At 62.6% G+C, this 115,343-nt stretch carries 86 protein-coding genes and 1 pseudogene (2 of these 87 cut by a window edge); 48 read left to right on the top strand and 39 right to left on the bottom strand.

Annotated elements, in window-relative coordinates; all coding sequences use genetic code 11:
• The 3 genes from ACIPO9_RS06985 to ACIPO9_RS06975 all read right to left on the bottom strand — a co-directional run.
• On the bottom strand, nucleotides 1–290 hold the 5' portion of the coding sequence (locus ACIPO9_RS06985) for a glycosyltransferase family 4 protein (protein ID WP_274133450.1). It extends 925 nt beyond the left edge of the window; only the first 290 of its 1,215 coding nucleotides appear in the window; the start codon lies at nucleotides 288–290; its stop codon lies beyond the left edge, outside the window.
• Between the two features lie 2 nt (nucleotides 291–292).
• Nucleotides 293–1,606, bottom strand: coding sequence for a cellulase family glycosylhydrolase (locus ACIPO9_RS06980; RefSeq protein ID WP_400779615.1), 1,314 nt, complete (start codon nucleotides 1,604–1,606; stop codon nucleotides 293–295).
• 176 nt (nucleotides 1,607–1,782) lie between these two features.
• Entirely contained in the window at nucleotides 1,783–3,237 is a 1,455-nt protein-coding gene (locus tag ACIPO9_RS06975) for a mannose-1-phosphate guanylyltransferase/mannose-6-phosphate isomerase (protein WP_274133452.1), read from the bottom strand.
• Between the two features lie 550 nt (nucleotides 3,238–3,787).
• Here ACIPO9_RS06975 and yegS point away from each other — a divergent pair.
• Both yegS and poxB read left to right on the top strand, forming a co-directional pair.
• Nucleotides 3,788–4,696, top strand: coding sequence for a lipid kinase YegS (gene yegS, locus ACIPO9_RS06970; protein ID WP_400779613.1), 909 nt, complete (start codon nucleotides 3,788–3,790; stop codon nucleotides 4,694–4,696).
• A gap of 141 nt (nucleotides 4,697–4,837) precedes the next feature.
• The gene (gene poxB / locus ACIPO9_RS06965) at nucleotides 4,838–6,559 is read left to right on the top strand and encodes a ubiquinone-dependent pyruvate dehydrogenase (RefSeq protein ID WP_400779611.1); all 1,722 of its coding nucleotides are present in this window, start codon (nucleotides 4,838–4,840) and stop codon (nucleotides 6,557–6,559) included.
• 111 nt (nucleotides 6,560–6,670) lie between these two features.
• Here poxB and ACIPO9_RS06960 read toward each other — a convergent pair whose 3' ends face one another.
• Nucleotides 6,671–7,525, bottom strand: a complete 855-nt coding sequence (locus tag ACIPO9_RS06960; protein ID WP_400779609.1) for a LysR family transcriptional regulator — start codon at nucleotides 7,523–7,525, stop codon at nucleotides 6,671–6,673.
• Nucleotides 7,526–7,631: 106 nt separating this feature from the next.
• Between ACIPO9_RS06960 and ACIPO9_RS06955 the strand changes: the two genes are divergently transcribed.
• The 3 genes and pseudogenes from ACIPO9_RS06955 (at nucleotide 7,632) to ACIPO9_RS06945 (ending at nucleotide 10,321) form a co-directional block, all read left to right on the top strand.
• Nucleotides 7,632–8,072 carry a VOC family protein gene (locus ACIPO9_RS06955; RefSeq protein ID WP_400779607.1) on the top strand — a complete coding sequence of 147 codons (441 nt, stop codon included), beginning with the start codon at nucleotides 7,632–7,634 and terminating at the stop codon, nucleotides 8,070–8,072.
• Between the two features lie 356 nt (nucleotides 8,073–8,428).
• Nucleotides 8,429–9,463, top strand: a pseudogene (locus tag ACIPO9_RS06950) (cache domain-containing protein); the annotation flags it as partial.
• 93 nt (nucleotides 9,464–9,556) lie between these two features.
• Nucleotides 9,557–10,321 carry a methyl-accepting chemotaxis protein gene (locus ACIPO9_RS06945; RefSeq protein WP_400607691.1) on the top strand — a complete coding sequence of 255 codons (765 nt, stop codon included), beginning with the start codon at nucleotides 9,557–9,559 and terminating at the stop codon, nucleotides 10,319–10,321.
• 111 nt (nucleotides 10,322–10,432) lie between these two features.
• On the opposite strand, the gene ACIPO9_RS06940 is transcribed toward ACIPO9_RS06945, so the two are convergent.
• The 9 genes from ACIPO9_RS06940 to ACIPO9_RS06900 all read right to left on the bottom strand — a co-directional run bounded on the left by ACIPO9_RS06940 (nucleotide 10,433) and on the right by ACIPO9_RS06900 (nucleotide 22,124).
• Entirely contained in the window at nucleotides 10,433–11,407 is a 975-nt protein-coding gene (locus ACIPO9_RS06940) for a GlxA family transcriptional regulator (protein WP_400779605.1), read from the bottom strand.
• A gap of 120 nt (nucleotides 11,408–11,527) precedes the next feature.
• Nucleotides 11,528–12,514: a sensor histidine kinase gene (locus ACIPO9_RS06935; protein WP_400779604.1), complete on the bottom strand. Its 987-nt coding sequence runs from the start codon at nucleotides 12,512–12,514 to the stop codon at nucleotides 11,528–11,530.
• 360 nt (nucleotides 12,515–12,874) lie between these two features.
• Nucleotides 12,875–14,107 carry an acyl-CoA dehydrogenase family protein gene (locus ACIPO9_RS06930; protein WP_400779602.1) on the bottom strand — a complete coding sequence of 411 codons (1,233 nt, stop codon included), beginning with the start codon at nucleotides 14,105–14,107 and terminating at the stop codon, nucleotides 12,875–12,877.
• A gap of 24 nt (nucleotides 14,108–14,131) precedes the next feature.
• Nucleotides 14,132–15,505, bottom strand: a complete 1,374-nt coding sequence (locus ACIPO9_RS06925) for an LLM class flavin-dependent oxidoreductase (protein ID WP_400606448.1) — start codon at nucleotides 15,503–15,505, stop codon at nucleotides 14,132–14,134.
• A gap of 24 nt (nucleotides 15,506–15,529) precedes the next feature.
• Entirely contained in the window at nucleotides 15,530–17,233 is a 1,704-nt protein-coding gene (locus ACIPO9_RS06920; protein ID WP_400779600.1) for a dipeptide ABC transporter ATP-binding protein, read from the bottom strand.
• Entirely contained in the window at nucleotides 17,230–18,108 is an 879-nt protein-coding gene (locus tag ACIPO9_RS06915) for an ABC transporter permease (RefSeq protein WP_400779599.1), read from the bottom strand. The genes ACIPO9_RS06920 and ACIPO9_RS06915 overlap by 4 nt, the downstream gene beginning before the upstream one ends.
• Nucleotides 18,109–18,358: 250 nt before the next feature.
• The gene (locus ACIPO9_RS06910) at nucleotides 18,359–19,339 is read right to left on the bottom strand and encodes an ABC transporter permease (RefSeq protein WP_400779597.1); all 981 of its coding nucleotides are present in this window, start codon (nucleotides 19,337–19,339) and stop codon (nucleotides 18,359–18,361) included.
• Nucleotides 19,332–20,960 (bottom strand): ABC transporter substrate-binding protein, encoded by a 1,629-nt coding sequence (locus ACIPO9_RS06905; RefSeq protein ID WP_400779595.1) that lies wholly within the window; start codon nucleotides 20,958–20,960, stop codon nucleotides 19,332–19,334. Before ACIPO9_RS06905 ends, ACIPO9_RS06910 begins: the two co-directional genes overlap by 8 nt.
• Nucleotides 20,961–20,984: 24 nt before the next feature.
• Entirely contained in the window at nucleotides 20,985–22,124 is a 1,140-nt protein-coding gene (locus ACIPO9_RS06900; RefSeq protein WP_400779593.1) for an LLM class flavin-dependent oxidoreductase, read from the bottom strand.
• A gap of 476 nt (nucleotides 22,125–22,600) precedes the next feature.
• Between ACIPO9_RS06900 and ACIPO9_RS06895 the strand changes: the two genes are divergently transcribed.
• The 5 genes from ACIPO9_RS06895 to ACIPO9_RS06875 all read left to right on the top strand — a co-directional run bounded on the left by ACIPO9_RS06895 (nucleotide 22,601) and on the right by ACIPO9_RS06875 (nucleotide 27,505).
• Nucleotides 22,601–23,623, top strand: a complete 1,023-nt coding sequence (locus ACIPO9_RS06895; RefSeq protein WP_400779591.1) for an aldo/keto reductase — start codon at nucleotides 22,601–22,603, stop codon at nucleotides 23,621–23,623.
• A gap of 48 nt (nucleotides 23,624–23,671) precedes the next feature.
• Nucleotides 23,672–24,718, top strand: coding sequence for an ABC transporter substrate-binding protein (locus ACIPO9_RS06890; RefSeq protein ID WP_274133468.1), 1,047 nt, complete (start codon nucleotides 23,672–23,674; stop codon nucleotides 24,716–24,718).
• Between the two features lie 273 nt (nucleotides 24,719–24,991).
• Nucleotides 24,992–25,867 carry an ABC transporter ATP-binding protein gene (locus ACIPO9_RS06885; RefSeq protein WP_400779589.1) on the top strand — a complete coding sequence of 292 codons (876 nt, stop codon included), beginning with the start codon at nucleotides 24,992–24,994 and terminating at the stop codon, nucleotides 25,865–25,867.
• 2 nt (nucleotides 25,868–25,869) lie between these two features.
• Nucleotides 25,870–26,649, top strand: coding sequence for an ABC transporter permease (locus tag ACIPO9_RS06880; RefSeq protein ID WP_400779587.1), 780 nt, complete (start codon nucleotides 25,870–25,872; stop codon nucleotides 26,647–26,649).
• Nucleotides 26,639–27,505 carry an ABC transporter substrate-binding protein gene (locus tag ACIPO9_RS06875; protein ID WP_400779585.1) on the top strand — a complete coding sequence of 289 codons (867 nt, stop codon included), beginning with the start codon at nucleotides 26,639–26,641 and terminating at the stop codon, nucleotides 27,503–27,505. The genes ACIPO9_RS06880 and ACIPO9_RS06875 overlap by 11 nt, the downstream gene beginning before the upstream one ends.
• Nucleotides 27,506–27,520: 15 nt before the next feature.
• On the opposite strand, the gene msrA is transcribed toward ACIPO9_RS06875, so the two are convergent.
• Nucleotides 27,521–28,027: a peptide-methionine (S)-S-oxide reductase MsrA gene (msrA, locus tag ACIPO9_RS06870; RefSeq protein ID WP_274133472.1), complete on the bottom strand. Its 507-nt coding sequence runs from the start codon at nucleotides 28,025–28,027 to the stop codon at nucleotides 27,521–27,523.
• A 202-nt stretch (nucleotides 28,028–28,229) separates the two neighbouring features.
• On the opposite strand from msrA, the gene uvsE reads away from it, so the two are divergent.
• The 10 genes from uvsE to pcaC all read left to right on the top strand — a co-directional run bounded on the left by uvsE (nucleotide 28,230) and on the right by pcaC (nucleotide 40,070).
• Nucleotides 28,230–29,276, top strand: a complete 1,047-nt coding sequence (uvsE, locus tag ACIPO9_RS06865) for a UV DNA damage repair endonuclease UvsE (protein ID WP_400779583.1) — start codon at nucleotides 28,230–28,232, stop codon at nucleotides 29,274–29,276.
• A 412-nt stretch (nucleotides 29,277–29,688) separates the two neighbouring features.
• Entirely contained in the window at nucleotides 29,689–30,813 is a 1,125-nt protein-coding gene (locus ACIPO9_RS06860; protein WP_400779581.1) for a diguanylate cyclase, read from the top strand.
• Between the two features lie 119 nt (nucleotides 30,814–30,932).
• The gene (locus tag ACIPO9_RS06855) at nucleotides 30,933–32,558 is read left to right on the top strand and encodes an NADP-dependent glyceraldehyde-3-phosphate dehydrogenase (protein WP_400779579.1); all 1,626 of its coding nucleotides are present in this window, start codon (nucleotides 30,933–30,935) and stop codon (nucleotides 32,556–32,558) included.
• Between the two features lie 139 nt (nucleotides 32,559–32,697).
• Nucleotides 32,698–33,321 carry a biliverdin-producing heme oxygenase gene (locus ACIPO9_RS06850; protein ID WP_274133476.1) on the top strand — a complete coding sequence of 208 codons (624 nt, stop codon included), beginning with the start codon at nucleotides 32,698–32,700 and terminating at the stop codon, nucleotides 33,319–33,321.
• The gene (locus ACIPO9_RS06845; protein ID WP_400779577.1) at nucleotides 33,318–35,522 is read left to right on the top strand and encodes an ATP-binding protein; all 2,205 of its coding nucleotides are present in this window, start codon (nucleotides 33,318–33,320) and stop codon (nucleotides 35,520–35,522) included. Before ACIPO9_RS06850 ends, ACIPO9_RS06845 begins: the two co-directional genes overlap by 4 nt.
• A gap of 328 nt (nucleotides 35,523–35,850) precedes the next feature.
• Nucleotides 35,851–36,780 carry a pca operon transcription factor PcaQ gene (pcaQ, locus tag ACIPO9_RS06840; protein ID WP_400779575.1) on the top strand — a complete coding sequence of 310 codons (930 nt, stop codon included), beginning with the start codon at nucleotides 35,851–35,853 and terminating at the stop codon, nucleotides 36,778–36,780.
• A 126-nt stretch (nucleotides 36,781–36,906) separates the two neighbouring features.
• Nucleotides 36,907–37,626, top strand: coding sequence for a protocatechuate 3,4-dioxygenase subunit beta (pcaH, locus tag ACIPO9_RS06835; RefSeq protein WP_274133479.1), 720 nt, complete (start codon nucleotides 36,907–36,909; stop codon nucleotides 37,624–37,626).
• A gap of 12 nt (nucleotides 37,627–37,638) precedes the next feature.
• Nucleotides 37,639–38,241 carry a protocatechuate 3,4-dioxygenase subunit alpha gene (pcaG, locus tag ACIPO9_RS06830; RefSeq protein WP_400779573.1) on the top strand — a complete coding sequence of 201 codons (603 nt, stop codon included), beginning with the start codon at nucleotides 37,639–37,641 and terminating at the stop codon, nucleotides 38,239–38,241.
• Between the two features lie 45 nt (nucleotides 38,242–38,286).
• Nucleotides 38,287–39,657 carry a 3-carboxy-cis,cis-muconate cycloisomerase gene (locus tag ACIPO9_RS06825; protein ID WP_400779571.1) on the top strand — a complete coding sequence of 457 codons (1,371 nt, stop codon included), beginning with the start codon at nucleotides 38,287–38,289 and terminating at the stop codon, nucleotides 39,655–39,657.
• A gap of 11 nt (nucleotides 39,658–39,668) precedes the next feature.
• Nucleotides 39,669–40,070: a 4-carboxymuconolactone decarboxylase gene (gene pcaC, locus ACIPO9_RS06820; protein ID WP_400779569.1), complete on the top strand. Its 402-nt coding sequence runs from the start codon at nucleotides 39,669–39,671 to the stop codon at nucleotides 40,068–40,070.
• Between the two features lie 161 nt (nucleotides 40,071–40,231).
• On the opposite strand, the gene ACIPO9_RS06815 is transcribed toward pcaC, so the two are convergent.
• On the bottom strand, nucleotides 40,232–41,419 hold the full coding sequence (locus tag ACIPO9_RS06815) for an OprD family porin (RefSeq protein ID WP_400779870.1): 1,188 nt from the start codon (nucleotides 41,417–41,419) through the stop codon (nucleotides 40,232–40,234).
• 401 nt (nucleotides 41,420–41,820) lie between these two features.
• Here ACIPO9_RS06815 and ACIPO9_RS06810 point away from each other — a divergent pair, with 401 nt between their 5' ends.
• On the top strand, nucleotides 41,821–42,708 hold the full coding sequence (locus ACIPO9_RS06810) for a DMT family transporter (protein ID WP_274133483.1): 888 nt from the start codon (nucleotides 41,821–41,823) through the stop codon (nucleotides 42,706–42,708).
• 175 nt (nucleotides 42,709–42,883) lie between these two features.
• Here ACIPO9_RS06810 and ACIPO9_RS06805 read toward each other — a convergent pair whose 3' ends face one another.
• A complete protein-coding gene (locus ACIPO9_RS06805; RefSeq protein ID WP_400779567.1) occupies nucleotides 42,884–44,224 on the bottom strand; it encodes an MFS transporter in 1,341 nt (446 codons plus the stop codon).
• 306 nt (nucleotides 44,225–44,530) lie between these two features.
• Between ACIPO9_RS06805 and quiC the strand changes: the two genes are divergently transcribed.
• Together quiC and ACIPO9_RS06795 are read left to right on the top strand one after the other, a co-directional pair.
• Entirely contained in the window at nucleotides 44,531–46,438 is a 1,908-nt protein-coding gene (gene quiC / locus ACIPO9_RS06800) for a 3-dehydroshikimate dehydratase QuiC (RefSeq protein ID WP_400779565.1), read from the top strand.
• An 89-nt stretch (nucleotides 46,439–46,527) separates the two neighbouring features.
• Nucleotides 46,528–47,199 (top strand): TetR/AcrR family transcriptional regulator, encoded by a 672-nt coding sequence (locus ACIPO9_RS06795; RefSeq protein WP_400779563.1) that lies wholly within the window; start codon nucleotides 46,528–46,530, stop codon nucleotides 47,197–47,199.
• A gap of 187 nt (nucleotides 47,200–47,386) precedes the next feature.
• Here ACIPO9_RS06795 and ACIPO9_RS06790 read toward each other — a convergent pair whose 3' ends face one another.
• Nucleotides 47,387–48,253, bottom strand: coding sequence for a shikimate dehydrogenase (locus ACIPO9_RS06790; RefSeq protein ID WP_400779561.1), 867 nt, complete (start codon nucleotides 48,251–48,253; stop codon nucleotides 47,387–47,389).
• Nucleotides 48,254–48,509: 256 nt separating this feature from the next.
• Here ACIPO9_RS06790 and ACIPO9_RS06785 point away from each other — a divergent pair, with 256 nt between their 5' ends.
• From ACIPO9_RS06785 to ACIPO9_RS06775, 3 genes are all read left to right on the top strand, one after another.
• A complete protein-coding gene (locus ACIPO9_RS06785; RefSeq protein ID WP_274133487.1) occupies nucleotides 48,510–49,277 on the top strand; it encodes a 3-hydroxyacyl-CoA dehydrogenase in 768 nt (255 codons plus the stop codon).
• Between the two features lie 43 nt (nucleotides 49,278–49,320).
• Complete coding sequence (locus tag ACIPO9_RS06780; protein ID WP_400779868.1) at nucleotides 49,321–50,502, top strand: acetyl-CoA C-acyltransferase; 1,182 nt, start codon at nucleotides 49,321–49,323, stop codon at nucleotides 50,500–50,502.
• A gap of 146 nt (nucleotides 50,503–50,648) precedes the next feature.
• On the top strand, nucleotides 50,649–51,422 hold the full coding sequence (locus tag ACIPO9_RS06775; RefSeq protein ID WP_400779559.1) for an enoyl-CoA hydratase: 774 nt from the start codon (nucleotides 50,649–50,651) through the stop codon (nucleotides 51,420–51,422).
• A gap of 8 nt (nucleotides 51,423–51,430) precedes the next feature.
• Here the strand turns inward: ACIPO9_RS06775 and ACIPO9_RS06770 are convergent, their stop codons facing one another.
• On the bottom strand, nucleotides 51,431–53,191 hold the full coding sequence (locus tag ACIPO9_RS06770) for a type VI secretion system Vgr family protein (RefSeq protein WP_400779866.1): 1,761 nt from the start codon (nucleotides 53,189–53,191) through the stop codon (nucleotides 51,431–51,433).
• 357 nt (nucleotides 53,192–53,548) lie between these two features.
• Between ACIPO9_RS06770 and ACIPO9_RS06765 the strand changes: the two genes are divergently transcribed.
• Nucleotides 53,549–54,253, top strand: a complete 705-nt coding sequence (locus ACIPO9_RS06765) for a YebC/PmpR family DNA-binding transcriptional regulator (protein WP_400606505.1) — start codon at nucleotides 53,549–53,551, stop codon at nucleotides 54,251–54,253.
• A gap of 519 nt (nucleotides 54,254–54,772) precedes the next feature.
• Here the strand turns inward: ACIPO9_RS06765 and ACIPO9_RS06760 are convergent.
• The gene (locus tag ACIPO9_RS06760; RefSeq protein WP_400779557.1) at nucleotides 54,773–56,074 is read right to left on the bottom strand and encodes a leucine-rich repeat-containing protein kinase family protein; all 1,302 of its coding nucleotides are present in this window, start codon (nucleotides 56,072–56,074) and stop codon (nucleotides 54,773–54,775) included.
• Nucleotides 56,075–56,146: 72 nt separating this feature from the next.
• Entirely contained in the window at nucleotides 56,147–56,695 is a 549-nt protein-coding gene (locus ACIPO9_RS06755; RefSeq protein WP_274133491.1) for a TetR/AcrR family transcriptional regulator, read from the bottom strand.
• A 166-nt stretch (nucleotides 56,696–56,861) separates the two neighbouring features.
• Here ACIPO9_RS06755 and ACIPO9_RS06750 point away from each other — a divergent pair, with 166 nt between their 5' ends.
• From ACIPO9_RS06750 to ACIPO9_RS06740, 3 genes are all read left to right on the top strand, one after another.
• The gene (locus ACIPO9_RS06750) at nucleotides 56,862–58,013 is read left to right on the top strand and encodes an MFS transporter (protein WP_400779555.1); all 1,152 of its coding nucleotides are present in this window, start codon (nucleotides 56,862–56,864) and stop codon (nucleotides 58,011–58,013) included.
• 71 nt (nucleotides 58,014–58,084) lie between these two features.
• Nucleotides 58,085–59,998: a propionyl-CoA synthetase gene (locus ACIPO9_RS06745; protein WP_400779553.1), complete on the top strand. Its 1,914-nt coding sequence runs from the start codon at nucleotides 58,085–58,087 to the stop codon at nucleotides 59,996–59,998.
• Between the two features lie 85 nt (nucleotides 59,999–60,083).
• A complete protein-coding gene (locus ACIPO9_RS06740; RefSeq protein ID WP_400779551.1) occupies nucleotides 60,084–61,682 on the top strand; it encodes a lactate dehydrogenase in 1,599 nt (532 codons plus the stop codon).
• Nucleotides 61,683–61,871: 189 nt separating this feature from the next.
• Here the strand turns inward: ACIPO9_RS06740 and ACIPO9_RS06735 are convergent, their stop codons facing one another.
• Both ACIPO9_RS06735 and ACIPO9_RS06730 read right to left on the bottom strand, forming a co-directional pair.
• Entirely contained in the window at nucleotides 61,872–62,630 is a 759-nt protein-coding gene (locus ACIPO9_RS06735; RefSeq protein ID WP_400779549.1) for an anti-sigma factor family protein, read from the bottom strand.
• Nucleotides 62,627–63,142, bottom strand: coding sequence for an RNA polymerase sigma factor (locus tag ACIPO9_RS06730; protein ID WP_274133496.1), 516 nt, complete (start codon nucleotides 63,140–63,142; stop codon nucleotides 62,627–62,629). Before ACIPO9_RS06730 ends, ACIPO9_RS06735 begins: the two co-directional genes overlap by 4 nt.
• A gap of 192 nt (nucleotides 63,143–63,334) precedes the next feature.
• Between ACIPO9_RS06730 and ACIPO9_RS06725 the strand changes: the two genes are divergently transcribed.
• On the top strand, nucleotides 63,335–64,420 hold the full coding sequence (locus tag ACIPO9_RS06725) for a catalase family peroxidase (protein ID WP_400779547.1): 1,086 nt from the start codon (nucleotides 63,335–63,337) through the stop codon (nucleotides 64,418–64,420).
• A complete protein-coding gene (locus ACIPO9_RS06720; RefSeq protein WP_400779545.1) occupies nucleotides 64,417–64,962 on the top strand; it encodes a cytochrome b in 546 nt (181 codons plus the stop codon). Before ACIPO9_RS06725 ends, ACIPO9_RS06720 begins: the two co-directional genes overlap by 4 nt.
• Nucleotides 64,963–65,280: 318 nt before the next feature.
• Here the strand turns inward: ACIPO9_RS06720 and ACIPO9_RS06715 are convergent, their stop codons facing one another.
• From ACIPO9_RS06715 to ACIPO9_RS06705, 3 genes are all read right to left on the bottom strand, one after another.
• On the bottom strand, nucleotides 65,281–66,420 hold the full coding sequence (locus ACIPO9_RS06715) for a M14-type cytosolic carboxypeptidase (RefSeq protein ID WP_400779864.1): 1,140 nt from the start codon (nucleotides 66,418–66,420) through the stop codon (nucleotides 65,281–65,283).
• 155 nt (nucleotides 66,421–66,575) lie between these two features.
• Complete coding sequence (locus ACIPO9_RS06710; RefSeq protein WP_400779543.1) at nucleotides 66,576–67,106, bottom strand: sigma factor-like helix-turn-helix DNA-binding protein; 531 nt, start codon at nucleotides 67,104–67,106, stop codon at nucleotides 66,576–66,578.
• A 514-nt stretch (nucleotides 67,107–67,620) separates the two neighbouring features.
• Complete coding sequence (locus ACIPO9_RS06705) at nucleotides 67,621–68,088, bottom strand: Lrp/AsnC family transcriptional regulator (protein WP_274131137.1); 468 nt, start codon at nucleotides 68,086–68,088, stop codon at nucleotides 67,621–67,623.
• A gap of 222 nt (nucleotides 68,089–68,310) precedes the next feature.
• On the opposite strand from ACIPO9_RS06705, the gene ACIPO9_RS06700 reads away from it, so the two are divergent.
• The gene (locus ACIPO9_RS06700) at nucleotides 68,311–71,796 is read left to right on the top strand and encodes an indolepyruvate ferredoxin oxidoreductase family protein (RefSeq protein WP_400779541.1); all 3,486 of its coding nucleotides are present in this window, start codon (nucleotides 68,311–68,313) and stop codon (nucleotides 71,794–71,796) included.
• A gap of 105 nt (nucleotides 71,797–71,901) precedes the next feature.
• Here the strand turns inward: ACIPO9_RS06700 and ACIPO9_RS06695 are convergent, their stop codons facing one another.
• The 8 genes from ACIPO9_RS06695 to ACIPO9_RS06660 form a co-directional block, all read right to left on the bottom strand.
• On the bottom strand, nucleotides 71,902–72,951 hold the full coding sequence (locus ACIPO9_RS06695; RefSeq protein WP_400779539.1) for a hypothetical protein: 1,050 nt from the start codon (nucleotides 72,949–72,951) through the stop codon (nucleotides 71,902–71,904).
• Between the two features lie 231 nt (nucleotides 72,952–73,182).
• The gene (locus tag ACIPO9_RS06690) at nucleotides 73,183–75,144 is read right to left on the bottom strand and encodes an acetyl-CoA carboxylase biotin carboxylase subunit (protein ID WP_400779537.1); all 1,962 of its coding nucleotides are present in this window, start codon (nucleotides 75,142–75,144) and stop codon (nucleotides 73,183–73,185) included.
• Nucleotides 75,141–75,959 carry a gamma-carboxygeranoyl-CoA hydratase gene (locus ACIPO9_RS06685; RefSeq protein WP_400779535.1) on the bottom strand — a complete coding sequence of 273 codons (819 nt, stop codon included), beginning with the start codon at nucleotides 75,957–75,959 and terminating at the stop codon, nucleotides 75,141–75,143. The genes ACIPO9_RS06690 and ACIPO9_RS06685 overlap by 4 nt, the downstream gene beginning before the upstream one ends.
• Before the next feature lie 14 nt (nucleotides 75,960–75,973).
• Nucleotides 75,974–77,581 carry a carboxyl transferase domain-containing protein gene (locus ACIPO9_RS06680; RefSeq protein ID WP_400779533.1) on the bottom strand — a complete coding sequence of 536 codons (1,608 nt, stop codon included), beginning with the start codon at nucleotides 77,579–77,581 and terminating at the stop codon, nucleotides 75,974–75,976.
• 94 nt (nucleotides 77,582–77,675) lie between these two features.
• A complete protein-coding gene (locus ACIPO9_RS06675) occupies nucleotides 77,676–78,839 on the bottom strand; it encodes an isovaleryl-CoA dehydrogenase (protein ID WP_400779531.1) in 1,164 nt (387 codons plus the stop codon).
• Nucleotides 78,840–79,555: 716 nt separating this feature from the next.
• Nucleotides 79,556–80,455 carry a hydroxymethylglutaryl-CoA lyase gene (locus ACIPO9_RS06670; protein ID WP_400779529.1) on the bottom strand — a complete coding sequence of 300 codons (900 nt, stop codon included), beginning with the start codon at nucleotides 80,453–80,455 and terminating at the stop codon, nucleotides 79,556–79,558.
• A 50-nt stretch (nucleotides 80,456–80,505) separates the two neighbouring features.
• Complete coding sequence (locus tag ACIPO9_RS06665) at nucleotides 80,506–80,889, bottom strand: MerR family DNA-binding transcriptional regulator (RefSeq protein WP_400606546.1); 384 nt, start codon at nucleotides 80,887–80,889, stop codon at nucleotides 80,506–80,508.
• Nucleotides 80,890–81,189: 300 nt separating this feature from the next.
• Nucleotides 81,190–82,137 (bottom strand): LysR family transcriptional regulator, encoded by a 948-nt coding sequence (locus ACIPO9_RS06660; RefSeq protein ID WP_400779527.1) that lies wholly within the window; start codon nucleotides 82,135–82,137, stop codon nucleotides 81,190–81,192.
• A gap of 169 nt (nucleotides 82,138–82,306) precedes the next feature.
• On the opposite strand from ACIPO9_RS06660, the gene ACIPO9_RS06655 reads away from it, so the two are divergent.
• Complete coding sequence (locus ACIPO9_RS06655) at nucleotides 82,307–83,530, top strand: acyl-CoA dehydrogenase (RefSeq protein ID WP_400779525.1); 1,224 nt, start codon at nucleotides 82,307–82,309, stop codon at nucleotides 83,528–83,530.
• 112 nt (nucleotides 83,531–83,642) lie between these two features.
• Here ACIPO9_RS06655 and ACIPO9_RS06650 read toward each other — a convergent pair whose 3' ends face one another.
• Both ACIPO9_RS06650 and xthA read right to left on the bottom strand, forming a co-directional pair.
• Complete coding sequence (locus ACIPO9_RS06650; protein ID WP_400779523.1) at nucleotides 83,643–85,007, bottom strand: substrate-binding domain-containing protein; 1,365 nt, start codon at nucleotides 85,005–85,007, stop codon at nucleotides 83,643–83,645.
• A gap of 247 nt (nucleotides 85,008–85,254) precedes the next feature.
• Nucleotides 85,255–86,067 carry an exodeoxyribonuclease III gene (gene xthA, locus ACIPO9_RS06645; RefSeq protein WP_400606554.1) on the bottom strand — a complete coding sequence of 271 codons (813 nt, stop codon included), beginning with the start codon at nucleotides 86,065–86,067 and terminating at the stop codon, nucleotides 85,255–85,257.
• A 212-nt stretch (nucleotides 86,068–86,279) separates the two neighbouring features.
• Here xthA and ACIPO9_RS06640 point away from each other — a divergent pair, with 212 nt between their 5' ends.
• From ACIPO9_RS06640 to ACIPO9_RS06630, 3 genes are all read left to right on the top strand, one after another.
• On the top strand, nucleotides 86,280–86,930 hold the full coding sequence (locus ACIPO9_RS06640) for an N-acetyltransferase (protein ID WP_274131124.1): 651 nt from the start codon (nucleotides 86,280–86,282) through the stop codon (nucleotides 86,928–86,930).
• A gap of 66 nt (nucleotides 86,931–86,996) precedes the next feature.
• A complete protein-coding gene (locus tag ACIPO9_RS06635) occupies nucleotides 86,997–88,727 on the top strand; it encodes an autotransporter assembly complex family protein (protein WP_400606557.1) in 1,731 nt (576 codons plus the stop codon).
• Nucleotides 88,728–88,741: 14 nt separating this feature from the next.
• The gene (locus ACIPO9_RS06630) at nucleotides 88,742–92,416 is read left to right on the top strand and encodes a translocation/assembly module TamB domain-containing protein (RefSeq protein ID WP_400779862.1); all 3,675 of its coding nucleotides are present in this window, start codon (nucleotides 88,742–88,744) and stop codon (nucleotides 92,414–92,416) included.
• A gap of 268 nt (nucleotides 92,417–92,684) precedes the next feature.
• Here the strand turns inward: ACIPO9_RS06630 and ACIPO9_RS06625 are convergent, their stop codons facing one another.
• Nucleotides 92,685–93,680 carry an aldo/keto reductase gene (locus ACIPO9_RS06625; protein ID WP_400779521.1) on the bottom strand — a complete coding sequence of 332 codons (996 nt, stop codon included), beginning with the start codon at nucleotides 93,678–93,680 and terminating at the stop codon, nucleotides 92,685–92,687.
• 122 nt (nucleotides 93,681–93,802) lie between these two features.
• On the opposite strand from ACIPO9_RS06625, the gene ACIPO9_RS06620 reads away from it, so the two are divergent.
• From ACIPO9_RS06620 to ACIPO9_RS06585, 8 genes are all read left to right on the top strand, one after another.
• On the top strand, nucleotides 93,803–94,732 hold the full coding sequence (locus tag ACIPO9_RS06620; RefSeq protein WP_400779519.1) for a LysR family transcriptional regulator: 930 nt from the start codon (nucleotides 93,803–93,805) through the stop codon (nucleotides 94,730–94,732).
• Between the two features lie 114 nt (nucleotides 94,733–94,846).
• On the top strand, nucleotides 94,847–95,347 hold the full coding sequence (tpx, locus tag ACIPO9_RS06615; RefSeq protein ID WP_274131120.1) for a thiol peroxidase: 501 nt from the start codon (nucleotides 94,847–94,849) through the stop codon (nucleotides 95,345–95,347).
• 194 nt (nucleotides 95,348–95,541) lie between these two features.
• Entirely contained in the window at nucleotides 95,542–96,897 is a 1,356-nt protein-coding gene (locus ACIPO9_RS06610) for an MdtA/MuxA family multidrug efflux RND transporter periplasmic adaptor subunit (protein ID WP_274131148.1), read from the top strand.
• Nucleotides 96,894–99,989, top strand: a complete 3,096-nt coding sequence (locus ACIPO9_RS06605) for an MdtB/MuxB family multidrug efflux RND transporter permease subunit (RefSeq protein WP_400779517.1) — start codon at nucleotides 96,894–96,896, stop codon at nucleotides 99,987–99,989. The genes ACIPO9_RS06610 and ACIPO9_RS06605 overlap by 4 nt, the downstream gene beginning before the upstream one ends.
• A gap of 85 nt (nucleotides 99,990–100,074) precedes the next feature.
• On the top strand, nucleotides 100,075–103,182 hold the full coding sequence (locus ACIPO9_RS06600) for an efflux RND transporter permease subunit (protein WP_400779515.1): 3,108 nt from the start codon (nucleotides 100,075–100,077) through the stop codon (nucleotides 103,180–103,182).
• On the top strand, nucleotides 103,179–104,669 hold the full coding sequence (locus tag ACIPO9_RS06595; protein ID WP_400779513.1) for an efflux transporter outer membrane subunit: 1,491 nt from the start codon (nucleotides 103,179–103,181) through the stop codon (nucleotides 104,667–104,669). The genes ACIPO9_RS06600 and ACIPO9_RS06595 overlap by 4 nt, the downstream gene beginning before the upstream one ends.
• 127 nt (nucleotides 104,670–104,796) lie before the next feature.
• The gene (locus ACIPO9_RS06590; RefSeq protein ID WP_274131116.1) at nucleotides 104,797–106,887 is read left to right on the top strand and encodes a bifunctional diguanylate cyclase/phosphodiesterase; all 2,091 of its coding nucleotides are present in this window, start codon (nucleotides 104,797–104,799) and stop codon (nucleotides 106,885–106,887) included.
• 52 nt (nucleotides 106,888–106,939) lie between these two features.
• On the top strand, nucleotides 106,940–107,686 hold the full coding sequence (locus tag ACIPO9_RS06585; protein WP_274131115.1) for an SDR family oxidoreductase: 747 nt from the start codon (nucleotides 106,940–106,942) through the stop codon (nucleotides 107,684–107,686).
• A 159-nt stretch (nucleotides 107,687–107,845) separates the two neighbouring features.
• Here the strand turns inward: ACIPO9_RS06585 and mapR are convergent, their stop codons facing one another.
• Nucleotides 107,846–109,309, bottom strand: a complete 1,464-nt coding sequence (gene mapR, locus ACIPO9_RS06580) for a GntR family transcriptional regulator MpaR (RefSeq protein WP_274131114.1) — start codon at nucleotides 109,307–109,309, stop codon at nucleotides 107,846–107,848.
• Between the two features lie 202 nt (nucleotides 109,310–109,511).
• Nucleotides 109,512–109,760 carry a DUF3203 family protein gene (locus tag ACIPO9_RS06575; RefSeq protein ID WP_400779510.1) on the bottom strand — a complete coding sequence of 83 codons (249 nt, stop codon included), beginning with the start codon at nucleotides 109,758–109,760 and terminating at the stop codon, nucleotides 109,512–109,514.
• 126 nt (nucleotides 109,761–109,886) lie between these two features.
• On the opposite strand from ACIPO9_RS06575, the gene ACIPO9_RS06570 reads away from it, so the two are divergent.
• Nucleotides 109,887–110,402, top strand: a complete 516-nt coding sequence (locus ACIPO9_RS06570; RefSeq protein ID WP_400779508.1) for an MgtC/SapB family protein — start codon at nucleotides 109,887–109,889, stop codon at nucleotides 110,400–110,402.
• 86 nt (nucleotides 110,403–110,488) lie between these two features.
• Here the strand turns inward: ACIPO9_RS06570 and ACIPO9_RS06565 are convergent, their stop codons facing one another.
• The gene (locus ACIPO9_RS06565) at nucleotides 110,489–110,653 is read right to left on the bottom strand and encodes a hypothetical protein (RefSeq protein ID WP_274131111.1); all 165 of its coding nucleotides are present in this window, start codon (nucleotides 110,651–110,653) and stop codon (nucleotides 110,489–110,491) included.
• A 319-nt stretch (nucleotides 110,654–110,972) separates the two neighbouring features.
• Between ACIPO9_RS06565 and ACIPO9_RS06560 the strand changes: the two genes are divergently transcribed.
• Together ACIPO9_RS06560 and treS are read left to right on the top strand one after the other, a co-directional pair.
• A complete protein-coding gene (locus ACIPO9_RS06560) occupies nucleotides 110,973–113,009 on the top strand; it encodes an alpha-1,4-glucan--maltose-1-phosphate maltosyltransferase (RefSeq protein ID WP_400779506.1) in 2,037 nt (678 codons plus the stop codon).
• Nucleotides 113,010–113,025: 16 nt separating this feature from the next.
• Nucleotides 113,026–115,343 carry the 5' portion of a maltose alpha-D-glucosyltransferase gene (treS, locus tag ACIPO9_RS06555; RefSeq protein WP_400779504.1) on the top strand. The gene runs 1,003 nt beyond the window's last position, so the window shows 2,318 of its 3,321 coding nt (coding positions 1–2,318); it begins with the start codon at nucleotides 113,026–113,028; its stop codon lies off the right edge, out of view.

Genomic DNA, 115,343 nt, shown 5'->3' with positions numbered 1-115,343 from the left:
TCCAGTGAGTCGGAGTAACCGTTGGCGCTGGCCAGCAGAGGCGGCGCGGCGAAGGCCATGGTCAACAGCGAACGCAGGCTGCGCAGCGGTCGCCGTGGGATCACGATCAGGCGCTCAAGCCAGGGCGCAAGGGCTGCATCGGTGGCGTCGTCCAGCTCGGTGTTCGAATGCACCAGCAAGGTAATGCGGTGCCCTCGCGCCGCCAGGCTGCGCAACAGATGAAACTGCCGGGTCTTGCTGCCGCTGGTGGTGGGCCAGGGCAGGTAGGGCAGCGTCCACAGGATGCGCATGACTAGCGGCTCCAGGCGAGGATTTGCAGGGAAGGGCTCAACGCCACGTCGATTCCCCGGGCGTCGGCCAACGGGGTGTGATTGCCGCTCAGCGGGTCGTAGAGGTCGGCTTTCTTGATGCCCGGAAAGACCATGTGGGCGCTGCTCGCGCTCCAGGCCATCAACAGGTGCGAGCCGTCCGGACGATTCCAGGCGATGGCATAGAGGTCTTCCGGCACGGCCAGCGGAGGCGGCAGGTCGGCAGGCGCGAGGGTGGGGCCGGTGACTTGAAGGAAGTTTTTCAAGGCGTTGTACACCGGCTTGGGTTCGGCGTTCAGGTCCAGCAGCCCGTAGCTGCGTTCCCGCGCACTGGCGCGTTGGTCCAGGTCACTGAGGTTGAACAGGAAGATGCGCTGGTAGTCCTGGGTGCTCATCAGCGCCAGCCTGCGCAGGGTGTAGTCGGCCTGACCCTCGGGGCCTATCACCGGCTGCAACTCCGAGGGCCCGGTGTAACTCGACCAGCCCCATTCGGTGGCCCAGACCTCTTTGATACCGGCTTCGTGCAGGGTTCTGTTCAGCCCTTTGGCACGCTTGAGGAAGTCCCGGTCGCCGGGCGAGTCGCCTTCGGGGTAGTCGGAATAGGGATGGTAGGCGGCAATGATGTTCTGGCCCGCCAGGCCCTGATCCACCATCGACTGCAGCATGTAGCTGGTCGAGCCGCGTATCTGCCCGTAATAGGCGACACCGGCGGTGACCACGGGTTTGCCCGGCAAGGCGCTGCGGATCGCCTTTGCGGTGGTGGTAAGGAGTTCGTAGTAGGCGGCCGGATCAGCCTGGGGCAACCAGGCAATGTTCGGCTCGTTCCACACCTGCCAGTGGCTGACCTGCGGGTAGTGCTGGGCCAGGGCCGTCATGCGTTCGGCGAACAGGCTGTTGTCGCGCGGCGGGTACTGGTCGGTGTTGCTCGCGCCTTGGGGCGCGGTGCTGTCGAAGGGCGCGGACCCTGCCAGATACGCCACGGTATTGAGGTGGTGCGGCAGGGCTGCGGCCATGGCGGCATCCAGATCCGCCAGGTTGTACTGGCCCTGCACGGGTTCGAGCATGGGCCAGCGCAGCCCCCAGCGTACCCAGTTCAGCCCGAGGTCATCCAGGCGAGTCATCTGCTTCTGATAGATGTCCTGGGGGAATTCATGAAACTGCACGTTGACCCCCAGGAAATCCTTCCAGGTGATCGAACGTTGGGCTTTGAGAAGGGTTTCGGCCTGCGCCGTGGCACTTGCCAGAACCAGCAGACAGAGGCCAAGTGCGTTCACGCAGGTCGAGCGTGCGTGTTTCATTGGTCCGGAACTCCTGTCATGCATGAATACGACTCCCTTGCGGGTAAGACAATCATGTCGGCTGCACTGCCAAGTCCAATATGGCGCGGGTCAAGCGGTGTAGGGCAGTGGTGCCTCGTGTGGCTGAAAACAGAGGCAGCCGCGAGGGGACGCGGCTGCCGGTTGGCGCATGCGGGTCAGACTTTCGGCGCGTCCGGCACCCGGCCGTAGATGTCGGTGAACCGCACGATGTCATCTTCTCCGAGGTATTCGCCGCTCTGCACCTCGATCATCACCAGGTCGATCACGCCAGGGTTCACCAGTCGATGGGTGTGGCCGGGCTTGATGAACGTCGACTCGTTGGTGTCGAGCATGAATTCGCGCTCACCATTGGTCACCCTGGCCATGCCGCTGACCACGATCCAGTGCTCGCTGCGGTGGTGGTGCATCTGCAGAGACAGCGAACCCTGGGGCTTGACCACGATGCGCTTGATCTTGAAGCGCTTGCCTTCTTCAAGCACCGTGTACGTGCCCCATGGCCGGGTCACGGTGTTGTGCAGCAGGTAAGCCGGGTGACCCTGGCGCTTGAGTTCCTGAGCCAGGACTTTCACCTCCTGGGTGCGCGCGGCATCGGCGATCAGCAGCGCATCCGGCGTGTCGATGATGACCAGGTTGTCCAGGCCGACGCCGCCGACCAGACGTTTCTTGGAGTCGATGTAGCAGTTGGTGACGTCGTGCAGCACCACCTGGCCGTTGAACTGGTTGCCGTTTTCGTCGGCCGGCGCCAGTTCGCGGATCGCCTGCCAGGAGCCGATGTCGCTCCAGCCCAGTTCGCAAGGCACCACCGCCACTTTCTGCGAGCGTTCCATGAGGGCGTAGTCGATGGAAATGTCCGGTGCCAGCGCGAAGGTCGCCGCGTCCAGCTCCATCTGCAGCTCGTTGCTGCCCTGTTTGCTGTTGCACTGGGACAGGCAATGGCGCACGGCTGTGAGCACGTCCGGGGCATGGAACTCAAGCTCGCGCAGCACCACATCCACCCGCATGCAGAACATGCCGGCGTTCCACAGGTGCAGGCCGCCCTTGAGGTATTCCCCTGCCGTGGCGGCATCGGGCTTCTCGACGAAGCGCGCCACCTGGTAGGCCTTGCCGCTCAGTGCCTGACCCTTTTCGATATACCCGAAGCCGGTTTCAGCGCGGGTCGGGATCAGCCCGAAGGTCACCATCCAGCCTTCGTCGGCCAGCTTCTGCGCATCCTGGACCGCAGCGGCGAACGCCTCGACGTCGTGAATCAGATGGTCAGCCGGCAGGATCAGCAACTGCGCATCGTCACCATGCAGAGCCTGCACATGCAGCGCGGCGGCGGCGATGGCCGGTGCGGTGTTGCGTCCGAAGGGTTCGAGAATGAAATCCAGATGGACCTTGTGCTTGTTCAGCAACCGGTAGTCATCCACGGTGCGGAAATACACTTCGCGGTTGGTCACCGTCAGGACGCTTTCAACCCCGACCAGACTGCTGGCTCGGTTGAAGGTCTTCTGCAGCAGGCTTTCGCCATCCGGCAGGCGCATGAACGGTTTGGGCATGGCTTCACGGGAGACTGGCCACAGCCGGGTGCCGGCACCGCCGGCGATAATGCAGGGAATCAGGGTGCCCATCAGTAAGCCTCGCGAGAGAACGGCACTGCAGAAACAGTGCGCAGGAGAGTGTAGAGATCGAATCTGCGGGAACCGTTTTCGATGTACTCAAGGCTTGTGTGCGTCAGCGATAGACTGTCGACCGGCTGCAGTGGCATGAAACGTCCTCACATCTTCGATCCATGAATCCATGATTGGCCAATTTGCTCAGCGCTTTCTCAGTAAAAGTCAATTTAATGACTTTTCTGCGGGTGCTTCCTGTTTTAGCCAATTATTTGTCGATTAAGCGCTCTCCGCGCCCTTATTTCAATCCCGCTGGTAAGAAAAAAACCTGTTTTTCTCAGAAATTTTACGGGATGACGTGCTGATGCCGGCCGGCAAACCCTCGAACGAGGGTATCGGGCAGTAAAGCTCATGAAACAGCCCGTGTCATGGCAGGGGCAGGGCTTCGCGACGAAATTGCACTGGCCTTGCAGGCTGCTGGCAAAAAAAATGCCGACGGCAGGGCTTTTTCCTCTCAGGCGAAGGTCAACATCTGACGCAATGAATCGCACCAACAGAGGAAGGGACTATGGCGCAGCGCAGGGCTTTACTGATTCTTCATGGCAAACAGGCGCTCAACGAAGACGTCCGGGCTGCCGTGGAGCGCAAGCGCAAACACGGTTGGGAGCTTGACGTGCGCTTGACCTGGGAAGGCGGCGACGCCCAGCGCCTGGTCAAGGAGGCACTGGCAGCAGGGCATACGCAGATCATCGCCGGTGGCGGTGATGGCTCCTTGCGTGACATCGCCGAGGCACTGGCCCAGGCAGGCTCCGAAGCAAGCCTGGCGATTCTGCCGTTGGGGACGGCCAATGATTTTGCCCGCTCGGCGGGTGTTCCGCTGGAAATCGGTCCGGCGCTCGACTTGCTTGACATCCCCGCACGCACGGTCGATATGGGCACCGTCGATGGGCATATGTTCCTGAATATGGCCACCGGTGGTTTTGGCAGCCAGGTGACGGCCAACACCTCGGAGGATCTGAAAAAGGTGCTGGGGGGCGCGGCGTATCTGTTTACCGGGTTGTCGCGTTTCAGCGAGTTGAAATCAGCCTATGGGGAGTTGAACGGCCCGGATTTCCACTGGCAGGGGGAGTTGCTGGCGCTAGGCATTGGCAACGGTCGCCAGGCGGGCGGTGGGCATCCGTTGTGCCCGAATGCCCTGGCTGATGACGGGCTGCTGGACGTCAGCATTCTGCCTGCGCCGCAGGAGGTGGTGGGTACGCTCAAGCGGTTGCTGGAGGGCGGGCTGGGGCTGGACAGTATGTTCGTGCGGGCGCGTTTGCCGTGGGTCGAACTCAAGTCCGCCGAGGGGCTGGACATCAATCTGGATGGCGAGCCGCTGCGAGGAGAGCAATTGCGATTCGAAGCGAAGTCTGGGGCGTTGCGTATTCACCTGCCGGCGCACTCGCCGTTGCTGGGGCAGGGCAAGCGCATTGGTTGATGTGGGAGTTCGGTGAGGGTCGGGCGGTTTACATCTTCACAACCACTGAACTGTGCCGGACCCTACAGGTCGATTTGAAACGACGCGCATTGCAGCCGTTTGCCTTGCGCGCATTTTTCGACTCGACAAGGAACCCGCCCCATGTCCAGCACGACCCTCGCCGATTACCTCGCCCAAACCCTCGCCGCCGCAGGCGTTTCGAAGATCTGGGGGGTGAGTGGCGACAGCCTGAACGGCCTGACCGACAGCCTCGAACGCCTGGGCAAGATCAGATGGATGCACACCCGTCACGAGGAAGTCGCAGCCTTCGCCGCAGGTGCCGAGGCGGCGTCAACCGGCAAGCTTGCGGTGTGTGCCGGCAGTTGCGGGCCGGGCAACCTGCATTTGATCAATGGCTTGTACGACTGCCATCGCAGCCGGGTCCCGGTGCTGGCGATTGCGGCGCAGATTCCATCCTCTGAAATCGGCCTGAATTACTTTCAGGAAACCCACCCTACGGACCTGTTCAAGGAATGCAGCCATTTCGTCGAAGCGGTGAACAGCGCCGAGCAGTTTCCCCGGGTGCTGGAGCGGGCCATGCGCGCGGCCATCAGCCAGCGCGGTGTGGCGGTGATCGTGATTCCGGGGGATGTCGCCCTCAGCCCCGGCCCTGACGCCAAGCCAGCCTGGGTTGAACCGGCTGCGGCGCGGGTGATTCCGGCCGAGTCCGACCTGCTGAAGCTGGTGGAGATTCTCGACAAGTCCAAAGCCGTGACGCTGCTCTGCGGCGCCGGGTGCGCCGATGCTCACGATCAGGTGGTGGCGCTGGCTGAAAAGCTCTCGGCCCCCGTGGTGCACGCCCTGCGCGGCAAGCAGTATATCGAGTACGCCAACCCCTTTGACGTTGGCATGACCGGGCTGATCGGTTTCAGCTCTGGTTACCATGCGATGCTCAACTGCGACACGCTGGTGATCCTGGGCAGCAGCTTTCCTTACCGCAATTTCTATCCCGAGAAAGCCAAGGTCATCCAGATCGACATCGACCCGGCCGCCCTCGGGCGTCGTGTGCCGCTGACCCTTGGGCTGACCGGTGGCATTGCCGAAACCATTGTTGCGCTGCTGCCACGGCTCAAGGCCCACACCGACCGCAAGTTCCTCGACAAGGCACTGGCGCACTACGCCAAGTCCCGCGAGGAGCTGGACGAACTCGCCACGCCGTCGGCCCATGGTGAGCCGATTCACCCGCAGTACCTGACGCGCATGGTGGATGCCTACGCAGACCCTGATGCGATCTTCACCGTGGACGTCGGCACGCCGACGCTATGGGCTGCGCGCTACCTCACCATGAACGGACAGCGCTCGCTGATCGGCTCGTTCAACCACGGCTCCATGGCCAACGCCATGCCCCAGGCTTTGGGGGCCAAGGCGGCGTTTCCACAGCGTCAGGTGGTGGCGCTGTGCGGTGACGGCGGGATTTCCATGCTCATGGGTGATCTGCTGAGCATTCGTCAGCTTAACCTGCCGATCAAGATGGTGGTGTTCAACAACAGCTCGCTGGGCTTTGTTGCCATGGAGATGCAGGCCAGCGGCTATGTGCCCCACGACACCGATCTGCACAGCACCAATTTCGCCAATATCGCGATTGGCGCGGGCATCCTGGGGATTCGCGTGGAGAACAGCGCCGACCTGCCCAACGCGCTGAAAAAGGCCTTCGAGCATCCGGGGCCAGTGTTGATCGATGTGGTCACCGCCAAACAGGAACTGGGCCTGCCGCCCAAGATCAAGCTGGCCCAGGCCAAGGGCTTCAGCCTGTTCATGTTGAAGGCGGTGATGAACGGCAAGGCCGATCAGGTGCTGGAGTTGGCCAAGACCAATTTCCGATAGTTGAATCGCGGTTCACTCGTAGCAGCACGGCTTGCCGGCGGGAGCGGTGTGTCAATCGACATCAACGTGTCAGATACACCGCCCCGCCGGCAAGCCGTGCTGCTACGAGGGCTAACCAAGGCAGCTTCTGAAGAGGCGCTGCAACGGCAACTGCCGATTGGCATGGCGCATCACCAGCGCCAGTTCCCGGTAAAAGGTGAGAGCGCCCAGTTCGATGATGCGGATACTGGACGCCCGCTCAAGCCACAGCCCCGCCCGAGGCACCAGCGACACCCCAAGCCCGGCCTCGACCATGCGCACGATGGCGTCCACTTCATCCAGCTCGAGGCCGGCCACGGTCTCGATTTTCTGTTCCCGCAAAAACCGCGTCACCTGCCGCCCGCCGAACGAATGCCGGTCATAACGCACAAAGCGCTGTTCGCGCAGCAGCGCCAGCGCATCCTCTCCTTCTACATGGCTGGGCGCGATCAGCACGAACGGTTCGCGTTCGATCACCTCCAGGTGCAACTCCTTGGGCAGCGCGAACGGCGGGCGGATCAGGATGGCCAGATCGATTTCGCCCGCGTCCACACTGTTGAGCAGCACCTGCGACACCCCGGGTACGACCTTGGCTTCGACGGTCGGCGCCTGGCGGTTGAGTTCCACCAGCGCGGCGGGCAGCAGTCCGGTCTGGACGGTGGCGATGGCCCCGATCAGCAGTTCGCCGTAATAGCCGCTGTCGGCATGGGGCGCTGCCATGCGTTCGAACAGTTCGACGATTTCCCGGGCCATGGGCAGCGCCCGCTGGCCGGCAGCGTTGAGCGTGGCGCTGCGGCCACTGCGGTCGAACAGCGGCGTGCCCAGGGCTTTTTCCAGGGTGCGTATCTGGGCGCTGACCGCCGATTGCGTCAGCCCCACCTGATTGCCTGCGGCGACAAAGGTGCCCAGCCGTTCCACGCTGAGAAAGGTATTCAGTTCACGAATCACGGCAACTCACTGATCGAAATAATTGTGGCTCGACGCAAAGATTATGATCTTTCAATCAAAGATTCAATGGGCAAAGATGATCGCATCCCATCAAGAGGAAATGTCCGTGACCGCCACCACCCAGAAGCTCTCGCCGTTTCACCTGGCCATCCCCGTATTCGATCTGGCCGCCGCCCGGCATTTCTACGCCAATGTGTTCAACCTGCCGGAAGGCCGCTCCAGCGATCATTGGGTGGATTTCGATTTCTTCGGCCACCAATTGGTGATCCACGAGCACCCGAAAACCGACTCCCAGGCCCACGCCGGCACCAATGCGGTGGACGGCCATGACGTGCCGGTGCCGCATTTCGGCGTGGTCTTGGGCTGGGAGGAGTGGGAAGCCCTGGCGGACCGTCTGCAGAGCCAGGGCGTGAAGTTCGTGATCGAACCCTATGTGCGTTTCAAGGGACAGGTCGGCGAGCAGGCCACGATGTTCCTGTTCGACCCGTGCGGCAATGCGCTGGAGTTCAAGGCGTTCAAGGACATCGGGCAGTTGTTTGCCAAGTAGATAGAGATACGCATTCCGTAGCAGCACGGCTTGCCGGCGGGAGCGGTGTGTCAGGCGACTCATCTGTGTCAGACGTACCGCTCCCGCCGGCAAGCCGTGCTGCTACGGGTTAACTAACTAATTGGATCCCGATTTGTAATAACTGTACAAGTAAACCCCACAAAACTGCCTTTATCCATTCAGAAAACCGTCCAACTAAAAAGAACGACGACCGGCGCTCAACTCCCCATCCACGCTGCCGAACTATATTTCGAGCCGCGTCTTCCCTTTCTTCGGGCGACCCCGTAAAAAGCGCAGCGCGCGCCTGATCGGCACGCCATCCCGTCGCTGTCATTCTTGGTTATGGACACAATCGTATGATCAAAAGTCTGGGTTTCAGCAGAAAGATCCTGCTGGCCGCTGCACTGATAGTTGTAGTTGCGTTTACCTGTTTCATTCTGGTGAACGATTATCGTCAGCGCGAAACATTGAAAAACAACGTCGACGCCGAACTGCAACAGCTCGGAAGTCTGACCACGCAGAACATCCAGACCTGGCTGGACAGCCGCACCCAGCTGCTTTATTCCATGGCCCAGCAGATCGCGGCCGACGGCCCGGCGCCTGCCAACCTGCAACGCGCCGTGAGCCTGCCGGTGTATGCGGACAATTTCCAGCTCAGTTACTTCGGCGGCAAGGACGGCCTGATGTTCTCGGTGCCTGCCGGTAACCGCGCAGCCGACTATGACCCACGCGCCCGTGGCTGGTACAAGGCGGCGGATGCGGCCCAGGGCACCATCGTTACCGAGCCTTACATCGCCGCGTCATCGGGCAAGCTGGTGGTGACCCTGGCCACGCCCGTACGCCAGCAGGGCCAGATGATCGGCGTAGCCGGTGCCGACATGTCGCTGGATCTGATTACCAAGACCATCAACTCGCTGAACTTCGGCGGCCACGGTTACGCGTACATTGTCAGCGCTGACGGCAAGATCCTGATCCACCCGGACAGCAAGCTGCTGCTCAAGAATGTCAGCGAGGCCTACCCCAATGGTGCGCCGAAAATTGCGCCGGGCGTGACCGAGATCGAGTCCGGTGGCAAGGCGCAGTTCATTTCCTTCACCAAGGTTGAGGGGCTTTCTTCGGCCAACTGGTATGTCGCGCTGGTACTGGATCGCGACGCTGCCTACTCGATGCTCAGCGAATTCCGCTCTTCGGCCATCACCGCCATGGTGATCGTGGTCGCGATCATCATCGTGTTGCTCGGCCTGCTGATTCGTGTGCTGATGCAGCCGCTGCACCAGATGGGCCGCGCCATGCAGGACATCGCCGACGGCGAGGGCGACCTGACCAAGCGACTGTCGGTGGTCTCCAAAGACGAATTCGGCGCACTGGCCGTGTCGTTCAACCGCTTCGTGGAGCGTATCCATGGGTCGATCCGCGAAGTGGCGTCCACCGCCGGCCAACTGGGTGAAGTCGCCGCGCGAGTAGTCGGGGCGTCCAACTCGTCCATGGGCAACTCCGACCAGCAGTCCAGCCGCACCAGCAGTGTGGCGGCCGCGATCAACCAACTGGGCGCCGCCGCCCAGGAGATCGCCCAGAACGCCGCACTGGCCTCGCAGCATTCCAGCGAAGCCTCGCAACTGGCCAGCGAAGGGCAGGGCGTGGTGACCCAGACCATCAAAGCCATGAATCAGCTGTCGGACAAGATCAGCGAGTCGTGCGTGAACATCGAAACGCTGAACGCCAAGACCGCCAACATCGGGCAGATCCTGGAAGTCATCAGCGGCATTTCCCAGCAGACCAACCTGCTGGCGCTGAACGCCGCCATCGAAGCCGCCCGCGCAGGGGAAGCCGGTCGCGGGTTCGCCGTGGTGGCCGATGAAGTGCGCAACCTGGCCCACCGCACCCAGGATTCGGCCCAGCAGGTGCAGGGCATGATCGAGGAGCTGCAGGTCGGCGCCCGTGATGCCGTGGCGAACATGACCGAAAGTCAGCGCCAGAGCGAAAGCAGCGTGACCATCGCCAACCAGGCCGGCGAACGCCTGAACAGCGTGACCCGCCGCATCGGCGAAATCGACGGCATGAACCAGTCCGTGGCCACCGCGACCGAAGAACAGACCGCCGTGGTGGAGTCGATCAACGTTGACATCACCGAGATCAACACCCTCAATCAGGAAGGCGTCGACAACCTCAAATCGACCCTCGACGCCTGCAGCCACCTGGAACACCAGACCGCACGGTTGCAGCATCTGGTGGGTACGTTCCGGATCTGACCTCTGCGGAGCACCCTTTGCCTGCGGCGGCGATCATCAGGTCGCCGTCGCGGGCAAGCGCGCTCCTACAGGTATTGGTACGTAACACTTGCGATACTGCGGTACGTAATATCACTCGCCACCAAATTGCTGCCGATACTGATTCGGCGACAACCCTATCCGCTCGCTGAACAACTTGCGCATATGCCGCGCACTGCCGAAACCGCAGCGCGCAGCCACAACCTTGAGCGGCAACTCGCACCCCTCCAGCAGCTTGCGCGCATGGTCGATCCGCGCATTCTGGACGTACTGCATCGGCGTCAGATTCACCTCACGCTGAAACGCCCGGGCGAAATTGCGCGGGCTCATGGCAGCAATCTCCGCCATGCGCTGGATGGTGTACGGCTCCTCGATGTGATCGACCACATAGGCCTGTACCCTGGCAATCACCGTACCGTCACGCTGTACCGCGGCCAGCAGCGGGCTGTAGGGCGTCTGGCCGCCCTGGCGTTTCATCACCACCAGCAGCACCTTCGCCACCTCAAGCGCCAGCTCCTTGCCGTGATCTTCCGCCACCACCGCCAGCGCCATGTCGATGCCTGCGGTGATCCCGCCCGAGGTAATCAGGTTGCGATCCACCACGTAAATCTGCTCGGTCTCGACCCGGGTTTCGGGATGCCGTTGGGCGAGGCGATCGACATAATTCCAGTGAGTGGTGCAGCGGTAACCGTCGATCAATCCCGCTTCGCCCAGCAGAAACACCCCCGTACAGATAGCGCCGAAACGCTTGGCACTGCGCGCCGCCTCCGGCAGCCAGGCATTCAGGGCCGGGTGGGTTACCCCATAGGCGCCGGGGCCGCCGGGCACCAGCAACAGGTCGACGCCGGCCGGGCAGTTTTCCAGGGTCATGTCGGCATGGACTTTCAGCCCGCAAGAACTGCGGATCAGCCCCTGACAATCGGCCACGGTCAGCAACTGGTAGTGCTTTTCCCTGGGCAGCAAGCGGTTCGAGATCGAAAAGACGTCCATGGGGCCTGTCACGTCGAGCATCAGCACGTCGTTGAACAGCACCATCACCACCGTTTTTTGAGCACTCGCAACCTGCATACACCAACCGCCTTCATTCTGGCCCGCACCTGGAACGGCGCCGGGCGCACGACCTGACCAAGGCGGCAGTTTAGGCCAATTGAGGGTATTTTCGGTACAGTTGCGTATCCAATTGAGGGATCAGTGGTTCTTGCAGCCTGATGGCAGATTGAAGCGAAAGCAGGCGCCGCCCAGGTCCGAGGCTTCGACGTAGAGCGCGCCGTCGTGGGCTTCCACCACCGACCGGCAAATCGTCAGGCCCATCCCCAGGCCGCTGGTGCGGGTGGTGTAGAACGCGCCGAAGATCTTCTTGCGCTCCTGCACGGGAATGCCGGGGCCATTGTCTTCGATGGACACCTGAATGCCGTCGCGCAGGGCGCAGGATGACACGCGCAGGATGCCGGCCGAGCCTGTGTTGGCGCTCATGGCTTCCAGGGCGTTGGTCATCAGGTTGAACACCAGTTGCTGGATCTGCACCGGGTCGGCGATCACGGTCTTGTCGGCGCGCAGCACGGTTTCCACCGTCACGCCTTGCCAGGTCAGCACGGCGGCCTTGAGGCGAATCACTTCCTCGATGATCTCGTTGATCTTGATCGCCCGGGGTTTGGCCGGGGTCTGTTTGGCAAGGGCGCGCAAGGAGGTGACGATGCTGGCGGCGCGTTCGCATTCGGAGCGGATGTCGTTCAGCCCGCAGATGGCTTCTTCCAGCCTGGGCGTGTCGCGTTGCAGCCAGCGTATGCAGGCGGCGGTGTTGGAGGCGATGGCCAGCAGCGGCTGGCTGATTTCGTGGGCGATGGAGACGGTCAGTTCACCCATGACTTTGAGGTGGGCGCTGCGGGCTGATTCGGCAGCAGAGGTGCTGGTTTCGGTCTGGGTGTCGGCAGATGGGGCTGCCGGGAATTGCCTAAGTAAACGGGGAAAGTGGCCGAATGCAGGTGTCGACCACACTTCCAGCCGCGCCAGGCGCTGCTTCTTGGTGGAGGCCGGTGCAGGCGTGCTGATCGGCAGGACGTCGGGTGCGGGTGTGGACACCGTGTCTGGCGTGGACATGTCGTAGCTGTCCAGCCATGCCGGGGCCGCCGGATTGTCGGTGTCCGAAAAGGCCTGAGGTAGAAGTTTTTCTGGCATCGAGCCCCCGTATCCTAAGCGCCTCGTGTCGTCGTGACCGAGTATACGCAGTGATCCGGAGGGCAAAACCGCTAGCAGGGCGATTGGCAGAATCGGGCACCCTGATGGCCGTTACATTCCCCTTTGAAGCATCGCTATGAATAGCTGAAACCTTTCACCGCCTGGATGCGAACACGCCCCGTAACAGTCCGGCTTGCCGGCGTCGGCGCCCGGAAGATCGCTCCCGCGGGCAAGCCCGGCTGCTACGGGGTGTGGGGTGTGTTGGAGATTTGTGTCGCGCATCCGTCCGTAGCAGCACGGCTTGCCGGCGGGGGCGTCTTCAGAATCGCCCCCGCCGGCAAGCCGTGCTGCTACGGATGATCAGGCGATGCCGATTTTCCATTGTGCCGGTGGTGGGGTGCCGTTGACTGCGAAGTCGCCGACGATGCGGTCCTTGTAGATGCGTGGGTTGTGCGAAGCCAGGGTGCGGGCGTTGCGCCAGAAGCGGTCCAGGCCTTGCGGACGCAAGGTGGCCGAGGCGCTGACGGCGTCGAACAGACGCGAGCTGGCGTCGATGATGAGGTCGCTGACAATGGTCTGGGACTGGGCAATCTCAAGCTCGGCAATGTCCACCGCCTGCTGGCGAACCTCACCGTCACTCGACAGCCTGGCCTGGTAGGCGCGCTCAATGGCTTCTGCGTTCTTCAGCACGATGGCGCCAGCAGCGTAGGCGGCCGCGCGCAGGCTGCCGACCACTTGCAGCACCTGCGGATCCTGCGCCACCCGCGGGGCATTGCCGTTGCTGAAGCTGCGGGTGCGTTTGCCCACTGCCGCCGCCACTTCGCCGGTCAATGCGCGGCCGATGCCCGCCAGGTTCGCCAGATGGATGATCTGGAAAAACGCTGGCGAGTAGCCGAAGCGTTCCTCGCTGTTGATGTGGCGAGGATCCACCGCCACCTTGTGAAAGTGCGCAGTGCCGCTGGCGGTCAGGGTCTGGCCGAAGCCGTTCCAGTCGTCCACCACCTCGACGCCTTCGGCATCGCGGCGCACGGTGACGAATACCCGCTCGCCGTCGTGGTCGCTCACTGCCACGTCAACCCAGTCACTGTACAGGCTGCCGGTGGTGTAGAACTTGCTGCCGTCGATGCGCCATTGTTCGCCGTCCAGATAAAGGCGCGAGGTCAATTGCGCCTGGGTGGTCTGGCCGATCTCGCCGATGGCCGGGCCGACGATTTCTCCCCGGCCAAGGCGCTCCAGCCACAGCGCACGGCGGGCTTCGTTGGGGCTGTTGAGGATGCTTTCGGTAAAGCCCAGGTGGCCGCGTAGCGACTGCACCAGATTGGAGTCGGCTTCACCCAGTTCGATCAGCAGGTTGGTCAGCTCGGGGATGGTCACCCCGGCGCCGCCGTATTCCTGGGGCACGCGCAACGCGGTGAAGCCCGAAGCCTTGAGCAGTTGAATCTCTTCGAAGGGCAGGCGGCGTTCCAGTTCGCGCGCGATGGCGCCTTCGCGCAGGGTGGCAAAAAGCGGGCGAAAGCGCTCGGCCAGTTCTTCATAGCGGGCCGAAGGGCCAGCGCCCCAGGCGGCGTCGATTTGATGAGTCATGCAAAACATTCCTTGCTTCGGTTTACGGTCAATTCAGATAGCCACGGTGTCGGTGCGACGCAGCGTCGCCGGGTGCGCCGGATAAGGCAGCCCCAGGCGCTCGCGCAGGGTGTTGCCGGTCGGGCCGTGCTCGGGCACCAAGCCGCGACGCTTGAGTTCCGGCAGGATCAGCCCGATGAAATCGTCCAGGCCTTCGGGGTAGGTCGGCGGCAGGATGTTGAAGCCATCGGCGCCGTAGCCTTCGAACCAGGCCTGCAACTGATCCACCACCTCTTCGGGCGAGCCGACCAGCGTCCAGTGGCCGCGAGCCCCGGCCAGACGCAGGTACAGCTCGCGGATGCTCAGGCCTTCGGCGGCCAGTTGCAGAATCAGCTGCTGGCGGCTCTTGGAGGCATTGGTGGCGGGCAGGTCCTGGGGCAGGGGACCGTCCAGCGGCAGATGGGATAGATCGACGCCACCCAGCAGCCCCGACAGCAGGCTCAGGCCCACCTGTGGATGCACCAGGTTCTGCAGGCGCTGATGCTTGGCGTGGGCCTCGGCGGAAGTTGGTGCGGTGAAAATGGTCACGCCCGGCAGGATCTTGATGTGTTCGGGCTTGCGGCCCAGCACTGCGGCGCGGGATTTGATGTCGCTGTAGAACGCCTGGGCATCGGCCAGGCTCTGGTGTGCGGCGAAGATCGCTTCGGCGGTGGCCGCGGCCAATGCCCGACCGTCTTCCGAGGCGCCGGCCTGGACCAGCACCGGCTTGCCCTGTGGCGAGCGCAGTACGTTCAGCGGGCCGCGCACGTTGAAGTGTTCGCCTTGGTGATCGGTCAGGTGCAGTTTGCTGCGGTCCAGGAAGATGCCTTTTTCTTTATCCAGCAGCAGGGTGTCGTCTTCCCAACTGTCCCACAGCTTGTCGACCACCTGATGAAATTCCCGCGCACGGCTGTAGCGGTCGGCGTGGGCGGCCTGATTGCCTTCGGTGGCGGTGCCGAAGTTCTTCGCCGCGTCCGGGTCGCTGCTGGTGACCAGGTTCCAGCCGACACGCCCGCCGCTGATCTGGTCCAGCGAAGCGAACTGCCGCGCCAGATTGAACGGCTCGCTGTAGCTGGTGCTGGCAGTGGCGACCAGGCCGATGCGCGAGGTCACGGCGGCCAGCGCCGAGAGCAGGGTCAGGGGTTCGAAGCTGAGGCTGGGAGCGATCACCCGGTCGAAGGTCGGCGCGTCGATGCCGCGCACCGAAACGCTGTCGGCCAGGAACAGGGTGTCGAAGCCTGCGTCTTCGGCCTTGCGCGCAAGGTCCACGAAGTGATTCAGGCGAATGCCGGCGTCGGCCTGGGAACCGCTGTCGCGCCAGGCGGCAATGTGGTGTCCGGTGGCGCGCAGGAACAGGCCGAGTTTCAGGGTGTCAGCACGTTTGCTCATAGGGTTGCTCCTTGTATTCGATCATCAGCAGGCGACCGCGAACGACAGGCTGCGGCTCAGTGGAATTGAGGCCTCGCGGCTGCCGGGAATGGCCGCCAGCAAGCGCCGGGTGTAGCTGTGTTGGGGGTTCTGCCAGAGCCTGTGGGGCGTGGCTTGCTCGACGATGCGCGTGTCATGCATCACCAGCACGCGGTCGGAGAAGTAGCGCACCACCGACAGGTCATGGGAGATGAACAGGTAGCTCAGGTCGAAGGCTTCGCGCAGCTCCACCAGCAGGTTGAGAATCTGCGCCTGGGTCGATACATCCAGTGCCGACACCGGCTCGTCGCAGATCACCAGCTTGGGTTTGACGATCAGCGCCCGTGCGATGCCGATGCGCTGGCGTTGCCCACCGGAAAACTGATGCGGCAAACGCTCCAGGCTGTTGCGCGCCAGGCCCACGGCATCGAGCATCTGCTCGCGGGCGCGGCGCCTGAGATTCGCATCGTCCTGGCCGTGCAGGCGTTGCACGCGGTCCAGGATGGTTTCGACGCTGTGCCTTGGGTTGAGCGCGGCATAAGGGTCCTGAAACACCATCTGCAACTGGCCGCGCCACGCCAGACGCTGGGCAGGGTCGAGTGTGGCGATGTCGCGCCCGGCGAAATCGATCTGCCCACGGCGAGGTTCGATCAGGCCCAACAGCGCCTTGCTCAGGGTCGATTTGCCGCAGCCGGATTCGCCCACCAGGCCCACGGTTTCCCTCGGGTGAATCTCGAACGACAGCCCGCTCAAGACTTCCCGCTCGCCGTATCCCAGGCTCAGGTCCTGTACCTGCAGCAGGGGAGCGCCGTCATGGCTGCCGGGACGCGGCGCATGGCCGGGGCCGTAGTGCGTGCTGCTGACCTTGTACTGGTTGGGTTGGCCGCCGTGGCGCGTGACCTGGATCTCCGGCAGGCGATTGTGCAGGTAATGCTGGTCGTGGTCCCGGCCAAGGGAGGCGTTGAGCAGGCCCCGGGTGTACGGATGGGTGGGGCGGGTAAAGAGTTCGGCATTGGGCCGGTGCTCAAGGGCCAGGCCGTCGTGCATGATGATCACCCGGTCGGCCTGTTGGCGTACCACGCCCAGGTCATGGGTAATCAGCAGCAGGCCCATGCGCAATTCCTTGCGCAGGGAATCGAGCAGTTCGAGGATCTGCGATTGCACGCAGACGTCCAGCGCGGTGGTCGGCTCGTCGGCGATCAACAGTCGGGGCTCGCAGGCGATAGCCATGGCGATCATCACCCGCTGGCGCTGGCCGCCGGACAGGTGCTGCGGGTATTCGCCAAGGTGCGCGGCCGGACGTGGCAACTGCACCAGGCCGAACAGTTCTTCGGCGCGCTTGAGCGCCTGGCGGCGGGTGAGGTCGGTGTGGGTCAGCAGCGTTTCTGTGAGCTGCTCGCCCAGGGTCAGCACCGGGTTCAGGCTCGACAGCGGCTCCTGAAACACCATGCCCAGGCCACTCCCTTGCACTTGGCGCATCTGCCGTGGCGTCAACTGCAACAGGTCGCGGCCTTCGAACAGCACCTGCCCGCTGGTGCGCGCGTGCTCGGGCAACAGCCGCAGCAGCGCCAGCGCGGTGGTGGACTTGCCGCAGCCGGACTCGCCCACCAGCGCCAGGGTTTCACCTGACTCCAGAGTGAAATCCAGCCCTTTTACCGCGTCGATGCCCTGGTAATTCACGCGTAGGCCGCGTACGTCGAGCAGGCTCATGGCAGGTACCGTCGCAGGCGTGGATTCAAGGCGTCGTTGAGGCCGTCGCCCAGCAAATTGAACGCCAGCACTACGGCGATGATTGCAATGCCGGGCAATGCCGTCAGGTACCAGGCGCTGGCGATTTGTTCGCGACCGCTGCCGATCATCCCGCCCCAGCTGGCGGTGTTGGGATCGCTCATGCCAAGGAACGCCAGGCCAGCCTCGATCAGGATCGCCAAGGCCACCAGAATCGAGGCCGTGACCACCAGCGGTGCCAAAGCGTTGGGCAGGATTTCTTCGAGGATCACGGTTCGGCTGCTGAAGCCCTGGCTGCGGGCAGCGGTGACGAAATCAGCTTCGCGCAGGGTGCGGAATTCGGCGCGGATCAACCGTGCGATGGTCGGCCACGAAGACACGCCAATCGCCAGGGCGATGATGTTCACCGTGGGCGTGCCGATGGCGACGATGACGATCACCAGCAGGAACGAGGGCACGGTCTGGAACACTTCGCTGAGGCGGGTGAGGATGTCGTCCACGCGCCCGCCGTGATAGCCGGCCAGTGCGCCGACGGTGACACCGATCAGCACGCTGATGAGTGTGCCGTAGAGGGCGATCAGCAGGGAGGCGCGTGCGCCGTGGGCGATCCCGGCGGCGACATCGCGGCCCAGTGAGTCGGTACCCAAGAGGTAGGTCGGATCGCTGCCGGGCCAGAGCAGTGGAGCGGCGACCATGTCCAGCGGGTCGCCGGGAAAGAAATACCCGGCGGTGAGGGCCATGAACAGGGTCAGCAGCAGAATCGCAGCGCCGGTGAGGGCCGCCGGATTACGCCGCAGCGCCCCCCACAGCGATTCGCTGCGGCCTGCGCGTTGAACAGGGAAAGCAATCGTCGACATCGAATCCTCACTCATGGGTGTTGGCAGAACTTTGGGGGCGCCGCCGATCCGTAGCAGCACGGCTTGCCGGCGGGGGCGGCCTCAAGATCGCTCCCGCCGGCAAGCCGTGCTGCTACGAGGTAGGGGGGCCAGGATTTGAGTTCCAGCCCCGACTCTGTAGCAGTCCGGCTTGCCGGCGAGACGTCCTTGAGATCGCAGACGCCGGCAAGCCGGACTGCTACGAGATGCGGGTGTGCCCGGGATTTCGAGGTCATACGCGAATCCTCGGATCGAGCCAGGCTTGCAGCAGGTCCATGCTCACGTTGACCACGACCACCAGCATCGAAGACAGCAACAGGATCCCCAGCAGCAGGTTGTAATCTCGGGACAGCACCGCATCGAGGGTCAGGCGGCCAAGGCCGGGCCAGCCGAACAGGGTTTCGGTGACCGCCGCACCGCCCAGCAGCGCCGCGAAATGCAGGCCGGCCAGGGTGGTGACGGGCAGCAGGGCGTTGCGCAGCACGTGCCGGATCGCCACCCGCGCAGGGTGCAGCCCCTTGGCCTTCGCCGTGCGCACGAAGTCTAGCCGCTGCACTTCCAGCATCGAGGCGCGGGTCAGCCGGGCGTAGAGTGCGATGTAGAACGACGACAGGGTCAGCACCGGCAGGACCACGTGCTTTACGCGATCCAGCAACCAGTCCGCTCCGGAACGGTCCAGTCCGAGGGTGGCGATGCCGTCGCTGGGCAGCCAGCCCAGGGTCACCGAAAACAGCACCACCGCCATCAGGCCGATCCAGAAACCGGGCGTGGAATACAGCACCAGCACCGCCAGCGACAGTGCCCGGTCAGGCCAGCGCCCGACCTTGCTGGCCATGACGGCGCCCGCAGCGATCCCGACCACCAACGCCAGCACCAGCGAACTGACCATCAGCAGCAGGGTGTTGGGTAGGCGGTCAAGAATCAGCTGGATGACCGGCACGTTGAAGCGCGGCGACAGGCCCAGGTCAAAATGCGCCAGATGGCTGAGGTAAGCCAGCAACTGCTCGCCCAGGCTCAGGTCCAGACCGAAATGGCTGCGCCACTGCGCCAGGGTCGCGACGGTTGCGCCGCCGGACTCACTGGCCAGCACATCCACCGCATCGCCGGGAATCAGCCGCAGCAACAGGAAGTTCAGCAGCACGATGCCCAGCACGGTCGGCAGCGCCTGCCACAAGGTGCGCCGGGTCAGGCGAAGCAGTCGGCGGTCAGCCATGGGCAACCGCCTCGCCGGTGATACTGACTGCCGCCAGGCTACCGTCCAGCCCGTTGCCGTCCGCCTCGAACCCCGACACCCGCGCATTGAACACGGTCACCTGTTGCTGCATGACCAGGGTGATGCTCGGCAACTCCTCGATGACGATCTTCTGGAACGCCTTGAACAGCTCGCCACGCCTGGTCTCATCCGTCTCCACTGCAGCGCTTTCCAGCAGCCGGTCGACTTCCGGGTTGTTGTAATGGGTGCCATTGGTGAACGGCACGCCCTTGCGAAAGTTCTTCGACCAGAACAGGCGCTGCACACCGACGGTGGGGTCGAAGGTGGTGCCCATGCCGACCACGGCGAAGTCGAAATCACGGTCGGTGTAGATGCGCTTGATGTAGGTCGGGAAATCCTGGGCGCGCAGTTGCACGTCGATGCCAACCCTGGCCAGCGCCGAGCGGATGTAGGTCGCGGTGCGGGCGTAGCTGTCGCCGTAGGGCAGCGGGTCGAGGGTGAGGCTGAAGCGCGAGTTGCCTTTCTTGGGCAGCCCGGCCTGATCGAGCAGGGCATTGGCCTTGGCGATGTCGAAAGGATAGGGATCGGGCCCATCGTAGTGATACTGGGCAAAGCTCTTCGGGATGGGCGAGACGCTGACATCGGCGTAGCCGTAGTACACCACCTTCCTGATCACTTCGCGGTCGATGGCGTGGGCAATCGCCTGGCGCACCTCGTGGCGGGCCAGCAGCGGGTTGTCCAGATTGAACTCCAGCATGGTCGGCGTGATGCTGTAGGCGTAGCCGCGGGTGGTGAACTTGAGCTTGCCGTTGGCCGTGATTCGCGCCAGGTCGCTCAGCGGCACAGGGCTCTGGCCACCCGCGTCGAGGCTGCCGTTCTCGAACGCTGCCAGGCGCGCTGCCGAATCGGGGATCACCTTGAGGAACAGCGTATCGACCCCCGGGTAGCCGGCGTTCCAGTAATCGGGGTTGCGTTCGTACTCGATGAAACTGCCGCGCTGCCATTGCTTGAACCGGTACGGCCCGGTGCCGACCGGCGCGTTGTTGTGCGGATTGCTCAGCGGGTCGCCGCTGGCATAGAGGTGCTTGGGCAGGATCGGCGTTTCACCGGCGGCAAAGGCACGGATCAGATACGGCGCAGGTTTGCTCAGGCGCACGATGGCGGTGTGGGCGTCCGGTGTCTCGACGCTGGCCAGGTTGGCAAAGGTGCCGCCGCCCCGTGGGTGGAAGCGCTTGATAAGGTCCAGGGAGAACGCCACGTCTTCGGAGGTGAACGGCTGGCCGTCGTGCCATTTCACGCCCTGGCGCAGGGTAAAGCGATAGCTGAGGCCGTCCGCCGCCGCTTCCCACGCAGTGGCCAGCGCAGGTTGCGGCGCGAGGTTTTCGTCATACCCCAGCAGGCCTTCGAGCACCTTGCTGCTGGCGGTGATCGTGGTGCCCGCAGTGGTGTTGAATGAACTGAGGGACGGCGGCTCCGGGTTGACCAACAGGTTGAAGATGCGCCGCCCGGTGATCGCCTGCTCGGTGGCCGCAGCCAGGGCAGTGGGCAGAAACGGCACGCTGGCGCCCAGCAGGGGCAGGGCGGACAGGCCTTTGATGAACTGGCGACGGGAGAAGGGCATTGACGGGATATCCTGATAAGGGTGTCAGAGGCGCAGGCCGGCCTGGTGCAGCAGCGGCAAGACGCGCTCGCCAAACTGCTCAAGGTCCGGAACGAAGTCGAAGAAGCTCAGTTGAATGCCGTCGATGCCGGCCTGCTTGAGGCGCAGGATGTCGCGCACGACGGTTTCCGGGCTGCCCACCAGCTGGATGTTGCCGCCGACGTAGCGCTGGTCGGCCTGGTGCCCGCGCCAGGCGTGGGCATCGCTGGCTTCGCGTACATGCCCTTCAAGGGCGCCGGGATCGCCCGCAGCAGTGATCGCGGCATGGTGCTCCCAGGCTTCTGCGTCGCTGTCGCGGCAGATCACCAAAGGGTTGATCAGGGTGCGGATCTGCCGGCCATGGTGCGCCGCGGCGGCCTTGATGCGTTTCAGGTGCTCGGGCAGTTTGGCCAGCGCGTCTTCGATCTCGGCACTGCCGGGGCTGGTGGTGAAGACGATGTCCGAATGCCGGGCGGCGAAATCGACGCCGGCGCTGGAGCCGGTGGCGTTGACCAGCACCGGACGGCCGAAGCGGGGTTTGACGCTGCTGTAGGCTTCCTGGAGGCGGTAATAGTCGCCGTTGAAATCGACGTTCTCGTTGCTTGCCCACAACTGCTGGACCACGCGAATGAATTCATCCGCCTGCTGGTAGCGCTGGTCGTGCTCGATGGGTTCATGGCCAAAGCGCCGGTGTTCGCGATGACGGTGGCCGGTCACCAGGTTCAGGCCCCAGCGGCCGTTGCTGATGTGGTCCAGGGTGGCGCCGAACTTGGCCAGGTGCAGCGGGTGCCATGGGCCGTAGAGTACGTGGAGGGTCGAGATCAGCAGGATGCGCTCGGTGACCGACGCCAGCGCCGCCTGGGTGATGAAGGCGTCCAGTGACTTGTCGTGATAGCCGATCTCGCCGCCATAACCGCCTTTGCCCAGCCACTCCGCCAGCGCGAACACCAGATCGAAGCCCAGGGCCTCGGCGCGCAGAGTCAGCTGCTTGTTGTAGTCAAAGGTCCAGTCCGTGCCCCGTGGCAACGCCGAAGGACTCCAGCCACCCGACTGCACAGGCAGGAACAAACCCAGCATCAAAGGTTGAGCGAACGCGCGGGATAACGGACTGTCGGGATAATCGAGAGGCGAAGGCAATAAGGACAAGAGAAACACTCCGGCGTTGAATGTCGTGGAAGTGTTATTGCAAGGGGTGTGCCGTTAGTTGGTTTTAGTTGGGGTGTGTTGAAAATAAGCGAGGGCGTGCGGCCAGGGCGGAAAGTTTGCCGTGTTTTGGCTGCGCAAGTTTGGGAAGTTGTGTTTATCACGTGTTGCTGCAGCAACAGTTAGAGGGCGGGGTATTCAAGATCGCCCCCGCCGGCAAGCCGTGCTGCTACGGGATCGCATACCTTGCGCGCTCTCAAGGGTGCTGATGTCCGTAGCAGCACGGCTTGCCGGCGGGAGCGGTCTGGAGGATGGACACCATTTTGAAACCGGGAATAACTTTAGTTTAAAACGTTATAGCTTGTTATTTGACGACTCCCTCTGCCGCTCTTTATTGTCGGCGCACATTTTAATCGGCCGTACTTCAAGCGTCGGCCATTCTTGTTTCTGTTGCCTTGAAAATAATTGCGGGAGTTGCCATGAGTGCTATCGAGTACCGTTCGTTGGGTCGTCACGGAATAAAAGTGTCGCCGTTGACATTGGGCACCATGATGTTCGGTGGCCAGACCGACGAGAACGTCGCGCGGCGCATCACCGACAAGGCCTTCGAACAGGGCGTCAACTTCATCGACACCGCCAACGGCTACAACGCCGGTGCATCCGAAGAAGTGGTCGGCCGTCTCATCGCCCAGCGCCGCCAGCAGTGGGTGCTGGCGACCAAGTTCGTCAACCCGGACCCGAGTGGTGCCGGGCCGAACAACCGCGGGGCTTCGCGCAACAACGTGATTCAGTCGGTGGACGCCAGCCTCAAGCGCCTGAACACCGACTACATCGACCTGTTCTACCTGCACCGCGAAGACCCGCAGACCCCGGTCGAGGAAACCGTGCGTGCGCTGTCCGACCTGATTCGCGCTGGCAAGATCCGCAGCTATGGCTTGTCCAATCACCGGGGCTGGAAGCTCGCCGAGTTCAGCCGCGCCGCCGACTTGCTGGGCGTGGAGCGTCCGGCGGCCAGCCAGCCGTTGTACAACCTGGCCAACCGGCAGATCGAGGTCGAGCACCTGCCTGCCGCCGATTACTACGGCATCGGCGTGGTGTCCTACAGCCCGTTGGCGCGAGGCGTATTGACCGGCAAGTACGTGCCCGACCAGCCTGCGCCACAGGACACCCGCGCCGGGCGCAACGATCCGCGCCTGCAACAGACCGAGTGGCGCCCGGAGTCGCTCAACCTTGCGCAGCGCATCAAGGACCATGCCCAGCAGCGTGGCATCAGCAGCGGCCAGTTCGCCCTGGCCTGGGTGCTGAACAACCGGCTGATCACTTCCGCCATTGCCGGCCCGCGCACCGAAGCGCAATGGGACGACTACCTGCCCGCGCTGGAATACCGCTTCACCGCCGAGGATGAAGCCTTCATCGATGATCTGGTGGTCACCGGGCATTCCTCGACGCCCGGCTACAACGATCCGAGCCACCCATTCTTCGGCCGCCAGTCGCGGGTCTGACCTGCGCCCGGACGTTCTCCGGCTGCCACTCATTCAGGAAGCTTCAACATGCAAGAACACAACAGCCGCAGGACGTTCATCAAGCAAGTCGCGCTGCTGGGCGCGGCGGGGGCGGCAGGGTTGCTGCTGCCGGGCTGCGACAAGTCCGAGAAGACCGCAAGCGCTGCGCCGGCCATCATCAAGAAGCGCTCCGATCAGGTGGTCAGCTTCAAATACCCGGACAACCCCTCGTTCGACCTGGTCTACCTGGCCGACTCGCTGGGTTACTTCGAAGGCACCCGCACCCGTCCCAACTACATCGGCAAGATTGCCGCGCCGCAGATCATCCCGTTGGTGGGCACCGGCGAGATCGATTTCGGGTCGCGCATGGTGCCTTTGGTGATTTCGGCGATTGCCAGCGGCCTGGACCTCAAGGTGGTCGCCGCAGGCGGCAAGACCCTGCAGGAAGCGCCGCACATGAAGTACTTCGTGCGCGCCGATTCGGGGATCTTCACGCCCAAGGACATGGAAGGCAAAACCGTGGGCTTCAACAGCTTCGGTGCCTGCGCCGAGTTCGTGACCAAGAAGTACCTGCGCGAGCATCAGGTGGACGTCGACAAGATCAACTGGGTGGTGGTGCCGGACAACCAGGGCGAGCAGACGCTGGTCACGCGCAACATCGACATCGCGATCATCCATCCGCCGGCCTCCGGTGGCGCCGAACACAACCCCGAACTGCGCAAGCTGTGGAGTGACTACGACCTGGACAAGGGCCTGGGCGGCATGGCGCCGTACAGCGGCTACGGCAAGTTCATCCGGGAAAACCCCGAAGCCACCGAGGATTTCGTCAGCGCCATCGCCAAGGCCGCGAACTGGGTCAACGCCAACCCCGACGAGGCGCGCAAGATCGTGTCCCAGCGCATCGGTACACCGCTGGAACTGGTGGAACGCTACGCCTACATCGACGACCTGGTCGTCACCGAGCCACCGATTCAGTACTACATCGACATCCTGCAGAACGAGAAAAAGATCAAGCCCGGCGCGGTGGCAGTGAAGGATGTGTACACCAACCAGTTCAATGTGTTGGCCAAGGCAGGCAACACTCAGTCCTCGTAGCCGCGCGGCTTGCCGGCGGGAGCGGTGTGTCAGGCGAGTCATCTTTACCTGACCCACCGCGCCCGCCGGCAAGCCGTGCTGCTACGGATTCGGGGTGGAACGCGAACGGTGGCAACACTCAACCTCCGTAGCAGCCGGGCTTGCCCGCAGGAGCGGTGCGTCAGATGACTTATCTGCACCTGACCCACCGCACCCGCCGGCAAGCCGTGCTGCTACGGGACGGGTGGAACGCCGATGGGGCGTCATACATTTAATGATTAATCTGGATACGCAATGGCAGTGCATAAAATTTCAACATCCGGCCTGCACATGGAATATCAGGCGCAGGACGAGGCGGGCAACAGCGAGCGGGTCGAGGTGCTCAAGGATTTCGACCTCGATGTGCGCGAGGGCGAGTTTCTGTCGATCCTCGGCCCGTCGGGCTGCGGCAAGTCCACTTACCTGAACATTCTCGCCGGCCTTGCGCGCAAGAGCGGCGGCACACTGAATATCGATGGCAAGCCGCTGCAAGGCATCAACCGCAATCAGGGCGTGGTGTTTCAGGGCTATGCCTTGCTGCCCTGGCGCACAGTGCTGGACAACATCGCCGTGGGCCTGGAAATCCGTGGCGTCGGCAAGGCCGAACGGCGTGAGCAGGCGCGCGAATACCTGGACCTGGTGGGCCTGACCGGCTTCGCCTCGCGTTATCCCCATGAACTCTCCGGCGGCATGCGCCAGCGCGTGGCGATTGCCCGCTCGCTGGTCTACAAGCCCGATGTGCTGCTGATGGACGAACCCTTCGCCGCGCTGGACGCCCAGACCCGCGAAACCCTGCAGGACGAACTGCTGCGCATCTGGAGCCTGCACAAGAAGACCATCGTGTTCATCACCCACAGCCTGGACGAAGCGATTTTCCTGTCCGACCGGGTGGCGGTCATGACCCCGCGCCCCGGTCGCATCAAGGAAATCATCGACATCGACCTGCCGCGCCCACGCTTGCCCGAGGTGCGCAACAGCCACGATTTCGTCCATCTGCGCCAGCGCGCCTGGCTGTCGCTGCGCGAAGCCATGGGCGGTGCGCCGGCCAGCGGCCTTGAACTGCAGGGCAAAGCTCGCGATTTCAGTTGGCAACAGATCGCCTTGAGCAGCGGCTACCGGATCGGAGTGTAGGCATGAGCATCAAGAGAACCCTGCGCCGGGTGGCGGACAGCTCCATCGGCATCCTGATTTTTCTCGCACTGTGGGAGGCCTTGCCGCGTCTGGGCGTGGTCAACCCCGGCTACCTGAGCCCTCCTTCGGAAGTGCTCGCGGCGATCTTCGACATGGCCGGCAACGGCGCGCTCATCAAGCACCTGCAGGCCAGCCTGGTGCGCTCGTTGGCGGGCCTTGTGCTGGCGATCGTCACCGGTATCACGCTGGGCCTGCTGATGGGCTGGTTTGCGCGCCTTGAGCGCATCCTCGACCCGCTGTTGCAGTTCTTTCGGCAGACCTCGGCGCTGGCGCTGTTCCCGGTGTTCATCCTGTTTCTGGGGATCGGCGAGCTGTCCAAGGTGGCGATCATTTTTTGGGCGTCGTTCTGGCCGATCCTGCTCAGTACCATCACCGGGGTGAAACAGGTCGACAGCCTGCTGATCAACTCGGCGCTGTCGATGGGCGCCAATCGCCGGTTCCTGTTCCTGAAGATCGTGTTGCCGTCGGCGGCGCCGTCGATTTTCACCGGGGTGCGGCTGGCCGGTGCGTATTGCATCACGGCCCTGGTGGCCGCAGAGATGATTGGCGCTCATTCGGGCCTGGGCTTTTTGACGCTCAACTCCCAGGAGGTTTTCCAGATCCCGAGCATGTACGCCGGAATCCTGTTGCTGGCGGTGGTAGGCCTGCTGCTGAATTTTCTGCTGGCCTTGCTGGAGCGACGTTTCACTCGCTGGCGGCGCGGGATGAAACATGCCGGCTAACACAGTGCGGGCTTTCAGCGGCGGCTGGATCAGCTACAGCCTCGCTGTGCTGATCGGTGGCGCGGCGGTGTGCGCGGTGTGGCTGCTGCCGCTGCTCGATGCGGCTGAACAGGCACCCGGGCCGCTGCTGGAAAGAGCAAAAGAGCAGCATGTGCTGCGCATCGGTGTGCGCAGCTACCCAAGGCCCACCTACAGCACCGAAGCGTTGGTGTCCGAGCCAGACGAGATGGACAGCGAACTGGCTCAGGCACTGGGGCGTTATCTGGGCCTGGAGGTGCAACTGGCGGCGATTCCTTCCCAGGACCTTGCAGGCTTTTTGAACAGCGGAAAAGTCGATGCGGTGATCGCCGGCAGCGCCGACGTCGCCGGCCTTGAGAACCAGCGTGCGTCGTTGCGTGCGGTGCCTGATGCCTTCGAGCACGGCGCACTGGTGAGCCTGCGCAATGCGCCGCAGTCTTCAATCGCAGGGCAGAGTGTCTGCGCGGCCTTTGGCAGTCCTTGGATCGACGCCTTGCACAAACAACACGCGCAAGTGCGGACCTACGCCTCCGGCATCCGCGCCGCGACGGCATTTCTGGCAGGGGATTGTGCATTCCTGGCCGATGAGCGAACGGTGCTCACCAGCCTGTTGCAGACACCGGACTGGCGCTTCTACCGCTTGCTGCCACAAACCCTTGAGGCCAGCAGCGACGCCCGGGTCTACCTCGCGCAAGCGGACTCGAAAAGCCTGCGCCTGCTGCAGGCGGGCCTGCGTCACTGGCAGTCCGAAGGCGGGCAGGCGAGGGCATGGGACCTGCGCAGCAATGCGTATCTGGTCGACAGCATGAAGATCAGCGACGGACTGGTCTGCCACTGATCTTCGGTCAGCGGTTCAGGCGCGGGTTGGCAACACCCAGTTCGGCCGGATGAAGTGGCAGGTGTAGCCGTTGGGAATGCGCTCCAGATAATCTTGATGCTCAGGCTCGGCCTCCCAGAATGCGCCGGCCGGGCTGATCTCGGTGACCACCTTGCCGGGCCACAGCCCTGAGGCGTCGACGTCTTTCACGGTTTCTTCAGCGATATGCTTTTGCTCGTCGTCGAAGTAGAAAATCGCCGAGCGATAGCTCAGGCCGATGTCGTTGCCCTGGCGATTGGCGGTGGACGGGTCGTGGATCTGGAAGAAGAATTCCAGAATCCGGCGATAGCTGATGAGCGCAGGGTCGAAGACGATCTCGATGGCTTCGGCGTGGGTGCCATGGTTGCGGTAGGTGGCGTTCTCGACGTCGCCGCCCGAGTAGCCTACCCGCGTGGACAGCACGCCCGGATAGCGGCGCAGCAGGTCCTGCATGCCCCAGAAGCAGCCGCCGGCCAGCAGCGCGGTTTGTGTTTGGCTTGTCATGGTTCAGTCCTTCCAGTCGCTCGGTGAGCGTGTTGATTTCGATACGTCAGCCAGTGTGCTCGCGGCGCGCTCGCCTGCGCAAGGGTTGAAAGGGGCGGGTGTTCCCCGTAAAAGGCCTCGCTTGAAAAGCGAACCGGGCGGCCGGGTCCGCTGTCCATCCCACAGCGGGCCATTGGCCTGAACGCCCATCTGAGGAAACATCGTGAACACCCCCCGTATCGGATTTGCCTGCATGTACCGCCATCCTGAGCGTGCGTTGTCGCTCAAGGAACTCAAGGCCCTGGAAGGCGGCTACAACCCGCGCACCACCACCCTGCGCTGGATGGACAGCGTCACGCTGCAGGTGGCCCGGGAAAAACTGCTGGAAATCGCCGAGCACAACCTGGCGGCGCAGATTCGCCTGCTGGGGTACGTGGCGCAGTTGCCGGTGGGGCGCAGGATGCTGCGGCTCTCCAGCGACCTGCTGCCGTTCTACAGCCACCCCAAGGTGCTGGAGTTCTACCGTGACCCGGCGCTGATGGCGCGTCTGGAACAGTTGTTCGCTGCGATTGGCGATACGGCGCGCCAGGCGGATATCCGGCTGTCGTTTCATCCGGGGCAGTTCTGCGTACTGGGTTCGGACCGGCCCGAGGTGGTCGAGAACAGCCTGGCCGAGTTCGAATACCACGCCGACATGATCCGCATGATGGGCTTCGGCAGGCAGTTTCAGGATTTCAAATGCAACGTGCACATCGCAGGCAAACTCGGCGCTGAGGGTGTGCGCAAGGTCTGGCCGCGGTTGTCCGAAGTCGCTCGCAACTGCATCACCTTTGAAAACGACGAGAAAACCTATGGCGTGGATGACTGCCTGCAATTGGCTGATCTTGCGCCGGTGGTGCTGGACATCCACCACTGCTGGATTCACGAGAGCGCCTACATCTCGCCCGACGACCCACGTGTCGCACGGATCATCGACAGCTGGCGCGGGGTGCGGCCGGTGATGCACTACTCCCAGCCCCCGGAAAGCCTGCAGGCGCTGGGCTTCACCGCCGAGCAGAAGCTTGAGATGGACGACCTGCTGAAGGTGGTCAACAAGCGCGACCTGTACCTGCACAGCGACCGCATGTGGAACGACTGGACCAACGCCTACGCACGGCAGTTTCTGGACAGGTTCGACATCATGTTCGAGGCCAAGGACAAGAACCTGGCGGTTGAAGAGTTCTATCAGCGGTTCGTGCTGCCAACGGGCGCGGCCTTGCGGATTCTGTAGGAGCGCGCTTGCCCGCGACAGCGTCGGGCCAGACACCTCGGGATCGGATGACCCATCGCCGTCGCGGGCAAGCGCGCTCCTAAGGGCCTCGTCGACAAAAGGTCGGCGAGGCATTTCTCGCCAATTGCAGCGATCCATGTTGAATACCGTCGAGGAGTTTTATCAGCGGTTCGTGCTGCCGACGGGTGCGGCCTTGCGGATTCTGTAGGAGCGCGCTTGCCCGCGACAGCGTCGGGCCAGACACCTTGGTATCGGATGACCCATCGCCGTCGCGGGCAAGCGCGCTCCTACGAGCCTCGTCGACAAAAGGTCGGCGAGGCTTTTCTCGCCAATTGCAGCGATCCATGTTGAATACCGTCATGGCCGGGTGCCACAATCCGCCGGTCAGCGTGGCATGGACAGGCGGGATCCGATGCACCCCAATGAGTTTCAACTCGAACGCGATGTGCAGATTCGGGCGCAAGTGCGGACCGATCGTTTGCAGTTGCTGTTCCGGCAAACCTTTTTCTCGGTCACCGGCAGTTTTCTCGGCGCCCTGATGCTCAGTTGGCTGTGCTGGCAGCGTGTTGATCCTGTTGTGGTCATCCTCTGGCTGAGCGTGCTGGGTGCAGCGACCCTGCTGCGCATCGTGCTGTTGCTTGGCTATTTCCGAAGCTGCGCAGATACCCGGACCCCGGAACGCTGGGAGCGCAAGTACTGGCTGACCCTGGTGCTGACGGCCGCGGTCTGGGGCGCTGGGGCGCTGGCGTTGATGTGCAGCGGCGACCTGCTGACCCGCACGCTTGTGCTGCTGTTCGCGGTGGGCATGTCGGTCAGCGCGGTGTCGTGCTACTCGGCGTTTCGCGCCATGACCATCGCCTCCATCGGCCTTGTGTTGCTGCCCTGTACCTTCTGGCTGCTGGTCCAGCCGGACGCCACGCAGATCGGCATGGCGGTCGCCTCGCTGGTGTTCGCCTCGTTCGTCATCAGCGCAACGCGCAAACTCTCGGAGGCCATGGAAACCGCGTTCCGCCTGACCCGGGAGATGGAATACGCCCACAAACTCGCCACCCACGCCGCCCAGACCGACGAACTCACGGGGCTGAAGAACCGCCGCGCGTTCTTCCACGAGGCTGCGCTGATCTACGAACGCTGCAAGCGCAATCACCAGCCACTGGCGGTCCTGATGCTGGACATCGACCACTTCAAGCGCATCAACGATTCCTTCGGTCATCAGGCCGGGGATCAGGCGTTGCGGGAGATAGGCCGGGTGATCCGCGAATCGACCCGCGAGGTGGATATCTGCGGCCGGCTGGGGGGCGAGGAGTTCGCCATTCTGCTCACCGACGCCTCGCTGGACATCGCCCGGCAAACCGCCGAACGCCTGCGTCAGGCGGTGACCCAGGTCAGCTGTGAACAGGTGGGCGGGATTACCGCAAGCCTCGGTGTTGCGGCCATGGGGGCCGATGACCGTAGCCTGACCGCGTTGCTCAACGAGGCGGACAAGGCGATGTTCCGCGCCAAGTCCCAGGGGCGCAATCAGACGGCAACGGCCTGAGGCGAATGCTGAATCCTTTCATGTCACCCGATCGTGACATTTGCAGTAACTCTTTTCATTCTTCCCCACCTGTGGCGTAGTGTGCTCAGCACGTTACCGATTGGAAGAGGTAAAGAGAAATGACCCTGCAAAACCGCCTGGACAACCTGTATCCCCGCGCCGATGAAATCCCCGAGCAGTTCCGTGCAGGCCCCGCCATCGAGCAGCGCGAGTACCTGGTCAATGGCGAACTGCGTCAGTGGCAAGGGCCGCTGGCGCCGGTGCTCAGCCCCGTATCGCTGAAGACCGACGCGGGCCTTGAAGGCGTCGTGCTGGGCAGCACCCCGTTGATGGACGCCGACACCGCGATGACTGCGCTGGATGCAGCGGTCAAGGCCTATGACCGGGGGCAGGGCGCCTGGCCGACGATGCGCGTGGTTGACCGCATTCGCCACGTCGAGACCTTTCTCAAGCTGATGCGCGAACAGCGCGACGCAGTCGTCACCTTGCTGATGTGGGAGATCGGCAAGAACCTCAAGGATTCGCAGAAAGAATTCGACCGTACCTGCGACTACATCGTCGACACCATCGGTGCGCTCAAGGAGCTGGATCGTCGCTCCAGCCGCTTCGAACTGGAGCAGGACACCCTGGGCCAGATCCGTCGCGTGCCGCTGGGCGTCACCCTGTGCATGGGCCCCTACAACTACCCGCTGAACGAAACCTTCACCACGCTGATTCCGGCACTCATCATGGGCAACACCGTGGTGTTCAAGCCGGCCAAGTTCGGCGTACTGCTGATTCGCCCGCTGCTGGAAGCCTTCCGCGACAGTTTCCCGGCCGGTGTCATCAACGTGATCTACGGCAGCGGCCGCGAGACCGTCAGCGCCCTGATGGCCAGCGGCAAGATCGACGTGTTTGCCTTCATCGGCACCAACAAGGCCGCCAGCGCCCTGAAAAAGCTGCACCCCAAGCCGCACCGCCTGCGTGCCGCACTGGGCCTGGACGCGAAGAACCCGGGGATCGTGCTGCCGGATGTCAACCTGGACAACGCGGTCAGCGAAGCCATCACCGGCTCTCTGTCTTTCAACGGCCAGCGCTGCACCGCGCTGAAGATCATGTTCGTGCACGAGAATGTGGTCGGCAGTTTCCTGGAAAAATTCGAAGAAAAACTCGCCCAGCTCAAACCCGGCATGCCATGGGAGCCAGGCGTTGCACTGACGCCACTGCCTGAGCCGGGCAAGACCGACTACCTGCAGGGCCTGGTGGACGATGCCGTGAGCAAGGGCGCCAAGGTGGTCAACGAAGGCGGCGGCACCACCCACGGGCAGTTCTTCTATCCGGCGGTGCTGTATCCGGTCACCCCGGAGATGCGCGTCTACCACGAGGAGCAGTTCGGCCCGGTGGTGCCGGTCGTGGCGTACCGTGATCTGGAGACCGTGATCGAATACGTGCTCGACTCCGACTTCGGTCAGCAACTGAGTATCTTCGGCAACGACTCCAAGCAGGTTGGCCGTCTGGTCGATGCCTTCGCCAATCAGGTGGGCCGGATCAACATCAACGCCCAGTGCCAGCGCGGCCCGGACAGCTTCCCGTTCAACGGCCGCAAGAACTCGGCCGAGGGCACGCTCTCGGTGCACGACGCCCTGCGGGTGTTCTCGATTCGCACCCTGGTGGCGACCAAGTTCCAGGAGAGCAACAAGGCGCTGGTCAGCGACATCATCCACAATCGCGAATCGAGCTTCCTGACCACCGACTACATCTTCTGATGCCCGGGCCGCCATCCTGTGGCCCTTTGACTGACGCACGCCCCTGACATCCCTGGGGCGTGCGTGCTTTTCTTTGCCTTGAACCCACGGCTGTCTTTACACTCCAAGGATTCCCAACTTATTTCGGACGTTGCCGCGCTTGGTTGAAACCATCCCCGAGTTACAACCCCCAAGGTGCGCAAGCACTGTCCCACCGGTCCTGCAGCTGCTGCGTGCAGCGACAGCCGAGCAGCACAGGGCGCTGGAAGCCCGGCTGCCCCTGACCCACCCCGATCTCGACCTGCCGACCTACCGGCGCATCATCCAGGCTTACTACGGCTTTCATGCGCCCTTGCAGCAGCTCATCGAGGAGTTTGCAGGGCCCCACGCTGACCCCGAGCGCCACAAGATTCCCGCACTGCTCAAGGATCTGCACGCACTGGGTCTGAGCGATGCGCAGATTCAGGCCTTGCCGCTGTGCCGCGACTTGCCGCAGCTCAACGGCCCTGCGGATCTGTTCGGTATCCTGTACGTGATGGAAGGCGCAACGCTGGGTGGCCAGGTGTTGCGGCGGATCATCGCGCAGCGGCTGGGGATCGATGCCGACAGCGGCGGCGAGTTTCTCGACGTCTATGGCCGCGATACCGGTCGGCTGTGGAAGACCTTTCTGCAACGCCTGGCCGAGTTCGATCATCCTGACCATAACCCACAGGTCGCTGACGCCGCGTGCGCGACCTTCGCCTGTTTCGCCCAATGGCTGGACCGCCAGGGAGTGCTGCAATGACGATTGCCAACGAACACAAGCTGGAAGCGTTGTTGCAGACCTGCGCCGATGAGCCCATTCGCATTCCGGGTGCCATCCAGCCCCATGGCGCGTTGCTGACGGTCGATGAGTCGAGCTGGATCGTGCAGCAGGCCAGTGCCAATGCCCAGGCACTGCTGGGTGCCGATGGCGCCGCCGCAGGCCAGCCCTTGGCCCGTTGGCTGGGTGAGGAGGCGTTCGCCTGTGTGCGTCAGGCATTGGCCAGCGGCTCGCTGGAAGACCTCGACCCGCTGTCGCTGACCTTTGCCGGGCGTGCATTCGACGGCTTGCTGCATCGCCACGACGGCCTGCTGTTTCTCGAACTTGAAGCGGTCCAGGAGGCTGACGGCACTCTGGACCGGCACCTGACCCGGACCCTGCGTCGCCTGCAAACGGCCAGGTCCCTGGCCGAGTTGTATGAGATCAGCGTCAACGAAATTCGCGCGCTGACCGGTTATGACCGGGTACTGATCTACCGCTTTGAGGAAGAAGGCCACGGCCAGGTCATCGCCGAGTCCGCGACCCCTGATCTGGACGCCTATCAGGGCCTGTTTTTCCCCGCCAGCGACATTCCGCAACAGGCCCGCGAGCTGTATCGCCTGAACTGGCTGCGGATCATCCCCGACGCAACCTATGTGCCGGTGCCGATGCTGCCTGCGCTGCGCCCCGACAACGGCCAGCCGCTGGACATGAGTTTTGCCGTGCTGCGCAGCGTTTCGCCGATTCACTGCCAGTACATCCGCAACATGGGCGTGCGCTCGTCCATGAGCATTTCCCTGCTCAAGGATGACCGGCTGTGGGGCCTGATCAGTTGCGGCAATCGCCAGCCCCTGCGCGTGCCTCACCGCTTGCGCGCGGCCTGTCAGACCATCGGCCAGGTGCTGTCGATGCAGATCAGCGCGCTGGAGGAAGTGCAAGCCCAGCGCCAGCGCGAGGCCAAGGGCAGCCTGCTGAAATCTGTGGCCCAGGCGATGGGCGAGGTCGAAGGCGACGTCTATCAGGGCTTGATCGACCACGCCCAGGACCTGCTCGCCCTGGCCGACGCCGAAGGGGCGGCGGTGCTGATCGAAGACCAACTGCACCTGATCGGCCAGTGCCCGACCGCCGAGCAGGTCAAGGCGCTGGGGCAATGGGTGCAGGCGCAGCCGGGTCCGGTGATCGAAACCGCGAACCTGAGCCGTGAATTCCCTGCTGCCGCCGACTATCCGGGCATCGCCAGCGGCCTGTTGGCCTTCAGCCTGCCCAAGCCTGTCGAGAACGCGGTGATGTGGTTTCGCCCGGAAGTGAAGGGCAGCGTGAAGTGGAGCGGCAACCCCGATGCGTCAAAGCGGGTGGTCGCCAATCGCTTGCAGCCGCGTGAATCATTCGAGGCGTGGAAGCAGGAGGTCGATGCGACCGCCAGGGCCTGGAGCGTGGGCGAGGTCTACGCGGTGTCCGATCTGCGGCGCTCGGCGCTGGAGGCGGATCTGGCGCGTCAGGTGCTGCGCGAAAAAGACGCCGTGCGCGCCCGCGATGAGCTGGTGGCCGTGGTGTCCCACGACCTGCGCAGCCCGCTGACCGCCATCGTCATGCAGTGCGGCATGATGCAGCGGGTGATCGCCGCTGACGTGAGCCCGTCTTCCAAGCGTCTGAACTCGGCCATCGACACCCTGCAACGGGCGACGGCACGTATGACCAACCTGCTGGAAGACTTGCTCGACACCTCCAAGATCGAGGCCGGACGCTATTCGATTTCGCCGCAGCCCGTGGACCTGACGCAGTTCTTCGAGGACGCCTGGTCGCTGCTGGCACCGATGGCGGTGAACAAGTTCATTGAGCTGTCCTTCACCAGCGAGCCGGGCCTCAGGATCATGGCCGACACCGAGCGCATGTTCCAGGTGGTGTCGAACCTGGTGGGCAACGCCATCAAGTTCACTCCCAAGGAAGGCCGGATCAGCGTGGTGGCGACGGTGCAGGGCGAGTTCGTCGAGATCCGTATCAACGACTCCGGCGCCGGCATCGCCCCCGACCAGTTGCCCCACGTGTTCGAGCGCTACTGGCGCATCCGCGAAGGCAACCCCAGCGGCACCGGGCTTGGGCTGTACATCTCTCAGGGCATCGTCAAGGCCCACGGCGGCGAACTGGTGGCCAGCAGCGAGGTGGGCGTGGGCAGCGAATTCCGCTTTACCGTGCCAGTGGCGTAGGCTGATATCGGCATCTGTCCGTACGCCGATCTCGCTACTGGCCATGAGCGGCTCTCGGTGTCTGGCGGTACACCGATCTCGCTTCTGGCCGTAAACGGCTGCTGGGGTCTGGCCGTACACCGACCTCGCTTCTGGCCGCAGGCCGTAGGAGCTGGCTTGTCCTGCGATCTGCTGCGCAGCAGCAGTAAAATCAGGCACCCTGGGCGTGTCAGGCAGACCGTGCACTCAGGGTTTACCGCCGCTTCGCGGCAGATCGCAGGACAAGCCAGCTCCTACGCCCTTCGGGCAGAATCAAATGCAAATCTCGCGGCATGCAAGGCTCATCAACGTGAACATCGACACCCGCATCAAATTCCGCCACTTGCTGTGCTTTCTCGAAGTCGCACGCCAAGGCAGCCTGGCCAAGGCTTCGGACAAGCTCGCCATCAGCCAGCCAGCGTTGTCCAAGACGCTCAAGGAGCTGGAAACCCTGCTGTCCGCGAGCCTGTTCGTGCGTAGCAAGAGCGGGGCGGCGTTGACCGAAGCCGGGGTGGCGTTCATGCGTTACGCCGGCCCGAGCGTGCAGGCGCTGCGTGAGGGCGTGAACAGCCTGCGTTCCGGCGAGCACGAGCCGGTGGCGGTGCGCCTGGGTGTGCTGTCCACCGTGGAAAGCCTGCTGGTGCCCGAGGTGATCCGGCGTCTGCATGAGCGGCACCCGGCGCTGGTGGTCAGCGTGGCCACCGGGCCTAGTGCCTACCTGCTGTCGCAACTGCGGCTGGGTGAACTGGATCTGGTGGTCGGGCGCATGACCGACAGCCCGCAGATCCTGGGCCTGAGTTTCGAGCACCTGTACAGCGAATCGATGACGCTTGTAGTACGCGACGGCCATCCGTTGCTGGCCGCAAGCGAAGACCGACCCTCCCTTGAAGACTTCCCGCTGGTGCTGCCACTGGCGGGCACTACTATCCGCAAGTTCGCCGACAGCCTGTTCGTCCAGCATGGCATCAGCCCGCCACGTCAGCGTTTGGAAACCCTGTCCCTGACCCTCAGCCGCCGTTACGTGCAATGCAGCGATGCGGTGTGGATCGCGCCATTCGATGCGGTGCGTCAGGATCTGGCCCGCGGCGAACTGGCCGAGCTTGAATTGGGAATTCGCGAGCCCGGCGGTTCGGTGGGCCTGTGCAGCAACCCGGCCTTGCCGTTGCCCATCGCCGCGCAGTGGTGCGTCGACACCCTGAGGGAAGTGGGGCAGGCCTACCGTGAGGGCCTTTATCCATAACCATTTGGTTATGGATGAGAGTGTTTATTTCAGTTTTGCCATAGGCGATAGCGCGGGACACTGCGCCATCGCCTGCTGTTATGTATCGCAGGCGCCAACCTCCAATAACTAAAACAGGAGACTGGCATGTCTGACGCCCACGACAGCCGCTTCGCCATTCGCGACCGCAATTGGCACCCCAAGGCCCTGACCCCTGATTACAAGACCTCGATCCTGCGTTCGCCGCGCCAGGCGCTAGTGAGCATCCCGCAATCGGTTTCCGAAACCAGCGGCCCGGACTTCACCCATCTGCAATTCGGTCGTCACGACGCTGACCTGCTGCTCAACTTCAACAACGGCGGTCTGCCGGTTGGCGAGCGCATCATCGTGGCGGGCCGGGTCATCGATCAGTACGGCAAGCCGGTGCCGCACACCCTGGTCGAGATGTGGCAGGCCAACGCGGGCGGCCGCTATCGCCACAAGAAAGACGCCTACCTCGCACCGCTGGACCCCAACTTCGGCGGCGTGGGCCGCTGCCTGACCGACCGTGACGGCAACTACAGCTTCCGCACCGTCAAGCCCGGTCCGTACCCGTGGCGCAACGGCCCCAACGACTGGCGCCCGGCGCACATCCACTTTTCCATCAGTGGTCCGTCGATTTCCACGCGGCTGATTACCCAGTTGTATTTCGAAGGCGATCCGCTGATTCCGCTGTGCCCGATCGTCAAGTCCATCGCCAACCCGGACGCCGTGCAGAGCCTGATCGCAAAGCTGGACATGAGCATGGCCAACCCCATGGATTGCCTGGCGTACCGCTTTGACATCGTGTTGCGCGGCCAGCGCAAGACCCACTTCGAAAACGTCTGAGGAGCGAAGACCATGCCCGTTCAAATTCTGTCGGAAACCCCTTCGCAGACGGCCGGCCCCTACGTGCACATCGGCCTTGCGCTGGAAGCCGCCGGCAACCCGCCCCGTGAGCAGGAAATCTGGAATGAGATGGCAAGGCCAGGCGCGCCGGGCGAGCACATTCTGTTGCTGGGCCATGTCTATGACGGTAATGGGCACCTGATCCGCGACTCCTTCCTGGAGCTGTGGCAGGCCAACGCCGACGGTGAATACGACACCGATTACGACCTCGGCAAGCCGTTCAACAGCTTTGGCCGTACCGCGACCCTTGATGAGGGCGAGTGGCTGGTCAACACCGTCAAGCCGGGCGTGGTGCGCAATGCTGCTGGTGTGCCGATGGCGCCCCACGTCAACGTCTCGTTGTTTGCCCGTGGCATCAACATTCACCTGCACACGCGGCTGTACTTCGATGACGAGGCCCAGAGCAACGCCGTCGATCCCGTGCTCAACCTGATCGAGCAGCCACAGCGGCGCCAGACCCTGATCGCCAAACGCTGCACCGTGGAAGGCAAGGTCGCCTATCGTTTCGACATCCGTGTGCAGGGCGAAAATGAAACCGTGTTCTTCGATTTCTGATCGAACCCCGATGAACAGAATGCACGAGCCGTCAGGAGTATTCCGTTGAACAGACCGGGCAATCAACTTTTCGACCGCTATTTCACCCAGGACGCCATGGGCCAGGTCTTTTCCGATCAGGGCCGTGTGCAGGGCATGCTGGATTTCGAGGCCGCCCTGGCCCGAGCCGAAGCTTGCGTGGGAGCGATTCCGGCCAGCGTGGTGGGCGACATCGAGGCCGCTTGCGATGCCTCGCTGTATGACTTCGATGCGCTGGCCGTGGCCATCGGCAGCGCGGGCAACTCGGCCATTCCGCTGGTCAAGGCGCTGGGCCGGCAAATCGCGAAGGCCAGCGAAACTGCCGAGCGTTACGTGCACATGGGCGCCACCAGCCAGGACGTGATGGACACCGGCCTGGTGCTGCAACTGCGCAAAGCCGTGGCCTTGCTGTCGCGCGACCTGGCGCTGCTGGGCGACGCACTTGCGCAACAGGCCCGGCGCCACGCCGACGTACCGATGGCCGGGCGCACCTGGCTGCAGCAGGCAACGCCCGTGACCCTCGGGGCGAAGATCGCCGGTTGGCTGGGGGCGATCACCCGTCATCGTCAGCGCCTTGGTGAACTGAAACCGCGTTTGCTCAGCCTGCAATTCGGCGGCGCGTCGGGCAGCCTCGCGGCGCTGGGCGAGATGGCTTTTCCGGTTGCCGAGGCGCTGGCCCGGGAGCTCGAACTCACGCTGCCGGACCAACCCTGGCACACCCATCGCGACCGACTGGTGGAGTTCGCCAGTTTCCTGGGCCTGGTGGCCGGCACCCTCGGCAAGATCGGCCGCGACATCAGCCTGATGATGCAGACCGAGGCTGGTGAAGTGTTCGAACCGGCGGCGGCAGGCAAGGGCGGTTCATCGACCATGCCGCACAAACGCAATCCGGTGGGGGCAGCGGTAATGATCGGCGCCGCGACCCGTGCCCCAGGGTTGGTGGCGACGATGTTCAGCGCCATGGCCCAGGAACACGAACGCAGCCTGGGGCTGTGGCATGCCGAGTGGGAAACCTTGCCGCAGTTGTGCTGCGTGGTCTCGGGGTCTCTGCAGCAAGCGCTGGCGGTGATTCCCGGCCTTGAGGTGGACGCGCCACGCATGCTGCGCAATCTGGATTTGACTCAAGGGCTGGTGCTGGCGGAAGCGGTGAGCATCGCGCTGGCGCAGCGAATCGGCCGCGATGCGGCGCATCATCTGATCGAACAGTGCTGCCGGCGAGCCGTGGAGCAGGGCAGGCATCTGCGTGAGGTACTGGGCGAGGAACCGGCCATCGGCGCCGAGCTTTCGGCCCAGGCGCTGGACAGCCTGCTCGATCCTTCGCAGTACCTGGGGCAATCCAGGCGCTGGGTCGAACGTGCGGTCGCCGATCATCAGGCTTTCAATTTCCTTCAAGCGTGAATGGATCAGATATGGACGAAAAACAACGTTACGAGGCGGGCATGAAAGTGCGCCGCGAAGTGCTGGGCGATGCCCATGTGGACCGCAGCCTGGAGAAACTGACGCCGTTCAATGGCGAGTTTCAGGAGATGATCACCCGCCATGCCTGGGGCGATATCTGGACCCGGCCGGGCCTCTCGCGCCACATCCGCAGCCTGGTCACCATCGCCATGCTGATCGGCATGAACCGCGAAGGCGAACTGCGCCTGCACCTGCGCGCCGCGAAGAATAACGGCGTGACCCGCGACGAGATCAAGGAAGTGCTGATGCAGAGCGCGATCTACTGCGGCATTCCAGCGGCCAACGCGACCTTTCATTTGGCCGAAGAGGTGTGGAGCGAGTTGGGTGTGGAGTCGTTGCATCACGCCGAATAACCCGGGTTGAACGCAAATATCGCCAACACCCCCGGATTCCTGTAGGAGCGCGCTTGCCCGCGATGGCGCCGTGTCAGGCACCCGATTCGTCTCAGGCGATTCGCCGTCGCGGGCAAGCGCGCTCCTACAGGTGAGTACCGTGGGGTGCCGACGTTTTGTGTCTACAAAATCGAAATCGGATAACTCACGATCAACCGGTTCTCATCGAACTGATTGCTGCTGAAATCCCGGCGCATGGTGGAATTTCGCCAGCGCACCGACAGGCTCTTGAACGTCCCGGTTTGGATCACGTAGGCCAGCTCCGACTCTCGCGCCCATTCCTCGCCATCCGTCACACTGCCACTGTGCACGTTATCGCCCTTGATGTAGCGGTTCATCAGGGTCAGGCCTGGCACGCCGAGGGTGGCGAAGTCGAAGTCATGGCGAACCTGCCACGAACGTTCCCGCGCGTTATCGAAACTTGAGTTGTAGCTGTCGTTGGCCAGGGTGCCGCCGCTGGTGCCGTTGACCCGCATCCAGGCGTTGTCGCCGCTGACCTTCTGCAGGCCCAGGTAAAATGTGCTGCCCTGATACCGCGCCGACAGCAGCGCCGACCAGGTGCGGTTATCCAGATCGCCGGCCCGCGCGCTGCCATCTTCCTCACCGGTGAAATACCCAAGATTGGCCCCCAGCGTCCACGGGCCGAGCGCCTGGCTGTGAATCAGGTTGAGATACTTCTGCTGGTAGATGTCTTCCAGTTGCGCATACCAGAGCCCCACCTGGGTGTGCTTGTCATTGAAGCTGTACTCGGCGCCGCCAAAGTTGAAGCGGTCCGAGGTGAACGCCGCCTTGCCGGTCATGGACATGTCTTCCATGCTCGCGTCGTTGCGTGGACTGTTGCCGCGGAACTGGCCTGCGCTCAGGGTCAGCCCGGTGAGTTCTCTGGAGGTGAGCTGCCCGCCACGGAAGGTCTGCGGCAGTGATCGCCCGTCATCCGAGCGCAGGATGGGCAGCACCGGCATCCATTCGCCGACTTTCAATTCGGTATTGGAGACTTTCGCCTTGGCCGCCACCGCCAGCCGCCCGAAGTCATCGGCAGGACGACCATCATCGTGGATCGGCAGTAACTGCGTGCCGCCCGAACCTTTGCCGCCGTCGAGCTTGACCGAGTACAGCCCCAGCGCGTCCAGGCCAAAACCCACCGTGCCCGGGGTGTAGCCCGAGCGCGCGTCGAGTATGAAGTTCTGCGTCCATTCCTGGGCGCCGCTCTGGGCGTTGGCCGGATCGACGAAATTGCGGTTGATGAAGAAATTGCGCAGGTTCAGCCCGACCTTCGCATCCTCGGCGAATCCCTGGGCCTGGCAGGCCATGGAGGTGAGGGCGATTGCAGCGGACAGCGTGCTGGGAACAAGGGATTTGTTGTGCATCGAATGGACCTTTTTTTGTAGTTATGGGCAACGCGAAACTGAGGTCCATGGTGCGAGGGCGGCCAAGGCCGTTCAATTGGCCAAAGCGGGTTTTGGGCGATTATCGAACGTTAATTAACCGGTTAGTACATTGTGTTTCCTGAGCATTTGCGTAGAACGATTATGCTTGCCGGGCAGTTGCGCCATGGACGCAGTAAGGCACGTCATCTGATGAGAGAAATACGCAGAATCTGCGATGTTTCTTTGGTTATCTGACAACGCCTTCTATATGCTTTGAGCCTCTATCCAAGTGCTCGAAGAGGCAACGGAGCCACCCGTCATCCGGTAAGACCAAAGGAACGCTGATGAGTACCCCCAGCACGCCGCTCTCCGGCGTCAACCAGCCTCTGAAGGGCATCGCGCTGATCGTCCTGGCGACATTCCTGTTTTCCACCCACGACACCCTGTCCAAGTACCTCTCCGGCATTTACCCGATCATGATGGTGGTGTGGGTGCGCTATGTGGTGCACACGGGGCTGATGGCGTGCATTTTCATGCCGTCGGCGGGGCTGCGCGTGTTGCGCACCAAAAAACCGTTGCTGCAGGCCTTGCGCGCGATGTGCCTGCTGGGGACGAGCCTGCTGTTCACCTCGGGCCTGATGTACATCCCGATTGCCGAGGCTACCGCAGTCAACTTCCTTGCGCCGTTGCTGGTCACGGCGCTGTCGGTGCCGCTGCTCAAGGAAACCGTGACGAGAGGGCAATGGATCGCCGTGCTGGTGGGGTTCAGCGGGGTGATGGTTATCGTGCATCCGGGAGGCGAATTGTTCACCCCTGCGGTGCTGTTGCCGCTGGCGTCGGCGTTGTGTTTCGCGTTTTATCAGCTGTTGACCCGGTTGGTGGCCGCCCATGACAGCCCGACCACCAGTAACTTCTTCGCCGGCCTGTTCAACACCTTGTTGATGAGCGCCATCGTGCCCTTCTTCTGGCAGTCACCGGAGTGGAAACACCTGCCGTTCATGCTGGCCCTGGGGACCTGCGGGATGGTTGCGCACCTGATGCTGACCCAGGCGTTTCGCTTCGCGGCGCCGGCGATCCTGGCGCCGTTCAGCTATTGCCAGATCGTGTTCGCCGGGTTGTGGGGCTACATCGTGTTCGACCATGCGCCGTCACTCACGGCACAGGCGGGCATCGCGATCATCTGCCTCAGCGGCCTGGCGGCAGCGTGGCAGCAACGCAAGAAGGGCGGGTAGGGCGCAGGAATGCACTTGCCGGCGAAGGCGACCTCAAGATCGCCCCGCCGGCAAGCGGAGCGCCGCCCGGCCGGGCTGCTACGGACCGCATGAACAACGACATACCCGTAGCAGCCGGGCTTGCCCGCGGGAGCGATCTCAAGACCGCCCCCAGCATCCGAACCTGCCGCTACGTTTAGGCTTCAACCTTGCGCGGCGCCATGAAATACATCCACAGCAGCGCAATGAAATACATCGCAGGGATCAGGGTAAACAACACCGCATAATTGTTGTGCGTCGCAGTCAGCACCGCGCCAACGATCTGTGTCATGAACATCCCGCCGATGGCCGCGCACATCCCGCCGAAGCCAAACACCGTGCTCATCATGTGCTTGGGCGTGTAGTCCATCACCAGGCTCCAGATGTTGGCGGTCCAGGCCTGATGCGCGCCGACAGCCAGGGCAATCGCAGCCACCGCGACCCACAGCCCGCTGGCATTGGCGGCGAACACCACGCTGATGATGGTCAGGGCGAAGATCAGCATCGAGATCAGGCGCGAGGTGGTGGCGCGCACGCCACGACCAATCAGCCAGGAGGACAGGATGCCGCCGCCGATGCTGCCGAAGTCCGCCGTCAGCCAGATCAGCATCAGGGGAATGCCCATCTGCGTCACGCTGATGCCCAGGTTGTATTGCTGGTTCAAGAAAGGCGGCAGCCAGTACAGGTAGAACCAGAACACCGGTGCAGTCAGTGCGTAGGCAATGGCGAATGCCCAGGTGCCGCGCATTTTCAGAATTCGCGAGAACGGCACCTTCTCGGCCACCGGCTCAGGTTCACTGGCCTGATTGATGTAGTCCAGCTCGCTCTGACGCACAGTCGGATGTTCTTCAGGGTTGAAGTACTTCAGGCGCCAGGTGATGACCCACATCAGCCCGAGCGAGCCCATGCAGATGAACGCCGCCTGCCAGCCCCACACACTGAGAATCAGCGGCAGCAGGGCGGGGGTGACCATGGCGCCGACGTTGGTGCCGGCGTTGAAAATCCCGGTCGCCACGGCGCGTTCGCCAGCGGGGAACCACAGCCGTGTGGTCTTGACGCAGGCCGGGTAGTTGGCCGCCTCCGTCATGCCGAGGATGAAACGACACACCATGAAGCCGACCGCTGAAGTTGCCAGGCCATGGGCACCGGTGGCGAAGCTCCAGAGCAGCACCGCCAGGAAGAAGGCGCGCTTGACGCCCACCTTGTCGATGAACCGGCCTTGCAGCACGAAGCCAATGGCGTAGCCGACCTGGAACCAGAAGTTGATGTTGGCGTAGTCCATGGCCGTCCAGCTCATCTGTTTGGCCAGGACCGGTTGCATCACGCCCAGGGCGGCGCGGTCGATGTAGTTCAGGGCGGTGGCGCAGAACACCAGGGCGAGCATGCCCCAGCGGGTCTTGCCGACGGCGAGGGCGCCGCGGATTTTTTCGCCGATCCCGGCGTGAGGGTGCACGGGAGTGGCGGCGGCCGGCGCAGGCGAAGCAGGGTATGAGCGCATGAGCATGTAACCTGTCTTGGAATTGTTATGGTCTGGTTCGGGTATTGCGTACAGCGATGCAGGGCGGCATTGGGCCAGTAGCATCGGGTGAAACGGTGTCCTTGTCCGACAATGTGCAGTCGATGGTGGGCGCCGTGGCAATGACCGTCAATTGACTCAGAACGCTTTTGGGCGATTATCGAACACAAAACTAACCAGTCCGTACATTTAAATTGCGGTGACAGAATACCCAGAGAATAATCGCTTTGACACCTGAGCATCCCCACAAGAACTGTCCGTCAGGTGCATTTATTCAGGAGTCAGAACATGCAGCGCTCGATTGCCACCGTTTCCTTGAGCGGAACCCTGCCGGAAAAGCTCGAAGCCATTGCCGCCGCCGGGTTTGACGGCGTCGAAATCTTCGAAAACGACCTTCTGTACTACGACGGCAGCCCGCGCAACGTGCGCCAGATGTGTGCGGACCTGGGGATCGCCATCACCCTGTTCCAGCCGTTCCGTGATTTCGAAGGTTGCCGCCGCGACCGCCTGCAGCGCAACGTCGACCGCGCCGAGCGCAAATTCGACCTGATGCAGGAACTGGGCACTGACCTGGTGCTGGTGTGCAGCAACACCGCCGCTGACTCTTTGGGTGAAGAAAACATCCTGCTGGACGACCTGTCGCTGCTGGCCGAGCGCGCCGGTGCCCGCAACCTGCGAGTGGGTTACGAGGCGCTTGCCTGGGGCCGCCATGTGAACACCTGGCAACAGGTGTGGAACCTGGTGCGCAAGGTCGATCATCCGGCGCTGGGCGTGCTGCTCGACAGCTTCCATACCCTGTCGCTGGAGGGCGATCCAGGCGCCATTGCCGACATCCCCGGCGACAAGATCTTCTTCGTGCAGATGGCCGATGCGCCGCTGCTGGCCATGGACGTGCTGGAATGGAGCCGCCACTTCCGCTGCTTCCCGGGGCAGGGCGAGTTCGACCTTCCGGGTTTCCTGGCGCCGATCCTGCGCAGCGGCTACACCGGCCCGCTGTCCCTTGAAATCTTCAACGACGGTTTCCGCGCCGCACCGCCACGGGCCAATGCCGCTGACGGCCTGCGCTCGCTGCTGTACCTGGAAGAGAAGGCCCGCCTGTTACTGGAGAAAGAGCAGCAGCCGGTGGCGCCGGAACTGCTGTTTGCACCGCCTGCCGCCAGCACCTATGACGGCGTGGAGTTTCTCGAATTTGCAGTCGATGACGCACAAGGCGCGCGCCTGGCCGGCTGGCTGGAAAACCTCGGGTTCGCACGGCTCGGCCAGCACCGCTCCAAGGCCGTGAGCCTGCTGGGGCAGGGCGATATCAAGATCGTGCTCAACGCAGAGCCGTACTCTTTCGCCCACAGTTTCTTCGAATCCCACGGCCCGTCGCTGTGCGCCACGGCGTTGCGCGTGCAGAACGGCGACGCGGCGCTGGAGCGGGCGCGCCAGTACAAGGGCCAGCCCTATCGCGGCCTGGTGGGGCCGAACGAACGGGAAATCCCGGCGGTGCGCGCACCCGATGGCAGCCTGATCTATCTGGTCGAACCGGCAGCGCCTGGCCAGTCGATCTACGACAGCGACTTCAATATCAGCGCCACGGCGCCGGTCGAAGGCGGGTTGCAGCGTATCGACCACATGGCCATGGCACTGCCTGCCGACAGCCTCGATAGCTGGGTGCTGTTCTACAAGAGCATCCTGGATTTCGAAGCCGACGACGAAGTGGTGCTGCCTGACCCGTACGGCCTGGTAAAGAGCCGGGCCCTGCGCAGCCAGTGCAGCACCGTGCGCCTGCCGTTGAACATCTCGGAGAACCGCAACACGGCAATCTCCCACGCGCTGTCCAGCTATCGGGGATCGGGCGTGCACCACATCGCGTTTTCCTGCGACGACATCTTCGCCCAGGTGGCCCGCGCCAAGGAGGCCGGGGTGCAGTTGCTGGACATCCCGCTCAACTATTACGACGACCTCGCGGCCCGCTTCGATTTCGATGACGAGTTCCTCAGCGAACTGGCCTACTACAACGTCCTGTATGACCGCGATGCCAATGGCGGCGAGCTGTTTCACGTGTACACCGAGGCATTCGACGGGCGGTTTTTCTTCGAGATCCTGCAACGCAAGAATGACTATGTGGGCTACGGCGCGGCCAACGTCGCGGTGCGGCTGGCGGCCATGGCCAAGTCCCGCAGTGGCTCGACGCGTCAGGCACGGCTGTGACCGGCTGATGGCAAGCTGGCATATGCCGCTTCCGTAACGCGAGCATGCGGCTCATACTGGGGTGATTCCACCGTGGTCGTGAGCCAAGCATGAAAAACGTCGACGACACCCTCGCAGAAGCGCCCGTAGAGACGCCACGCAAGGGCCGCAAGAACAATCCGGAAAAGACCCGCGACGGCATCCTCCAGGCTGCCGTCGCCGAGTTCGTGGCCCAAGGCCTTTCAGGCGCCAGGGTCGACTCCATCGCTGAACGTACGCAGACATCCAAACGGATGATCTACTACTACTTCAATAGCAAGGAACAACTGTACGCCGAGGTGCTGGAAAAGCTCTACGGCGACATCCGCCACACCGAAAGCAGCCTCAAGCTTGACGTGCTCGAGCCCATGGAAGCGATCCAGCGCCTGGTCGAATTCACCTTCGATCACCACGACCGCAATGTCGATTTCGTGCGCATCGTCTGCATCGAGAACATCCACAACGGCGACAACGTCAAGCAGTCGCCGACCATTCGCGCATTGAGCCAGAACGTCTTGCACGCGCTGGACGAAACCTTGCGACGCGGGGAAAAGGAAGGGGTGTTCAGGCAGGGGGTGCAGGCGGTGGATCTGCACATGCTGATCAGTTCGTTCTGTTTCTATCGCGTGTCCAACCGCCACACGTTCTCGGAAATCTTCCAGATCGACCTGGAAGACCAGGTTACCCGCGCACGGCACAAGGCGATGATCAGCGATTCGGTGACGCGGTACCTGATGCCTTGATGGCCCCCCGGACCATGTGGGCGACAAAATCGTCGTAGCAGCCGGGCTTGCCCGCGGGGGCGTCCTCAAGATCGCTCCCGCCGGCAAGCCGTGCTGCTACGGACCGCATGGACACCAACATTCCCTGTAGGAGCGCGCTTGCCCGCGACGGCGTACTTAAGATCGCCCCCGCCGGCAAGCCGTGTTTCTACGGAATGTTCAGCGTATTGAAAAACGCCTGCATGCGGGTGGCATCGGCTTTTTTGCCGGTGAACAATTCGAACGCCTTGACCGCCTGAAACACCGCCATGGTACTCCCGTCCAACGTGCGGCAACCCAACGCCCGGGCGTCGGCGAGCAACTGCGTCTGCAGCGGGAAATAGATGATCTCCGCCACCCACAACCGGGCGTGCAGCAACGCGGCGGCCACCGGGGTGCCGGGCAGCTTGCTCATGCCCACCGGCGTGGTGTTGACCAGACCGTCCGCCTCGGCCACCGCCGTGGCCAGGTCCAGACCGACCCGCGCGCGTCCCGGTCCGAAATGCGCATTGAGGTTGTCCACCAGGCTTTGCGCCCGGCTGGGGTCCACCTCGAAAATACTCAATTGCTCAACCCCTTCGCTGAGCAATGCATGGGCCACCGCAGCCCCGGCGCCACCGGCACCCATCTGCACCACACGGCCTCGAGCCACGTCACCTAGGCCACGGCGAAACCCCTCGGCAAACCCGAGGCAATCGGTGTTATGGCCTACACGCTTGCCGTCCCGGAACACCACGGTATTGACCGCGCCGATACTGCGCGCCTCAGGGGAAAGCTCATCGAGCAGGGGAATCACCGCCTGCTTGCACGGATAGGTGATGTTCAACCCGGTGAAGCCCGTGCGCTGAGCACCCTCTATCAGCCCCGGCAGGGCCGTTATGTCGAGCTTCTGTGCATCCAGATCAATGATGCGATACAGATAGCGCATGCCCTGGGCATCGCCCTCATGTTCGTGCAGGGATGGCGTGCGCGAAGCCTGGATACCGGCGCCGATCAGGCCGGCGAGAATGGAAGGGCGTGCAGCGGTGGAGGTCATGGAAAATCACTCTTGTTATTCGGCGTTCCAGCGAGCGGTCGCCCTTTGAGCAAAATGTACCAGATAGTTAATTTTGTAGAACCCCCCGATGTCAGCCACTGGAGCAATCTGTTCGATAATCGCCCGATTCCTCGATGGCCAAAACCGCCACAAGGGATGCGCGCTTTGACTATTGCCCATTCGAGCGCAGGGGCGGAGTATTTCGCTGTTTGAGTCATCAAAGCCACAACAATAAAAGTGTAAGGAAGACACCCTCATGCAAATCCAAGGCAAGGTATTTCTGGTCAGTGGCGGTGCATCGGGTCTCGGCGCGGCCACGGCACAGATGCTGGTCGAGGCGGGCGCCAGCGTGATGCTGGTCGACGTCAACGCCCAGGCCCTTGAGGCGCAGGTCGAGAAACTGGGGAGCAACGCCCGGGCCAGTGTCACAGACATCACCGATGAAAACGCCGCCCAGGCTGCCGTCGCCAAAACCCTCGCCGAGTTCGGCCAGGTCAACGGCCTGGTGAACTGCGCGGGCATCGTCGGCGCAGAAAAAATCCTCGGCAAGGAAGGCCCCCACGCGCTGTCCAGTTTCAGCCGGGTCATCAACGTCAACCTGATCGGCAGTTTCAACCTGCTGCGTCTCGCCTCTGCGGCGATGGCCCAGGGCACTGCCGACGAAGGCGGGGAGCGCGGCGTCATCATCAACACCGCCTCGGTGGCGGCGTTCGATGGCCAGATCGGCCAGGCCGCCTACGCCGCGTCCAAGGGCGCCATCGCCAGCCTGACGCTGCCCGCCGCGCGGGAGCTGGCACGCTACGGCATCCGCGTCATGACCATCGCCCCCGGCATCTTCGAAACGCCGATGATGGCCGGCATGACCGAACAAGTGCGCGAAAGCCTGTCCGCCGGTGTGCCGTTCCCGCCGCGCCTGGGCAAGCCTGCGGAATACGCAGCCCTGGTGCGCCACATCATCGAAAACACCATGCTCAACGGCGAGGTGATCCGCCTGGATGGCGCCTTGCGCATGGCGGCTCGTTAAACGAGGAGGAATCATCATGTCACTGAACCCACGTCAGACCCTGATCGAAGACCCGGTCGTCATTGTCAGCGCCGTGCGTACGCCCATGGGCGGCTTTCAAGGCGACCTGAGCAGCCAGACCGCGCCGCAACTGGGCTCGGTGGCCATTCGTGCCGCCGTCGAGCGGGCTGGCCTGGCTGCCACCGATGTCGAACAGGTGCTGTTCGGTTGCGTACTCCCCGCAGGGCTCGGTCAGGCGCCGGCGCGCCAGGCGGCGCTGGGTGCCGGTCTTGGTAATGGCACCCTGTGCACCACCTTGAACAAGATGTGCGGCTCGGGCATGCAGGCGGCCATCATGGGCCACGACCTGCTGCTGGCGGGCAGCGCCGAGGTGGTGGTCGCGGGGGGCATGGAGAGCATGTCCAACGCGCCCTACCTGCTGGACAAGGCCCGGGCCGGCTACCGTATGGGCCACGGCAAGGTCATCGACCACATGTTCTTCGACGGCCTGGAAGATGCCTACGAACGCGGTCGGCTGATGGGTACATTCGCCGAGGAATGCGCCTCTTTCGAAAGCTTCAGCCGTGAGGCACAGGATGCCTTTGCCATCGCCTCCCTGACCCGGGCCCAGGACGCGATCAAGGAAGGCCGTTTCGACGCCGAAATCGTTCCGGTGCAGGTCACCGCCGGCAAGGAACAGAAAACCATCACCCAGGATGAGCAACCGCCCAAGGCCCGCCTGGACAAGATCCCCGACCTCAAGCCTGCATTCCGCCAGGGCGGCACGGTAACAGCGGCCAACTCCAGCTCGATTTCCGACGGCGCTGCGGCACTGGTGCTGATGCGCCAGTCCGAAGCCCGGCGTCGCGGGTTGCAGCCTTTGGCGGTGATTCGTGGCCATGCGGCCTACGCCAACAAGCCGGGCCTGTTTCCAACGGCGCCGATTGGCGCGATTGAAAAGCTCATGAGCAAGACCGGCTGGACGCTGAGCGACGTCGATCTGTTCGAGATCAACGAAGCCTTCGCCGTGGTGGCGCTGGTGGCCATGAGCAAGCTCGAATTGTCCCATGAAAAGGTCAACGTCAACGGCGGGGCATGTGCCTTGGGCCATCCGATCGGTGCGTCGGGTGCGCGGATTCTGGTGACCCTGCTCTCGGCCCTGAAACAGCGCGGTTTGCAGCGCGGCGTCGCGGCGATCTGCATCGGCGGTGGCGAGGCGACGGCCATGGCGGTGGAATTGGTGTAGCCCGCCGAGACGCCGACGCCGGCAAGCCGGACAGCTACGAGGGCGCACACTGTCCCCGTAGCAGCCGGGCTTGCCCGCGGGGACGTCCGCAAACGCGCCGCCGTCCCTGAACCGACCCACCTCATACAACAAAACGGACAAACCCCATGAGCTACACAACGATCCTCAAAGAAATTCAAGGCCGCGTGGCACTGATCACCCTCAACCGCCCCCAGGCGCTGAACGCGCTCAACGCACAACTGATCAGCGAACTGAACCAGGCCCTGGACGAACTCGAAAGCAACCGCGACATCGGCTGCATCGTCCTCACCGGTTCCGCGAAAGCCTTCGCCGCCGGTGCCGACATCAAGGAAATGGCCGAGCTGACCTACCCGCAGATCTACCTCGACGACCTGTTCAGCGAAAGCGACCGGGTGGCCAACCGCCGCAAGCCGATCATCGCGGCGGTGTCGGGTTTTGCCCTGGGTGGCGGCTGCGAACTGGCGCTGATGTGCGACTTCATCCTGGCGTCCGATACCGCGAAGTTCGGCCAGCCGGAAATCAAGCTGGGCGTCCTGCCCGGCATGGGCGGCACCCAGCGCCTGACCCGCGCGGTAGGCAAGGCCAAGGCCATGGAAATGTGCCTGACCGGGCGCATGATCGACGCCGTCGAAGCCGAGCGCTCGGGGCTGGTGGCGCGTATCGTGCCTCAGGACCAGTTGCTCGAAGAAGCACTCAAGGTCGCCCATGGCATCGCCGGCAAATCGCTGCCAGTGGCGATGATGGTCAAGGAAAGCGTCAATCGGGCGTTCGAGGTCAACCTGACCGAAGGCGTGCGCTTCGAACGGCGGGTGTTTCATGCCGCGTTTGCCAGTGTCGACCAGAAAGAGGGCATGGCCGCGTTCATCGAGAAGCGCGAGCCCGACTTCAAGCACCGCTGAGCCTTGCTTCAAACGCGCCGCAGCACGCTGCGCAGCGAACGACAGTGACCCGGATGGACCAGCCACAGCGGTTTCTCCGGGCGCTGCTGCAGTCGGTTCAGCCGCACAAGGTCCTGCGGGCCGAGTCCCAGCCAGCCCAGGGCGTCCGTCTTGCCTTCGAACAGGATATCGTCGGGCGCCAGGCGTGCCAGTTGGCCCAGGTCCGGCGTACCCATGCGCACGATGTACCAGGTACAGTGGGCGAGGGGCTGCTGGTCGTCGTTGGGTAGCATCAACTGCAGGTCATGCACGGGAAAGTCTTCGTCATGCATGCCTTCGGTCTGCAACACCAGCGCCTCGACCGCGGATTCGGTAATGCATAACCTCCCGTGGGGGCTGTGCAGCGACATCGCGACCGGGCTGTCCATGTGCAACCGCTCGCCATCGCGCAGTTGCAGCACGGGCCCGACAGGCGCCTGCGAAGTGCCGTCCACTTGCAGTGTGAGGGCCAGATGGGTGGCCTGGCTTGTGTCGGCAGGGCTGCCGCAAACCAGCGGCTGATCGGGGTCGCCTTCGAAAAAGCTCACCTGCACCCGTGCTCCGGCATCGAGTACCCCGGCGCTGCTGACCACCCGCGCCCAATTGTCCTCGCCACCTTCCGGGAGGTCGGCCTGCCAGTCGTAGCGAATCCTGATTCGTCCCGCCGGGTCAGCTTGCGGATGGGTCTGTGTGGCGAGCAGCACTTCTGACACCAGCGGTTTCGGATGCGCCAGGGACGGGCGAAACGGCATCGCCCACGGCAGCACCCGAAAATCGTTGGAGTAGCTGTGCAGACGCGACTGGTCGAGTGCGTGCCTTGGGTTGTGGTCGCCGTTTCCAAAAGTCGCAGCGATGTCGTCGGTTGCCATGGCGTGAAGAATCCCGATGATGTTTTCCGCCCGCGCATCACGCAGCGGCGCCAATTGCCGCGCCCGGTGCCGTACCTCGGTCAGCAGCCATTGATCGTTGAACAGCGCATCCGGGTGACCCGCGACACGGATCACCTGTCCGCTGCGTAACCAGGGGCGGGCGCTGCGGCCCATGATATCCCGGCGTTCGCAGCGCACCCGCTCAAGGGTGCGCACGCTGACCTGATGCCGGCCTTGAGGCGTGTCGCATTCTGCGGCGTGGCTGCTGTAGCAGGTGCGCATCGACCATTGCTCGGCCAGATGCTCGACCTCAACCGCCTCGGGCCACTCGGGAAAGCCTGCCGGATCATCGGAAAACACCAGCACCTGGCGGCCGGCCAGGTGTTCGAAACGAAAGGCGATGCCTTCCTCCTCACACAGGCGTTGCAGCAGATGGAGGTCGGTTTCGTCGAACTGCACGCAGTGCTCCCGGGGTGGATATTCGCCGACCAGGCGCTCGAAGCGAAACGCGTCGTCTGCCAGTTGGTGATCGCGCAGCAGGCGCTCGATGATCTGCGGGGCTGTCAGGCCGTTCCATGCCTGGCGCCTTGTCCGGTTGGCAAGGCGCTCGACATCGGGCATCAGTCGCAGGCGATAGAGGCTCAGTTCCGGGCCTTGAAACAGAGGTCGGGCGGCCTGGATCCGGCCATGAAAGGAGTTGTGGGCAGCTTCATCCGGCCCGACGGTCAGGCGGGCATCACGCTGCAACAGATCCATGCAGTTCAGCGCCGGGTCGCGGCTGAGCAGATCCACATCGAAGCAAAAGGGCCAGTTGAGCCGCTCATGACCATTGATGCCGATGACCTGCAGATCGCTCGGGCCTTCGGCGATGGCCAAAGTCATTGTCACGTGCTGGTCGTGGTGCATCCGCTGTCTGCCCTGAAAATTGGAGGTGCAGAGGGTACGAAAACCCACAGGCCAAAAGGGCGCTTGGCAAATTTTCGGAAATGGCCTACAGATCGTGTGTGCATATCTGATGCGCTGTAGTGTCGTTTTCCGCGAAACTTATCGGCCCCAGTTTGATCGACTGGCACAGGCGGGGGTTTCATCTGGCGTGATCGCGTATAAAATGCGCCGGGCGCCGTCGATCTGTACCGGCGCAGGATTATCGATCACCTTTTCAGCATTCATCGTCACCGTCCGGCGCGCCACGCCGGGCCAGCCTGACGGTCAATCGCCACCGGAACAAAGAGAGCAATCATGGGCGCACAGTGGAAGGTCAAACACAAAGAAGCAGCAGCCAACGCCAAAGGCAAGATTTTCGGCAAGCTGTCCAAGGAAATCATGATTGCCGCCCGTTCCGGCGCTGACCCTGACATGAACTCGCGTCTGCGTCTGGTGGTCGAGCAGGCGAAGAAGGCCTCGATGCCACGCGAAACCCTGGAGCGCGCGATCAAGAAGGGCGCGGGTCTGCTGGGCGAGCATGTTCACTTCGAAAAACTCACTTACGAAGGTTTTGCCCCGCACCAGGTGCCGGTGATCGTCGAGTGCCTGACTGACAACGTCAACCGCACCGTTGCCGAAATCCGCGTGCTGTTCCGCAAGGGCCAGTTGGGGGCGGCGGGTTCGGTGTCCTGGGACTTCGAGCACCTGGGCATGATCGAGGCTGTTGCAGAGAAGGCTGATGCCGATGCTGACGAAGCGGCCATCGAGGCGGGTGCGCAGGATGTTGAAGCGGGTGATGAGGGTGTGACGCTGTTCTACACCGAAACCACGGATCTGGATGCGGTGTGCAAGGCGCTGCCGGAGCAGGGGTTCACGGTTGAGTCGGCGAAGATCGGGTATCGCCCGAAGAATCCGGTGTCGGGTTTGAGTGATGAGCAGATGGCTGAGGTCGAGGCGTTCCTGGAAGCGATCGATAGCCATGATGATGTGCAGAACGTTTATGTGGGGTTGGCGGGGTAAGCTGTTTTTTTGTGCCCACGCTTTGCACCGCTGATGGTTCCCACGCTCCGCGTGGGAACGGCTGTCCTGACGCTCCGCGTCGGCGTGCTCGACTCTGATGTCGGTGGGTATATCCGTCGGCGCGGTGGTTTTGGCCTAGGGTTTCGCCCCTTACGGGCGACCTACTTTCTTTCGGGAAAGTAGGCAAACCATTTGCTCCTGGCTGGGCCCGACTGCGTCGGGTTCCCTCGGCTCCGGCGCCGCTCCGGGGGCACGCCGTGATGGGCCGTCCCTGGCCCGCACGGCTTTCGCGGCATCCCTGCCGCTCATCCCCCTCCACGACACCTGCGCTCGGCCTGGCGCCTTGACGTCGCATTCTGCGGCGCCTGTGCCATCGCGCACCAAGATCAAAAGCACACCACCGCCCCGTAGCAGTACGGCTTGCCGGCGGGGGCGTCCTCAAAATCGCCCCCGATCCTGTAGGAGCGCGCTTGCCCGCGACGGCGGCCGTAAGATCGCCCCCGCCGGCAAGCCGTGCTGCTACGGTTGGATTTTGCTTTCCCGGATCGATTGTTCGACGCTGGCGAAATCCGGGCGGGCCATGACGTCTGGTTGTACGCATCGCCCCTGCAACGCTCGCAACCGGGCTGTCTGCTCTTCGCTGGCATCGCAACGCTCCAGCCATTCGCCCAGCAGGATGCCGAATGCCCTTACTTCAATGCGTTCCAGCGTCTGTCCGGTTTCGTGGTCGGGATAAAACGCGGCCGCTCCGAAATCCCCGAGCAGGCATTCGCCGTTTTCGGTCCAGAGGATGTTGTGGGCGTACAGGTCGCCGTGGTTGATTCCTCGGGCATGCAGGTGGCCGCAGACCGAGGCGATGCCAGTGGCCATGCGCTGGACGGTGGCCAGGCTCATGCGCGTGCCGTTGTAGACGTCCCGGGTGCAGGATTGCAGGCTCGGCGGGCGGGCGAGGGTGGTGAAGCGCGGGGAGATCAGTTCCATCACCAGGCCCCGGGCCTGCTGCGGATGGCCGCAGATCTGGCCCAGCAATGGAATCAGGTCCGGGTGCTGGCCGGCGGCGATGCAGGCGGCCATTTCGTCGAGGGGCGAGCCGTCGCTGGTCAGGTCGCCCTTGTAGAGCTTGACCGCGACGTCCTGTGCAACGCCTTGATCATCCCGCCATTCGCCCCGATGAATGATCCCCGAGGCACCTTCGCCGAGCACGTCGTGCAGCGTCAGTTGCGACCAGGGAATCTGGCGGATCGGCTCCTCGACATGGGCGTCGTGCAGTGGGTTGCCCGCGAACGCCAGCCAGGCCAGGGCAGGCATGTTCAGCAGCCAGTCTGGCAGTTGGCGGATCCGGTTGGCGGCGATGCGCACCAGTTCCAGCCGCTGGCACGACGCCAGCGAGGCCGGCAGGCTGGTCAGCCGGTTGCCCGCCATCATCAGCTTTTGCAGGTGTTCGAATTGCCCCAGTTCTTCGGGAAGCGACTCGATGCGGTTGTCGGTCAGCACCAGCGAGCGCAAACGCGGCGGCAGCGCGCGTGGTGACACTTCAACGATCTGGCAGGACTTGAACCCGACGAAAAACAGTTGCTCGCATAATCCGAGCGCTTCGGGCAGGCGGGTAAACGGATTGTTCGAGCAGAAGATGATCTGCAGGTGTTCGAGCCGATGCAGGTCCGCAGGCAGATCAGTCAGCTGGTTGCCGCTCAGATTCAGCACCTGAAGCGAATCGGCGAGGCTGAAGATCTCATCGGGAAAGTGCGTCAGGCCACAGCTGAGGTCCAGCCGCGTGATACCGGCCAGCTTGCCGGCGCGCAGATCTTCAAGGGTGTGCATGGTGACGGCTGCCGTGGTTCAGGGCCCGCCATCATAGCGAGTCGGCGGGGACTGTGGCTAACGGCGCAGGGATCAGCCCAGGCAACGGTCCAGCAACTGGTACATGCGTTCGAGGGTCGGGGCCGATTCGGCGTAGAGAATGCGGTAGACCATGGGCGCCACCACCGCATCGATCAGCTCATCGGCGTCGGGGCTGCGCTCGCCGCGTTCCTGTGCGCGGTCGATGATGATCTGCAACTGGTCACGCACCATGTTCAGGCATTTGCCGGAGCACAGGGTGGCGCTGCTGCCCACCACATCGCGCATCATTTCCCGGCCTGGGGCGGAGCTGGTTTCTTCCAGGTAGACCTCGACCCAGGTGCGCAGGTCGTCGCGCAGGTTGCCGCAATCCACCGGCTCGTCAGGGCGCAGGCGCTCCACGGCGGCGTCGGCGAGCAGCGAGGTCAGGTCGCCCCAGCGTCGATAGATGGTCGAAGGCGTGACCCCCGCCCGCGCGGCGATCATCGGCACGCTGAGGGCGGAGCGGTCCAGTTCCTGCAACAGATCACGCACTGCGGCGTGGATCGATGTCTGCACCCGGGCGCTACGTCCGCCGGTGCGAATGCCTTCTTTGATAGCCATGAAGCGGACCCTAACACAAAGTATTTGCTTTAAGCAGATTTAGCTCGCACACTCACTAAAGCAAATATTTAGCTTTTAATGCGTGCTTTTTCGAGAGAGTGTACCCGTGTCTGATTCTTTGCAGAACCCGCCAAACGATGGTCGGAGCCCGCGACAAGGTCACTTGATGTATCTGGCCTTCGTCATGCTCTGTTTCTTCGCTGCGTCCAGTGCGCCGACGCCGCTGTATCACGTGTATCAACAGGCGTGGGGCTTCTCCTCGGTGCTGTTGACGCTGGCGTTCGCCGTGTACGCCTTGAGCCTGCTGACGACTCTGCTGGTGTTCGGCTCGCTGTCGGACTACCTGGGGCGCAGGCCGGTGATTCTGGCGGCGCTGTTGCTGGAAATCGCCTCGATGGGGCTGTTTATCCTGGCCAGTGACGTCAACTGGCTGATCGCAGCCCGCGTCGTGCAAGGTGTCGCCACCGGCATTGCTTCAAGCGCCTTGGCCGCAGCCATGCTGGACACCGACCAGACACAGGGCCCGCTGGTCAACAGCATCACGCCGATGTTCGGCATGGCCGTGGGTGCGCTGGGCACCAGTGTGCTGGTGGAGTATGCGCCGCTGCCCATGCTGCTGGCCTATGGGTTGCTGCTGGCAGCCTTCGTCGGACAGGCACTGTACCTGTGGCGCGTGGCGGAAACCGTGACGCCGCAGCCCGGCGTGCTGAAAACCCTGAAGCCTGCGATGCGCGTTCCGCCCCAGGCACGCAGCACCTTGCTGCTGATCTTGCCGGCGGACATCGCGGCCTGGGCGCTGGGCGGATTCTTCCTGTCACTGGCGCCTTCGCTGCTGGCGGCGGCCACCGGGGCGGTGTCGGTGGTCAACGGCGGGCTTGCGGTGGCGGCGCTGACCATCAGCGGCGCGGTTTCGATCATGAACCTGCGCTTGAAAGCACCACGCCTGGCCTTGCTGGTCGGCACCAGTTTTCTCGCCGCAGGCGTAGCAGTGGTGCTGCTGGCGGTCAATCTGGGCTGGCTCTGGCTGTTCTTCACCGGCGCCGTGGTGGCCGGGATCGGTTTCGGCGCCAGTTTCCTCGGGTCGCTGCGCCTGCTGCTGCCGCTGGCCCACGCCCATGAACGGGCAGGGCTGATGTCGACCTTTCTGGCGCTCAGCTACTTGGCGTTCTGTGTGCCCGCGCTGATCGCCGGGCTGGCGGTCAAGACTCAAGGGCTGATCGTGACCACCAATGTCTACGGCTCGGTGGTGGTGATACTGGCGCTGCTGGCGCTGGGCGGCTTGTTGCTGCGCCGGGCCGAGCGCCCACGGACGGCATAGCGCCCGGCCCTGCATTCGTTCGAGGTTCTGCTAGCTTCTTTCTCTACAAGAACAAGCACAGGGATCCACGGATGAATCATCAGAACGGCGCGCCGCGCCACGCGCCTGACGCAGCCCATTACGACCGGCATCACTCTCGTTCCATCACGGACCCTGCGGCCTATTGGGCCGAACAGGCGCAGCAGGTGGCCTGGTATCGCGCGCCGCAAGAGATTTTGCAGTCCATGCCCGATGGCACCCATCGCTGGTTCGCCGACGGCTCGCTCAACAGCTGCTATCTGGCGCTGGACAGGCAGATCGAACTGGGGCGCGGCGAGCAACTGGCGCTGATCTACGATTCACCCGTGACCGGCCAGCAGGCCAGCTACACCTACCGGCAACTTCACGCCGAAGTCGCCCGGCTCGCGGGGCTGTTGCGTCAACTGGGTGTCGGCAAAGGCGATGGCGTCATCATCTACATGCCCATGGTGCCGCAGGCGGCGATGGCCATGCTGGCCTGCGCACGCATCGGCGCGATGCATTCGGTGGTGTTTGGCGGCTTTGCACCCCATGAACTGGCGCTGCGCATCGATGACCTGAAACCCAGGCTGTTGCTGACGGCGTCCTGCGGTCTGGAGTTCGACCGGGTCATTGCCTACAAGCCGCTGGTGGACAAGGCCCTGGAGCTTTCGAAACACCAGCCGGAACACGTGCTGTTGTGGCAGCGTCCGCAAGCGCTGTCGACAATGCTGCCGGGCCGCGACCTCGACTGGCAGGCCGCATTGAAAGAGGCCAAGCCCGCCGACCCGATGCCGATGGCCAGCACCGACCCGCTGTATATCCTCTACACCTCCGGCACTACGGGCAAACCCAAGGGCATCGTGCGGGAAAACGGCGGGCACGCGGTGGCAATGCTCTACACCATGCATCAGGTCTACGGCATGGCTGCGGGGGATGTCTGGTGGGGTGTTTCCGATGTGGGCTGGGTGGTGGGGCATACGCTGATCGTCTACGGGCCGCTGATGGCCGGCTGCACCACGGTGTTCTACGAAGGCAAGCCGGTGCGTACCCCGGATGCCGGCGCCTACTGGCGAATCATCGAGCAGTACCGGGTCAATGCGCTGTTCTGCGCGCCGACCGCCATGCGTGCCATTCGCAAGGAAGATCCCCAGGGTGAACTGCTCAAGGGCCGCGACCTGAGTTCCATCCGGCAACTGTTTCTGGCCGGGGAAAAACTGGATTCGAGCACCCACCAGTGGCTGGAGCGCCTGACCGGCAAACCGGTGCTCGACCACTGGTGGCAGACCGAAACCGGCTGGCCGGTCACGGCGCCGTGTCTGGGCCTGGGAGGGCACGTGGCCGGACCCGGTTCGAGCAATCGTGCGGTGCCGGGCTACGCCGTTCAGGTCATGGACGAAGAGGGCAAGCCGCTGCCTGCGGGCGAGCAGGGTTCCATTGTCATCGCGCTGCCGCTGCCGCCAGGGTGCAGCCAGACCCTGTGGGGCGATCACGCCCGCTACCTGTCGGCCTACCTTCAAGCGTTCCCGGGCTACTACAACACCGGCGATGGCGGTTATGTCGACGCTGATGGCTTGGTGTACATCATGGGCCGTACCGACGATGTGATTAACGTCTCCGGCCACCGGCTATCCACCGGGGAGATGGAAGATCTGGTCGGCCAGCATCCGGCCGTCGCCGAAAGCGCGGTGATTGGTGTGCACGACGAGATAAAGGGCCAGGTGCCGCTGGCGCTGGTGGTGCTCAAGGACGGGACGCAGCAGGACGCCGCGGAGGTACGGCAGCAACTGGTGGCACAGGTGCGCGAGCGTATCGGCGCGCTGGCGTGTTTCAACCGGGTGGTGGTGGTCAAGCGCCTGCCCAAGACCCGCTCGGGCAAGACCTTGCGTGCGGTGCTGCGCAAGATCGCTGATGGCGAGGATTACAGCGTCCCCGCGACCATCGACGACCCGGCGATTCTGCAAGAGATCGCCGCCAGTCTTGCCTGAGTCTGCATCAAATGACTCAAGTTGCCGTGGCAGGTGCCGACATACCGGACAGGAAAATAACATTCTGTTCGAGCAAGGACCTGCCATGTCAGCGATTTCTTCTGTTTCGGTGATCCAGCCCCAGGTGGTCGCCAAGCTAGCCGCCAACGAGCCTGCGGTCAGTGTCACGGCCGCCACGACGGTCAGCAGTGCATCGACTTCCGATACCGTGACCCTGGGTGAGAACACGCGCGTGCCCGATGCCCAGACCTACACGGTGCGGGGCCTGATCGCCAATCCCGACGTGCTGCCCGCCTGGGAATACACCCAGCAGGACAAGGTCTCGCTGAACATGACCGGCAACTTTGCCAGCTCAGGCGCCGCCAGCCGCTTCCAGGGCCTGGGCGCATCCTTGCTTGCGCAACTGGCTGAGACCAACAAGAACATCTCGCAATCGGTGATCCGCTCATCGACCGGCAAGGCACTGGAACCCGCCGAACTGGCAGCCGCCCAGGCGAAACTGCATAGCAACGCGGCTGACAACAGCATCAGCCTGACCCTCAAGACCGCCAGCGGCAAGACCGTGCAACTGACCCTGACCAGCTCCGACAACGGGCTGGCGGTGCAGGCGCAGGTCAGCGGCGGCGAGTTGACCGCCGATGAGCAGGCAGCGCTGGGCAAGATGTCCGACGGGTTCCAGTCGGCCATCGACGGCCTGACGGCCAAACCACCGCAACTGAAGCTGGACGCGTTGACGAAGTTCGATTCGAACGTTTTCTCTTCGGTCGACCTGAACACGCGCATCCAGCTTGACGATAAAAGCATCCAGACCCTGGAGCTGCATGCCGACGCCGATGGCCGTTCAATGCGCATGAGCGGCGCCTCGGGGGATCTGGACGTCTCGGTTGACCTGAAGAACAGCGCCATCATCGGTGACGCCAACCAGCAGGAAAAGGCGCTCAAGGGTTATGTCAGCCAGATCGAGGCCGCCCGCAAGCGCGGCGATGGCGATGCGCAATTGCTGTCGATGTTCCAGGATGCCTTCACCACATTGCACAGCGACTATCCCGGCACGCGCGCAGCCACCACGCCGCAGACCGTCAGTTCCATCGAGCTGACCCAAACCGATCATGGCCTGCTCACCGGTCTTGGGGATTTCAGTGCGTCGGTGACCGAGAAGGGCAAGGAGGGCAACCCGGCGCGTCCCGGCGAGCTGGACTCCTTCGCCTACAAACTGTCCCAGAGCACCCAGTCCAAGGGCCGCGATCAGCTCAACCGCAGCATCGTGCAGGATCAGCAATCGTCGCTGGTGGCCAGTTACCACAAGCCGCTGCCGGGGGCGAACAAGCTGGACCTGTCGACGGACCCTGCCTCGCAGAATTATCTGTATTACCAGATCAACGATCAGGCCAGCAGCAAGACCAGCATCGGCTACGAGAAGGGCGCGCTGATCAATGCCTCGGTGGCCCAGACCGCCAGCCAGACCACGCGCATTTCCAGATACGTGATGGGGCATCTGGAATCGGACACCACCACACCGCTCAAATCCTCGAAGAACCAGAATTTCCTGCATGTATTGCAGCAGGCGATTCAGCAGGACAAGGATGCACAGCTTGGGCGCGGTACGTCGCGCTTGAAAGACACCCTGGCCAACATCCAGGACAAGGTCTTGTTGCAGCCTGATCCCGAGAAGTTGAACGGCTAAGCCCCACCGTCCGTAGCAGTCCGGCTTGCCGGCGTCGGCGATCTTGAGGCCGCCCCCGCCGGCAAGCCGTGCTGCTACGTGGCTGACCCCACAATCCCCGTAGCAGCCGGGCTTGCCCGCGGGAGCGATCTCATGGCCGCCTCGCCGGCAAGCCGGACTGCTACGGGTGGTTCAATCGGTTCGACGCCCTCATATCGGCCGCTTCAACGCCTGTCGCGCCGCTTGCGCCGCCGGGTCATCGGCCGGGCCGACCATCGCATAATTGTACCCGCCCCCCGACCAGTAATCGGCCTGCAGCTCGCCATCACGGCGCGTACCTCGGGGCAGCATGCGGTGCTGTTCGATGGGCGGACGGATGTAGAAGCTTAGCGTGCGGCCCTGGGCGTCCTTGTATACCACCATCGCCGCAGCGCCTTGCTCGGTGCTGCTCAGACGCCCACTCACTGGCTTGAAGCCCGCCGACTCAAGATCCGGCAGACGGTTGGCCTGGGCGAAGTTCTTGTCCAGCCAGACCTGCACGTTATTCGGCTTGCCGGTGTTCCAGTCACTGGCGACGTTGTCGTTGACGGCGAACATGCGGTAGGCCTGCACCGCATCGGCCATGGGCAGCACGGCATTGGCCAGGGTCATGTCCCGTGCCTGCCAGCCGGCCAGGCCGCCAATGGACACCGCGATCAGCAACAGCGCGGCACTGGCGAAATGCCGGCTGCGATTTCGGCGCATGCGTTGACGAATGAATGCCGGGTCCAGCTCGGGATTGGCAGGCCGATGCAGGTCACCGCTCAGGCCGGCCCGCAGGTTTTGCGCGTCCAGTTGCCAGGCCTGCACCTGTTTTGCGATCTCGGGATTGGCCGCAAGCCAGGTGTCCATGGTTTGCCGGTCGGCGTCGTCGAGCTTGCCGTCGATGTAGGCGTGCAAGTCTCGTTCACTGGGGGGCAAGGTCATCATTTGAGTATCCGCAAAGCAGGGGTGGTGATTTCGCCTTCACTGAGCTGGCGCAGTGCCTGACGTGCGCGAGACAGACGCGACATGACGGTGCCCACGGGGACCTCGAGAATCCCGGCGACTTCCTTGTAGCTCAGGCCCTCGACCGACACCCAGAGCAGCAGGGCGCGTTGTTCGGGGTTCAGGCGTTCGAAGGCCTGCAGGGTGGTCCGGGCGACGACGGTCCGCTCCACCGAGGGTTCGTGTTGATCCTCGCCGCTGGCGCCGGTAAACAGTTCCAGCATGCGGCTGTAACGTCGCGAACGGCGGTGATTGTCCACGAACTGTCGGTAGAGAATCGAAAACAGCCAGGCCCGCAGGTCACCTTCCGGGCGGCGGCCGGGCCAGGCTGAGAGCGCCTTTTCCAGGCTGGCCTGCACCAGGTCGTCGGCGCTGCTGTAATCGCGGGTCAGCGAAACCGCGAACCTGCGCAATCGCGGCAGCAGCTCGCGTAGTTGATCGTCGACATCATTCATGGAGGGCTTCCAGGTCGATGGGCTCGACCGCTTCGGATCGTATGCAAGGGAAGACGCCGCAGCGTGAAGATTATTCCTGCCCGCAAAAAATAAAAATCGATGGCTGGAATAACTGCGCCGGCGCCGCGTCACACCTTGTGAACCGTATTCGCCCATGTCATTCGTAGAGGCCAGAGGCCCGGAGCGTAACCGATGATTGAGCCTGAACCGCCACACCTTCGCAAACCACCGTTGACGACCGCTGAGAAGCTCGCCCGCCTGGGCGGTATCGGCCTGGTCCTGGTGATCGCAGCCGGGGCGTTTGCCTACGTCAACGGCAGCCTTGACCCACAGCGCCTGACGCCTGCACGAGTGGTCGATGTGTTCGAACACAACAACGGCGTGCACCCTGGCTACCGCCGCAACCACCCCAAAGGCATTTGCGTCGCCGGTTATTTCGAAAGCAACGGCGCGGCCAGTACGCTGTCCAGAGCCCAGGTGTTCGCTGCCGGGCGAACCCCGGTGATCGGCCGGCTGGCACTGCCCACGGGTAATCCTTACTCGCCAGACAGCGCAGCGCCGATCCGCAGTTTCGCCGTGCAATTCACCCAGCCGGACGGTCAGCAGTGGCGCACCGGGATGAACAGCATGCCGGTGTTCCCTGTGGGCACGGTGCAGGCGTTCGTCGACCTGCAGAAGGCCACGGCACCGGACCCGAAAACCGGCAAGCCGGACCCGGCCAAGCCTCCAGCATTCTTTGCCGCGCATCCCGAGGCGCAGCCGTTCCTGGCCTGGGTCAAGACCGCCAGGCCGTCGGCCAGCTTCGTGACCGAGACCTATAACAGCGTCAACGCTTTCGTGCTGGTCGATGCCCAGGGTAAACGCCAGGCCGTTCGCTGGAGCCTGGTGCCTGCCGCCAAGGGCGACGCGCCCGCGCCGGATGCCAAGGACTACCTGCAACAGGACCTGAGCGACAAACTGGCCAGCGGGCCGCAGCGCTGGGACCTGGTGCTGACCCTGGCCAACCCGACAGACCCGACCGGTGACGCCTCCAAGGCCTGGGCCGGCGAACACAAGACGGTGAACGCCGGGACCCTGGTGGTGGAGGGGGACAGTGCGCAACTCGACGGCGCCTGCCGTGATATCAACTACGATCCGCTGGTACTGCCCAATGGCATCGAAGGCTCCGACGACCCGTTGCTGGCAGCCCGCTCGGCGGCCTATGCCGCGTCCTACATGCGCCGAACCTCTGAAGTCGGTCAGCTTGAAAAACCGCCTGCGCAGGAGAAACAGCCATGAGTACGCCCACTTCGCATTTCGCCCCGCTGGCCCGGCTTCTGCACTGGCTGATGGCGGTCATGGTCATCGCGATGCTGTTCATCGGCGCCGGGATGGTGGCTTCGGTATCTGAGCGGCATGAATGGCTGTTGAGCCTGCACAAACCTTTGGGGATTGCGATTCTGCTGTTGGTCATCGTGCGCCTGATCGTACGCTTTTGCACCGTGACGCCAGCATTGCCCGCTGACTTGCCGGCCTGGCAGGCGCTGGCGGCCAAGCTGTCGCACTACCTGCTGTATGCGCTGATGCTGGCGATGCCGCTGATAGGCTGGGCGATGATTTCGGCGGCGGGGGATCCGGTGATGCTGAGCAGCTCGATACGCCTGCCTTCAATCGTGGCCGCCCATGCCGAGACATTTGCCTTCTTGCGCGGGGCCCATCGATACTTGGCGTACCTGCTCTTCCTGACCATCCTCGCGCACCTGGGGGCGGCGTTGTTCCATGGCTGGATCCGCCGCGACGAGGTATTGGACAGCATGCTCAAAGGCCGCCCACGCACCTGATCCCAAGACCCACACCAAACCCCGTAGCAGTCCGGCTTGCCGGCGTCGGCCCCCTTGAAATCGCTGACGCCGGCAAGCCGGACTGCTACGGATATTTGCGGAATCCCAAATCGCGTTAACACCGAAACCCGTAGCAGCACGCCTTGGCGGCGGGTCGATCTCGAGGCCGCCCCCGCCGGCAAGCCGTGCTGCTACGGTTATGTGGCGAACCCTGGATCGCACTAACCCCAAAAAACCTCGTAGCAGTCCGGCTTGCCGGCGTCGACGCCCTTGAAATCGCCAACGCCGGCAAGCCGGACTGCTACGGGCGGTCGAGCGTCAGCGCAGGACCGACACCATCTCGCCCAGGGTCGCCAACACGTCCCTGGCCAATTGTTTCGAGCGCTTGCCTGACCAGCCGGTCAGCACGTCCGGGGCGTCGTCGTTGTCCTTGAAAGGCATTTCCAGGGTCAGGGCCAGGCACTTGTAGCGCTCGCCGACACTGTTGCAGGCCAGGTTCATGTTGGCCTGGCCCGGTTCGGCCCGTGGGTAGCCGTAACGGGTCTGGAAATCCCGGGTGCGGCCACTCAGGCGTGCGCGGAAATCGGCTTCCAGTTCACGCTGCTTGTCGGTGTACCCCGGATTGCCTTCGCACGCAGCGGTGAACACGTAGGGGATTTCCTCATCGCCATGCACGTCGAGGAACATGTCCACGCCGTACTTTTCCATCTGCTCCTTGACGAAAAACACCTCCGGGCTCACTTCCGGGGTCGAATCCTGCCAGGCGCGATTCAGGTCCTTGCCCTGGGCATTGGTGCGCAGGTGGCCATGGAAGGAGCCGTCCGGGTTCATGTGCGGCACCAGGTACAGGTCGGCGGACGCCAGCAACGCCTGCAATTGCTCGTCATCTTCCTGCAGGCGCTCGATCACGCCTTCCATGAACCATTCGGCCATGTGCTCGCCGGGATGCTGCTGGGCAATGATCCAGATCTTGCGCTTGCCTTCTGCGCCATCGCCCTTGCGCAACAGGGGGATGTCACGGCCTTCGATGCTCTTGCCGGTGGCGAGCAATTGAGTGCCGGACTTGTTCAGCGCCTGGTCGATCAGCCAGTCATGACGCTCGCGGCTGTAGGGTTCGAAATAGGCGAACCAGATCTGCGGCTGTTCGGGCGAAAGGGCGAAATTGAGGGCCTTGCCGTCGAACGTGCTGGGCACCCGGAACCAGGTTTTCTGGTCATAGGACGCGGCGGCGTTGTAGCCGGTCCAGGCACGGTTGTAGCTGGACTCGCTGGCGTTGGTCAGGCTGAACCCATGAGGCTGGCCGACCTGCATGCCATCGACCTTGAAATGGAACCACTGGAAGTGCGCGCTGCGTGTATCAGGGCGAATGGCCAGTTGCACGTTTTGCGGGTTGCTGGTGTCGAGCACCACGACGTTGCCACTGTCAAAATCACAGGTCACGGAAAGCGGGGTCTGAATCACGGGAAGATCCTGAGTACGTTAATGCCAACTCAACGCCCATCGGGTGGCGGTCACGGGGAGGCCGGGCGACCACGCTGGGCTGTTATATGACGGGTACTTTACACGGATCAGGATGTCGCACCGCGACAGATTGTTCAGTCAATGAGTCACGTTCAGGTGAAGGCTTCTGCGGTCACCAACAGGCTGCAAAGGAACGCCGTCAGCACCATCCAGGCGATATAGCCCCGGCGCTTGCGGCGGTGCCAGCCGTTGGCACCGAGGGCAGTGGCAGGGGCCTGGAGCTTGCACCACAGGCGCTCGGTATCCTGGAATGCAATCAGATGACGGCTGTCGGCATCGACCCAGTGACGAAACTCGATACGCTGGCTGGCGGTGGCCAGCGGGCTTTGCAGATGCACGTACCAGCGGCGGGCTTGCAGGCGGGCGGCCTCGGCATCTGCCGATTCGTCAGCGCATTGATCGAGCAAGCGGACCATGCAGCGCTCGACGGATTCGACATCGGTTTCCATAAGCTGGGCGATATCGGTGTAGGGCATCTGGTCCAGACGGCTCAACAGGAAGACCTGCCGGGTCTTGCGCGGCAGTTTCTGGATGCGGCGACGATAAAGTTCGGTTTCAGGGCTGACAGGCACGCCCGATTGGCGCGTCGGCAAGGAAAGAGCAGGGGTGAGTGGATTAGTCATGGCATTTCACTCGCTTGTCATCCGTGGTTCATCCGAAGGGAGGAGTGGGGGCATCGTCCGTGACGCGCATCGATGTTAGTGCTTATGAGAGTCATTCTCAAGTAAGCAGTGTCGCTTTTTTCGACTTTTTTACCAAATATGTCGTTTTTGACCGTGTGGACGGTTCAGTGCTCATTTTTCTTTTGCTATCATGCGCGCCATCGAGCAGGCCGCAGATGCCAGCCAACCCTCTTCATTAGCCTGAAGACGCAGCAACAGACCGAACCCAGACCCTTGAAGGGCACAAAAAAAAGACCCGGCAAAAAGCCGGGTCAAAAACCGTGATTAGCCTGATGAGGAGATAATCCGGAAGCCGACCTAAGGCTTCTGGGTTACCAGCCAGTCTCGCGACTGGTTGCGCTCAATAATAATCATTATCATTTGCACGTCAAATGTTTTTTCGCATTCTGGTGAAAAGATTTTTTCGTGTGCCCGTACTATCCCCAAAACAATCCCCATTTGCGCCATGAAGCGCTCAATCCAGCGGCAACTCGGTGGTGCGCTTGACCACACTCATCGCGATGTTCGAATGCGCCTCCTGCACGTGCGGGCTCTGCAGCAGGTGATCGCGCAGGAAGCGCTCGTAGCTGGCGATGTCCTGCACCACCACCTTGAGCATGAAATCCATGTCGCCGGCCATGGTGTAGCACTCCAGCACCTCGGGAAACCCGGTAATCGCCTGCTCGAACTCCGTCAGATAACGCCGCCCGTGGCCTGACAGCTTGACGTCCACGAACACCGTCATGGTCAGCCCCAGCTTCGCGGGGTTGAGCAGGGCGACCTTGCGTTCGATCACGCCTTCTTCCTGGAGGCGGTTGATCCGCCGCCAGCAAGGCGATTGCGACAACTCTACGCGCTCTGCGATTTCAGCAGCGGACAGGTCAGCGTCGCGCTGCAACAGGCGAAGGATTTTACGATCGATGGGGCTGAGTTTGACCTGCATGAATTGACCCTTTTTTATTCTATAAACGAAACAGGCATGCAGGATTTGAGCAGATACGGGCCAATTTAGAAAGAAAAAGCCTGCGCGCCACAGGCAGTATTGGCTCTGTGAATGCCGGGTCAACCGTCCCGGCATCCGGGCAGTTCGCGCACGGCTCACAAGGTCGCGCCAGCACCGCTCGCCACATTCAAAACGCACTAATAAAAACAAAGGAGTGCCTGAATGTCTTTGGCTGATATTCGTCTGGATGATAAGTACCGGCTCGCCACCGGCAATCTGTACCTGACCGGAACCCAGGCCCTGACCCGCCTGCCGATGCTGCAGAAGCAGCGCGATGAAGCGAGCGGCCTGAACACCGCCGGGTTCATTTCCGGTTATCGCGGCTCGCCACTGGGCAACCTCGACAAGAGCCTGTGGGACGCCAAGGATTACCTGCAAGAAAACGCCATCCATTTCCAGCCCGGGGTCAACGAAGAACTGGCCGCGACGGCAGTGTGGGGGAGCCAGCAGGTCAACCTGTTTCCTCACGGCAAATACGACGGCGTGTTTGCGCTGTGGTACGGCAAGGGCCCGGGCGTCGACCGTTGCGGCGACGTCTTCAAGCACGGCAACTCGGCCGGCGTCGCTGAAAATGGCGGAGTGCTGATCCTCGCCGGCGATGACCACGGCTGCAAATCCTCGACCATCGCCCACCAGAGCGAACACGCTTTCATCGCCGCGATGATCCCGGTGCTCAACCCGAGCAACGTCCAGGAAATCCTCGACTACGGCATCATCGGCTGGGAACTGTCGCGTTACAGCGGATGTTGGGTGGCGATGAAAACCATTGCCGAAAATGTCGACTCTTCGGCCGTGGTCGAAGTCGATCCGCTGCGCATCCAGACACAAATTCCCGAAGACTTCGAAATCCCCGAAGGCGGCCTGCACATTCGCTGGCCAGACCCGCCCCTGGCCCAGGAAGCGCGCCTCAACACCTACAAGATCTACGCTGCCCGCGCCTTTGCCCGGGCCAACAACCTGAACAAGGTGGTGATCGACTCGCCCACGCCGCGTCTGGGCATCATCACCACCGGCAAGTCCTACCTGGACGTGCGCCAGGCCCTTGAAGAGCTCGGCATCGACGAAACACTCTGCGCCTCCGTCGGCATCCGTGTGCTCAAGGTCGGCATGAGCTGGCCGCTGGAACCGGTCTCCGTGCACGACTTCGCCGAAGGCCTGGACGAAATCCTCGTCGTCGAAGAGAAACGCAGCGTGATCGAGGATCAGCTCACGGGCCAGTTGTACAACTGGCCGGTGGATCAGCGCCCTCGGGTGGTTGGCGAGTTCGACGAAGAAGGCCGTTCGTTGTTGCCCAACCTCGCCGAACTGACGCCGGCGATGATCGCCCGGGTCATCGCCAAGCGTCTGGCACCGATCTACAGCAGCCCGAAAATCGAAGCCCGTCTGCAGTTCCTGCAGGACAAGGAAAAGGCCCTGGCCGCGCCGCTGTTCAAGACCCAGCGCACGCCGCATTTCTGCTCCGGTTGTCCGCACAACAGCTCGACCAAGGTGCCCGAAGGCAGCCGTGCGCTCGCGGGCATCGGTTGCCACTACATGACCATCTGGATGGACCGGGAAACCGATACCTTCACCCAGATGGGCGGCGAGGGCGTGACCTGGATCGGCCAGGCGCCTTTCACCGACACGCCCCACGTGTTCCAGAACCTGGGCGACGGCACCTATTTCCATTCGGGTCACCTGGCGCTGCGTGCGGCCGTGGCGTCGAAGGTCAACATCACGTACAAGATTCTCTACAACGACGCCGTGGCCATGACCGGTGGCCAGCCCATCGACGGCATCCTGCGGGTCGATCAACTGAGCCGCCAGGTGTTCAACGAAGGCGTGCAACGCATCGCACTGGTCTCGGACGACCCTGACAAATACCCGAGTCGCGAGGCGTTTGCGCCGATTACCACCTTCCACCATCGTCGCGACCTGGATAGCGTGCAGCGCGAACTGCGCGAGTTCAAAGGCGCGTCGGTGATCATCTACGACCAGACCTGCGCCACCGAAAAACGCCGTCGGCGCAAACGCGGGACCATGGTCGATCTGGACAAACGTGCGGTGATCAACCCGGCAGTCTGCGAAGGCTGCGGCGACTGCGGCAGCAAATCCGGCTGCCTGTCGATTCTGCCCAAGGAAACCGCCCAGGGGCGCAAGCGCGAGATCGACCAGAGCGCCTGCAACAAGGACTTCAGTTGCGTCGAAGGCTTCTGCCCAAGCTTTGTGACGGTGCACGGTGGCAAACTGCGCAAACCGCAACGCCCTGACCAGAACCAGGCCTTCGCGACGCTGCCGGAACCGACGCTGCCCGGGCTGGATCATCCATTCAACATCCTGCTGCCCGGCGTGGGCGGCACTGGCGTGACGACCGTGGGCGCCATGCTCGGCTACGCGGCAAACCTGGAAGGCAAGGGCTGCAGCGTGCTGGACCAGGCGGGTCTGGCGCAGAAGTTCGGCCCGGTGGTGAGCCATATCCGGATCGCGGCGCGTCAGGAAGACCTGTTCGCCGTGCGCATCGCCGCCGGTGAAGCGCACCTGCTGTTGGGCTGTGATCTGCTGGTGGCCGCAGGCCCCGATGCGATTGCCAAGCTCAACAACGATAAATCCTACGCTGTGGTCAACAGCCAACAGACGCCAACCGCAGAATTTACCCGCAACCCGGACGCCGAATTTCCTGCCGAAGCCATGATGCAGACCATTCGCGAGGCGGTGGGCGCAGACAAGACCCACTTCGTCCAGGCGACCGACCTGGCTACCAAACTGATGGGCGACAGCATTGCCAGCAACCTGTTCATGCTCGGCTATGCCTACCAGTTGGGCCTGATCCCGCTGACGTCCAAGGCGATCGAAAAGGCCATTGAGCTCAACGGCGTGGCGGTCAGCCTGAACCAGCAGGCCTTCCTCTGGGGCCGTCGTGCGGCATTCGATCTGCCAGCGGTGCAGAAGGCTGCCAATCCTCAGGCGATTGCGCAGCAGGAACCGCTCGAGCTGACTCTGGAACAGCGCCTGGCGAAAAACGTGCAAATCCTTGGCGAGTATCAGAACCAGGCCTACGGCAAACGCTACCTGGCGTTGGTCGACAAGGTGCTTGAGGCTGAACGCCGACTGTTCCCCGGCGAGCAACCGGCGCTGACCGAGGCGGTGGCGTTCAACTACTTCAAGGTGTTGGCCTACAAGGACGAGTACGAAGTCGCACGTCTGTACAGCAACGGCGAGTTCACCAGCCAATTGCAGGCGCAGTTCGAAGGCGACTACCGACTGGAATTCCATCTGGCGCCTTCGTGGCTGGCCAAGCGCGACCCGAACAACGGCGCACCGCGCAAGCGCAGCTTCGGCCCCTGGATGGTGAAGGCATTCGACGTGCTGGCCAGGTTCAAATTCCTGCGTGGCACAGCGTTCGACCCGTTTGGTCGTAGCCTGGAGCGGCGTCAGGAGCGCGAGCTGATCGACAGCTACGTGGGTGATGTCGAACTGATTCTCCAGCATCTGAATGCGGGTAATCGTCATACGGCGTTGAGTCTTGCGCGTCTGCCTGAGCGGATTCGCGGCTATGGTCACGTCAAGGAAAGCGCGATGAAGGCTGCTGCGTTGCAGGCAATCCGCCTGCGTCAGAGCCTGGTCAGCGGGGAGGTGGCTATGCCGAAGTTGTATGAAGTAGCGGCGTAAGTGAAAGGGCACGCAGGGATGTTCCTGCGTGCCCTTATATGTACGTAGAGGTTAGCCAGCCTGAGAAGGAGAGCGTCTTGTTCGGTCAACAGGCTGCAAGGCTCATTACTTTCTGAATTGATTGGCGTAGATGCAGTTGTCCACCAGGCGGTTACGCAGGGACCAATCAGTGTTGATAATGTAATGCTTCATGATGGGGTGGTTGACATCACCGGCTGCGAACCAGGACATGGTTTCTTTGGTAATGTCTTTTGGGACAAAAAATGGCATTGAGTATTTTGCTGCTTGAACCGCGCGAAGTTCTCCAGCGGGTTTGGTTTCGTTACCGACATTGCGAACAAAATCCCGCAGCTTGTTATTGCTGGGGGTATTTTCACCAATCCAGCGTTGATTGACACCGGGCCAGAATGACCGGTCACGATCTGACGACTTGTACGCGATAACAGTGTTTTTATTTCGGCTCCAGAGTTGGTGAGCCAGCAGGTCTTTGTCAGACGGATCAATCAGTCTCGAACCGAATGCCGCCTTGATAATGGCTCCCAGTTCCTGATGCGCAGCCGTAGTAAAATTCTTGAATTCATGAAAATCAAGTATGACTATTTCTCTCGCATGCTCCCGATGCAAGTTGTTGACTGCACCGATGATATCTCCCTGTACAGTACGACCATTACTGGTCATGTGGAAGATGCTGAAGCGTCGCGGATCTCCCCTGGTATAGCCGGAATAGAACTGAACCCGTAAGTCTAGAGCGCGAATCCCGTATTGCAGCTGCACGTGGGGAGAGTAGTCCTGGCAGGTTTCCGAACTTGGGGAGCTGGGCGCTTGTTTGTCGCAACCAGAGTTGTGCGTGCCAGGAAGGATCATGTTTTCGATCTTCAAGTTAGCGACAGTCCGGTAGGTTCCCATCCAACTGGCTCGGTGGGCATTGTTGGGGGGAGCGATGCTGGCAAGCTCTGCGCCGGTGTCGTCTGTTGACGTCTCAACTTGCTCAGGGGATGTAACAAGCGAGTCCAGTGGTGGATGAGGTAGTGCCAGCTCTTCTTGGGTGTAAACGGGCTCGAATACAGGTTCTTGGTAAGGGACATGTTGACCTGAATCGTCAAGGTCACCGGGTGCGATGTCAAGTTGTTCGGCAAGTAGTTCCATTGTGTTCATGTCATTGACTCCATGTCGTGACAATAGGTTCGCTTTTAAAGTGATGAATGACGGGGTGCGTCAGACACCGGGGAGTTAAATACACTTTTAGGTGCGTGTCGACTGTAAAGAGTGTTAATCAGGCGGGATAGTATTGCGGATTGTGAGTTCGGCTTGATGAAGTGGCAACCATGTATGAGCACGGCGACCCTGAGCGGATCAACGGGTCGCCGTTCCGACTGCTGAAGTTATTCAGTCCTCAATGGAAATCAACACAGTGCCCTCGCTAACCATCTCGCCTTCGGCGCAATACAGCGCTGAGACCACGCCAGTGCGATTGGCACGAACGCTGTGCTCCATTTTCATCGCTTCAAGCACCACCAGAGGCGTGCCTGCCTCGACCTGTTCGCCAACCGCAACCAACACCCGGACGATGCTGCCGTTCATGGGCGCACTGAGACCGCCTTGCTCGGTATGGCTGGCGTCGGCCTCGGCAATCGGGTCGAAACGGCGGATGGCGTGCATCTCGCCATCCCAGCGCAGGTACAGCGTATCGCCGCGACGGATTGCCGTGGTCTGGCGGGACAGTCCGTCATGTCTGATGCTGATTTGATCACCGCTCAGGCGAACCCCATGGGTCTCCTGAGCGCGCAGCTTGACCGTGCGGCTGTCCTGTCCGCAACTCAGGTGCAGGTCCACTTCGTTCGGCAAGCCCATGCGCAGCCCGCTTCCGGTGGACCAGGGCGAGTGCAGGTCATCAGTGCGTTCCACTGCGGCGCTGCTCAGATGAAAGGCCTGGGCGGCCACGTGCCAGAACTCGTCGCCAAGCGCTTGGGCAGGGGGCAGAAGCTCGCTTTGGTAGCGCGGGATAAATCCGGTGTCCAGTTCGGCCTCGGCAAAGGCCGGATGCGCGATGATTCGCCGCAGGAACGCAAGGTTAGTGCGAACGCCGGCAATGGCGAATTCATCCAGCATGGACAGCAGGCGCAGGCGGGCCTGTTCGCGGTCTTCGCCCCAGGCGATCAGCTTGCCGAGCATCGGGTCGTAGAACGGCGAAATTTCATCGCCTTCACTGACGCCGCTGTCCACTCGGCGCCCGGGGCCTTTGGCCGACTCGCGATAAATCTCGAGCCGGCCTGTGGCTGGCAGAAACTCGTTGGCCGGGTCTTCAGCGTAGAGTCGCACCTCGATGGCGTGGCCGCGCAGCGGCACCTGCTCCTGGGTGATCGGCAGCGGCTCACCCTGGGCCACGCGAATCTGCCAGGCCACCAGGTCCAGACGGGTGATGGCCTCGGTCACGGGGTGCTCGACTTGCAGCCGGGTGTTCATCTCCATGAAGAAGAAATCGCCGCGTGCGTCTAGCAGAAACTCCACCGTACCGGCGCCGACATAGCCGATGGCCTGGGCCGCCCGCACAGCGGCCTCACCCATGGCCTGGCGCAGTTCCGGGCTCAAGCCGGGGGCGGGGGCTTCTTCGACGACTTTCTGATGGCGGCGTTGAATGGAGCAGTCGCGCTCATTGAGGTACAGGCAGTTGCCATGTTGGTCGGCGAATACCTGAATCTCGACATGACGGGGCTTGAGCACGTATTTCTCGACCAGCATCCGCGAGTCGCCAAATGATGAGAGTGCCTCGCGCTGGGCCGATGCCAGTGCGTCGGCCAGGTCCTCGTCGCGTTCCACGACTTTCATGCCTTTGCCGCCGCCACCCGCCGTGGCCTTGAGCAGCACCGGGTAGCCGATGCGCGCCGCTGCCTCGCGGAAGGTCGCAGGGTCCTGGGCCTCGCCGTGGTAGCCGGGCACCAGGGGCACGCCGGCCGTCTCCATCAGGGCTTTGGCTGCCGACTTGCTGCCCATCGCATCGATGGCCGAGGCGGGCGGGCCGAGGAAGATCAGCCCGGCCTGTTCCACTGCGCGGGCAAAGCCGCCGTTCTCGGACAGGAAGCCGTAGCCGGGATGGATCGCCTGGGCGCCGCTGCTTTTGGCGGCGGCGATGAGTTTGTCAATTTGCAGGTAGCTGGCGGCCGCCTTGCTGCCGCCCAGGTCCACCGCGATGTCAGCCTCGCGCACGTGCCGGGCGTTGCGGTCGGTCGCGCTGTGCACCGCCACCGTGGTCAGGCCCATGGCTTTGGCAGTGCGCATGACACGGCAGGCGATTTCGCCGCGGTTGGCGATCATCACGGACGTCAAGACAGCTTTCTTCGGGCCGCTCATGAACGTGGCTCTCCATTGGTGTTATCGATGCGCCAGGCAGGCTCGCGCTTTTGCAGAAAGGCGCGCAGGCCTTCCTGGCCCTCGCTGCTGACGCGAATGCGGGCGATGGCGTTTTCGCAGAAGCGGCGCAGGGAAGGGGACAGTTCGCCGTGGCCGACTTCGCGCAGCAAATCCTTGCTGACGCGCATGGCCTGGGGGCTGTTGAGCAGCAGGTTGTCGACCCAGCTCGTGACCTGGGATTCCAGCTGATCGGCCGGATAAGCCTCGGCCAGCAAGCCGATCTCCCTGGCCCGAAGGCCATCGAAACGTTCTGCCGTCAGCGCGTAACGCCGCGCATGGCGCTCGCCGATGGCCTGGATGACGAAGGGGCTGATGACCGCCGGGGCCAGGCCGATCTTGACCTCCGACAGGCAGAACTGTGCGTCACTGGCGCCGATGGCCATGTCGCAGCAACTGATAAGGCCCAGCGCACCACCGTAGGCGGCGCCCTGTACCACCGCCAGCGAGGGCAGCTTGAGCTTGGCGAGGTTGTACATCAGCTCGCCCAGTTCCTTGGCGTCCCCAAGGTTGGTGTTGTAGTCCAGATTGGCCGATTCCTGCATCCAGGCCAGGTCCGCCCCGGCGCTGAAATGACGCCCCCGGGCGCGCAGCAGCAGGAAGCGCAGGCTGCTGTCACTTTGAATGCGGTCAAGGGCAATGATCAGTTCGCGGATCATCTGCGCGTTGAAGGCGTTGTTCTTCTCCGGGCGATTGAGCCACAGGGTGATGAAACCGCGAGGGTCGCGTTCGAGTTCCAGCGTGTCGAAGTCAGTCATGGGCAGTCCTGCGGTCACATGCGGAACACGCCGAAGCGCGTCGGTTCGATGGGGGCGTTCAACGAGGCGCTGATCGCCAGCGCCAGGATGTCGCGGGTCTGGGCCGGGTCGATCACGCCGTCATCCCATAGGCGGGCACTGGAGTAGTACGGGTGGCCCTGGTGCTCGTACTGTTCAAGGATCGGCCGCTTGATGTCGGCCTCCTGCTCGGCGCTGAAGGGCTGGCCGCTGCGTTCGGCCTGCTCGCGCTTGACCTGCGCCAGCACGCCCGCCGCCTGTTCGCCGCCCATCACGCCGATCCGGGCGTTGGGCCACATCCACAGGAAGCGCGGGTCATAGGCGCGGCCGCACATGCCGTAGTTGCCGGCACCAAAGCTGCCGCCGATGATGACCGTGAACTTGGGCACATTGGCGCAGGCCACTGCGGTGACCAGTTTGGCCCCGTGCTTGGCGATGCCGCCGGCTTCGTATTTCTGGCCGACCATGAAGCCGGTGATGTTCTGGAGGAAGATCAGTGGAATGCCGCGCTGGCTGGCCAGCTCGATGAAATGCGCGCCTTTCTGTGCGGCTTCGGCGAACAGGATCCCGTTATTGGCGAGAATCGCCACCGGATAGCCGTGCAAATGAGCGAAACCGCAGACCAGGGTGGTGCCGAACAGCGCCTTGAATTCGTCGAACACCGAGCCGTCCACCAGTCGCGCGATCACTTCGCGCACATCGAACGGCTGTTTCGGGTCGGCCGAGATCACGCCATACAGCTCATCGCTGGCGTACAACGGCGAGACCGGCGTGCGCAGTTGCAACTGACCCAGCTTGCGCCAGTTGAGGTTGGCGACGCTACGCCGTGCCAGTTCCAGCGCATGTTCGTCGCTGTCCGCATAGTGGTCGGCCACACCGGAAATCCTGCAGTGCACGTCGGCACCACCTAGGTCCTCGGCGCTGACCACCTCGCCCGTGGCGGCTTTCACCAATGGCGGCCCGGCGAGAAAAATCGTCGCTTGCTGGCGCACCATGATCGCTTCGTCGGCCATGGCCGGCACATAAGCGCCGCCTGCAGTACAGGAACCCATGACCACGGCAATCTGCGGGATGCCCTGGGCGCTCATGTTGGCCTGATTGAAGAAGATACGTCCGAAGTGCTCACGGTCCGGAAACACTTCGTCCTGCCGGGGCAGGTTGGCTCCACCCGAATCCACCAGATAAATGCACGGCAGGCGGTTCTGCTGGGCGATGGTCTGGGCACGCAAGTGTTTTTTCACCGTCAGCGGGTAATAGGTGCCGCCTTTGACCGTCGCGTCGTTGGCGATGATCATGCATTCGACGCCTTCGACCCGCCCGATTCCGGCAATCACTCCAGCCGCCGGAACGTCCTCGCCGTAGACCTCATAGGCCGCCAGTTGACTGATCTCAAGGAAGGGCGAGCCGGAGTCGAGCAGCCGGTTGATACGCTCGCGAGGCAACAGTTTGCCTCGCGAAGTATGGCGTTCCTGAGCCTTGGCGCCGCCGCCTTCATGGATGCGGGCAAGCAGAGTGTTCAGGTCGTCGGTTTGCCTGCGCAACGCCTGCTCGTTGACCTTGAAATCCGCAGACCGCGGATTGAGATGTGTTTTTAGAATTGTCACCTGAGTGTTACTCCGACCAAGGCCTGGAATCCGAAGTTGCGACCCGCGCAGACCGCTGTTGCTTGCGGCTTAGGGCTTGCAGCTTGCCGCTGCGTCACTTCGTTTCGTTGAACAGTTCGCGACCGATCAGCATGCGACGGATCTCACTGGTCCCCGCGCCGATTTCGTACAGCTTGGCGTCACGTAACAGACGTCCAGCAGGGAATTCATTGATATAGCCGTTGCCGCCGAGAATCTGGATGGTGTCCAGCGCCATCTGGGTGGCGCGTTCGGCGCTGTAGAGGATCACCCCTGCGGCGTCCTTGCGCGTGGTTTCGCCGCGCTCGCAGGCCTGGGCCACGGCGTACAGATAGGCGCGGCTGGCGTTAAGCTGGGTGTACATGTCGGCGACCTTGCCCTGGATCAACTGGAACTCGCCGATGCTCTGGCCAAACTGTTTGCGGTCATGAATGTAGGGCAGCACCACGTCCATACAGGCCTGCATGATCCCGGTCGGTCCACCGGAGAGCACCACGCGTTCGTAGTCCAGGCCGCTCATCAGCACCTTGACGCCGCCGTTGAGGGCGCCCAGAAGGTTCTCTTCAGGCACTTCCACATCGTCGAAAAACAGCTCGCAGGTGTTGGAGCCGCGCATGCCGAGCTTGTCGAACTTGTTGCTGCGGGAGAACCCTTTCCAGTCACGCTCGACGATGAATGCGCTGATGCCGTGTGCACCCTTTTCCAGGTCGGTCTTGGCGTAGATCACATAGGTGTTGGCATCGGGGCCGTTGGTGATCCAGGTCTTGCTGCCATTGAGCACGAAGCGATCGCCGCGCTTGTCGGCGCGCAGTTTCATCGACACCACGTCGGAGCCGGCGTTGGGTTCGCTCATGGCGAGGGCGCCGATGTGTTCGCCGCTGATGAGCCTGGGCAGGTAGCGCGCTTTCTGTTGCGGGTTGCCATTGCGATTGATCTGGTTCACGCACAGATTGGAGTGCGCGCCGTAGGAAAGGGCGACCGAGGCCGACCCACGGCTGATTTCTTCCATTGCCACTACGTGGGCCAGATAACCCAGACCCGCGCCGCCGTACTCTTCACCGACGGTGATGCCCAGCAGCCCCATTTCGCCGAATTTGCGCCACATGTCGGCGGGAAACAGGTTGTCCTTGTCAATCTGTGCGGCGCGGGGCGCGAGTTCCGCGGCGACGAAGGCCTGAACCTGGTCGCGGAGCATGTCGAGGGTTTCGCCGAGGCCGAAATTGAGGGTGGGGTAGTTCATGAGACTGCGTTCCCTTGTTGTTTTTGGAGGGGCTGTCAGAAAGGGGTGGAATGACCTTTACGTTAACGTAAACCTGAGCGCAGTCGATGTCAACGCTGCCTGGATGAAGAAGTTTGCGGGGATAGGCACCGTGCTGCTAAGGGATCGGTGGGGTCATGCGGGGGAGGTTTCTGAACGCCAGACAGCATGAAGGGGAGCCTGGGCTCCCCTCCAAATCGTTGCATGCTCTTTTTTGTTTTTAGGCGGCCTATTGTTGTTTTTGGTGGCCAGACCTTTTTTCCTTTTTGAGCGACCCCCATTCGGGGCCAAGAGCAAACGTATTTTTTTGAGCGCTGATGCTGCTTCGATCTTGCGATTCATCCGGTACGGTAGCTGCCTCGGGGCAGTTTTATTGTTCTCTGTCCGGTTGAGAGACCAGAGGCCTCACAAAGCGATCCACTCCAAAAAAATCAGTTAGCTGCGTCTCTGTCCGTGTTGTTCTTGTTATGTCAGAGCCGATACGTCTTGTTTTTATTGGGTTGTCACAATTTTTATTTTTGTTGTACGTAAGACATAGCAGATGCCATGCCAACTTTTTCAGGTTCCCGGAAACCGGGGCTTTGCGGGAAATCAGGGATTTGGCCCAAGGCCGAAATCAGACCTGTGTGTTTCCGTGTTACCCGTTTCCAGCACCTCATCGCCGAGCAGGGTAACACTCTGTGACAAGTTGTCGCACATCAGCCCGACAAACGTGCCTTTGCCACCCTGGAGCCGTTGGCGCGGCCCAGCACCTGGCTGATTCGTTGTCCGGCGCCTATCAGCCTGTTCAGGTCGATCCCCGTCTCGATCCCCAGGCCCTCCAGCATGTAGACCACATCTTCGCTGGCGACATTGCCGGTGGCGCCCTTGGCATAAGGGCATCCGCCTAGCCCGGCGACGGAGCTGTCGAACACCTGGATGCCTTCCAGCAGGCTGGCGTAGATGTTCGCCAGCGCCTGGCCATAGGTGTCATGGAAGTGCCCGGCCAGCCGCCCGCGTGGAATCTGCCCGGCCACCACATCGAACAGCTCGCGAGTCGCGCCCGGGGTGCCCGTACCGATGGTGTCCCCCAGTGACACTTCGTAACAGCCCATGGCGAACAGCTCATTCGCCACCGCCGCCACCTGCTTGGGCGCAACGACGCCTTCGTAAGGGCAGCCCAGTACGCATGAGACGTAACCGCGCACCTTGATGCCGTGCAGGCGCGCTGCTTCCATGATCGGCAGGAAACGATCGAGGCTTTCGCTGATCGAGCAATTGATATTGCGTTGGGAAAACGCCTCAGAGGCTGCAGCGAACACGGCGACTTCACGCACGCCGGCTATCAGTGCATCTTCGAAGCCCCGCAGGTTGGGGGCGAGGGCGGCGTAGGTGACGCCGTCCTTGCGCTGGATGCCGTTGAATACTTCGGCAGATCCGGCCATTTGCGGCACCCATTTGGGCGATACGAAGCTGCCGGCTTCGACGTAGCTCAGCCCTGCGTCTGTCAGGTCATCCACCAGGCGGATCTTGTCGGCGACGCTGATGGGCTGCGCTTCATTTTGCAGTCCGTCTCGTGGGCCTACCTCGACCAGACGTACGCGTTGGGGAAGGGACATGGCAGTGCTCCTCGGTGAGAGTGGTTCGAGATCTATCGCTTAACTCGTTGTTATATAGCTGAATTGCCCAGCGCGATTTTGCATCGTTCTTCGGCGGTATCCAGTTCCAGCTGCATCTGCTGGATGTCCAGCAACTGCTGATCAAGCTGCGCGCGGCGCTCGGCGATTTTCTGCAGCATGGTGGTCAGTTGTTTCTGGTTGTCGCCGGTTGGGTCGTACAGGCCGATGAGGTCGCGGCATTCGGCGAGGGAAAAACCGATACGTTTACCCCGCAGGATGAGCTTGAGGGTGACTTTGTCCTTGGCCGAATAGATGCGTTCCAGGCCACGGCGTTCGGGGCTGAGCATGCCTTGTTCTTCATAGAAGCGGATGGTGCGGGTGGTGATGTCCAGCTCGCGGGCCAGGTCGGAGATGCTGTAGGTCGGGTTGCTCATGGGAGGCTCGAAGGAGGGTGCTTGCGGGTAAGCTACGGCGACCTTAACGTAAACGTCAAGTTGTGCGCGATAGCTCAGTCACCGCCATGCTCCACGTAGCAGCACGGCTTGCCGGCGGGGGCGTTTTCATAATCGCCGACGCCGGCAAGCCGGACTGCTACGGGTAAGGCTTGCACCCGCCCCTGTAGGAGCGCGCTTGCCCGCGACAGCGCCCCTGAGATCGCCGACGCCAGCAAGGCTGCTACGGGACTGTAGCCTAGAACCCACATTAGATATTCTTTATAACTCACTGATAAACAACTATTTAACCGCTACTTCAAGTTCTTTCTCAAGTTTGCGCTCCTGCGCAGTCACCAGTTGGCACAGCTCGATGATCTGCTCGCGCATCCAGCGGTTCGCGGGGTCCTGGTCGGTGCTTTCGTGCCAGTACAGGTGAGTTTCGACGGTGGGCACGTCGTTCACCGGCAGGTACACGAAATGCAGGTCGTTGCGCCGTGCAAAACGTTCGGGGACGGTCATGACCATGTCGGTCTGGTGCAGCACCTGGGACGCCATCAGGTAATGCTGGGAGCGCAGGGCGATCTTGCGCTGGATGCCCATCTTGCCCAGTGACAGGTCCACATAGCCGAGGCCACTGCGGCGGCTGGAAATGTGGATGTGCGCCACACCCAGATACTCATCCAGGGTAATGCTCTGCTTCTGCGCCAATGGGTGGCCGCGGCGCATGGCGCACACGTACTGATCTTCCATCAGCTTGACATGGCGCACCTGCGGGTCAGTGTTCAGCGGCGCGTCCACGGCAAAGTCCAGGCGACCGGCTGCCAGTTCCTTGGTGGTTTCCCGGCGTCTGGAGAGAAAACTCTCGATGGTCACCGCCGGTGCCAGGCGGCGCAGGCGTTGGAACAAGACTGGCAGAATTACCGCTTCGGTAAGGTCGGTCATGCTGATGCGGTAGTTCTTGACGGCCTGCAGCGGGTTGAAGATACGGCTTTCCTGCACTGACACTCGCAGCAGAGACAGGGCATTGCGCACCGGACCGATGATGTTCTGGGCCATGGGTGTAGGCACCATGCCCTGGGCCGTGCGCACGAACAGCGGGTCGTTGAAGGTCTCGCGAAGCCGTGCCAGGGCGTTGGACACTGCGGGCTGGGTGATGCCGACGATCTGACCGGCGCGGGTCAGATTGGCTTCCGTATAGATGGCGTCAAACACAATAAAGAGGTTGAGATCGACCTTGCTCAGATTCATTGCTTTGCGCCTCTCGCTGATTTTTATTTTGGGACGTTCGTACAGGAACGGGGCAATCATATATCAGTGATGAATGTTTATACACGGCGAGAATAGGTTAGATAAATGGAAGGGCGTGATCTAGCATCCTCGGCATGTTTTGAAACACCTCATCAGAAGGTAGCTGCCCATGGATTTCGCTTACTCCCCCAAGGTCCAGGAATTGCGCGAGCGCGTCACGGCGTTCATGGACGCCTATGTGTACCCCGCCGAGCCGGTGTTCGAGCGGCAGGTGGCCGAAGGCGATCGCTGGCAGCCCACCGCCATCATGGAAGAGCTCAAGGCACGGGCCAAGGCCGAGGGTTTGTGGAACCTGTTTCTGCCAGAATCGGAACTGGGCGCGGGGCTGACCAACCTGGAATACGCCCCCTTGGCCGAGATCATGGGCCGCTCGCTGCTAGGACCGGAGCCGTTCAACTGCTCGGCACCGGACACCGGCAACATGGAAGTCCTGGTGCGCTACGCAAGCGAATCACAAAAGCGGCAGTGGCTTGAGCCTTTGCTGCGTGGCGAGATCCGCTCGGCGTTCGCCATGACCGAGCCGGACGTGGCCTCCTCGGATGCCACCAACATGGCGGCGCGGGCCGAGCGCCAGGGCGATGAGTGGGTGATCAATGGCCGCAAGTGGTGGACCTCCGGTGCTTGTGATCCGCGTTGCAAGATCCTGATCTTCATGGGGCTGAGCAATCCTGACGGGCCGCGTCACCAGCAGCATTCGATGATCCTGGTGCCTGTCGACACGCCCGGCGTGAAGATCGTGCGGCCGTTGCCGGTGTTCGGCTACGACGACGCGCCCCATGGCCACGCCGAGGTGCTGTTCGAAGACGTGCGAGTGCCTTACGAGAACGTGCTGCTGGGCGAGGGTCGCGGTTTCGAGATCGCCCAGGGCCGCTTGGGGCCGGGGCGGATTCACCACTGCATGCGCTCGATCGGCATGGCGGAGCGCGCGCTGGAATTGATGTGCAAACGTTCGGTCCAGCGCACGGCCTTCGGAAAGCCATTGGCGCGGTTGGGCGGTAATATCGACAAGATCGCCGATTCTCGAATGGAAATCGACATGGCGCGCCTATTGACGCTCAAGGCTGCGTACATGATGGACACCGTTGGCAACAAAGTGGCCAGAAGTGAAATCGCCCAGATCAAGGTGGTCGCGCCCAACGTCGCGCTGCGGGTGATCGACCGGGCGATCCAGATCCATGGCGGTGCGGGTGTCAGTGGCGATTTCCCGCTGGCCTACATGTACGCCATGCAGCGCACCCTGCGCCTGGCGGACGGCCCGGATGAGGTGCACCGGGCGGCTATTGGCAAGTATGAAGTGGGCAAATATGTGCCTAGAGAGCTGATGCGTTCCTGATCTCGACACAATGCCTGTAGGAGCGCGCTTGCCCGCGATAGCATTCTGTCAGCAGACGAAAGTCCGACTGACACTCCGCCATCGCGGGCAAGCGTGCTCCTACAGATCGGTGTCACTCCACCCACACCTCAACCCGCCGATTCTTGATCCGGCCTTCATCGACATCATTCGCTGCCACCGGCATCTCATCCCCAAAGCCCTGCACATCGCGCAGGATCACCTGGCTTTTCAGCAGTTCCCGGCGCACGGCCATCGCCCGCAGCCTGGACAGCAACTGCGCCCGGGCCGGGTCACTCTTGGCATCGCCGAACCCCACCAACGTGACTTTCTGCTTCAGCTTGTCATGGGTCTTGAGATATTCGACCACCCGCTTCAGATCCAGCCGGGCCTTGGAGTCCAGCGTGGCGCTGCCCTGAGCGAAGCGGAAGTTGACTGAAAGGCGCTCGGCCTCGCGGGTCAATTCCTGATACTGCGCCGGCATTTCCTGGGTAGGCCGTACCTTCACCGCCTGCACGGTCTGGGCGACGAAACCGTTCTGCGCGACGATGGACTGACCCTGCGGACTCTGGGCAAAGCGCACCAGCGCCTTGGCCCAGCGCTGTTTGCTGTCGGGGGCAAGGTACAGATACAACCTGCGGGACAGGGGGTAATCTTCGGTGGCAATCAGGCTGACGGTGGGCAGCATGGGTCTTGAATCGCCGTCGATGATCGCCACGGCCTTTGCCTTGCGCACGTAGGGCAGGCCGATGAAGCCGATGCCTTGGCGGTCCTGGCTGACCTCGTCGGATAGGTCTTCGCTGGATTCGAAACGTTTCGCCTGCGTACTCAAGGTTTTGCCAAATTTGGCCAGGACCAGTTCGGCGAAGGTGTCATAGGTGCCTGACTGCTGGTCGCGGGCGTAAAGATGGATGGCGCCACCGGTGCCGCCCACCTGTTCCCAGTCGTGGATCTCGCCGCTGAACATCCCGGCCAGTTGCGCGGTGGTCAGTTCACGGACGGGATTGCCCGGGTTGAGAATCACCGCCACGCCATCGATGGCGATCACCTGTTCAGCCTTGGCATTGCGCAGGTCGCCCAGTGCCGAGAGTTCGCTGGCCTCACTGTCCCGGATGGGTCGTGAAGACGCGGCGAGGTCTGCATGATTGTTTTTCAGCGCGCTGAAGCCTGTGCTTGAGCCGTGAGCGGCAATGTCGATGCGGACATTCTCACCGGACGGCAGCTGACCAACGACACGGCTTTCATTAGCGCGTGCACCCGGTTGCAGCTCGACGGCGCGTGCGCCTTGTTCGCCTAGCAACCCCATGACCAGCGCCGGACCCAACTGGGCGCCAATGGTGTTGGAACCTTGAATGCGCAACGCGGGCGTGCCGTCAGCGGGCACGGGCAGGGCGCCAGCGTTTGCGAAGAAAGGGATCAGCGCCGCCAGGGAGGCCACGATGAGAGAGGAAAGTAAACCAGTGCGCTGCATGAGCGGCATCTTCTTGTAAACAAAAGTCGCCGGAGAATAAGACAGTGGGATTGCATGAATATGACAGCGAAAAGACCGCTGACGCCGGCAAGCCGGACTGCTACGAATACGGCTGTACCCGACGAAGGCGTGCACCACATAACACGTAGCAGCACGGCTTGCCGGCGGGAGCGATCTCAAGGACGCCCCCGCGGGCAAGCCCGGCTGCTACGGGTTATGGTGTGCGCGGATCAATCGGGTACAGGAACTGGTGGGCTCAGGTTAATTCCAGCCAGATCGGCGCATGATCGGAAGGTTTTTCCATTCCGCGCAATTCGTAATCGACACCGGCTGCCTTGATCCGCGGTTGCAGGCCATGGGACGCCATGATCAGGTCGATGCGCAGGCCGCGCTTGGGCTCGTCTTCGAAACCGCGGCTGCGGTAATCGAACCAGCTGAACTGGTCGATCACTTCCGGGTACAGATGCCGGAAGCTGTCCACCAGGCCCCAATTCTTGAGCTTGGCCATCCACTCGCGCTCTTCGGGCAGGAAGCTGCATTTGCCGGTTTTCAGCCAGCGTTTGGCGTTGTCCGGGCCGATGCCGATGTCGCTGTCTTCGGGGGAAATGTTCACGTCACCCATCACCAGCAACGGCTGATCATTGCTGAAGCGTGTTTCCAACAACTGTTGCAGGTCGGCGTAGAACTTGGTCTTGGCCGGGAACTTGGTGGGGTGGTCGCGGCTTTCGCCCTGTGGGAAATAACCGTTCATGATTGTCACCGGCACGCCGTTGCGGTCGGCGAAAGTGCCCCAGATGAAACGGCGCTGGGCCTCTTCATCGTCGGTGTCAAAGCCCTTATGCAGGCTCAGCGGTGGCAGGCGCGAGAGCAGGGCGACACCGTAGTGGCCTTTCTGGCCGTGGAAGTGAACGTGATAGCCCAGCGCTTCGATTTCCGCTTGCGGGAACTGTTCGTCCGAGACCTTGGTTTCCTGCAGGCCGATGACGTCGGGCTGGTGTTTTTCGATCAGCGCCGCCAGCTGATGCGGACGGGCGCGCAGGCCGTTGATGTTGAAAGAAACAATTTTCATAGACGCAAGTCCCGGCACAAAACAAAAAGCGATGCTAGCTGAGCACGCCGCCAACGGCCAGCGCCAACACACAATCTCGGACTGCGGGCCTGCTACGCTGTAGGAAACGCAGGTAAAACTCGCCGGAACTGTCGTAGGAGCCAGTCACTCGAAGTGTTGAAACCAGCAGACCGGCCAATCGCGCCAGGCCGCCATGGAAAGGAACGGATCACATGCCTGAATCAACGAATGCCCCTGCCGAAATTCGTCAACTGGACAGCGGCTATTCCAGAGAAGCACGCTCCCTGTTGTATCAGGCGTATCGGCACGAACCCAGCTTCGAGTGGCTGTTCGAATCAGCACGCCCCGGCTATGAGCAGCGAGTGCGGGCGACCATCCGTGAACTGGTCAAGCAACACTTCCTTCAGGACATGCCGGCCCTGGGGCTCTTCGTCGAAGATCGGCTGATCGGCGTTGCCTTGATTGCGCCGCCGCAACGTCGTCTGGGCATCACCGAAAGCTGGGCCTGGCGCCTGCGTATGGTGATGGGCGCCGGGTTGCGCTGCACACAACGCTATCTGGAGTATTACCAGTCAGTGCTGGCCTGCCTGCCTTCGGACGCGGTGCATGTCTTGCCACTGCTCGGCATTCGCCCGGACTTCCAGGGCCAGCACTATGGCGAACAGTTGCTGCAAGCGCTGCATGACTGGTGTGCCGTGGACGAGAATTCCCAAGGGGTGGTGCTCGATACCGGAAACGGTAAATATCTGGATTTCTATCGCAGACAGGGGTACGAGGAAATCGGTGAAATTGCTGTAGGACCTGTCCGAGAGCATGTGTTTTTTCACCCCAATCCACAGGTTTCACTGGGTTCCATGGCTTGACCGCGGATTAACTCTCAATTCCTGCGGGTTTCAGCATCGCCCGCCGCTCGTGTAGCATCCGCGCCTATGAAGTTTCCCGGTCGATTCACCAGTGGTTTTCTCCTGATGGTTTCCAGTTGCGCGGTTTTTGCCGATGCGCAACTGGATGTGAAGATAAAACCGTCCAATTCCGCGCTCAAATCCAACATTGAAGGGTACGTGGGCAGCCTCGGCGAGCGTGACGAACAGGCGCTCGAGCGTTTCAGCGTGGGGGCCGTCGAACAGGCGCAAAAGGCCGCGCAGGCCCTGGGCTATTACCAGGCCCAGGTCGACAGCGAAGTCAAACGCATCGACAAGAACCTGCATCTGATCCTGAGTGTGCAAGCGGGCGAGCCGGTGCACCTGCGCAACGTGACGGTACGCATCGAAGGCCCCGCCAGCCAGCTCAAGGCATTCAGGGTGCCCAAGAGTGACGCGCTGAAAACCGGCGCTGTGCTCAACCATGGCAACTACGAAGACGCCAAGAAACTGATCCAGAATCAGGCGGCGCGCTATGGCTTCTTTAACGGTCGCTTTGTGACCCAACGTCTGTCGGTCGATCCCCGTGCAGGGGTGGCCGATATCGAACTGGTGTACGACAGCGGCCCGCGTTTTTCCCTGGGCAAGGTCATCTTCAGCGGCGATGCCCCCTTCGACGAGGACCTGCTCAAGCGCATGGTGCCGTTCAAGGAAAATACCCCCTATGACTCCGAGCTGATTGCCGAGCTCAATCAGGCGATGCAGTCCAGCGGGTACTTCGAAGGTGTACGCGTCGATGCGTCGCCCACCGACGCCCAGGGGCAAGTCATCCCGGTGGCCGTTCAGTTGCAGACCCGCAAGCCGCGAACCATGGGCCTGGGTGTAGGGTATTCCACGGACGTCGGGCCGCGGGTCAAGGCCAACTGGACCCGGCACTGGGTCAACCCGCAGGGCCACAGTTATGGCATCGAGTCGGAGCTGTCCGCGCCGAGGCAGAACGTCGGCCTGTTCTATGACATTCCGCTGGATCCTCCGCTGACCGACAAGCTCCGCTTTGCCGGCGGCTACCAGTACGAAGAGATCGCCGACACCGACAGCCTCAGCAAACTGCTGACGGTCGGCCCCGAATGGCACAGCAAGCTGCCCAGCGGTTGGGAGCGGGTCATTTCCCTCAAATGGCAGCGCGAAGAGTATCGCCTGGGTAACGATTCGGGCCTGAGCACCCTGTTGATGCCGGGTATCAGCTATTCCTACCTGCGCAGCGACAACCGCATCGACCCGCACAACGGCTATCGCTTGCAGTTCGAGACTCAGGTCGCCAAGGAGGGCCTGGGGTCGGACGCCAACGTGGTGCACGGCACCGCACTGGTCAAGGGGCTGACCACCATCGCCCAGAATCACCGGTTTCTGGGGCGCGTTCAGGTGGGCGGCACCGCCACCAACGGTTACAAATCCATTCCGCCTTCGCTGCGTTTCTTCGCCGGTGGCGACCAGAGCGTGCGCGGCTATGACTACCAGTCGTTGTCCCCCGAAAACTCCGACGGCGACAAGATCGGTGGCCGCTACATGGTGGCCGGCAGCGCCGAGTATCAATACTCGATTGCCGAAAAATGGCGTATTGCGGCATTCATCGACGAGGGCAACTCCTTCAACTCACTTGACTTCCCCAGCCTGAAAACCGGTGTCGGTATCGGTGTGCGCTGGGTTTCACCGGTCGGGCCGCTGCGCCTGGACCTGGCACATGCACTGGATGATGACGGCGGTATTCGTCTGCACTTCTCGATGGGACCTGAACTGTGACGAGTACGGCTTTGCTGAAACGTATTGCAATCATTACCGGGCTCAGCCTGTTGGCATTGGTGCTGCTGGTGGTTGTGGCTGTGGGCATGATCCTGGGCACCCAGTCGGGTAGCCGCATGGTGCTGGGCTGGGTGCCTGGGGTGCAGGTCGAGAACTTCAGCGGCCACCTGGGTGGGCGCTGGCAGGCTGATTCCCTGGTGTGGCAGAGCGGCGAGAGCAAGGTCGAGGTCGATGCACCGGTGTTCGACTGGTCGCCGTCGTGCCTGACCCGCATGACCCTGTGCATCGACACCCTGCAGGCAGGTGATATCCGCATGCACTTTGCGCCCTCGACTGAGCAATCGAGCAGCGGTCCCATCACCTTGCCGGATCTGAAGTTGCCCTTGGCCATCGAGCTTGGCCAGGTGCAGGTCGGCAGCCTGCATCTGGATGGCAGCGAGCAGGTGCGCGACCTGCAACTGGCGGCGCACTGGACCGCTGACGGGCTGAAAATCGACTCGGTGCATGCCCAGCGCGACGATATCGTCCTTGACCTCAATGGCTTGCTCAAACCGGTCGCCGACTGGCCATTGACTGCCCAGGGCCAGGTCAAGCTTCCGGATATCGCCGGCAAGCCATTGTCGCTGACGCTGGACGTCACCGGTGACTTGCTCAAGACCCTCAACCTCAATGCCCGGACCACCGGTTACATCGATGCGCAACTGGTGGGCCAGTTGCAACCGCTGGTGGAAAATCTGCCCGCGGAAGTGGCGATCACCAGTGACGCCTTCAAGCCTGCCGATGATCTGCCTGACACCTTGCAACTGAACAAGCTGACCCTCAATGCCAAGGGCGACCTGGCTCAGGGCTATGCAATTCTGGGTAATGCGACGCTGCCCGCCGAGCAGGGTCCGGTGACATTGGCATTGCAAGGCCGGGTCGATGCCAAGGGCGCGCAGATCGGTACGCTGGACCTGACCGCGAGCAACGAACAGCGCCTGAAACTCAGCGGCACACTGGACTGGCAAAAAGGATTGAATGCCGAGGCTAAAATCGACTGGCTGGATTTCCCCTGGCATCGCCTGTACCCGGTGATCGACGAACCTCAGGTCAGCGTTCACAGCTTCAAGGGCGAGGTGTCCTACACCGACGGCAAATACCTGGGTAATTTTGCCGGCGACTTCAAAGGCCCGGCCGGCCCCTTCAGTCTGCAAAGCCCGTTCAGCGGCGACCTTAAGCAGATCTTCCTGCCGCAGCTCGAACTGGTGGCCGGGCAGGGCAAGGCCACGGGCCATCTGAATCTGCAGTTCGCCGACGGCATCGCTTGGGACACCGCGCTGGACCTTAGTGCCATTGACCCGTCTTACTGGGTGGCGGAGCTTCCGGGCTCGCTCGCAGGCCCGTTGCGCAGCAAGGGCGCGTTCAGAAGCGAGCAGTTGAATCTCAACGCCGACCTGGACCTCAAGGGCCGCCTGCGCGGGCAGCCCGCAGTGTTGCAGACCAAGGCCGATGGCGCCGGGGACAAATGGAACCTCAATACACTGGAGATCCGCCTGGGCGACAACCGCATCCAGGGCAGTGGCAGCCTGCAGCAAAAACTGGCCGGGCAGGTGGGCATCAACCTGCCGCGCCTGGGGCAGCTCTGGCCACGCCTGCAGGGGCAGGTCAAGGGGCGGCTGGACCTGGCCGGTACGCTGCAGGCGCCGCAAGGGCAACTGGGCCTACAAGGCTCGCAACTGGCCTATGAAACCAACAAGCTGCAAAGCCTGAATCTGGCCGCGAAACTGGACAACGCCCAGCGCGCCAACATCGAACTCAAGACCACCGGCATCCAGGCCGGCGACACCGCGCTGGGCACGCTGACGGTCGATGGGCAGGGCGATATCAAGCGCCAGCAGGTCAAACTCGGCTTGCAAGGCCCGCTGCTCAAGCTGGCATTGGCGCTGGACGGCAACCTGGACAAGCGCAATTGGCGTGGACGCCTGGCGAGCGGCGATGTGCAGACGGGCGGACAAGACTGGAAGCTCCAGCAACCGGCGAAGCTTGAGCGTCTGGCCGATGGCAAGATCAACTTCGGCGCCCATTGCTGGCTGTCCGGCAACGCCAGCCTGTGCGGCGAAGACCAGCGCCTGATGCCCGACCCGCGCCTGCGCTATCACCTCAAGCAGTTCCCGCTGGACAGCCTGGCGCAGTGGCTGCCCAAGGACTTCGCCTGGAAAGGCCTGCTCAATGCCGACGTGCAACTCGACGTTCCGGCGTCAGGCCCCAAGGGCCAGATCGTTGTCGATGCCAGCGGCGGTACGCTGCGAGTCAGGGACAAGGGCCAGTGGCTGGATTTCCCTTATCAGACGCTCAAGCTGACCAGTAACCTGACACCGAAGAAAGTCGATGCCAGCCTCGATTTTCGCGGCGGCAAGCTGGGTGAGCTGATCGCGCGCCTGAGCATCGATCCCTTGGCGAAAAACAAGACCGTCAGCGGCGACTTCAATCTCAGCGGGCTGGACGTTTCCGTGGCCCGCCCATTCGTGCCCATGGTTGAGAAGCTCAATGGCAAGCTCGACGGCAATGGCCGGATAACCGGTGGCTTGCTGGCCCCTCAGGTCAACGGCAACGTGACCTTGAGCGAAGGCGAGGTGTCGGGACCTGAGCTGCCGATCAGCCTGGAAAAACTCAATGTGCAGGCGCTGATCGCCGGCGAGAACGTGCAGCTCAAGGGTAACTGGAGCAGCGGCGCGGCCGGGCAGGGCAATATCGGCGGGCATGTGGCCTGGGCTCAGGGGCTGGACGTCGATATCGCCTTGCAAGGCTCGCGCCTGCCCATCACCGTGGAACCCTACGCCAAGCTTGAAGCAGCACCGGATCTGAAAATCACCTTGCTCAACGACCGCCTGGCGGTGTCTGGCAAGGTGCTGATTCCCAAGGGTGAGATCACGGTTCGCCAGTTGCCGCCATCGACGGTCAAGGTGTCCGATGACACGGTGATCGTCGGTGCGCAGACCAAGGAAGGCAAGCCGCCGATGGCCATCGCCATGGATGTGAATGTCGAGGTGGGTCAGGACAAACTGAGTTTCAGCGGCTTCGGCTTGACCGCCAACCTGGCCGGGCACGTGCACATCGGCGACAACCTCGACACCCGAGGCGAGCTGAACCTCAACGATGGCCGCTACCGCGCCTACGGCCAGCGCCTGACCATTCGCAAGGCGCGGCTGTTGTTCGCAGGGCCTTTGGATCAGCCGTATCTGGACATTGAAGCGATTCGTCAGACCGACGATGTGATTGCCGGTATTCGTCTGACCGGCAGCGCCGAGCAGCCCACCACCACGGTGTTCTCGGAGCCTGCGATGAGTCAGGAGCAGGCGCTGTCGTACCTGGTGCTGGGCCGACCGCTGAGCACCAATGGCGAAGACAACAACATGATGGCCCAGGCTGCACTGGCTCTGGGGCTGGCGGGCAGTTCATCGACGGCGGGCAAGCTGGCTTCGGGGCTGGGTATCAAGGACTTCGACCTGGACACCTCCGGCAGCGGCGACAAGACTTCAGTGGTCGCCAGCGGCAAGATTACCGACAAGCTCAGTCTGCGATATGGGGTAGGGGTGTTCGAACCGGCCAATACCATTGCATTGCGTTACCTGTTGAGCAAAAAGGTGTATCTGGAAGCCGCAAGCGGCGTGGCGAGTTCGCTGGATATCTTCTACAAGCGGGATTTCTGAGGCCGCCTGTAGGAGCGCGCTTGCCCGCGATTGCGGTGTATCAGACGCCTCCGAGGTGACTGACGGGACGCCGTCGCGGGCAAGCGCGCTCCTACAGGTGAAGAGGTTTGTCAGATATTGCTGAGGTGATGGACCTGACGCCATCGCGAGCAAGCTCACTCCTACAGGCGATGCGGTGTGTCAGGTGAGCGATCCGTAGCAGCACGGCTTGCCGGCGGGGGCGATCTTGAGGGCGCTCCCGCCGGCAAGCCGTGCTGCTAAATTTGGTTTACCCGTTGACGAGCCTCAACGCCGCCTCCGGATACCGTCCACCGGCCACCGCGGTCACCGGGAAAAGGTCTTTGAGCGCCTGCAGTTCCGGGCCGCTGAGCTTCACGTCCAGCGCCGCGACGTTCTCTTCCAGGTACTTGCGCTGTTTGGTCCCCGGAATCGGGATCACGTCGTCTCCTTGCGCCAGCACCCACGCCAGCGCCAGCTGCCCGGCAGTGACGCCTTTGTCCCTGGCCAGTTGCTGAACCTTTTCCACCAGCAACAGGTTCTTGCTGAAGTTCTCCCCCTGAAAGCGCGGGCTGCTGCGGCGGTAGTCGTCGGCGGCGAAATCGTCCGGGCTTTTCAGTGTGCCGGTCAGAAACCCACGTCCCAGCGGGCTGTAGGGCACGAAGGCAATCCCCAGGCGGCGACAGGTTTCCAGTAAGCCATTCTCTTCGGGGTCACGGCTCCACAGCGAGTATTCGGTTTGCAGCGCGGCAATCGGATGAACCTTCTGCGCCCGCTCCAGCGTCTTGGCCGAGGCCTCGCTGAGCCCCAGATACCGAACCTTGCCCGCCTTGACCAGATCGGCCAGCGCACCCACCGATTCCTCGATGGCGATGCTCGGGTCGATGCGGTGCTGGTAGTACAGATCCAGTGTGTCGATGTTCAGCCGCTTCAAGGTGCCGTCGATGGCCGCGCGGATATATTCCGGGCTGCCATTGACACCCCGTGCCGCAGCATCGCCCGGGGTGCGCACGATGCCGAATTTGCTGGCGATGAAGGCCTGGTCACGCTTGCCCGCCAGCGCCTTGCCGAGCAGCTCCTCGTTGGTGTGCGGGCCATACATGTCGGCGGTGTCGAACAAGGTGACGCCCAGCTCCAGCGCCCGGTGGATCGTGGCGATGGCCTCACGGGTGTCGGTGCTCGGGGTGTAGAAGTCAGTCATGCCCATGCAGCCAAGGCCTAATGCCGAAACCTGTGGTCCGTTCTTGCCGAGTTGACGCGTTTGCATGTCGAGTTCCTTTTGCGGATTGAAGACCCGCCCATTGTTGCGCCTCGAAAGAATCTTGATAAACCGCCTGAAAATGCTTTCACTATTGGTAATTTCTAAACAATGCCCCGCCGGAGCCCTCAATGGACCGCCTCAATGCCATGCGTGCCTTTACCCGGATCGTCGAACTGGGCGGGTTCGCCAGGGCGGCCGACAGCCTGCACATGCCCCGCGCCTCGGTGACGATCCTGATCAAGCAACTGGAAGCCTATCTGGGCGTGCAACTGCTGCTGCGCACCACGCGGCAGGTCACGCCGACGCTGGACGGGCAGGCCTACTATCAGCGCTGCGTCAGCCTGCTCAATGACCTGGACGACGCCGAATCGGCGTTTTCGTCGGTGGCCCGGCAGCCCCAAGGCGTGTTGCGGGTGGACATGCCCGCAGGCGTTGGCCGACTGATCGTCATGCCTGCGCTGCCGGAGTTCACCGAGCGCTACCCGGGGCTTGAACTGGAAGTGGGCATGAACGACCGCCCGGTGGATCTGATTCGCGAAGGCTTCGATTGCGTGATCCGGGGTGGCCAGCCGCTGGATCATTCCCTGATGGCAAGGCCCCTGGCCCGGATGCGTCAGGTGATCTGCGCCAGTCCCGCCTATCTGGCGCGCACCGGAATGCCGCGAACGCTGGCGGACCTGAGCGGGCATAAGGTCATCGAATACTTTTCTGCGACCACCAATAAACGTTATGGCCTGGAATTCGTCATAGACGGCAGGGATCAGGAAATCAGCCTGGGCAAGACCCTGGCCACCAACAGCGCCGATGGCTATCTGGCCGCCTGCAAGGCCGGGTATGGGCTGGTGCAGACGCCGTACTATCATGCCGCCGGGCCACTGCGCCGGGGCGAACTGGTGGAGGTACTGGCCGACGTGCCGCAGCCGACCCTGGCACTGACCGCGCTGTACCCGGCACACCGGCAGATGTCGCGGCGGGTGAGGGTGTTCGTCGACTGGCTGGTGGAGCTGTGCGCGCGGCCCGGCCTGCTCGACAGGCCCGAACCAGAGCACATTCGCTGACAATAAATTCATGTATAGCGGTAGGTAGGTTACCGGTTTCGTGGTTAACTTCGTTTTTCTGCAACACCCTTGCGGCACCCTCAGAATCGCAACTTCAGAATAAGGACTCAGCTCATGGCTCAAGTGACTCGTCGAGGCTCCCCGGTACAGATCAGCGGCGAACTGCCAAAGGTCGGCAGCAAGGCGCCTGCCTTCAAACTGGTCGGTGGCGATCTGGCTGACGTGACCCTGGAAACCTTTGCCGGCAAGCGCAAAGTGCTGAACATCTTTCCAAGCGTCGATACCCCGACCTGCGCCACTTCCGTGCGCAAGTTCAACGCCCAGGCCAACGATCTGAACAACGCCGTGGTGCTGTGCATTTCCGCTGACCTGCCGTTCGCCCAGGCGCGTTTCTGCGGCGCCGAAGGCCTGGAAAACGTGAAGAACCTGTCGACCATGCGTGGCGCCGACTTCATGGAAAACTACGGCGTTGCCATCGCCGACGGCCCGATGGTCGGCCTGACCACGCGCGCCGTGGTAGTGCTGGACGAAAACGACAACGTCCTGCACAGCGAACTGGTACCGGAGATCGGCCAGGAGCCGAACTACGACGCCGCACTGGCTGTTCTGAAATAAGTTGTCCGTTGCGTATTGGCCGCGTTGTCCGGGCAATACATCGCAACACAAAACGGCCTGACTCGATCAGGCCGTTTTTATTTGCACGTCAGCACCTTACCAAAGTAAGCACTAGGTAAATTGCCGGTAAAGGCCCTTTGCTTGGCACGTATCTATGCTTATTGTTCAGCCTTCCGAAGACGCTCACGCGCACACTGGTTGACTTATTCATGCAATCGTCTGGTCCTCGCAACTCCCGTCGCTGGCTGTTCAGCCTGCTGGTTCTCTTGATCGTCGCAGGCGTCTGCTGGCATTACTGGCCCCGCCTGGGTGGAGAGTCGTCGGCGGGTAAAACCGACGCCACCGCGCAGAAAGGCGAGCAACCACACAAGGGTGCGAGCCGCAGTGGCGGGGCGGGGAAGATGACTGGCCAGCGTCCGGGCTTCGGCGGTTCCACCGGGCCGGTTCCGGTGCGCGTGGCGCCTGCGACCACCGGTGACTTCCCCATCTACTACAAGGCACTGGGCACCGTCACGGCGATGAACACCATCAACGTGCGCAGCCGGGTGGCGGGGGAACTGGTCAAGATCAACTTCCAGGAAGGCCAGCAGGTCAAGGCCGGCGACCTGCTGGCGGTGATCGACCCGCGCAGCTACCAGATCGCCCTGCAACAGGCCGAGGGCACGCTGATGCAGAATCAGGCGCTGCTCAAGAATGCGCAGATCGACGTGCAGCGCTATCGCGACCTCTATAAAGAAGACAGCATCGCCAAGCAGACGCTGGACACCGCCGAATCGCTGGTCGGCCAGTATCAGGGCACCATCAAGACCAACCAGGCAGCCGTGGGCGATGCCAAGCTGAACCTGGATTTCACCCAGATTCGTGCACCGATCTCCGGCCGCATCGGCCTGCGTCAGCTGGACGTTGGCAACCTGGTGGCGGCCAATGACACCACGGCACTGGCGGTCATCACCCAGACCAAACCTATCACCGTCAACTTCACCTTGCCCGAGAAAGACCTGGCCGACGTCATCAGCCACTACCGCAACGGCGACAAGCTGCCGGTGGAAGCCTGGGACCGTGGCGATGTGAAAATGCAGGCACGTGGCGTGCTGGCCAGTATCGACAACCAGATCGACATCACCACCGGCACCCTGAAATTCAAGGCGCGCTTCGAGAACGAAAGCGAATCGCTGTTCCCCAATCAGTTCGTCAACGCGCGCCTGTTGGCCAACACCCTGAAAAACGTTGTGCTGATTCCTTCGGCAGCGGTGCAGTTCGGGGTCAACGGCACTTTCGTTTACGTCATGGACGGCGACAAGAAAGTGCGGATTCGTCAGCTCAAGGCCGGCCCCAGCGATGAAAACTCCACTGTCATCACCGACGGCCTGATCGCCGGTGACCGTGTGGTGCTCGAAGGCACCGACCGCCTCAAAGACGGCAGTGACGTGGAAGTGGTCAACGACAGCAAGGATGTCCCGGCCACCCCCGGCCAGAAGCTGCAGGGCAAGCCTTCCAAGGAATCCGGTGAGTCGGCCGGCGCCGACACCGAGCAGAAAGGCAACGTATGAACCTGTCACGCCTGTTCATCCTCAGGCCCGTCGCCACCACGCTGAGCATGCTGGCCATCGTGCTGGCAGGTTTGATTGCGTACACCCTGTTGCCGGTTTCGGCCTTGCCGCAGGTCGATTACCCGACCATCCGGGTCATGACTCTGTACCCCGGCGCCAGCCCGCAAGTGATGACCAGTGCCGTGACCGCGCCGCTGGAACGCCAGTTCGGGCAGATGCCGGGACTGACCCAGATGGCCTCCACCAGTTCCGGCGGCGCCTCGGTGATTACCCTGCGCTTCAGCCTGGACCTGAACATGGACGTCGCCGAGCAGGAAGTGCAGGCGGCGATCAACGGCGCCACCAACTTGCTGCCCAGCGACTTGCCCGCGCCGCCGACCTATAACAAGGTCAACCCGGCCGATACGCCGGTGCTCACCCTGGCAATCACTTCCAAGACCATGCTGCTGCCCAAGCTCAACGATCTGGTCGATACGCGCATGGCGCAGAAGATCGCCCAGATCAGCGGAGTGGGTATGGTCAGTATCGCCGGTGGCCAGCGCCAGGCGGTGCGGATCAAGGTCAATCCCGAGGCGCTGGCCGCCAACGGCCTGAACCTCTCGGACGTGCGCACGCTGGTCAGCGCCTCCAACGTCAACACCCCCAAGGGCAACTTCGATGGCCCGACCCGGGTCTCGATGCTCGACGCCAACGACCAGCTCAAGTCCCCGGACGAATACGCCAACCTGATCCTGGCCTACGCCAATGGCGGCCCGCTGCGGCTCAAGGACGTGGCACAGATTGCCGACGGTGCGGAAAACGAACGTCTTGCCGCCTGGGCCAACGAGAACCAGGCGGTGCTGCTGAACATCCAGCGCCAGCCGGGGGCCAACGTCATCGAAGTGGTCGACCGGATCAAGGCGCTGTTGCCGAGCATCACCGACAACCTGCCCGCCGGCATCGACGTCACCGTCCTGACCGACCGCACCCAGACCATCCGCGCCTCCGTCAGTGACGTGCAGCACGAGCTGCTGATTTCCATCGTGCTGGTGGTGCTGGTGACCTTCCTGTTTCTGCGCCGCCTGAGCGCGACGATCATTCCTTCGGTGGCCGTGCCGCTGTCGCTGATCGGCACCTTTGGCGTGATGTACCTGGCCGGCTTCTCGGTCAACAACCTGACCCTGATGGCCATGACGGTCGCCACCGGTTTCGTGGTGGATGACGCTATCGTGATGCTGGAGAACATTTCCCGGCATCTGGAGGAGGGCCAGACCCCGCTGCAGGCAGCGCTCAAGGGCGCGAAGCAGATCGGTTTCACCCTGATTTCCTTGACGGTCTCGCTGATCGCGGTACTGATCCCGCTGCTGTTCATGGCCGACGTCGTCGGCCGGCTGTTCCGCGAGTTCGCCATCACCCTGGCAGTGGCGATCCTGATTTCCCTGGTGGTGTCCCTGACCCTGACCCCGATGATGTGCGCGCGGCTGCTCAAGCGCGAGCCCAAGGAAGAAGAGCAGGGCCGGTTCTATCATGCCAGCGGCGTGTGGATCGACTGGCTGATCGGCGCCTACGGCCGCAAGTTGCAGTGGGTGCTCAAGCACCAGCCGCTGACCCTGCTGGTCGCCATCGCCACGCTGGCCATCACGGTTCTGCTGTATCTGGCCGTGCCCAAGGGCTTCTTCCCGGTGCAGGACACCGGGGTGATCCAGGGCATTTCCGAGGCGCCGCAGTCGGTGTCGTTCGCCTCGATGAGCGAGCGGCAACAGGCGCTGGCGAAGATCATCCTGCAGGATCCGGCGGTGGCCAGCCTGTCTTCGTACATCGGCGTGGACGGTGACAACGCGACCCTGAACAGCGGGCGCATGCTCATCAACCTCAAGCCGCACAAGGAGCGCGATCTTTCGGCGACCCAGGTGATCCAGCGCCTGCAGCCCCAGGTCGACCAGCTCTCGGACATCCGCCTGTTCATGCAGCCGGTGCAGGACCTGACCATCGAAGACAGCGTCAGCCGCACCCAGTATCAGTTCAGCATGTCGTCGCCGGATTCGGAGCTGTTGGCCCTGTGGAGCGGCAAGCTGGTCGAAGCACTGGCCCAGCGGCCCGAGCTGAGTGACGTGGCCAGTGACCTGCAGGACAAGGGTTTGCAGGTTTACCTGAACATCGACCGCGATGCGGCCAGCCGCCTGGGCGTCTCGGTGTCCAACATCACCGATGCGCTGTACGACGCCTTCGGCCAGCGCCAGATCTCCACCATCTACACCCAGGCCAGCCAGTACCGCGTGGTGTTGCAAGCTGCGGCGGGCAACGATCTGGGGCCCAAGGCGCTGGAGCAGATTCACGTCAAGACCACCGACGGCGGGCAGGTCAAGCTGTCGAGCCTGGCGCGCATCGAGCAGCGTCAGGCGCAGTTGGCGATTTCCCACATCGGCCAGTTTCCGGCGGTGACCATGTCGTTCAACCTGGCGCCGGGAGTGGCGCTGGGCGAGGCGGTCAAAGTGATTGAGCAGGTGCAGCAGGACATCGGCATGCCGCTCGGTGTGCAGACCCAGTTCCAGGGCGCGGCCGAAGCGTTCCAGGCCTCGCTGTCCAGTACGCTGTTGCTGGTGCTGGCAGCGGTGGTGACCATGTACATCGTGCTGGGGGTGCTCTATGAGAGCTACATCCACCCGATCACCATCCTCTCGACGCTGCCGTCGGCGGCCATCGGTGCCTTGCTGGCGCTGATCCTGAGCGGCAATGACCTGGGCATGATCGCGATCATCGGCATCATCCTGTTGATCGGCATCGTGAAAAAGAACGCGATCATGATGATCGACTTCGCCCTGGACGCCGAACGCAACCGCGGCATCGATCCGCAGACAGCGATCTACGAAGCTGCGCTGCTGCGATTTCGGCCGATCCTGATGACCACCCTTGCAGCGCTGTTCGGCGCCATTCCGCTGATGTTCGCCACAGGCTCCGGCGCAGAACTGCGCCAACCATTGGGCCTGGTAATGGTCGGCGGGTTGTTGGTCAGCCAGGTCCTGACGCTGTTCACCACGCCGGTGATCTACCTGTACTTTGACCGGATGGGGCGCAGGTTCCGTCGCGCCGAAAAGACCGAGGTGGCCGTATGATCGGCACCCCTCATGCGCCGGACCTCAAGCTGACAGGCGGCGCGGCTTCGGCTTGCAGCTTGCGGCTTGTGGCTTGGAGCTGCTCATGAACCTCTCGGCCCCCTTCATCCGCCGCCCGGTGGCGACCATGCTGCTGAGCCTGGCGATCATGCTGCTGGGCGGGCTGAGCTTCGGCTTGCTGCCGGTCTCGCCGCTGCCGAACATGGACTTCCCGGTGATCGTGGTCAGCGCCTCGCTGCCCGGCGCCAGTCCGGAAATCATGGCCTCGAGCGTGGCCACGCCACTGGAGCGGTCCCTGGGCACCATTGCCGGGGTCAACACCATGAGCAGCCGTTCCAGCCAGGGCTCGACGCGGGTGATCCTGCAGTTCGACATGGACCGCGACATCAACGGCGCGGCGCGGGAGGTGCAGGCGGCGATCAACGCTTCGCGCAACCTGTTGCCCAGCGGGATGCGCAGCATGCCGACCTACAAGAAGGTCAACCCGTCCCAGGCGCCGATCATGGTGCTGTCGCTGACTTCCGATGTGCTGGAAAAAGGCCAGCTGTACGACATGGCCTCGACCATCCTGTCCCAGAGCCTGTCCCAGGTGAGCGGCGTGGGCGAGGTGCAGATCGGCGGCAGTTCGCTGCCCGCAGTGCGGGTAGAGCTGGAGCCCAAGTTGCTGGACCAGTACGGCGTGTCGCTGGACGAGGTGCGCACCACGATTTCCGGCTCCAACGTTCGCCGGCCCAAGGGTTTCGTGGAAAACGCCGACCATAACTGGCAGGTGCAGGCCAACGACCAACTGGAAAAGGCCAAGGATTACGAGCCGCTGATCATCCATTACCAGAACGGCGCGGCGCTGCGCCTCAAGGACGTGGCCAAGGTCAAGGACTCAGTGGAAGACCGCTACAACAGCGGCTTCTTCAACAAGGACGCCGCCGTGCTGCTGGTTATCAACCGTCAGGCCGGGGCCAACATCATCGAGACCGTGGCCGCGATCAAGGCGCAGCTTCCTGCGTTGCAGGCGGTGTTGCCCTCCAGCGTGAAACTGGACCTGGCAATGGACCGCTCGCCGGTGATCAAGGCCACCCTGCATGAGGCGGAAATGACCCTGCTGATCGCCGTGGTGCTGGTGATCCTGGTGGTGTTCCTGTTCCTGGGCAACTTCCGCGCCTCGCTGATCCCGACCCTCGCGGTGCCGGTGTCTCTGGTGGGCACGTTCGCTATCATGTACCTGTGCGGTTTCTCCCTGAACAACCTGTCGCTGATGGCGTTGATCCTGGCCACGGGGCTGGTGGTGGACGACGCCATCGTGGTGCTGGAAAACATCTCCCGGCATATCGACGAAGGCGTGCCGCCGATGCAGGCGGCGTATCGCGGTGCGGAGGAGGTGGGCTTCACCCTGCTGTCGATGAACGTGTCGCTGGTGGCGGTGTTCATCTCGATCCTGTTCATGGGCGGGCTGGTGGAAAGCCTGTTCCGCGAGTTCTCCATCACCTTGTCGGTGTCGATCATCGTCTCGCTGGTGTTGTCGCTGACCCTGACCCCGATGCTCTGCGCACGCTGGCTCAAACCCCATGTGCCGGGCACCGAAAATCGCCTGCAACGCTGGAGCCAGCGGGTCAACGACCGCATGGTCGCCGGTTACGACAAAAGCCTGGGCTGGGCCCTGCGTCATCGGCGCCTGACCATTCTCACGCTGCTGCTGACCATCGGCGTCAATATCGCGCTGTACGTGGTGGTGCCCAAGACCTTCCTGCCGCAGCAGGACACCGGGCAATTGATGGGCTTCGTGCGCGGGGATGACGGCCTGTCGTTCTCGGTCATGCAGCCGAAAATGGACGTGTTCCGCAACGCGATTCTCAAGGATCCGGCGGTGCAGAGCGTGGCCGGCTTCATTGGTGGCAACGGTGGTACTGGCAACGCCTTCATCATCGTGCGTCTCAAGCCGATTGCCGAGCGCAAGATCGGCGCCGAACAGGTGGTCGAGCGTCTGCGCAAGGAAATGCCCCAGGTGCCGGGCGGGCGCTTGTTCCTGCAGCCTGACCAGGACCTGCAACTGGGCGGCGGCCGCGAGCAGACCACCTCGCAGTACCAGTACATCCTGCAAAGCGGCGACCTTGAGAGCCTGCGCTACTGGTATCCGAAGGTGGTCACGGCGTTGAAATCCCTCAAGGAACTGACCGCCATCGACGCCCACGACGGCGGCGGCACCCAGCAAGTGACCCTGATCGTCGACCGGGACGCGGCCAAGCGCCTGGGCATCGACATGAATATGGTCACCACGGTGCTCAACAACGCCTACAGCCAGCGCCAGGTCTCGACCATCTACGACCCGCTCAACCAGTACCAGGTGGTGATGGAGGTCAATCCGAAATACGCCCTGGATCCGGTGACCCTGGAGCAGGTGCAGGTCATCACCGCCGACGGTGCGCGGGTGCCGCTGTCGACCATCGCCCATTACGAGCGCAGCCTGGAAGATGACCGGGTCACCCATGACGGGCAGTTTGCCTCGGATAACGTATCGTTCGACCTGGCCGACGGCGTGACCCTGGACCAGGCCACCGCTGCCATCGAGCGCGCTGTGGCGGCAGTCGGCTTGCCCGAAGACGTGATCGCCAAGATGGCCGGCACCGCCGACGCCTTCGCTGCAACGCAGAAGAGCCAGCCATGGATGATTCTCGGGGCGCTGGTGGCGGTCTACCTGGTGCTCGGGATTCTCTATGAAAGCTACATTCACCCGCTGACCATCCTCTCGACGCTGCCGTCTGCCGGTGTCGGCGCGCTGCTGAGCATCTACCTGACCGGCGGGCAATTCAGCCTGATTTCCCTGCTGGGGCTGTTCCTGCTGATTGGCGTGGTGAAAAAGAACGCGATCCTGATGATCGACCTGGCCTTGCAACTGGAACGGGGCAGTGGCATGACACCTCTGGAATCGATCCGCAACGCCTGTCTGCAACGCCTGCGGCCGATCCTGATGACGACCCTGGCGGCAATTCTGGGTGCCGTGCCCTTGCTGCTCAGCAGCGCCGAAGGGGCGGAAATGCGCCGGCCGCTGGGCCTGACCATTATCGGTGGCCTGATTCTCAGCCAGATTCTCACGCTCTACACCACCCCGGTGGTTTACCTTTACCTCGACCGTCTGCGCCATCGCTTCAACAAGTGGCGCGGTGTGCAGACGGATGCCGCTCTGGAAACGCCGCTATGAACATTCGTCTGAACGCCTCTGTGACACAGCGGACCTTGCCATTTCGGCGCATTTTCAGCGTCAGCCTGTGCGCCTTGCTGCTCAGTGCCTGCGCCGTCGGCCCGGACTACAAAAAGCCGGACGCCGCCACCCCCGCGCACTTCAAGCAGGCCGAAGGCTGGACCCAGGCCAACCCCAGCGACGCCATCGCCCGTGGTGCCTGGTGGGAGGTCTATGGCGATGCCCAGCTGAACGGGCTGGTGGAGAAACTCAACACCTCCAACCAGACCATCGCCCAGAACGAGGCGCAGTATCGCCAGGCACTGGCGCTGGTCAAGAGCGCCCGTGGTGCGTTCTTTCCGACCCTGGACCTGACCACCAGCAAGAACCGCTCAAGCCAGGGCACCGGCAGCAGCAGTTCCAGCCTGAGCAGTTCCAGCAGCGGGATTCGCGACACCTACAACGCGCAACTGGGCGTGAGCTGGGAAGCGGACGTCTGGGGCAAATTGCGGCGCGGTCTTGAGGCTGACAAGGCCAGTGCCCAGGCAAGCCTCGCCGACTGGGCGTCGATTCGCCTGAGCCAGCAGTCGCTGCTGGTGCAGAACTACCTGCAACTGCGAGTGATCGATGAGCAGAAACGCCTGCTGGAAGCCACGGTCCAGGCCTACGAGCGGTCGCTCAAACTGACCCAGAACCAGTACCGCGCCGGGATTTCCGGGCGCGACGCCGTGGCCCAGGCACAAACCCAGCTCAAGAGCACCCAGGCCGACCTGATCGATCTGGCCTGGCAGCGAGCGCAGTTCGAGAGTGCCATCGCCGTGGCCATGGGGCTGCCACCTGCGGATTTCAGCCTGGCGCCGACCACCGACATTCCGGCCTTGCCGCAGATTCCGGCGCAACTGCCATCGCAATTGCTGGAGCGTCGCCCCGACATCGCCGCCGCCGAACGGTCGGTGATGGCGGCCAACGCCAATATCGGCGTGGCCAAGGCTGCCTACTACCCCGATCTGACCTTGAGCATGAGCGGCGGCTACAGCAGCAGTACCTTCAGCAACTGGATCAGCCTGCCGAACCGTTTCTGGTCCGTGGGACCGCAACTGGCCATGACCCTGTTCGACGGCGGCCAGCGCTCGGCCGAGGTCGATCGCACGGAGGCGGTGTATGACCAGACCGTGGCCCAGTATCGCCAGACCGTGCTCGACGGCTTCAAGGAAGTCGAGGATTACATGGCGCAATTGCGCGTCTACGAGCAAGAGGCAGGGGTACGCAAAGAGGCACTGGATGCCGCCCGTGAATCGCTGCGCCTGACCAGTAACCAATACAAAGCCGGATTGATTGGCTATCTTGATGTAGTGAACGTACAAACCACTGCATTGAGTAATGAGCGCAGCGTGCTGACATTGCTGCAAAGCCGACTGATTGCCAGCGTCCAGTTGATCGCGGCATTGGGTGGCGGCTGGGATACCGAGACAGATATTGCGCAGGAACCGGCGTTTTCCCGCCGCTGATCATAGGTAGAGGCCTATTGCCATGATTGCGACGGAATAACCGCGACATTCTTGCAGAAACCGGTAGAATCGCCGCCGAATTCCTGGGCTGTCAGAGCCTTTCCTGGTTGAGTTTGAGTCGCGCGCCATGCTGATTGGACACTACACGTTGTCGCTGGTCCTGGTTTCCATCGTGGTGGCTATCCTGGCGTCCTACACCGCCCTGGATCTTGCCGGACGCATCCAGGCATCGCGGGGGCGTTCGCGGCTGATGTGGATCGGCGGCGGTGCGTTGTCCATGGGCATCGGCGTGTGGTCCATGCATTTCATCGGCATGCTGGCGTTCCAGTTGCCTATCGACCTTGGCTTCGACCTCACCCTGACCCTGGTTTCCCTGCTGGTGGCCGTGCTGTCCTCGGGCTTTGCCCTGTGGCTGGTGAGCCATCGCCACGTGCCAGTGTTGCATGTGCTGTTTGGCGCGCTGGCCATGGGCACCGGCATCAGCACCATGCACTACACCGGCATGGCGGCATTGCACATGCAACCGGGCATCGATTACGACCCCACGCTGTTCGTCGCCTCCCTGGTGATTGCCGTGACCGCCTCGGGCGCCGCCCTGTGCATCGCGCTGCGCCTGCGTGGGCAGACACCCCACGTGCAGCTCTGGCGCGGCGGGGCGGCGGTGATCATGGGCTTTGCCATCGTCGGCATGCACTACACCGGCATGGCCGCGGCGAATTTCCCCGAGGGCAGTTTCTGCGGCTCGGCGGTCACCGGCCTGCGCACCGACGGGCTGGACAAACTGGTGCTGGTGACCAGCCTTGCCGTGTTGACCATCACCTTGCTCACCTCGGTGCTGGATGCGCGTCTTGAGGCGCGCACCGCGCAGCTTGCGCACTCGCTGAGCGAGGCCAACCGCGAACTCACTCAACTGGCGCTGCACGACACCCTGACCGGGCTGCCCAACCGCATCCTGCTGGCTGACCGCATTGAGCAGGCCATGCGCAAGGTTGACTCCCAGGGCGGCCTGTTCGCGCTGATGTTCATGGACCTGGACGGCTTCAAGCCGGTCAACGATGCCTTCGGCCATCACGTCGGTGACCTGCTGCTCAAGGAAGTGGCCGCGCGCATGCGCGAGAACTTCCACCGCCACGACACCCTGGCCCGCATCGGCGGCGATGAATTCGTGCTGCTGGTGGAGCTTGAAGAAGTAGACGACGCCACCACCGTCGCTTCGCGCCAGGTGGCGCTGGTGGGCAAGCCGTTCAACGTGCAGGACCACGATCTGCAAGTGACGGTCAGTATCGGTATCAGCCTGTACCCCGGCAACGGCCGCACCCAGCAGGAATTGCTGATGAACGCCGACGCCGCGATGTACCACGCCAAGAGCGCGGGGAAAAACGGCTACAGCTTCTTCGACGCGTCGATGAACACCAACGCACGCAATCAGCTGCAACTGCTGCAGGACTTGCGCGTCGGCCTGCGCGAGGGCCAATTCTGCCTGCATTACCAGCCGAAATTTGCCGCAGGCTCGGGCGCACCGGTGGGCGCCGAGGCCTTGGTGCGCTGGAATCACCCGGAGCACGGGCTGTTGATGCCGGACAAATTCATCGGCCTTGCCGAAAAGACCGGCCTGATCATCAACATTGGCGAGTGGGTGCTCAATGAGGCCTGCCGCCAGATGCGCGTCTGGTATGACGCGGGGTACACCCACTGGCGGATCGCCGTGAACCTGTCGGCGTTGCAGTTCTGCCACGCAGGGCTGGTGAAAACCGTCGCCACTGCGTTATCGGCCCACGGGCTGCCGGCCAACTGCCTGACCCTGGAAATCACCGAAACCACCGCCATGAGCGACGCCGATGCCAGCATGACGGTGCTGCAGAAGCTTTCCGACATGGGGGTGGACCTGTCCATCGACGATTTCGGCACCGGCTATTCGAGCCTGATGTACCTCAAGCGCTTGCCGGCCAACGAGCTGAAGATCGACCGCGGGTTCGTTCGCGAGCTGGAACGCGACAGCGATGATGCGGCGATTGTCTCGGCCATCGTCGCCCTCGGCCAGGCGCTGAACCTGCGCATCGTCGCCGAAGGCGTGGAGACCACCAGCCAGCAGAGCTTCCTGACCCAACTGGGTTGCGACTCGTTGCAAGGCTATCTGCTGGGGCATCCATTGCCAGCGGACCGCTTCATGGCGGATATTAGCGCAGCGCAGAAACGGGTATCCGAGAGCACTCTCTGACGTTTACGTGTGACACCCCTCTAAGAAGCTTGGATTTTTAATCGGAAATTCCATGGATAAAAACCTCCTCATCACTGGCGGCTCCAGAGGTATCGGAGCGGCCACGGCAGTTTTGGCGGCATCACTGGGTTATCGCGTCTGCATCAACTACCTTTCCGATCACGCGGCGGCCGAACGGGTCTGCGGGCAGATTCGCGAAGCGGGCGGCCACGCCATTGCGGTCCAGGCCGACGTCAGTAACGAAGATGAAATCATTCGGCTGTTCTCCCGCGTGGACGCCGACCTTGGGCGCATCACCGCGCTGGTCAACAACGCCGGTACCGTGGGGGAGACGTCTCGGGTCGACACCATGTCCGAGTTCCGCCTGCTCAAGATCATGATGAGCAACGTGGTCGGCCCGATGCTGTGCAGCAAACACGCGCTGTTGCGCATGTTGCCCCGCCATGGCGGGCACGGCGGCAGCATCGTCAACGTGTCCTCGGTAGCGGCGCGGCTGGGCTCGCCTGGCGAATACGTCGACTATGCGGCGTCCAAGGGTGCGCTGGATACCTTCACCATCGGCCTTGCCAAGGAAGTGGCGGGCGAGGGCGTGCGGGTCAATGCGGTGCGTCCGGGGTACATCTTTACCGAGTTCCACACCCTCAGCGGCGACCCGCAGCGGGTCAGCAAGCTGGAGCCGACCATCCCCATGGGCCGCGGCGGGCTGGCCGACGAAGTGGCCGAGGCGATCGTCTGGCTGCTGTCGGACAAGGCGTCGTATTCCACCGGCACCTTCATCGACCTGGGTGGCGGCCGCTGACCACCCGTGCCGCAACTCACATGAACTCGCAGATCCCTGTGGGAGCGGGCTTGCCCGCGAAAGCGTGAGATCAGTCTCCATCATGGTGCCTGACACACCGCTTTCGCGGGCAAGCCCGCTCCCACAGTCGTACGGCGCTCACGCCGGCAAGCCATGCTGCTACGGCGCGGTGTGGCTTCCCATCATCGAGCGGATAATCTTGCCCAGAGTTTCCATCGCCCGCTCGCACGTCTCGTTCCAGGGGCTGCCGTAGTTCAGGCGGATGCAATTCTTGAAGCGGCGGGTGGGTGAGAACATCGGGCCGGGTGCGATGCTGATGCCTTGGGCCAGCGCAATCTGGAACACCTTCAGCGAATCGATCTGCTCCGGCAACTCCAGCCACAGGAAATACCCGCCTGACGGCTGGCTGACCCGCGTCTGCGGCGGGAAGTGCCGGGCCACGGCGCCCAGCATCGCCCGCAACTGATCTTCCAGGCTGTTACGCAGTTTGCGCAGGTGCCGGTCATAACCGCCATGTTGCAGGTAATCGGCAATCGCGGCCTGGGCGGGCATCGAGGCGCACAGCGACGTCATCAGTTTCAGCCGCTCGACCTTCTGCGCATACCGCCCGGCCGCCACCCATCCCACGCGATACCCCGGAGCCAGGCTCTTGGCGAACGACCCGCAATGCAGCACCAGCCCCTCGGTATCAAAGGCTTTGGCAGGCTTGGGCGCGTTCTGCCCGTAATATAGTTCTGCGTAGACATCGTCTTCGATCAGCGGCACCTGATGCCGGCGCAGCAACTCCACCAGGTCCCGCTTGCGGTCCTGAGAGACGGTCGCCCCGGTAGGGTTCTGAAAGCTGGTCATGCTCCAGCAGGCCTTGACCGGATGGCGTTGCAGGGTCTGCTCCAGCACGGCCAGGTCGATCCCCGTCTGCGGATGCACCGGAATTTCCACCGCCTTGAGTTTCAAACGCTCCAGCACCTGAAGGCAGGCGTAAAAGGCCGGGGCTTCGATGGCCACCAGATCACCGGGCTCGGTCACGGCCTGCAGGCACAGGTTCAAAGCTTCCAGTGCACCATTGGTGATCAGCAATTCCTCCATGGGCAACACTTGTCCGGCGACCATGTACCGCAGCGCAATCTGCCTACGCAGCACCGGATTGCCCGGCGACAAGTCGCTGACCACCATGCTCGGGTCCATGTCCCGGGTGGCGCTGGCCAGGGAGCGCGCCAGGCGTTGCAGCGGGAACAGCCCGGCGCTGGGGAATGCCGAGCCGAACGGAACAGTGTTCGGATCCTTGATCGATTCAAGCACGGAAAACACCAGCTCACTGACATCCACTTCGGTGCTTTCACTCACCTGATTCGCCGGCAGAGCCTCTGGGACTGCGGGTATTTCAAAGCGCTGGCTGGCGATACTTTCATTGACGAAGCTGTCGTTGACGAAGTACCCCGAGCGGGGCCGCGCCCGAATCAGGCCGCGCCGTTCCAGCAGGTAATAGGCCTGGAACACCGTGGACGGGCTGATCCCGTGGGTCTGGCTGGCATAACGCACCGAAGGCACGCGCTGGCCGGCGGCGAGCACGCCGGAACGGATCATTTCGGCGATGTCGTCGGCAAACTTTTCATAACGCTTCATGGAGGGCTCGCGAATATTCGGTGCAGATGAGCACGGAATATGCGCGTCAGACTGTTTTCAGTACAGATGCAGTTTGCCGATCTAATTGCATATCAGATTGCGCATTTCCCGTAGCAGCACGGCTTGCCGGCGGGAGCGGTGTGTCTGTGACGAATATGCCGTCTGACACAACGCTCCCGCCGGCAAGCCGTGCTGCTACGTTTCAAATGACCGGGGAATCCTCACCCGGCTCGACACCAATGGTGTGATGCCGCAGATCCTTGGCCTTGTACACCGTCAATGCATCCGCTTCTGCCTCGGTGATCGGCACCTGCTTGCCGCCGATGTCAGCCTGGGACATGTGGGTCGCGTCGTTGGTGGTAATCACCACATCCACCACCGCGCTGCGGTATTGCGCGCCGTCTATGTAGGCGGAGCAATATTCATGGGTACTGTCGAATTCCAGAGGCATGGTCGCGCTCCTTCAAGGTGTATCTAGGTGCGACTGCCAGGGTTTTGCATCGTTTCCGGATTCCGACCGCCAGCACTCCTGACGCTGGATGCGGTCCATTCTTCAACGGCATCAGAAGGAATGGCGATGAATACCTGGTGGCAAGAAGTCGTCGACACGTTGCAATCCGAGTTCTCGGACATTACTGATGCCAAACAGCTCACCCAGGTGGTGGTGCGTCTGGTAATCGCGGCAGTGCTGGGTGGCATTCTCGGCTTCGAGCGCGAACACAAGGGCAAGGCTGCCGGGGTGCGAACACACATGCTGGTGTGCATGGGCGCGGCGCTGTTCGTGCTGGTGCCTCGGCTGGCCGGTGCCGATGATGCAGCGTTAAGTCGTGTGGTGCAGGGCCTTGTTGCAGGGATCGGCTTTCTAGGGGCGGGCACCATTCTCAAGGGCCAGAAACTCGACACCGCCCAGGTCAAGGGACTGACCACGGCCGCTGGCCTGTGGATGACTGCAGCCATCGGCATCGCCGCAGGCATGGGACGGGAAATGACAGCGGTGGTAAGCACCGTTTTGGCGCTGGGGATCTTCAGTCTGGTGCCGTTGATTACCGATCGGTTCGAGCCGCCGCAGGACAGGGATTCACATCAACCTTGAGATCGCCACCGCCCCGTAGCAGCCAGGCTTGCCCGCGGGGCGATTCCAGATGCGCCCCGCCGGCAAGCCGTGCTGCTACACCACGCTCACTCCCACAACACCGCAGGCGGCTCCTGGCTGGGCGGATCGCCCTTGGGCGGTTCGATCACCGGCGGCATGGTCGGTGGCGGCGGCTCCTCGGGTTTGGGCACCGGCAATTCGGGGTCATCGATGTTCGGGTCGGGCGTTTCTGCGGGAATGGGAATGTTCATTGCTTCACCTTCCTGAGAGCGCAGGTTTGAACAGGCGGGAATACCGGATTTCAGCGCGCTTGCAGGGTTCGACAGCGGGTCTGTTTGAAGATTTCCGGCGATTTGCACGTGCTTTTCGATCCTGCGGCTAAGCTGGGCAACGGATCGAATTTTTGCGTCGCAAGCTCTTTGAACTTTTCCCCAAGGCAGGCTTCGGAACCTATGCGGCCAATTCCGGGCGGGTTCAGTCCGGTGGCCTTCCTTTACGTATCAAGGATTGGATGTCGATGGAAAGGACTCTTAACAAGGAGCGTCCCTGGGGCGTGAGGAGTGATGCTCGATGAATGTGACTGCTGATCAGCCATATGGCCCGGATTCTCTGGCCACCGATGTTCCCCACCCAACCCAGCCTTTACCCCTGACTCAGGCCTTGCAGCTGCCGCGTATCGTCATTGAAGACACGCAGCCGGTGATCGAGGCCGGCACGCTGGCGGCCAAGGCGATCATCGGCCAGCCTGTGACCGTGACCAGCAAGGTGTTTGCCGACGGCCACGACAAGATGTCGGTGCGCATTCGCTATCGTGCGGCAGACGAGCAGGACTGGCACAAGGCGCCGATGCGCGACCTGGGCAACGACAGCTGGATCGGCGAGTTCACGCCCACCAGCGTCAGCCGCTACCTGTTCCGCCTGGAAGCCTGGATCGACCTGTTCGCCAGTTATCGCTACGAGCTGGAGAAAAAATACGCAGCCGGTGTGCCCATCGGTCTGGAACTGGAAGAAGGGCGCCTGCACCTGGTGCATGCCGCCGAGCGCAGCCAGCATGAATTGCGTGGGCAGATCGACAGCCTGTTGCAGCGTCTGGGCGAAAATACCGACCATGAAGCGCAGGTGGCCTTGCTGCTCAACAGCGAAACTGCCGCGATCATGTCCCATGCCGACAACCACGCGTTCCTGAGCCGCAGCCTGGAATTCCCGCTGGACGTCGAGCGTGAGCTGGCCCAGTTCGCCAGCTGGTATGAGCTGTTTCCGCGCTCGATCACCGACGACAAGCAGCGCCACGGCACTTTCAACGACGTGCACAGCCGCCTGCCGATGATTCGCGACATGGGCTTCGACGTGCTGTATTTTCCGCCGATTCACCCCATCGGCCGCGCGCACCGCAAAGGCCCGAACAACTCCCTGAAGGCCGGTCCTGACGATCCGGGCAGCCCATATGCCATCGGCAGTGCCGACGGCGGCCATGAAGCGATTCATCCGCAACTGGGCAGCCGGGAAGACTTCCGCAATCTGGTCAAGGCCGCTGCCGACCACGGGCTGGAAATCGCCCTGGACTTCGCCATCCAGTGCTCCCAGGACCACCTCTGGCTCAAGGAACATCCGGGCTGGTTCTCGTGGCGCCCGGACGGCACGATTCGTTACGCCGAAAACCCGCCGAAGAAATATCAGGACATCGTTAACGTCGATTTCTACGCGCCGGATGCAATTCCCAGCCTGTGGCTCGAGCTGCGCGACGTGGTGCTGGGTTGGGTGGAAGAGGGCGTGAAGATCTTCCGCGTCGACAACCCGCACACCAAGCCGTTGCCATTCTGGCAATGGATGATTGCGGACGTGCGCGCCCAGCATCCGGACGTGATGTTCCTCGCCGAGGCGTTCACCAAGCCCGCGATGATGGCCCGCCTGGGCAAGGTCGGTTACTCCCAGAGCTACACCTATTTCACCTGGCGCAACACCAAGGCCGAGCTGGCCGAGTACTTCACCCAGTTGAACCAGACGCCGTGGCGCGAGTGCTACCGGCCGAACTTCTTCGTCAACACCCCGGACATCAACCCCTACTTCCTCCATGACTCGGGCCGCGCGGGATTCCTGATTCGGGCGGCGCTGGCGACCATGGGCTCGGGCCTGTGGGGCATGTATTCGGGCTTCGAACTCTGCGAGTCGGCGCCGGTTCCGGGCAAGGAGGAGTACCTGGATTCGGAGAAATACGAGATCCGTCCAAGGGACTTCACCGCGCCCGGCAACATCATCGCCGAGATCGCCCAGCTCAACCGTATCCGTCGGCAGAACCTGGCGCTGCAGACTCACCTGGGCTTGCGGATCTACAACGCCTGGAACGACAACATCCTGTTCTTCGGCAAGCGCAGTCATGACGGCAGCAACTTCGTGCTGGTAGCCGTCAGCCTCGATCCGCACAACGCGCAAGAGGCGCACTTCGAGCTGCCGCTGTGGGAAATGGGCCTGCCCGATGATGCCGCAACCTTTGGCGAGGACCTGATGACCGGCCACTCCTGGACCTGGTACGGGAAAACCCAGTGGATGCGCATCGACCCTTCCTATCAGCCGTTTGGCATCTGGCGAATCAAAGCCACACACCAATAACAGGACGCGAGTGGCCATGGCGAAGAAAACCCGGAACGCAGCCTTCATCGACGATCCGCTCTGGTACAAGGATGCGGTGATTTACCAGGTACATGTGAAGTCGTACTTCGACTCCAACGACGACGGGATCGGCGACTTTCCCGGCCTGATCGCCAAGCTGGACTACATCGCCCAGCTTGGCGTCAACACCATCTGGCTGTTGCCGTTCTACCCGTCACCGCGGCGCGACGATGGCTACGACATCGCCGATTACCGTGGCATCCACACCGATTACGGGACGATGGCCGACGCGAAGAAATTCATCGCCGAGGCGCACAAGCGTGGGCTGCGGGTCATCACCGAGCTGGTCATCAACCACACTTCGGACCAGCACCCGTGGTTCCAGCGGGCGCGACATGCGAAGAAGGGTTCCAAGGCCCGGGATTTCTACGTCTGGTCCGATGACGATCAGAAGTACGACGGCACGCGGATCATCTTCCTCGATACCGAGAAATCCAACTGGACCTGGGACCCGGTCGCCGGGCAGTACTTCTGGCACCGTTTCTACTCCCATCAGCCGGACCTGAACTTCGACAACCCGCAGGTGATGAAGGCGGTGCTGGAGGTGATGCGCTACTGGCTGGACATGGGCATCGACGGCCTGCGCCTGGACGCCATTCCGTACCTGATCGAACGCGACGGCACCAACAACGAGAACCTGCAAGAAACCCACAACGTCCTCAAGCAGATTCGTGCCGAAATCGACGCCAATTACCCTGACCGCATGCTGCTGGCCGAGGCCAATCAGTGGCCCGAGGACACCCAGCTGTATTTCGGCGATCGCAAGGGCAAGGACGGCGACGAATGCCACATGGCGTTTCACTTTCCGCTGATGCCGCGCATGTACATGGCCGTGGCTCAGGAAGACCGCTTTCCGATCACCGACATCCTGCGCCAGACCCCGGAAATCCCGGAAAACTGCCAATGGGCGATTTTCCTGCGCAACCACGATGAGCTGACCCTGGAAATGGTCACCGACCGTGAGCGCGACTATCTGTGGAACTACTACGCCGCCGACCGTCGTGCGCGCATCAACCTCGGCATCCGTCGACGATTGGCGCCGCTGCTCGAACGCGACCGGCGCCGCGTGGAGCTCCTCAACAGCATGTTGTTGTCCATGCCAGGCACGCCGACCCTGTATTACGGCGACGAAATCGGCATGGGTGACAACATTTATCTCGGCGACCGCGACGGCGTACGCACGCCCATGCAGTGGTCCATCGACCGTAACGGCGGGTTCTCCCGGGCCAATCCGGCAAGCCTGGTGCTGCCGCCGATCATGGACCCGCTGTACGGCTTTCAGTCGGTCAACGTCGAGTCCCAGGATCAGGACCCTCATTCGCTGCTGAACTGGACGCGACGCATGCTCGCCGTGCGCAAGCAGCAGAAGGCCTTCGGGCGCGGCACGCTGAAAATGCTCTCGCCCAGCAACCGCCGGATCCTGGCCTACACCCGTGAATACACAGGGCCCGACGGCAAGACCGAAATCATCCTGTGCGTCGCCAACGTTTCGGCGGCGTCCCAGGCTGCCGAACTCGAGCTGTCCCATTACGCCGGCACGGTGCCGGTGGAGATGCTCGGCGGCAGCGCCTTCCCACCCATTGGCCAGCTCAATTACCTGCTGACGTTGCCTCCTTACGGCTTCTACTGGTTCTTGCTGGCCGCGGAGAATCAGATGCCCAGTTGGCACGTCGAGCCGGCCCAGAGCATGCCGGACTTCCCGACCCTGGTGCTCAAGCAGCGCCTGGAAGAATTGCTCGAAGAACCCCTGCGCCAGACCATGGAGCAGACCTCGCTGTCGGTCTACCTGCCCAAGCGCCGCTGGTTCGCGGGCAAGGGCACGGCCATCGACAAGGTGCACATTGCCTACGCGGTGCGCTTCGGCACCACCCAGCGGCCGGTGCTGCTGAGCGAGATAGAAGTTTCCGCAGGCGGCGAAGTCGCCCGTTATCAGTTGCCGTTCGGCTTTCTCGCCGAAGACGATTTCAGCAGCGCCTTGCCCCAGCAACTGGCGCTGGCGAGGGTGCGTCGCGGGCGGCAGGTCGGGCTTATTACCGATGCCTTCACCCTTGAGCCGTTCATTCGCGCGGTGATCGCGGGCATGCAACAGCAGACCGTCCTGCCCACCGGCGACGGCGAACTGCGCTTCCAGCAGACCTCGCAACTGGCGCCGCTGGGACTCAACGACGAGTCCGAAGTGCGCTACCTGTCGGCCGAACAATCCAACAGTTCGGTGGTGGTCGGCAGCAGCCTGGTGCTGAAAATGATTCGCCGGGTCAGTGCCGGTACCCACCC

Origin of the sequence: Pseudomonas sp. NPDC090203 (assembly GCF_044746765.1) — a bacterium.
Taxonomy (GTDB): domain Bacteria; phylum Pseudomonadota; class Gammaproteobacteria; order Pseudomonadales; family Pseudomonadaceae; genus Aquipseudomonas; species Aquipseudomonas putida_AD.
The sequence above is the reverse complement of the archived record's forward strand: the minus strand, read 5'-3'. Positions and strand labels throughout refer to the sequence as shown.

Coding starts and splice junctions, on each gene's coding strand:
- ACIPO9_RS06980 (WP_400779615.1), bottom strand. CDS start 1,606: ATGAAACACGCACGCTCGACCTGCGTGAACGCACTTGGCCTCTGTCTG.
- ACIPO9_RS06975 (WP_274133452.1), bottom strand. CDS start 3,237: ATGGGCACCCTGATTCCCTGCATTATCGCCGGCGGTGCCGGCACCCGG.
- yegS (WP_400779613.1), top strand. CDS start 3,788: ATGGCGCAGCGCAGGGCTTTACTGATTCTTCATGGCAAACAGGCGCTC.
- poxB (WP_400779611.1), top strand. CDS start 4,838: ATGTCCAGCACGACCCTCGCCGATTACCTCGCCCAAACCCTCGCCGCC.
- ACIPO9_RS06945 (WP_400607691.1), top strand. CDS start 9,557: ATGGGCAACTCCGACCAGCAGTCCAGCCGCACCAGCAGTGTGGCGGCC.
- ACIPO9_RS06940 (WP_400779605.1), bottom strand. CDS start 11,407: ATGCAGGTTGCGAGTGCTCAAAAAACGGTGGTGATGGTGCTGTTCAAC.
- ACIPO9_RS06935 (WP_400779604.1), bottom strand. CDS start 12,514: ATGCCAGAAAAACTTCTACCTCAGGCCTTTTCGGACACCGACAATCCG.
- ACIPO9_RS06930 (WP_400779602.1), bottom strand. CDS start 14,107: ATGTTTTGCATGACTCATCAAATCGACGCCGCCTGGGGCGCTGGCCCT.
- ACIPO9_RS06925 (WP_400606448.1), bottom strand. CDS start 15,505: ATGAGCAAACGTGCTGACACCCTGAAACTCGGCCTGTTCCTGCGCGCC.
- ACIPO9_RS06920 (WP_400779600.1), bottom strand. CDS start 17,233: ATGAGCCTGCTCGACGTACGCGGCCTACGCGTGAATTACCAGGGCATC.
- ACIPO9_RS06915 (WP_400779599.1), bottom strand. CDS start 18,108: ATGTCGACGATTGCTTTCCCTGTTCAACGCGCAGGCCGCAGCGAATCG.
- ACIPO9_RS06910 (WP_400779597.1), bottom strand. CDS start 19,339: ATGGCTGACCGCCGACTGCTTCGCCTGACCCGGCGCACCTTGTGGCAG.
- ACIPO9_RS06905 (WP_400779595.1), bottom strand. CDS start 20,960: ATGCCCTTCTCCCGTCGCCAGTTCATCAAAGGCCTGTCCGCCCTGCCC.
- ACIPO9_RS06895 (WP_400779591.1), top strand. CDS start 22,601: ATGAGTGCTATCGAGTACCGTTCGTTGGGTCGTCACGGAATAAAAGTG.
- ACIPO9_RS06890 (WP_274133468.1), top strand. CDS start 23,672: ATGCAAGAACACAACAGCCGCAGGACGTTCATCAAGCAAGTCGCGCTG.
- ACIPO9_RS06885 (WP_400779589.1), top strand. CDS start 24,992: ATGGCAGTGCATAAAATTTCAACATCCGGCCTGCACATGGAATATCAG.
- ACIPO9_RS06880 (WP_400779587.1), top strand. CDS start 25,870: ATGAGCATCAAGAGAACCCTGCGCCGGGTGGCGGACAGCTCCATCGGC.
- ACIPO9_RS06875 (WP_400779585.1), top strand. CDS start 26,639: ATGCCGGCTAACACAGTGCGGGCTTTCAGCGGCGGCTGGATCAGCTAC.
- msrA (WP_274133472.1), bottom strand. CDS start 28,027: ATGACAAGCCAAACACAAACCGCGCTGCTGGCCGGCGGCTGCTTCTGG.
- ACIPO9_RS06860 (WP_400779581.1), top strand. CDS start 29,689: ATGCACCCCAATGAGTTTCAACTCGAACGCGATGTGCAGATTCGGGCG.
- ACIPO9_RS06855 (WP_400779579.1), top strand. CDS start 30,933: ATGACCCTGCAAAACCGCCTGGACAACCTGTATCCCCGCGCCGATGAA.
- ACIPO9_RS06845 (WP_400779577.1), top strand. CDS start 33,318: ATGACGATTGCCAACGAACACAAGCTGGAAGCGTTGTTGCAGACCTGC.
- pcaH (WP_274133479.1), top strand. CDS start 36,907: ATGTCTGACGCCCACGACAGCCGCTTCGCCATTCGCGACCGCAATTGG.
- pcaG (WP_400779573.1), top strand. CDS start 37,639: ATGCCCGTTCAAATTCTGTCGGAAACCCCTTCGCAGACGGCCGGCCCC.
- pcaC (WP_400779569.1), top strand. CDS start 39,669: ATGGACGAAAAACAACGTTACGAGGCGGGCATGAAAGTGCGCCGCGAA.
- ACIPO9_RS06815 (WP_400779870.1), bottom strand. CDS start 41,419: ATGGCCTGCCAGGCCCAGGGATTCGCCGAGGATGCGAAGGTCGGGCTG.
- ACIPO9_RS06810 (WP_274133483.1), top strand. CDS start 41,821: ATGAGTACCCCCAGCACGCCGCTCTCCGGCGTCAACCAGCCTCTGAAG.
- ACIPO9_RS06805 (WP_400779567.1), bottom strand. CDS start 44,224: ATGCGCTCATACCCTGCTTCGCCTGCGCCGGCCGCCGCCACTCCCGTG.
- quiC (WP_400779565.1), top strand. CDS start 44,531: ATGCAGCGCTCGATTGCCACCGTTTCCTTGAGCGGAACCCTGCCGGAA.
- ACIPO9_RS06795 (WP_400779563.1), top strand. CDS start 46,528: ATGAAAAACGTCGACGACACCCTCGCAGAAGCGCCCGTAGAGACGCCA.
- ACIPO9_RS06790 (WP_400779561.1), bottom strand. CDS start 48,253: ATGACCTCCACCGCTGCACGCCCTTCCATTCTCGCCGGCCTGATCGGC.
- ACIPO9_RS06785 (WP_274133487.1), top strand. CDS start 48,510: ATGCAAATCCAAGGCAAGGTATTTCTGGTCAGTGGCGGTGCATCGGGT.
- ACIPO9_RS06775 (WP_400779559.1), top strand. CDS start 50,649: ATGAGCTACACAACGATCCTCAAAGAAATTCAAGGCCGCGTGGCACTG.
- ACIPO9_RS06770 (WP_400779866.1), bottom strand. CDS start 53,191: ATGACTTTGGCCATCGCCGAAGGCCCGAGCGATCTGCAGGTCATCGGC.
- ACIPO9_RS06765 (WP_400606505.1), top strand. CDS start 53,549: ATGGGCGCACAGTGGAAGGTCAAACACAAAGAAGCAGCAGCCAACGCC.
- ACIPO9_RS06760 (WP_400779557.1), bottom strand. CDS start 56,074: ATGCACACCCTTGAAGATCTGCGCGCCGGCAAGCTGGCCGGTATCACG.
- ACIPO9_RS06755 (WP_274133491.1), bottom strand. CDS start 56,695: ATGGCTATCAAAGAAGGCATTCGCACCGGCGGACGTAGCGCCCGGGTG.
- ACIPO9_RS06750 (WP_400779555.1), top strand. CDS start 56,862: ATGTATCTGGCCTTCGTCATGCTCTGTTTCTTCGCTGCGTCCAGTGCG.
- ACIPO9_RS06745 (WP_400779553.1), top strand. CDS start 58,085: ATGAATCATCAGAACGGCGCGCCGCGCCACGCGCCTGACGCAGCCCAT.
- ACIPO9_RS06740 (WP_400779551.1), top strand. CDS start 60,084: ATGTCAGCGATTTCTTCTGTTTCGGTGATCCAGCCCCAGGTGGTCGCC.
- ACIPO9_RS06735 (WP_400779549.1), bottom strand. CDS start 62,630: ATGATGACCTTGCCCCCCAGTGAACGAGACTTGCACGCCTACATCGAC.
- ACIPO9_RS06730 (WP_274133496.1), bottom strand. CDS start 63,142: ATGAATGATGTCGACGATCAACTACGCGAGCTGCTGCCGCGATTGCGC.
- ACIPO9_RS06725 (WP_400779547.1), top strand. CDS start 63,335: ATGATTGAGCCTGAACCGCCACACCTTCGCAAACCACCGTTGACGACC.
- ACIPO9_RS06720 (WP_400779545.1), top strand. CDS start 64,417: ATGAGTACGCCCACTTCGCATTTCGCCCCGCTGGCCCGGCTTCTGCAC.
- ACIPO9_RS06710 (WP_400779543.1), bottom strand. CDS start 67,106: ATGACTAATCCACTCACCCCTGCTCTTTCCTTGCCGACGCGCCAATCG.
- ACIPO9_RS06705 (WP_274131137.1), bottom strand. CDS start 68,088: ATGCAGGTCAAACTCAGCCCCATCGATCGTAAAATCCTTCGCCTGTTG.
- ACIPO9_RS06700 (WP_400779541.1), top strand. CDS start 68,311: ATGTCTTTGGCTGATATTCGTCTGGATGATAAGTACCGGCTCGCCACC.
- ACIPO9_RS06695 (WP_400779539.1), bottom strand. CDS start 72,951: ATGAACACAATGGAACTACTTGCCGAACAACTTGACATCGCACCCGGT.
- ACIPO9_RS06690 (WP_400779537.1), bottom strand. CDS start 75,144: ATGAGCGGCCCGAAGAAAGCTGTCTTGACGTCCGTGATGATCGCCAAC.
- ACIPO9_RS06685 (WP_400779535.1), bottom strand. CDS start 75,959: ATGACTGACTTCGACACGCTGGAACTCGAACGCGACCCTCGCGGTTTC.
- ACIPO9_RS06675 (WP_400779531.1), bottom strand. CDS start 78,839: ATGAACTACCCCACCCTCAATTTCGGCCTCGGCGAAACCCTCGACATG.
- ACIPO9_RS06670 (WP_400779529.1), bottom strand. CDS start 80,455: ATGTCCCTTCCCCAACGCGTACGTCTGGTCGAGGTAGGCCCACGAGAC.
- ACIPO9_RS06665 (WP_400606546.1), bottom strand. CDS start 80,889: ATGAGCAACCCGACCTACAGCATCTCCGACCTGGCCCGCGAGCTGGAC.
- ACIPO9_RS06660 (WP_400779527.1), bottom strand. CDS start 82,137: ATGAATCTGAGCAAGGTCGATCTCAACCTCTTTATTGTGTTTGACGCC.
- ACIPO9_RS06655 (WP_400779525.1), top strand. CDS start 82,307: ATGGATTTCGCTTACTCCCCCAAGGTCCAGGAATTGCGCGAGCGCGTC.
- ACIPO9_RS06650 (WP_400779523.1), bottom strand. CDS start 85,007: ATGCCGCTCATGCAGCGCACTGGTTTACTTTCCTCTCTCATCGTGGCC.
- xthA (WP_400606554.1), bottom strand. CDS start 86,067: ATGAAAATTGTTTCTTTCAACATCAACGGCCTGCGCGCCCGTCCGCAT.
- ACIPO9_RS06640 (WP_274131124.1), top strand. CDS start 86,280: ATGCCTGAATCAACGAATGCCCCTGCCGAAATTCGTCAACTGGACAGC.
- ACIPO9_RS06635 (WP_400606557.1), top strand. CDS start 86,997: ATGAAGTTTCCCGGTCGATTCACCAGTGGTTTTCTCCTGATGGTTTCC.
- ACIPO9_RS06625 (WP_400779521.1), bottom strand. CDS start 93,680: ATGCAAACGCGTCAACTCGGCAAGAACGGACCACAGGTTTCGGCATTA.
- ACIPO9_RS06620 (WP_400779519.1), top strand. CDS start 93,803: ATGGACCGCCTCAATGCCATGCGTGCCTTTACCCGGATCGTCGAACTG.
- tpx (WP_274131120.1), top strand. CDS start 94,847: ATGGCTCAAGTGACTCGTCGAGGCTCCCCGGTACAGATCAGCGGCGAA.
- ACIPO9_RS06605 (WP_400779517.1), top strand. CDS start 96,894: ATGAACCTGTCACGCCTGTTCATCCTCAGGCCCGTCGCCACCACGCTG.
- ACIPO9_RS06600 (WP_400779515.1), top strand. CDS start 100,075: ATGAACCTCTCGGCCCCCTTCATCCGCCGCCCGGTGGCGACCATGCTG.
- ACIPO9_RS06595 (WP_400779513.1), top strand. CDS start 103,179: ATGAACATTCGTCTGAACGCCTCTGTGACACAGCGGACCTTGCCATTT.
- ACIPO9_RS06590 (WP_274131116.1), top strand. CDS start 104,797: ATGCTGATTGGACACTACACGTTGTCGCTGGTCCTGGTTTCCATCGTG.
- ACIPO9_RS06585 (WP_274131115.1), top strand. CDS start 106,940: ATGGATAAAAACCTCCTCATCACTGGCGGCTCCAGAGGTATCGGAGCG.
- mapR (WP_274131114.1), bottom strand. CDS start 109,309: ATGAAGCGTTATGAAAAGTTTGCCGACGACATCGCCGAAATGATCCGT.
- ACIPO9_RS06575 (WP_400779510.1), bottom strand. CDS start 109,760: ATGCCTCTGGAATTCGACAGTACCCATGAATATTGCTCCGCCTACATA.
- ACIPO9_RS06570 (WP_400779508.1), top strand. CDS start 109,887: ATGAATACCTGGTGGCAAGAAGTCGTCGACACGTTGCAATCCGAGTTC.
- ACIPO9_RS06565 (WP_274131111.1), bottom strand. CDS start 110,653: ATGAACATTCCCATTCCCGCAGAAACGCCCGACCCGAACATCGATGAC.
- ACIPO9_RS06560 (WP_400779506.1), top strand. CDS start 110,973: ATGAATGTGACTGCTGATCAGCCATATGGCCCGGATTCTCTGGCCACC.